Origin of the sequence: Rhodococcus sp. NyZ502 (assembly GCF_041464245.1) — a bacterium.
In the GTDB taxonomy this organism is placed as follows: Bacteria; Actinomycetota; Actinomycetes; order Mycobacteriales; family Mycobacteriaceae; genus Rhodococcus_F; species Rhodococcus_F qingshengii.
On sequence record NZ_CP167155.1, the window covers coordinates 4,287,672 to 4,402,432 of the forward strand.

The 114,761-nt window shown below is 63.0% G+C and carries 112 protein-coding genes, 1 tRNA gene and 1 pseudogene (2 of these 114 cut by a window edge); 45 read left to right on the top strand and 69 right to left on the bottom strand.

Annotated features, from left to right (window positions below; translation table 11 throughout):
* A protein-coding gene (locus ACBG85_RS19545) for a glutathione S-transferase family protein (protein WP_372024445.1) crosses the window boundary here: on the top strand, window positions 1-85 show its final stretch. 950 nt of this gene lie to the left of the window's left edge; 85 of the gene's 1,035 nt are visible here — the last part of the coding sequence; the start codon falls outside the window, past its left edge; it ends in the stop codon at window positions 83-85.
* 11 nt (window positions 86-96) lie between these two features.
* Here ACBG85_RS19545 and ACBG85_RS19550 read toward each other — a convergent pair whose 3' ends face one another.
* Complete coding sequence (locus ACBG85_RS19550) at window positions 97-507, bottom strand: VOC family protein (RefSeq protein ID WP_003945129.1); 411 nt, start codon at window positions 505-507, stop codon at window positions 97-99.
* 154 nt (window positions 508-661) lie between these two features.
* On the opposite strand from ACBG85_RS19550, the gene ACBG85_RS19555 reads away from it, so the two are divergent.
* From ACBG85_RS19555 to ACBG85_RS19575, 5 genes are all read left to right on the top strand, one after another.
* Window positions 662-1,411 carry a hypothetical protein gene (locus ACBG85_RS19555; RefSeq protein WP_003945111.1) on the top strand — a complete coding sequence of 250 codons (750 nt, stop codon included), beginning with the start codon at window positions 662-664 and terminating at the stop codon, window positions 1,409-1,411.
* Window positions 1,412-1,479: 68 nt separating this feature from the next.
* Window positions 1,480-2,481 (top strand): ABC transporter ATP-binding protein, encoded by a 1,002-nt coding sequence (locus ACBG85_RS19560; protein WP_007736138.1) that lies wholly within the window; start codon window positions 1,480-1,482, stop codon window positions 2,479-2,481.
* Window positions 2,478-3,251 (top strand): ABC transporter permease, encoded by a 774-nt coding sequence (locus ACBG85_RS19565; RefSeq protein WP_007736136.1) that lies wholly within the window; start codon window positions 2,478-2,480, stop codon window positions 3,249-3,251. Before ACBG85_RS19560 ends, ACBG85_RS19565 begins: the two co-directional genes overlap by 4 nt.
* 36 nt (window positions 3,252-3,287) lie before the next feature.
* Window positions 3,288-7,097 (top strand): ABC transporter ATP-binding protein, encoded by a 3,810-nt coding sequence (locus ACBG85_RS19570; RefSeq protein WP_372024450.1) that lies wholly within the window; start codon window positions 3,288-3,290, stop codon window positions 7,095-7,097.
* A gap of 175 nt (window positions 7,098-7,272) precedes the next feature.
* Window positions 7,273-11,034 carry a multifunctional oxoglutarate decarboxylase/oxoglutarate dehydrogenase thiamine pyrophosphate-binding subunit/dihydrolipoyllysine-residue succinyltransferase subunit gene (locus ACBG85_RS19575; protein WP_058037433.1) on the top strand — a complete coding sequence of 1,254 codons (3,762 nt, stop codon included), beginning with the start codon at window positions 7,273-7,275 and terminating at the stop codon, window positions 11,032-11,034.
* 72 nt (window positions 11,035-11,106) lie between these two features.
* Here ACBG85_RS19575 and ACBG85_RS19580 read toward each other — a convergent pair whose 3' ends face one another.
* A complete protein-coding gene (locus ACBG85_RS19580; RefSeq protein WP_007736130.1) occupies window positions 11,107-11,736 on the bottom strand; it encodes a TetR/AcrR family transcriptional regulator in 630 nt (209 codons plus the stop codon).
* Between the two features lie 71 nt (window positions 11,737-11,807).
* On the opposite strand from ACBG85_RS19580, the gene ACBG85_RS19585 reads away from it, so the two are divergent.
* From ACBG85_RS19585 to ACBG85_RS19595, 3 genes are all read left to right on the top strand, one after another.
* A complete protein-coding gene (locus ACBG85_RS19585; RefSeq protein WP_003945071.1) occupies window positions 11,808-13,382 on the top strand; it encodes an NAD(P)/FAD-dependent oxidoreductase in 1,575 nt (524 codons plus the stop codon).
* Complete coding sequence (locus ACBG85_RS19590; protein ID WP_372024455.1) at window positions 13,379-14,209, top strand: SDR family NAD(P)-dependent oxidoreductase; 831 nt, start codon at window positions 13,379-13,381, stop codon at window positions 14,207-14,209. Before ACBG85_RS19585 ends, ACBG85_RS19590 begins: the two co-directional genes overlap by 4 nt.
* A gap of 63 nt (window positions 14,210-14,272) precedes the next feature.
* Window positions 14,273-15,214: an alpha/beta hydrolase fold domain-containing protein gene (locus tag ACBG85_RS19595; RefSeq protein WP_058037432.1), complete on the top strand. Its 942-nt coding sequence runs from the start codon at window positions 14,273-14,275 to the stop codon at window positions 15,212-15,214.
* Between the two features lie 80 nt (window positions 15,215-15,294).
* Here the strand turns inward: ACBG85_RS19595 and ACBG85_RS19600 are convergent, their stop codons facing one another.
* Window positions 15,295-16,179, bottom strand: a complete 885-nt coding sequence (locus ACBG85_RS19600; RefSeq protein ID WP_030536932.1) for an ABC transporter substrate-binding protein — start codon at window positions 16,177-16,179, stop codon at window positions 15,295-15,297.
* A 203-nt stretch (window positions 16,180-16,382) separates the two neighbouring features.
* Here ACBG85_RS19600 and ACBG85_RS19605 point away from each other — a divergent pair, with 203 nt between their 5' ends.
* From ACBG85_RS19605 to ACBG85_RS19620, 4 genes are read left to right on the top strand one after another with little or no spacing between them, the layout of a single operon-like run.
* A complete protein-coding gene (locus tag ACBG85_RS19605) occupies window positions 16,383-17,321 on the top strand; it encodes an ABC transporter substrate-binding protein (protein WP_003945094.1) in 939 nt (312 codons plus the stop codon).
* Between the two features lie 4 nt (window positions 17,322-17,325).
* The gene (locus ACBG85_RS19610) at window positions 17,326-18,471 is read left to right on the top strand and encodes an ABC transporter ATP-binding protein (protein ID WP_058037431.1); all 1,146 of its coding nucleotides are present in this window, start codon (window positions 17,326-17,328) and stop codon (window positions 18,469-18,471) included.
* 4 nt (window positions 18,472-18,475) lie between these two features.
* Window positions 18,476-19,159 carry an ABC transporter permease gene (locus tag ACBG85_RS19615; protein ID WP_007736121.1) on the top strand — a complete coding sequence of 228 codons (684 nt, stop codon included), beginning with the start codon at window positions 18,476-18,478 and terminating at the stop codon, window positions 19,157-19,159.
* Complete coding sequence (locus tag ACBG85_RS19620; RefSeq protein WP_003945081.1) at window positions 19,156-19,845, top strand: ABC transporter permease; 690 nt, start codon at window positions 19,156-19,158, stop codon at window positions 19,843-19,845. Before ACBG85_RS19615 ends, ACBG85_RS19620 begins: the two co-directional genes overlap by 4 nt.
* A 73-nt stretch (window positions 19,846-19,918) precedes the next feature.
* Here the strand turns inward: ACBG85_RS19620 and ACBG85_RS19625 are convergent, their stop codons facing one another.
* The 4 genes from ACBG85_RS19625 to ACBG85_RS19640 form a co-directional block, all read right to left on the bottom strand.
* Window positions 19,919-21,112 (bottom strand): NADP-dependent malic enzyme, encoded by a 1,194-nt coding sequence (locus ACBG85_RS19625; protein WP_003945072.1) that lies wholly within the window; start codon window positions 21,110-21,112, stop codon window positions 19,919-19,921.
* A gap of 420 nt (window positions 21,113-21,532) precedes the next feature.
* Window positions 21,533-21,925, bottom strand: coding sequence for a hypothetical protein (locus ACBG85_RS19630; RefSeq protein WP_007736120.1), 393 nt, complete (start codon window positions 21,923-21,925; stop codon window positions 21,533-21,535).
* A gap of 3 nt (window positions 21,926-21,928) precedes the next feature.
* Window positions 21,929-22,543 (bottom strand): MarC family protein, encoded by a 615-nt coding sequence (locus tag ACBG85_RS19635; RefSeq protein ID WP_164490628.1) that lies wholly within the window; start codon window positions 22,541-22,543, stop codon window positions 21,929-21,931.
* The gene (locus ACBG85_RS19640) at window positions 22,540-23,394 is read right to left on the bottom strand and encodes a PHP domain-containing protein (protein ID WP_007736119.1); all 855 of its coding nucleotides are present in this window, start codon (window positions 23,392-23,394) and stop codon (window positions 22,540-22,542) included. Before ACBG85_RS19640 ends, ACBG85_RS19635 begins: the two co-directional genes overlap by 4 nt.
* A gap of 169 nt (window positions 23,395-23,563) precedes the next feature.
* Between ACBG85_RS19640 and ACBG85_RS19645 the strand changes: the two genes are divergently transcribed.
* Window positions 23,564-24,634, top strand: coding sequence for a magnesium and cobalt transport protein CorA (locus ACBG85_RS19645; RefSeq protein WP_372027884.1), 1,071 nt, complete (start codon window positions 23,564-23,566; stop codon window positions 24,632-24,634).
* A gap of 134 nt (window positions 24,635-24,768) precedes the next feature.
* Window positions 24,769-25,215 carry an SRPBCC family protein gene (locus ACBG85_RS19650; protein WP_007736117.1) on the top strand — a complete coding sequence of 149 codons (447 nt, stop codon included), beginning with the start codon at window positions 24,769-24,771 and terminating at the stop codon, window positions 25,213-25,215.
* Between the two features lie 25 nt (window positions 25,216-25,240).
* Here the strand turns inward: ACBG85_RS19650 and ACBG85_RS19655 are convergent, their stop codons facing one another.
* Window positions 25,241-25,825: a suppressor of fused domain protein gene (locus ACBG85_RS19655; RefSeq protein ID WP_007736116.1), complete on the bottom strand. Its 585-nt coding sequence runs from the start codon at window positions 25,823-25,825 to the stop codon at window positions 25,241-25,243.
* A gap of 71 nt (window positions 25,826-25,896) precedes the next feature.
* Here ACBG85_RS19655 and ACBG85_RS19660 point away from each other — a divergent pair, with 71 nt between their 5' ends.
* Entirely contained in the window at window positions 25,897-26,595 is a 699-nt protein-coding gene (locus tag ACBG85_RS19660) for a metallophosphoesterase (RefSeq protein ID WP_372027885.1), read from the top strand.
* Window positions 26,585-27,448 (top strand): hypothetical protein, encoded by an 864-nt coding sequence (locus ACBG85_RS19665; RefSeq protein WP_003945080.1) that lies wholly within the window; start codon window positions 26,585-26,587, stop codon window positions 27,446-27,448. The genes ACBG85_RS19660 and ACBG85_RS19665 overlap by 11 nt, the downstream gene beginning before the upstream one ends.
* Here ACBG85_RS19665 and ACBG85_RS19670 read toward each other — a convergent pair.
* Both ACBG85_RS19670 and ACBG85_RS19675 read right to left on the bottom strand, forming a co-directional pair.
* The gene (locus tag ACBG85_RS19670) at window positions 27,441-28,544 is read right to left on the bottom strand and encodes a winged helix DNA-binding domain-containing protein (RefSeq protein ID WP_341513611.1); all 1,104 of its coding nucleotides are present in this window, start codon (window positions 28,542-28,544) and stop codon (window positions 27,441-27,443) included. The genes ACBG85_RS19665 and ACBG85_RS19670 overlap by 8 nt on opposite strands.
* 10 nt (window positions 28,545-28,554) lie before the next feature.
* Window positions 28,555-29,820 (bottom strand): ATP-binding protein, encoded by a 1,266-nt coding sequence (locus ACBG85_RS19675; RefSeq protein WP_312639026.1) that lies wholly within the window; start codon window positions 29,818-29,820, stop codon window positions 28,555-28,557.
* Window positions 29,821-29,946: 126 nt separating this feature from the next.
* Between ACBG85_RS19675 and ACBG85_RS19680 the strand changes: the two genes are divergently transcribed.
* Entirely contained in the window at window positions 29,947-30,183 is a 237-nt protein-coding gene (locus ACBG85_RS19680) for a hypothetical protein (RefSeq protein WP_007736112.1), read from the top strand.
* A 3-nt stretch (window positions 30,184-30,186) separates the two neighbouring features.
* On the opposite strand, the gene ACBG85_RS19685 is transcribed toward ACBG85_RS19680, so the two are convergent.
* The 6 genes from ACBG85_RS19685 to ACBG85_RS19710 form a co-directional block, all read right to left on the bottom strand.
* Window positions 30,187-31,356, bottom strand: a complete 1,170-nt coding sequence (locus ACBG85_RS19685) for an ABC transporter ATP-binding protein (RefSeq protein WP_003945069.1) — start codon at window positions 31,354-31,356, stop codon at window positions 30,187-30,189.
* A 4-nt stretch (window positions 31,357-31,360) separates the two neighbouring features.
* Window positions 31,361-32,191 (bottom strand): carbohydrate ABC transporter permease, encoded by an 831-nt coding sequence (locus ACBG85_RS19690; protein WP_003945075.1) that lies wholly within the window; start codon window positions 32,189-32,191, stop codon window positions 31,361-31,363.
* A 1-nt stretch (window position 32,192) separates the two neighbouring features.
* Window positions 32,193-33,074, bottom strand: coding sequence for a carbohydrate ABC transporter permease (locus tag ACBG85_RS19695; protein ID WP_044480569.1), 882 nt, complete (start codon window positions 33,072-33,074; stop codon window positions 32,193-32,195).
* 80 nt (window positions 33,075-33,154) lie between these two features.
* Window positions 33,155-34,492, bottom strand: a complete 1,338-nt coding sequence (locus ACBG85_RS19700; RefSeq protein WP_030536939.1) for an ABC transporter substrate-binding protein — start codon at window positions 34,490-34,492, stop codon at window positions 33,155-33,157.
* 227 nt (window positions 34,493-34,719) lie between these two features.
* Window positions 34,720-35,214 (bottom strand): general stress protein, encoded by a 495-nt coding sequence (locus ACBG85_RS19705; protein WP_003945065.1) that lies wholly within the window; start codon window positions 35,212-35,214, stop codon window positions 34,720-34,722.
* Window positions 35,215-35,321: 107 nt separating this feature from the next.
* The gene (locus ACBG85_RS19710; protein ID WP_020908461.1) at window positions 35,322-36,284 is read right to left on the bottom strand and encodes a CoA ester lyase; all 963 of its coding nucleotides are present in this window, start codon (window positions 36,282-36,284) and stop codon (window positions 35,322-35,324) included.
* A 72-nt stretch (window positions 36,285-36,356) separates the two neighbouring features.
* Here ACBG85_RS19710 and ACBG85_RS19715 point away from each other — a divergent pair, with 72 nt between their 5' ends.
* From ACBG85_RS19715 to ACBG85_RS19735, 5 genes are all read left to right on the top strand, one after another.
* On the top strand, window positions 36,357-37,643 hold the full coding sequence (locus ACBG85_RS19715; protein WP_003945077.1) for a magnesium transporter MgtE N-terminal domain-containing protein: 1,287 nt from the start codon (window positions 36,357-36,359) through the stop codon (window positions 37,641-37,643).
* The gene (locus ACBG85_RS19720) at window positions 37,640-38,182 is read left to right on the top strand and encodes a DUF1003 domain-containing protein (protein ID WP_003945067.1); all 543 of its coding nucleotides are present in this window, start codon (window positions 37,640-37,642) and stop codon (window positions 38,180-38,182) included. The genes ACBG85_RS19715 and ACBG85_RS19720 overlap by 4 nt, the downstream gene beginning before the upstream one ends.
* A gap of 129 nt (window positions 38,183-38,311) precedes the next feature.
* Window positions 38,312-39,721: a lytic transglycosylase domain-containing protein gene (locus ACBG85_RS19725; protein ID WP_058037427.1), complete on the top strand. Its 1,410-nt coding sequence runs from the start codon at window positions 38,312-38,314 to the stop codon at window positions 39,719-39,721.
* 145 nt (window positions 39,722-39,866) lie between these two features.
* Window positions 39,867-40,730, top strand: a complete 864-nt coding sequence (locus ACBG85_RS19730; protein ID WP_003945171.1) for a lytic transglycosylase domain-containing protein — start codon at window positions 39,867-39,869, stop codon at window positions 40,728-40,730.
* Between the two features lie 24 nt (window positions 40,731-40,754).
* Complete coding sequence (locus ACBG85_RS19735) at window positions 40,755-41,891, top strand: Mrp/NBP35 family ATP-binding protein (RefSeq protein ID WP_003945178.1); 1,137 nt, start codon at window positions 40,755-40,757, stop codon at window positions 41,889-41,891.
* 64 nt (window positions 41,892-41,955) lie between these two features.
* Here ACBG85_RS19735 and tatB read toward each other — a convergent pair whose 3' ends face one another.
* The 4 genes from tatB to sigE form a co-directional block, all read right to left on the bottom strand.
* Complete coding sequence (tatB, locus tag ACBG85_RS19740) at window positions 41,956-42,348, bottom strand: Sec-independent protein translocase protein TatB (RefSeq protein WP_003945177.1); 393 nt, start codon at window positions 42,346-42,348, stop codon at window positions 41,956-41,958.
* A gap of 74 nt (window positions 42,349-42,422) precedes the next feature.
* Window positions 42,423-43,901: a S1C family serine protease gene (locus tag ACBG85_RS19745; RefSeq protein WP_058037426.1), complete on the bottom strand. Its 1,479-nt coding sequence runs from the start codon at window positions 43,899-43,901 to the stop codon at window positions 42,423-42,425.
* A 75-nt stretch (window positions 43,902-43,976) separates the two neighbouring features.
* On the bottom strand, window positions 43,977-44,336 hold the full coding sequence (locus tag ACBG85_RS19750) for a hypothetical protein (RefSeq protein ID WP_003945180.1): 360 nt from the start codon (window positions 44,334-44,336) through the stop codon (window positions 43,977-43,979).
* A gap of 52 nt (window positions 44,337-44,388) precedes the next feature.
* The gene (gene sigE, locus ACBG85_RS19755; RefSeq protein ID WP_029255812.1) at window positions 44,389-44,985 is read right to left on the bottom strand and encodes an RNA polymerase sigma factor SigE; all 597 of its coding nucleotides are present in this window, start codon (window positions 44,983-44,985) and stop codon (window positions 44,389-44,391) included.
* Window positions 44,986-45,315: 330 nt separating this feature from the next.
* Here sigE and ACBG85_RS19760 point away from each other — a divergent pair, with 330 nt between their 5' ends.
* Complete coding sequence (locus tag ACBG85_RS19760; protein WP_007736091.1) at window positions 45,316-45,951, top strand: O-methyltransferase; 636 nt, start codon at window positions 45,316-45,318, stop codon at window positions 45,949-45,951.
* On the opposite strand, the gene glgC is transcribed toward ACBG85_RS19760, so the two are convergent.
* Complete coding sequence (gene glgC / locus ACBG85_RS19765) at window positions 45,948-47,162, bottom strand: glucose-1-phosphate adenylyltransferase (protein ID WP_003945185.1); 1,215 nt, start codon at window positions 47,160-47,162, stop codon at window positions 45,948-45,950. The two genes, ACBG85_RS19760 and glgC, sit on opposite strands and share 4 nt — an antisense overlap.
* 132 nt (window positions 47,163-47,294) lie before the next feature.
* On the opposite strand from glgC, the gene glgA reads away from it, so the two are divergent.
* The gene (gene glgA / locus ACBG85_RS19770; protein WP_003945186.1) at window positions 47,295-48,467 is read left to right on the top strand and encodes a glycogen synthase; all 1,173 of its coding nucleotides are present in this window, start codon (window positions 47,295-47,297) and stop codon (window positions 48,465-48,467) included.
* Window positions 48,468-48,473: 6 nt separating this feature from the next.
* Here the strand turns inward: glgA and ACBG85_RS19775 are convergent, their stop codons facing one another.
* The 10 genes from ACBG85_RS19775 to dapE all read right to left on the bottom strand — a co-directional run bounded on the left by ACBG85_RS19775 (window position 48,474) and on the right by dapE (window position 56,923).
* Window positions 48,474-49,313 carry a putative RNA methyltransferase gene (locus ACBG85_RS19775; RefSeq protein ID WP_058228132.1) on the bottom strand — a complete coding sequence of 280 codons (840 nt, stop codon included), beginning with the start codon at window positions 49,311-49,313 and terminating at the stop codon, window positions 48,474-48,476.
* A 117-nt stretch (window positions 49,314-49,430) separates the two neighbouring features.
* Entirely contained in the window at window positions 49,431-49,598 is a 168-nt protein-coding gene (locus tag ACBG85_RS19780) for a DUF3117 domain-containing protein (protein WP_003945169.1), read from the bottom strand.
* A gap of 151 nt (window positions 49,599-49,749) precedes the next feature.
* Entirely contained in the window at window positions 49,750-50,319 is a 570-nt protein-coding gene (locus tag ACBG85_RS19785; protein ID WP_003945189.1) for a DNA-3-methyladenine glycosylase I, read from the bottom strand.
* Window positions 50,319-50,696 carry a DivIVA domain-containing protein gene (locus ACBG85_RS19790; protein WP_372024474.1) on the bottom strand — a complete coding sequence of 126 codons (378 nt, stop codon included), beginning with the start codon at window positions 50,694-50,696 and terminating at the stop codon, window positions 50,319-50,321. Before ACBG85_RS19790 ends, ACBG85_RS19785 begins: the two co-directional genes overlap by 1 nt.
* Before the next feature lie 32 nt (window positions 50,697-50,728).
* On the bottom strand, window positions 50,729-51,670 hold the full coding sequence (locus ACBG85_RS19795) for a glucosyl-3-phosphoglycerate synthase (RefSeq protein WP_003945188.1): 942 nt from the start codon (window positions 51,668-51,670) through the stop codon (window positions 50,729-50,731).
* Entirely contained in the window at window positions 51,667-52,566 is a 900-nt protein-coding gene (gene folP / locus ACBG85_RS19800) for a dihydropteroate synthase (RefSeq protein WP_058037424.1), read from the bottom strand. The genes ACBG85_RS19795 and folP overlap by 4 nt, the downstream gene beginning before the upstream one ends.
* Window positions 52,567-52,596: 30 nt before the next feature.
* Window positions 52,597-54,369 carry a long-chain-acyl-CoA synthetase gene (locus tag ACBG85_RS19805; protein WP_372024477.1) on the bottom strand — a complete coding sequence of 591 codons (1,773 nt, stop codon included), beginning with the start codon at window positions 54,367-54,369 and terminating at the stop codon, window positions 52,597-52,599.
* A gap of 112 nt (window positions 54,370-54,481) precedes the next feature.
* The gene (locus tag ACBG85_RS19810) at window positions 54,482-55,039 is read right to left on the bottom strand and encodes a TIGR00730 family Rossman fold protein (RefSeq protein WP_003945191.1); all 558 of its coding nucleotides are present in this window, start codon (window positions 55,037-55,039) and stop codon (window positions 54,482-54,484) included.
* Window positions 55,033-55,836: a TIGR00730 family Rossman fold protein gene (locus ACBG85_RS19815; protein ID WP_003945176.1), complete on the bottom strand. Its 804-nt coding sequence runs from the start codon at window positions 55,834-55,836 to the stop codon at window positions 55,033-55,035. Before ACBG85_RS19815 ends, ACBG85_RS19810 begins: the two co-directional genes overlap by 7 nt.
* Before the next feature lie 16 nt (window positions 55,837-55,852).
* Window positions 55,853-56,923 carry a succinyl-diaminopimelate desuccinylase gene (gene dapE / locus ACBG85_RS19820; RefSeq protein ID WP_030536946.1) on the bottom strand — a complete coding sequence of 357 codons (1,071 nt, stop codon included), beginning with the start codon at window positions 56,921-56,923 and terminating at the stop codon, window positions 55,853-55,855.
* 49 nt (window positions 56,924-56,972) lie between these two features.
* Between dapE and dapD the strand changes: the two genes are divergently transcribed.
* Together dapD and ACBG85_RS19830 are read left to right on the top strand one after the other, a co-directional pair.
* On the top strand, window positions 56,973-57,926 hold the full coding sequence (dapD, locus tag ACBG85_RS19825) for a 2,3,4,5-tetrahydropyridine-2,6-dicarboxylate N-succinyltransferase (protein ID WP_019749368.1): 954 nt from the start codon (window positions 56,973-56,975) through the stop codon (window positions 57,924-57,926).
* Entirely contained in the window at window positions 57,926-59,308 is a 1,383-nt protein-coding gene (locus ACBG85_RS19830; protein ID WP_063316838.1) for an amino acid permease, read from the top strand. Before dapD ends, ACBG85_RS19830 begins: the two co-directional genes overlap by 1 nt.
* Window positions 59,309-59,317: 9 nt before the next feature.
* Here ACBG85_RS19830 and ACBG85_RS19835 read toward each other — a convergent pair whose 3' ends face one another.
* Together ACBG85_RS19835 and ACBG85_RS19840 are read right to left on the bottom strand one after the other, a co-directional pair.
* The gene (locus tag ACBG85_RS19835) at window positions 59,318-60,076 is read right to left on the bottom strand and encodes an ABC transporter permease (RefSeq protein ID WP_063316837.1); all 759 of its coding nucleotides are present in this window, start codon (window positions 60,074-60,076) and stop codon (window positions 59,318-59,320) included.
* Entirely contained in the window at window positions 60,076-61,080 is a 1,005-nt protein-coding gene (locus ACBG85_RS19840) for an ABC transporter ATP-binding protein (RefSeq protein WP_063316836.1), read from the bottom strand. The genes ACBG85_RS19835 and ACBG85_RS19840 overlap by 1 nt, the downstream gene beginning before the upstream one ends.
* 211 nt (window positions 61,081-61,291) lie before the next feature.
* Between ACBG85_RS19840 and ACBG85_RS19845 the strand changes: the two genes are divergently transcribed.
* Complete coding sequence (locus ACBG85_RS19845; RefSeq protein ID WP_372024483.1) at window positions 61,292-62,512, top strand: DUF222 domain-containing protein; 1,221 nt, start codon at window positions 61,292-61,294, stop codon at window positions 62,510-62,512.
* On the opposite strand, the gene ACBG85_RS19850 is transcribed toward ACBG85_RS19845, so the two are convergent.
* The 8 genes from ACBG85_RS19850 to ACBG85_RS19885 form a co-directional block, all read right to left on the bottom strand.
* Window positions 62,509-64,110: a substrate-binding and VWA domain-containing protein gene (locus tag ACBG85_RS19850; protein WP_116058073.1), complete on the bottom strand. Its 1,602-nt coding sequence runs from the start codon at window positions 64,108-64,110 to the stop codon at window positions 62,509-62,511. The genes ACBG85_RS19845 and ACBG85_RS19850 overlap by 4 nt on opposite strands.
* Before the next feature lie 213 nt (window positions 64,111-64,323).
* A complete protein-coding gene (locus tag ACBG85_RS19855) occupies window positions 64,324-65,736 on the bottom strand; it encodes an acyl-CoA synthetase (RefSeq protein WP_007726254.1) in 1,413 nt (470 codons plus the stop codon).
* A 12-nt stretch (window positions 65,737-65,748) separates the two neighbouring features.
* Entirely contained in the window at window positions 65,749-66,429 is a 681-nt protein-coding gene (locus tag ACBG85_RS19860) for a hypothetical protein (protein WP_007726255.1), read from the bottom strand.
* A gap of 64 nt (window positions 66,430-66,493) precedes the next feature.
* A complete protein-coding gene (gene dapC, locus ACBG85_RS19865; protein ID WP_064689315.1) occupies window positions 66,494-67,597 on the bottom strand; it encodes a succinyldiaminopimelate transaminase in 1,104 nt (367 codons plus the stop codon).
* A gap of 5 nt (window positions 67,598-67,602) precedes the next feature.
* Window positions 67,603-67,926 (bottom strand): ferredoxin, encoded by a 324-nt coding sequence (fdxA, locus tag ACBG85_RS19870; protein ID WP_003945248.1) that lies wholly within the window; start codon window positions 67,924-67,926, stop codon window positions 67,603-67,605.
* 146 nt (window positions 67,927-68,072) lie between these two features.
* Window positions 68,073-68,831, bottom strand: coding sequence for a hypothetical protein (locus ACBG85_RS19875; protein ID WP_003945247.1), 759 nt, complete (start codon window positions 68,829-68,831; stop codon window positions 68,073-68,075).
* Window positions 68,831-71,389: a bifunctional FO biosynthesis protein CofGH gene (locus ACBG85_RS19880; protein WP_003945208.1), complete on the bottom strand. Its 2,559-nt coding sequence runs from the start codon at window positions 71,387-71,389 to the stop codon at window positions 68,831-68,833. The genes ACBG85_RS19875 and ACBG85_RS19880 overlap by 1 nt, the downstream gene beginning before the upstream one ends.
* A 118-nt stretch (window positions 71,390-71,507) precedes the next feature.
* Window positions 71,508-71,696 (bottom strand): hypothetical protein, encoded by a 189-nt coding sequence (locus ACBG85_RS19885; protein WP_003945217.1) that lies wholly within the window; start codon window positions 71,694-71,696, stop codon window positions 71,508-71,510.
* 82 nt (window positions 71,697-71,778) lie between these two features.
* On the opposite strand from ACBG85_RS19885, the gene ACBG85_RS19890 reads away from it, so the two are divergent.
* Both ACBG85_RS19890 and ACBG85_RS19895 read left to right on the top strand, forming a co-directional pair.
* The gene (locus ACBG85_RS19890) at window positions 71,779-72,282 is read left to right on the top strand and encodes a PH domain-containing protein (RefSeq protein WP_042926352.1); all 504 of its coding nucleotides are present in this window, start codon (window positions 71,779-71,781) and stop codon (window positions 72,280-72,282) included.
* Window positions 72,279-73,850 carry a PH domain-containing protein gene (locus ACBG85_RS19895; RefSeq protein WP_082931405.1) on the top strand — a complete coding sequence of 524 codons (1,572 nt, stop codon included), beginning with the start codon at window positions 72,279-72,281 and terminating at the stop codon, window positions 73,848-73,850. Before ACBG85_RS19890 ends, ACBG85_RS19895 begins: the two co-directional genes overlap by 4 nt.
* Here the strand turns inward: ACBG85_RS19895 and ACBG85_RS19900 are convergent.
* The 6 genes from ACBG85_RS19900 to typA all read right to left on the bottom strand — a co-directional run bounded on the left by ACBG85_RS19900 (window position 73,810) and on the right by typA (window position 80,205).
* A complete protein-coding gene (locus ACBG85_RS19900; protein ID WP_064689314.1) occupies window positions 73,810-74,655 on the bottom strand; it encodes a uroporphyrinogen-III synthase in 846 nt (281 codons plus the stop codon). The two genes, ACBG85_RS19895 and ACBG85_RS19900, sit on opposite strands and share 41 nt — an antisense overlap.
* Window positions 74,656-74,706: 51 nt before the next feature.
* Entirely contained in the window at window positions 74,707-75,123 is a 417-nt protein-coding gene (locus ACBG85_RS19905; RefSeq protein ID WP_054782417.1) for a hypothetical protein, read from the bottom strand.
* Window positions 75,124-75,215: 92 nt separating this feature from the next.
* Window positions 75,216-75,374 (bottom strand): hypothetical protein, encoded by a 159-nt coding sequence (locus tag ACBG85_RS19910; protein WP_003945210.1) that lies wholly within the window; start codon window positions 75,372-75,374, stop codon window positions 75,216-75,218.
* A gap of 107 nt (window positions 75,375-75,481) precedes the next feature.
* Window positions 75,482-76,366: an N-acetyl-1-D-myo-inositol-2-amino-2-deoxy-alpha-D-glucopyranoside deacetylase gene (mshB, locus tag ACBG85_RS19915; RefSeq protein WP_166502498.1), complete on the bottom strand. Its 885-nt coding sequence runs from the start codon at window positions 76,364-76,366 to the stop codon at window positions 75,482-75,484.
* The gene (locus ACBG85_RS19920; RefSeq protein ID WP_030536226.1) at window positions 76,363-78,147 is read right to left on the bottom strand and encodes an ABC transporter family substrate-binding protein; all 1,785 of its coding nucleotides are present in this window, start codon (window positions 78,145-78,147) and stop codon (window positions 76,363-76,365) included. Before ACBG85_RS19920 ends, mshB begins: the two co-directional genes overlap by 4 nt.
* 150 nt (window positions 78,148-78,297) lie before the next feature.
* Window positions 78,298-80,205: a translational GTPase TypA gene (gene typA / locus ACBG85_RS19925; protein WP_007726276.1), complete on the bottom strand. Its 1,908-nt coding sequence runs from the start codon at window positions 80,203-80,205 to the stop codon at window positions 78,298-78,300.
* Window positions 80,206-80,529: 324 nt separating this feature from the next.
* Here typA and ACBG85_RS19930 point away from each other — a divergent pair, with 324 nt between their 5' ends.
* Entirely contained in the window at window positions 80,530-80,706 is a 177-nt protein-coding gene (locus tag ACBG85_RS19930) for a hypothetical protein (RefSeq protein WP_003945207.1), read from the top strand.
* Here the strand turns inward: ACBG85_RS19930 and ACBG85_RS19935 are convergent.
* Window positions 80,684-81,109 (bottom strand): (deoxy)nucleoside triphosphate pyrophosphohydrolase, encoded by a 426-nt coding sequence (locus tag ACBG85_RS19935; protein ID WP_007726279.1) that lies wholly within the window; start codon window positions 81,107-81,109, stop codon window positions 80,684-80,686. The genes ACBG85_RS19930 and ACBG85_RS19935 overlap by 23 nt on opposite strands.
* Window positions 81,110-81,125: 16 nt before the next feature.
* Between ACBG85_RS19935 and ACBG85_RS19940 the strand changes: the two genes are divergently transcribed.
* The 3 genes from ACBG85_RS19940 (at window position 81,126) to ACBG85_RS19950 (ending at window position 82,920) form a co-directional block, all read left to right on the top strand.
* Window positions 81,126-81,428, top strand: coding sequence for a 4a-hydroxytetrahydrobiopterin dehydratase (locus ACBG85_RS19940; protein ID WP_003945236.1), 303 nt, complete (start codon window positions 81,126-81,128; stop codon window positions 81,426-81,428).
* 271 nt (window positions 81,429-81,699) lie between these two features.
* Window positions 81,700-82,443 (top strand): hypothetical protein, encoded by a 744-nt coding sequence (locus ACBG85_RS19945; protein ID WP_003945233.1) that lies wholly within the window; start codon window positions 81,700-81,702, stop codon window positions 82,441-82,443.
* A gap of 78 nt (window positions 82,444-82,521) precedes the next feature.
* Window positions 82,522-82,920, top strand: a complete 399-nt coding sequence (locus ACBG85_RS19950) for a hypothetical protein (protein WP_042448789.1) — start codon at window positions 82,522-82,524, stop codon at window positions 82,918-82,920.
* On the opposite strand, the gene ACBG85_RS19955 is transcribed toward ACBG85_RS19950, so the two are convergent.
* Window positions 82,911-83,369, bottom strand: a complete 459-nt coding sequence (locus ACBG85_RS19955) for a MarR family winged helix-turn-helix transcriptional regulator (protein WP_003945257.1) — start codon at window positions 83,367-83,369, stop codon at window positions 82,911-82,913. The genes ACBG85_RS19950 and ACBG85_RS19955 overlap by 10 nt on opposite strands.
* A gap of 85 nt (window positions 83,370-83,454) precedes the next feature.
* Here ACBG85_RS19955 and ACBG85_RS19960 point away from each other — a divergent pair.
* Window positions 83,455-84,884, top strand: a pseudogene (locus ACBG85_RS19960) (MFS transporter).
* Window positions 84,885-85,119: 235 nt separating this feature from the next.
* A complete protein-coding gene (locus ACBG85_RS19965; protein ID WP_372024492.1) occupies window positions 85,120-85,620 on the top strand; it encodes a nuclear transport factor 2 family protein in 501 nt (166 codons plus the stop codon).
* Here the strand turns inward: ACBG85_RS19965 and ACBG85_RS19970 are convergent.
* The gene (locus tag ACBG85_RS19970; protein WP_372024494.1) at window positions 85,607-86,389 is read right to left on the bottom strand and encodes a DUF1906 domain-containing protein; all 783 of its coding nucleotides are present in this window, start codon (window positions 86,387-86,389) and stop codon (window positions 85,607-85,609) included. The genes ACBG85_RS19965 and ACBG85_RS19970 overlap by 14 nt on opposite strands.
* 887 nt (window positions 86,390-87,276) lie before the next feature.
* Here ACBG85_RS19970 and ACBG85_RS19975 point away from each other — a divergent pair.
* The gene (locus ACBG85_RS19975) at window positions 87,277-87,507 is read left to right on the top strand and encodes a PLD nuclease N-terminal domain-containing protein (RefSeq protein ID WP_007726301.1); all 231 of its coding nucleotides are present in this window, start codon (window positions 87,277-87,279) and stop codon (window positions 87,505-87,507) included.
* Here the strand turns inward: ACBG85_RS19975 and ACBG85_RS19980 are convergent.
* The 8 genes from ACBG85_RS19980 to ACBG85_RS20015 all read right to left on the bottom strand — a co-directional run bounded on the left by ACBG85_RS19980 (window position 87,495) and on the right by ACBG85_RS20015 (window position 94,826).
* Window positions 87,495-88,436, bottom strand: a complete 942-nt coding sequence (locus ACBG85_RS19980; RefSeq protein ID WP_007726302.1) for an antibiotic biosynthesis monooxygenase — start codon at window positions 88,434-88,436, stop codon at window positions 87,495-87,497. The two genes, ACBG85_RS19975 and ACBG85_RS19980, sit on opposite strands and share 13 nt — an antisense overlap.
* Window position 88,437: 1 nt before the next feature.
* Window positions 88,438-89,838, bottom strand: a complete 1,401-nt coding sequence (locus ACBG85_RS19985) for an amidohydrolase family protein (protein ID WP_372024497.1) — start codon at window positions 89,836-89,838, stop codon at window positions 88,438-88,440.
* A 69-nt stretch (window positions 89,839-89,907) separates the two neighbouring features.
* Entirely contained in the window at window positions 89,908-90,606 is a 699-nt protein-coding gene (locus tag ACBG85_RS19990) for a CPBP family intramembrane glutamic endopeptidase (protein WP_020908494.1), read from the bottom strand.
* A gap of 153 nt (window positions 90,607-90,759) precedes the next feature.
* Complete coding sequence (locus ACBG85_RS19995) at window positions 90,760-91,722, bottom strand: iron-siderophore ABC transporter substrate-binding protein (protein ID WP_372024500.1); 963 nt, start codon at window positions 91,720-91,722, stop codon at window positions 90,760-90,762.
* Between the two features lie 110 nt (window positions 91,723-91,832).
* Window positions 91,833-92,312, bottom strand: a complete 480-nt coding sequence (locus ACBG85_RS20000; RefSeq protein ID WP_003945229.1) for a VOC family protein — start codon at window positions 92,310-92,312, stop codon at window positions 91,833-91,835.
* Window positions 92,313-92,397: 85 nt separating this feature from the next.
* On the bottom strand, window positions 92,398-93,384 hold the full coding sequence (locus tag ACBG85_RS20005) for an alpha/beta hydrolase family protein (protein ID WP_354541571.1): 987 nt from the start codon (window positions 93,382-93,384) through the stop codon (window positions 92,398-92,400).
* Window positions 93,381-94,385, bottom strand: a complete 1,005-nt coding sequence (locus ACBG85_RS20010) for an alpha/beta hydrolase (protein WP_372024501.1) — start codon at window positions 94,383-94,385, stop codon at window positions 93,381-93,383. The genes ACBG85_RS20005 and ACBG85_RS20010 overlap by 4 nt, the downstream gene beginning before the upstream one ends.
* Before the next feature lie 315 nt (window positions 94,386-94,700).
* The gene (locus tag ACBG85_RS20015; protein WP_019744544.1) at window positions 94,701-94,826 is read right to left on the bottom strand and encodes a hypothetical protein; all 126 of its coding nucleotides are present in this window, start codon (window positions 94,824-94,826) and stop codon (window positions 94,701-94,703) included.
* 271 nt (window positions 94,827-95,097) lie between these two features.
* Between ACBG85_RS20015 and ACBG85_RS20020 the strand changes: the two genes are divergently transcribed.
* Together ACBG85_RS20020 and ACBG85_RS20025 are read left to right on the top strand one after the other, a co-directional pair.
* Entirely contained in the window at window positions 95,098-96,219 is a 1,122-nt protein-coding gene (locus ACBG85_RS20020; RefSeq protein WP_372024503.1) for a winged helix DNA-binding domain-containing protein, read from the top strand.
* 114 nt (window positions 96,220-96,333) lie between these two features.
* Window positions 96,334-98,031, top strand: coding sequence for a fumarate hydratase (locus ACBG85_RS20025; RefSeq protein ID WP_007726313.1), 1,698 nt, complete (start codon window positions 96,334-96,336; stop codon window positions 98,029-98,031).
* Window positions 98,032-98,091: 60 nt separating this feature from the next.
* On the opposite strand, the gene ACBG85_RS20030 is transcribed toward ACBG85_RS20025, so the two are convergent.
* From ACBG85_RS20030 to ACBG85_RS20060, 7 genes are all read right to left on the bottom strand, one after another.
* Window positions 98,092-98,442 (bottom strand): hypothetical protein, encoded by a 351-nt coding sequence (locus tag ACBG85_RS20030; protein WP_003945214.1) that lies wholly within the window; start codon window positions 98,440-98,442, stop codon window positions 98,092-98,094.
* 52 nt (window positions 98,443-98,494) lie between these two features.
* The gene (locus tag ACBG85_RS20035; protein ID WP_003945221.1) at window positions 98,495-99,058 is read right to left on the bottom strand and encodes a mismatch-specific DNA-glycosylase; all 564 of its coding nucleotides are present in this window, start codon (window positions 99,056-99,058) and stop codon (window positions 98,495-98,497) included.
* A 20-nt stretch (window positions 99,059-99,078) separates the two neighbouring features.
* Window positions 99,079-100,407, bottom strand: a complete 1,329-nt coding sequence (locus tag ACBG85_RS20040) for a WS/DGAT domain-containing protein (RefSeq protein ID WP_372024505.1) — start codon at window positions 100,405-100,407, stop codon at window positions 99,079-99,081.
* A gap of 32 nt (window positions 100,408-100,439) precedes the next feature.
* The gene (locus ACBG85_RS20045; protein ID WP_003945238.1) at window positions 100,440-100,916 is read right to left on the bottom strand and encodes an SRPBCC family protein; all 477 of its coding nucleotides are present in this window, start codon (window positions 100,914-100,916) and stop codon (window positions 100,440-100,442) included.
* Window positions 100,917-100,991: 75 nt separating this feature from the next.
* On the bottom strand, window positions 100,992-101,357 hold the full coding sequence (locus tag ACBG85_RS20050) for a VOC family protein (protein ID WP_372024508.1): 366 nt from the start codon (window positions 101,355-101,357) through the stop codon (window positions 100,992-100,994).
* Window positions 101,354-101,740: a phage holin family protein gene (locus ACBG85_RS20055; RefSeq protein ID WP_003945275.1), complete on the bottom strand. Its 387-nt coding sequence runs from the start codon at window positions 101,738-101,740 to the stop codon at window positions 101,354-101,356. The genes ACBG85_RS20050 and ACBG85_RS20055 overlap by 4 nt, the downstream gene beginning before the upstream one ends.
* A gap of 40 nt (window positions 101,741-101,780) precedes the next feature.
* The gene (locus ACBG85_RS20060; RefSeq protein ID WP_047270326.1) at window positions 101,781-102,746 is read right to left on the bottom strand and encodes an L-lactate dehydrogenase; all 966 of its coding nucleotides are present in this window, start codon (window positions 102,744-102,746) and stop codon (window positions 101,781-101,783) included.
* 107 nt (window positions 102,747-102,853) lie between these two features.
* Here ACBG85_RS20060 and ACBG85_RS20065 point away from each other — a divergent pair, with 107 nt between their 5' ends.
* Both ACBG85_RS20065 and ACBG85_RS20070 read left to right on the top strand, forming a co-directional pair.
* Window positions 102,854-103,696 (top strand): PE-PPE domain-containing protein, encoded by an 843-nt coding sequence (locus ACBG85_RS20065; protein ID WP_372024512.1) that lies wholly within the window; start codon window positions 102,854-102,856, stop codon window positions 103,694-103,696.
* Between the two features lie 62 nt (window positions 103,697-103,758).
* Window positions 103,759-104,856 carry a glycerophosphodiester phosphodiesterase family protein gene (locus ACBG85_RS20070; protein ID WP_179090764.1) on the top strand — a complete coding sequence of 366 codons (1,098 nt, stop codon included), beginning with the start codon at window positions 103,759-103,761 and terminating at the stop codon, window positions 104,854-104,856.
* Window positions 104,857-105,152: 296 nt separating this feature from the next.
* Here the strand turns inward: ACBG85_RS20070 and ACBG85_RS20075 are convergent.
* A tRNA-His gene (locus ACBG85_RS20075) sits at window positions 105,153-105,228 on the bottom strand.
* Window positions 105,229-105,416: 188 nt separating this feature from the next.
* Between ACBG85_RS20075 and ACBG85_RS20080 the strand changes: the two genes are divergently transcribed.
* Window positions 105,417-106,481 carry a pseudouridine synthase gene (locus ACBG85_RS20080; protein ID WP_372024516.1) on the top strand — a complete coding sequence of 355 codons (1,065 nt, stop codon included), beginning with the start codon at window positions 105,417-105,419 and terminating at the stop codon, window positions 106,479-106,481.
* A 443-nt stretch (window positions 106,482-106,924) separates the two neighbouring features.
* Here ACBG85_RS20080 and ACBG85_RS20085 read toward each other — a convergent pair whose 3' ends face one another.
* From ACBG85_RS20085 to ACBG85_RS20095, 3 genes are all read right to left on the bottom strand, one after another.
* Window positions 106,925-108,595 (bottom strand): DUF5677 domain-containing protein, encoded by a 1,671-nt coding sequence (locus ACBG85_RS20085; protein WP_372024519.1) that lies wholly within the window; start codon window positions 108,593-108,595, stop codon window positions 106,925-106,927.
* A gap of 246 nt (window positions 108,596-108,841) precedes the next feature.
* Window positions 108,842-109,921 (bottom strand): redox-regulated ATPase YchF, encoded by a 1,080-nt coding sequence (gene ychF / locus ACBG85_RS20090; RefSeq protein WP_058037238.1) that lies wholly within the window; start codon window positions 109,919-109,921, stop codon window positions 108,842-108,844.
* A 70-nt stretch (window positions 109,922-109,991) separates the two neighbouring features.
* Window positions 109,992-110,495, bottom strand: coding sequence for a CD225/dispanin family protein (locus tag ACBG85_RS20095; protein WP_030536246.1), 504 nt, complete (start codon window positions 110,493-110,495; stop codon window positions 109,992-109,994).
* 89 nt (window positions 110,496-110,584) lie between these two features.
* Between ACBG85_RS20095 and ACBG85_RS20100 the strand changes: the two genes are divergently transcribed.
* The 3 genes from ACBG85_RS20100 to ACBG85_RS20110 all read left to right on the top strand — a co-directional run.
* Window positions 110,585-112,162 (top strand): FMN-binding glutamate synthase family protein, encoded by a 1,578-nt coding sequence (locus ACBG85_RS20100; protein WP_372027886.1) that lies wholly within the window; start codon window positions 110,585-110,587, stop codon window positions 112,160-112,162.
* A 112-nt stretch (window positions 112,163-112,274) separates the two neighbouring features.
* Window positions 112,275-114,557, top strand: a complete 2,283-nt coding sequence (locus ACBG85_RS20105) for a carbon starvation CstA family protein (RefSeq protein WP_007726338.1) — start codon at window positions 112,275-112,277, stop codon at window positions 114,555-114,557.
* Between the two features lie 2 nt (window positions 114,558-114,559).
* A protein-coding gene (locus tag ACBG85_RS20110) for a YbdD/YjiX family protein (RefSeq protein WP_003945213.1) crosses the window boundary here: on the top strand, window positions 114,560-114,761 show its 5' portion. It continues 8 nt past the right edge of the window; only the first 202 of its 210 coding nucleotides appear in the window; its start codon is at window positions 114,560-114,562; its stop codon lies beyond the right edge, outside the window.

Here is a 114,761-nt window from a genome sequence, read left to right on the forward strand (position 1 = left end):
TGGCCGACCGTTCGGGGACGGCACACCACCTCATCCGCCCATCCCGTCGGAAGTGGTTCCGGCAGAGCACTGGGCCACCAGGTAGGTCGCGGGGGGCTACTCCCCTGCGTACGTGCCGAAACTCCAGTACACACCTTCGGGATCACGGCAGGTGAACCCCCGCGAACCGTAGTCCTCGTCGCGCAATCCCTGCGTGATCGTGGCGCCCGCCGCGACAGCGCGTTCGTGGAGTGCATCGGCGGCGTCCGCGTCGTCCACGACGATGTACACCGAACCGATTCCAGGCGGCAGGCCGGCGATCGCAGAATCGGTGCGCGGCGAACCCAACATGATGCCGCCACCGCCCGGCCAGTCGAGTTGGGCGTGGTCCACCACGTCTCCCTCTCCGTAGACGGCCTTCTCCACGAAACCGAAGGTGCTCACCAGAAAGTGGATTGCCGCACGGGCGTCGAGGTAGCGCAGCGTCGGCCAGATGGTCGTCGAACGAGATTCCGAAGTGGCGGTCATAACACTCGAACTCCTGCCTGGGAAAACTCACGAAGAAAACCGAGTCTCGTACGAGCCTATGGCCCCGGTGATCACCGCCGCCAGCGAAAACTTCACCTATTCTCGAGATACGGTCCACCTCGCTTCAGAGGAGGACAACTGTGGAGGGGCAGCAATGAGCAAGTCGACGAACAACGACAGCGGGCGTATCGAGAAGGTCCTCGTTTCCGTTCTCGACAACGGAAGCCGCCTGCAAGCGCCCGCAGTGGCCAAATACGTCAACCATGTCCGTAAGGCCCACCCCGACGAGTCACCTGCTCAGATCGTCGAGCGGATGGAGAAGATGTTCATTCTCGCCGTGACCGGAAGCGGCAGTGCCGTCGGCGCCACCGCCGCCGTGCCGGGCGTCGGAACGGTCGCGTCCATCGCTGCCGTCGGTGCGGAATCGGCTTTCTTCCTCGAGGCGTCAGCGCTGCTGACGTTGGCAATTGCGTCAGTGCATGGAATCTCCGTACAGGATCACCAGCAACGACGTGCCCTGGTCCTGGCAGTCGCCCTCGGCGAATCCGGTATGGAGATCGTGCAGAAGGCCACCGGAATCACAGCCAAGAACTGGGGAACGGCAATCACGAGCAAGATTCCCGGACCCACGATGAGGGGAATGAACAGCACCCTCGTGCGGAAATTCGTGACCAAGTACGCCGCCAAGCGCAGCGCACTGATCCTCGGCAAGCTCGTTCCCGCCGGAATCGGTGCGGTCATCGGCGGTGCGGGCAACCGTGCAATCGGCAAGGGCGTCGTCAAGAATGCGCGCGAAGCCTTCGGACCGGCACCGGCCAGGTGGACCGACCACCTGATCGTGATGCCTGCCGACGATGCCGCAGTGCTTCCCCAGACGGAGACACGCCGGGCCATCCGCAGATAGCCGTCCGGGCCGTAGGCTCGCATCACGTATTCGCCGCCGACCCGGGAGCAGCATTGACGAACACCGCAATGGGATCCTTCTCTGCCCCCATCGAGATTCGTGGGTTGACGAAGACGTTCAAGGCGGCGCGCGCGGTCAACGACCTGAGCTTCGACGTTCAGGCGGGCTCGATCACCGGGTTTCTCGGCCCGAACGGTTCGGGCAAGACGACCACGTTGCGGATGCTCCTCGGACTGGTGTCACCGACGTCGGGATCGGCCACGATCAACGGCACCCCGATGCGTTTGCTGCCCAACCCGGCCCGGACCGTCGGCGCAGTACTCGACGTCGGCAGTCTCCATCCGAAACGAACGGCGCTCGGACACCTCGAGATCTACGCGGCCGCTATCGGCATGCCGACTCAGCGCGCGGCGCAGGTGCTGGACATGGTCGGTCTGAGATCGGTCGGAGTCCACAAGACCGGCACCTTCTCGCTCGGGATGCGCCAACGCCTGATCCTTGCCACCGCGATGCTCGGTGATCCCGAGATCCTCGTGCTCGACGAACCCGCGAACGGTCTCGACCCCGAGGGCATGGCGTGGCTTCGTCAGTTCCTGCAGACCTTCGCCGGTTCCGGCCGAACGGTTCTGATCTCGAGTCACGCGCTTCGTGAAGTGGAAGCGACCGTCGACAGCGTGGTCATCGTCAGCGCCGGCTCACTCGTCTACCAAGGGACCATGGACGAACTTCGCCGCTCGCAGCGCAGTCGACTGCTCGTCTCGTGTTCCAACCCAGCGCTCCTCGCCACGGCATTGGCCGCTCGCGGAATCATCGACGCCCAGATCACGCAGGACGGACGGCTCGCCGTGGGCGGCACCGACACGTCGGTGCTCCCACCGGTGGCATCCGCCGCCGGTGTCACGATCTTCGGCGTCGCAACCGAAGGCGCAGATCTCGAGCAACTGTTCCTCGCGATGACAACACCGCAGTACGCGGTTCCCCAGGTCGGATACCACCGCCCACCCGGTCCCGGTTCCGGACCGGGCTATTACGGCCCTGCCGCATACGGACCTTCCGGAGGACACCGATGACCACGCTCGTGCGCGCGGAGACACTCAAAGTTCTCACCCTGCGCTACTGGTGGGCACTGGCCATCGCACCGGTCGTCGTGGCCGTGCTGATTGCTGCCTCCACCAGGACGTTCGTCGAAGCCGTGGCCGATTCGGCAGACACCACCTTCGACGTCGATGTCGTGTCCACCGGCGTCAGCCTCGGTGTCTCCAACACTCTTGTCCTGGTGTTCGCGGCTGTCTTCGGAGCACTCACCGCCGGATCCGAATTCGGCTACAAAACTCTCACCACGACGTTCCTCACAGCTCGGGGCCGTGACGGAGTTCTCGGCGCAAAACTTGCCGTCGTCGCGGTATTCGCCGTCGGCTACGCGTTGGCGGTCGAAGTAGTCAGCATCGGCGCGATGTTGCTCTTCGGCCGGGACTTCAGCTTCACCACCGATCTCTTCGCCATCTGCGCCGCAGGCATTCTGGCGTGCGCTCTGTGGGCACTGCTCGGCGCCGGGGTGGCACTGCTCACCGGTTCGTCGATGGCCGGTGCCCTCTCGGTCATCCTGTGGTTCGTCTTCGGTGAATGGATCGTCCGCGCAGTGCTGCTCGCGATGGATCTCGGCGGGGTCGGGGCCGCGCTTCCGGTGTCGGCCACGATCGGCACGATCATCAATGCGGCCCCGTCGATCGACGTCGACGCGTTTGCGTCCTGGCCGAGCGGCCCGATGATGCTGGCAGCTTGGGTGGTTCTGTTCTGCGGGCTCGGTTGGCTGCGGACCAGGACCCGCGACATCACCTGAAAAGGCTGTCTGGGGCCGGGTCTACCGTGGATCTCGATGAACACGATCAACACGGACAGTCCAGTAGCTGGAGAGGTCGATCGAGCTCCGGGCTGGATCCGCCGCTTGGCGCACGCATGCTGGTTGCACCGAAGAGTTGCCATCGGCGCGCTTCTGGTGACCGTCATCGCTTCGGCGATCGACATCTCGTTTCCTCTTCTGACCCGCTATGCGCTCGACGCCGCAAGCCAGGAGAACCCAGGCAAGGTGATCGGGTTCGTCGCGCTGGCGATCGCGCTGCTCGCGGTCGTCCGCTTCGCGTGCCAGTACGGCCGACGGATGCTTGCCGGCCGACTCTCGCTCGATGTTCAACACGACTTGCGGCTCGCCTTGCTCGGCTCGCTGCAACGCCTCGACGGACGAGGGCAGGATCAGATCCGCACAGGCCAGGTGGTATCCCGGTCCATCACCGATTTACAACTCGTCCAGGGTTTGCTCGCGATGGTGCCGATGTCCGCGGGTGCGCTCCTGCAATTCGTGCTCGCGATCGGCATCATGGCGTGGCTCTCGCCGCTGTTGACTCTCGTCGCTGTCGCCGTCATCCCCGCAGTAGGGCTGGTGGTGTTCCTGATGCGACCGATGCTCTTCGCCGCAACATGGTCCGCGCAGCAGCGGGCCGCCGACCTCGCCCAACATGTCGAGGAAACCGTCACGGGCGTGCGCGTCGTCAAGGGATTCGGGCAGGAACAACGAGCCGTCGACCAACTCGAAAAGCGCAGCCGCACGCTGTATTCGGAGCGTCTTCGCGCCGCGTGGTTGAACGCGAAATTCGCGCCGACCATGGCCGCCTTGCCCCAGCTGGGGCAGGTGGGAGTGATCGCCCTCGGCGGGTATCTCGCACTGCACGACAAGATCACCGTGGGAACGTTTCTCGCGTTCGCCACCTACATCGTGACGATGACCGGCGTCACCCGAACTCTGTCGTCGGTCATCGTCATGGCGCAGCTTGCGCGCGCCGCTGTCGAGCGTGTCTACGACGTCATCAACGCTCAGCCGGACATCGCCGATCCAGACCATCCGGTGGACCTGCCCGACGGTCCTCTCGGAGTCACCTTCGACGACGTGGCATTCGGATTCGACACCGAACGCGACGTCCTGACCGGGCTGAACCTCCGCATAGAACCGGGCGAGACCGTCGCCGTCGTGGGGCCGGCCGCGTCGGGCAAGACCGCGTTGTCCTTGCTTCTCCCCCGGTTCTACGCCCCGACTTCGGGTGTAGTGACCGTCGATACCGCGGGCGAGACGTTCCCCATCGGCGAACTGCGCACAGAACAGCTTCGTGCCGCCGTCAGCCTGGTCTTCGACGAACCTTTCCTGTTCTCGGACACCATCGCCGCCAACATCGCACTGGGGCGCGAGGACGCCTCCGACGAGGACATCCGCGCCGCAGCTGCATTGGCACAGGCAGACACCTTCATCGAGGCACTCCCGGACGGATACGACACCGTTGTCGGTGAACGAGGTCTGACGCTGTCGGGCGGCCAGCGTCAGCGCATCGCGCTTGCCAGGGCACTGCTCGTCGACCCACGGATCCTGGTCCTCGACGACGCGACCTCCGCAGTCGATGCGGCTACCGAAGCCGCGATCTTCGACGCGTTCCGGGCCAGACGGCGCCAGACCACGCTGATCCTCGCGCACCGGCGATCCACCTTGACGCTGGCAGATCGGGTCGCGGTTCTCGACGGCGGACGGATCATCGACTCCGGAACCGTGGACGAACTGGAAGCGCGATGTCCGCTCTTTCGCGCCCTGTTCTCCTCGCCGCCGGAACTACCGGCCGAACTCGACGACGTCGACTCCGATGCTTTCGGACGTGACCGCAGCGAGCCGACAACCGAGCAGTTGTGGCCGCAGGCACCGGAATCCGAAGCCGACAGCACAGCCGCTACGACGCAGGGTGCGGGCGGACCGATGGCCGGAGCGCTCAGCGGAATCGCGGTGACTCCGTCTCTGCGGGCAGCAGTCGACGCTCTCTCACCCGCACGCGAAGACCCCGGAATCGCTCCTGAGAGCCTGCGCGAATCGAATCCACAGTTCTCACTACGACAGATCTTGAGGCCGGTCCGCTGGGTTCTACTGGCGGTTGTCGTGTGCCTTGCCCTGGACTCCGCAGCGGCGATCGCATTTCCCTCCCTCGTCAGATACGCGATCGACCACGGAGTCGTGACCGCGGACAGCAGCACGCTCTGGATAGCGACGGCATTCGGCGCGCTCCTGGTCGCAGCGGACTGGGTCGTCGTCGCGGTCATGACGGTGCTCACCGCCCGGGCCGGCGAACGCGTGTTGTTCGGGCTCCGCGTACGCAGCTATGCACACCTGCAGCGCCTGGGTCTGGACTACTACGAACGGGAATTGTCCGGCCGCATCATGACGCGTATGACCACCGACGTCGACGCGCTCTCGTCGTTCATCCAAACCGGTATGTCGACGGCGATCGTGAGCGTCCTGACCGTCGGCGGAATTTCGATCGCCCTCCTGGCGACCGACGTGACGCTCGGCCTGGTGGCGCTGGCCGTCATCCCACCGCTCGTGGTTGCGACCGTGATCTTCCGCAAGATCTCCTCGGTTGCCTACAGCCAGTCCCGCGAACGGATCTCGCTCGTCAATGCCGACTTCCAGGAGAACATCGCCGGTCTGCGAGCGGCTCAGGCCTACCGCCGCGAAGAAGGTGCGGCGCGTAGGTTCGCAGAACGCTCCGAGAGCTACCGCCGATCGCGGATGCGGTCGCAGCGAGCCATTTCGATCTACTTCCCTTTCATTTCGTTCCTGTCCGACCTCGCGTTGGCCGCGGTCGTGTTCGTCGGTGCGCACCAGATCGCCAACGGATCGACTTCGCCCGGCGTACTGATCGCTTTCGTGCTCTACCTCGGTCTGCTGTTCGGACCGATTCAGCAACTCTCACAAGTGTTCGATGGTTACCAACAGGCAAACGTCGGATTGCAACGAATCGGCGACCTGCTGCGCACTCGCAGTTCGATCGAGACTGCCGACAGCGAGGATTTGATCGCGATCTCCGGACGACTCGACGGCGCCGTCCATCTCGACGGGGTCGGGTTCCGGTACTCGGGTGCGGACGTCGACGCCCTCTCCGATTTCGATCTGCAAATCCCGCCGGGCACGACCGTCGCTCTGGTCGGCCGAACCGGTGCCGGGAAGTCGACGGTCGTGAAGTTGCTCGCCCGCTTCTACGACCCGACGTCCGGATCGGTCGACGTGGACGGAACCGACATCCGGAACTTCCACCTCTCGCAGTACCGACGTCGCCTCGGCGTGGTCCCACAAGAAGCCCATCTGTTCACCGGCACGGTCGCCGACAACATCGCGTACGGCAGGCCGTCGGCGTCGCACGCGGAGATCGAGGAAGCGGCACGTTCCGTCGGCGCACTGAATTCGATAGCCGACATGCGTGGAGGCATGAATCATCCCGTCGGCGAGCGCGGCCAGGGGCTCTCGGCGGGCCAACGCCAACTGATCGCATTGGCCCGTGCCGAACTCGTCGACCCGGACCTTCTGCTCCTCGACGAGGCGACCGCGACGCTCGATCCCGCGACCGAACGAATGGTGCTCGAAGCAAGTCGGTCGGTCACCCGGAAACGGACTTCCGTCGTCGTAGCTCACCGCCTCGCGACAGCTGCCCGAGCGGACCTCGTTGTCGTAGTTGACCGGGGACGTATCGTTGAATACGGCCCGCACGATGTTCTGCGGTATGCCGGTGGTCACTACTCGGGACTCTGGGATGCATCGCAGGCGCGTGAGGGGAATAATCTGACGTCGAGAACTGTCATCGAAGGCAACCCCGTCGCGTGACAGTCGGCACGGATTTGTACCGCCGAGAGGTAGTGCGCGATCGCAAGATCACGGACTTCCGTGAGACAGCTCACAAATTGTGTGCCGCACAATTGCTCGTCACACGCTCGGGCTAATCTCATGTATATAGGCGCTCTGATCGGGTACCGAAATAGAAACGAGGCGAACACCTGCCGTGAGCAGCAGTTCTACATCCCAATTCGGACAGAACCAGTGGCTGGTTGACGAGATGTACCAACGCTTCCAGGACGATCCGTCGTCCGTGGATCCCAGTTGGCACGAATTCTTGACCGATTACTCGCCGGACTCGGCGAACACGGGAGGTGGAAACGGGACTGCCTCGAACGGCAACGCGGCTGCACCCGCCGCTGTTGTAGCTCCGCCTGCTGCTCCCAAGGCCACGCCTCCCGCCCCCAAGACCGCACCTCCTGCGCCGGCTGCCAAGGCTGGCGCTCCGGCCCCCGCGAAGACGGCAGCGCCCGCCGCCAAGGCCGCCCCGGCCCAGCCCGCAGCAGCCAAGCCCGCGGCCGCTACTGCCAAGCCCGCCCCTGCCGGCGGAGCCGAGGAAACCAAGGTTCTCCGCGGCGCCGCAGCCGCAGTCGTCAAGAACATGTCGCTCTCGCTCGAGATCCCGACTGCAACCAGCGTGCGTGCCATCCCCGCGAAGCTGATGTTCGACAACCGCATCGTCATCAACAACCACCTCGCGCGTACCCGCGGCGGCAAGATCTCGTTCACCCACCTCTTGGGTTACGCGATCGTCCAGGCAGTCAACGCGTTCCCCAACATGAACCGGCACTTCGCCGAAATCGACGGCAAGCCGAACGCGGTCACGCCCGAGCACACCAATCTCGGACTCGCGATCGACCTTCCCGGAAAGGACGGCAACCGCTCACTGGTAGTTGCCGCCATCCGGAACACCGAGTCGATGAACTTCGTCCAGTTCCACGCGGCATACGAGGACATCGTCCGACGCGCCCGTGAAGGCAAGCTCACCGGCGAAGACTTCACCGGCGTCACCATTTCGCTGACCAACCCGGGCGGTATCGGCACGGTTCACTCCGTTCCTCGCCTGATGAAGGGCCAGGGCGCCATCATCGGTGCCGGCGCGATGGAATACCCCGCCGAGTTCCAGGGCGCCAGCGACGAGAAGCTGGCCGAGATGGGCGTCGGCAAGTTGATGACTCTCACCTCGACCTACGATCACCGCATCATCCAGGGTGCCGAGTCGGGCGATTTCCTGCGCACGATCCACAACCTGCTGATCAGCGACGAGTTCTACGACGAGATCTTCCACGCGCTCGGCAACCCGTACGAGCCGGTGCGGTGGCGCAAGGACGTGCCGGAAGGCGCTGTCGACAAGAACACCCGCGTTCTCGAACTGATCGCTGCATACCGTGACCGCGGCCACCTCATGGCCGACACGGACCCGTTGCAGTTCGTCAAGGACAAGTTCCACAGCCACCCCGACCTCGACGTCATCAGCCACGGCCTGACGCTGTGGGATCTGGACCGTGAGTTCAAGGTCGGCGGCTTCCACGGCCAAGAGAAGATGAAGCTGCGCGACGTGTTGAGCGTGCTGCGCGACGCGTACTGCCGCCACGTCGGCGTCGAGTACACGCACATCCTCGAGACGGATCAGCGTCAGTGGATCCAGGACCGCGTCGAGGGCCATCACGCCAAGCCTTCGGTCGCTCAGCAGAAGTACATCCTGAGCAAGCTCAACGCCGCCGAGGCCTTCGAGACGTTCCTGCAGACCAAGTACGTCGGCCAGAAGCGCTTCTCGCTCGAAGGCGCAGAAGCAGTCATCCCGATGATGGACGCCGTGATCGACCAGGCCGCCGAGCACCAGCTCGACGAGGTCGTCATCGGCATGCCGCACCGTGGCCGTCTCAACGTCCTTGCCAACATCGTCGGCAAGCCGTACTCCAAGATCTTCACGGAGTTCGAGGGCAACATGAACCCGGCAGCCGCTCACGGCTCCGGCGACGTGAAGTACCACTTGGGTGCCAGCGGAACGTACATCCAGATGTTCGGTGACAACGACATCGCTGTCTCCTTGACCGCAAACCCGTCGCACCTCGAGGCCGTCGACCCGGTTCTCGAAGGCCTGGTCCGCGCCAAGCAGGACATCCTCGACAAGGGTGAAGAAGGCTTCACCGTCCTGCCGCTCATGCTGCACGGTGACGCTGCATTCGCCGGTCAGGGCGTTGTCGCCGAGACGCTCAACCTCTCGCTGCTTCGCGGTTACCGCACCGGTGGCACCGTGCACATCGTCGTGAACAACCAGGTCGGCTTCACCACCGCTCCGGAACATTCACGCTCGTCCGAGTACTGCACCGACGTCGCGAAGATGATCGCCGCACCGGTCTTCCACGTCAACGGCGACGACCCCGAGGCTTGCGTCTGGGTTGCTCAGCTGGCCGTCGACTTCCGTGAGAAGTTCGGCAAGGACGTTGTCATCGACCTCATCTGCTACCGCCGTCGCGGTCACAACGAGGGCGACGACCCGTCGATGACCCAGCCGGCCATGTACGACGTCATCGACACCAAGCGCAGCGTTCGTAAGAGCTACACCGAGTCCCTCATCGGCCGCGGTGACATCTCGCTCAAGGAAGCCGAAGACGCACTTCGCGACTACCAGGGCCAGCTCGAACGGGTCTTCAACGAGGTCCGTGAACTCGAGAAGTTCCAGCCCGAACCGTCCGAGTCCGTCGAACTCGACCAGACTCCCCCGGCTCGCCTGACCACGGCTGTCGCTCCCGAGGTCCTCGAGCGCATCGGTGATGCGTTCGTCAACGTCCCCGACGGCTTCACCGTTCACCCGCGCGTCAAGCCGGTTGCCGAGAAGCGCCGCGAGATGGCCCGTGAGGGACATGTCGACTGGGCGTTCGCAGAATTGCTCGCGTTCGGCTCGTTGGCCGAGCAGGGTGCCTTGATCCGCCTCGCGGGTCAGGACTCCAAGCGAGGAACGTTCACGCAGCGTCACTCGGTCCTCATCGACCGCAAGACCGGCAACGAGTACAGCCCGATCGCCAAGATCGCTGCCGACGCCGAAAACGGCGGCAAGTTCATGGTCTACGACTCCGCACTCACCGAGTACGCAGGTCTGGGCTTCGAGTACGGCTACTCGGTCGGTAACCCCGACGCTCTGGTCCTGTGGGAAGCGCAGTTCGGTGACTTCGTCAACGGCGCGCAGACCATCATCGACGAGTTCATCTCTTCGGGTGAGGCCAAGTGGGGTCAGCTCTCCGACGTCGTGCTGCTCCTGCCGCACGGTCACGAGGGTCAGGGTCCGGACCACACCTCCGGTCGCATCGAGCGTTTCCTTCAGCTGTGTGCAGAAGGCTCGATGACCGTTGCGGTTCCGTCGACTCCGGCCAGCTACTTCCACCTGCTGCGTCGCCATCACCTCGACGGCATCCGCCGTCCGCTGGTGGTTTTCACGCCCAAGTCGATGCTGCGTAACAAGGCTGCCGTCAGCAACGTCGAGGACTTCACGACGGGCAAGTTCCGTTCGGTCTTCGAGGAGCCGGCATACGAGAGCGGCGAAAGCGCACGCGAATCGGTCAAGCGGGTTCTGCTGGTCAGCGGCAAGCTGTACTGGGAACTCCTGGCGAAGAAGCACAAGGACGAGCGTGACGACATCGCCATCGTGCGCATGGAGCAGCTCTACCCCGTGCCGAAGCGTCGCCTCAAGGAGACCCTGGACCGTTACCCGAATGCGGATCAGTTCCGTTGGGTCCAGGAAGAGCCCGCAAACCAGGGTGCGTGGCCGTTCCTCGGGCTGGCTCTGCCGGACCTTCTGCCGGAGACCTTGACCGGTATCAAGCGCATCTCGCGTCGTCCGATGTCCGCTCCCTCTTCGGGATCGAGCAAGGTCCACGCGGTGGAGCAGCAGGAGATCTTGGACGAGGCGTTCCTGCCGACCAACTGATCTCAGTAATTTGACAAGGGCCGGGCCCCACATTCCGCAAGGAGTGTGGGGCCCGGCCTTTCTGCGTTCACGTCAATTCGATTGCAGCAGACCCAGATCCGGCCCGGCATCGAAGCCGACGGCGGCCAGTGCCAACGCGGGCAACGACTGAACCGTCAGGTCGATCAGTTCCTCGCGGGTGATGGCGGGCGCTCGGAGCCAACTGATGGTGGCTTCCTCGACGAACGCGATCCAACCGCGAACGGCCAACTCCACCTGAGGTGTTCGAGTCAGGCCGATCTTCGGGAGCTGATCGAGGGTTCTCTTGGCCATGATGTCGCGAGTCTGCTCGAACACCTCACGCATCTGCGGATCCCCGCTGGCGGTCCCCCGGAGCAGCGAGACGTAGGTATTGCGGTTCTCGGTCACGTAGTCGACGTACGACGCCAGCACCGAGCGGAGGGTGAGCATCGGATCGTCCGACTCGCTCGGCTCGGTGCGCTGGAGCATCTGTTCACTGCTGTGTCGGACGATCGCCAGATGGAACTCGCTTTTCGACGCGAAGTAGTGGAACAGAAGCCCCCGCGAGACACCAGCCTGATCGGCGATGTCCTCGACGGAAATCTGTTCGAGCGGCCGTTCGGCCAGCATCCGCGCCCCGAGGTCGATGAGTTGCGCTCGGCGTTGCGCAGGGTCGAGCCGCGTTCGCTTTACTGCGTCCATGCTCAATAGACTACTGAATATTCGTCAATAAGCTATTGACCGTGACTCAATAAAGGCATATCGTTCCCTACATGAGTCTTCCAGTTACAGATACCTCAGCACCTGCCGCGGATACTCGCCACGTCGGCACACTGATCATCGGCAGTGGTTTCGCCGGTCTCGGTGCGGCGATCAAACTGGCACAGGCCGGCATCACGGACTACGTCGTTCTCGAGCGCGGCAACGACGTCGGCGGAACCTGGCGTGACAACAGCTACCCGGGCGCCGCGTGTGACGTGCCGTCGCATTTGTACTCGTACTCTTTTGCACTCAATCCGGAGTGGACGCGCTCCTTCTCCACTCAGCCCGAGATCTACAAGTACATCCAGTCGGTGGCCAACCGCCACAAGGTGCTCGACAAGCACATCTTCGACTGCGATGTTCTCTCCGCACGCTGGGACGAGGCGTCTGCTCGGTGGCACGTCAGCACCAACAAGGGCGAATTCGTCGCAAAGATCGTCGTCTCGGCCGTCGGCGCATTGTGTGAGCCTTCACTTCCGGACATCAAGGGCATCGACGGCTTCAAGGGCGAGATCTTCCACTCCTCGCGTTGGAACCACGACGCCGATCTGACCGGCAAGCGTGTGGCCGTCATCGGAACCGGCGCCTCGGCCATCCAGATCGTGCCGGCCATCGGCAAGAAGGTCTCGCATCTCGACGTGTACCAGCGCACGGCGCCGTGGATCCTGCCCCGCGCAGACCGCGAGTACACCAAGATCGAGCACCTCGCGTTCAAGTACCTCCCCGGCTTCCAGAAGTTGTGCCGCACCGGTATCTACTGGATGCGAGAGACGCAGGTCGTCGGCCTGGCCAAGGCGCCGGTCTTCATGAAGCCGCTGCAGTTCGCCGCCGAGCGTCACCTGAAGGCCCAGATCAAGGACAAGGATCTTCGCAAGAAGGTCATGCCCAACTTCCAGATCGGCTGCAAGCGCATGCTGATCTCGAACAACTACTTCCCCACCCTCGCCCAGGACAATGTCGACCTGGTGACCGAAGGCATCGAGGAGGTCACCGCCAACGGGATCGTCTCGAAGACCGGCACCACGCGTGAGATCGATGCCATCGTCGTGGCGACCGGATTCCACGTCACCGACTCCCCCACCTTCGCGGGAATCTTCGGCAAGGACGGACGCTCGCTCGCCGAGGTCTTCGAAGAGACCGGCATGCAAGGATACAAGGGCGCGGCAGTTGCCAACTTCCCCAACATGTTCTTCCTCGTCGGACCCAACACCGGCCTCGGACATTCGTCGATGGTCTTCATGATCGAGTCGCAGATCAACTACCTGGTCGACGCGATCGCCACCATCGACAAGTACGACATCGGCACCATCGAGGTGCGCAAGGACAAGCAGGACAAGTACAACAAGGACCTGCAGGCAGCTATGTCCAAGAGCGTGTGGAACAACGGCGGTTGCGCCAGCTGGTACATGGACAAGCACGGAAACAACACCACCCTGTGGCCTGGCTTCACCTTCCAGTTCCGCAATGCCACCAAGCATTTCGACCTCGCGGCATACCGCAGCGTCGCCACCTCGGATCTCGGCGCCGTCGGCACCGCGACCACTTCACAGATCGACCTCGACGACGAGAAGGCAGTAGCACAATGAGTGATTTTGCAGGCAAGGTCGTAGTCATCACCGGAGCGGGATCGGGCATCGGTCGCGCACTAGCACTGAACCTGGCCGGCCAGGGCGCCAAGTTGGCAATCTCCGACGTGGACACCATCGGGCTCGCCGAGACAACGCGTCTGGTGGAAGCCATCGGCGCCGAGGTGAAGTCGGACCATCTCGACGTCACCCAGCGCGAAGCGGTTCTCGAGTACGCCGACGCGGTTGTCGCCCATTTCGGCAAGGTCAACCAGATCTACAACAACGCCGGAATCGCCTACCACGGCACCTTCGAGAAGTCCGAGTTCAAGGACTTCGAACGTGTCATGGACGTAGACTTCTGGGGAGTTGTCAACGGCGCCAAGGCATTCCTTCCCCACGTCATCGCCTCCGGTGACGGGCACATCGTGAACGTGTCGAGCCTCTTCGGTCTGCTGTCGATGCCGGGTCAGAGCGCATACAACTCGGCCAAGTTCGCCGTTCGCGGTTTCACCGAGTCGCTTCGCCAGGAAATGCTGATCGCCAAGCACCCGGTGAAGGTGACCTGTGTGCACCCGGGCGGAATCAAGACCGCCATCGCACGCAACGCCACCGCAGGCCCGGGTGAAGATCTTGCGGTCTTCTCCGAGTTCTTCGACCGCAAGCTCGCGCGCACCACTCCGGAAGATGCCGCCAAGACGATCGTCAACGGCGTTCGCAAGAGCAAGCCGCGAGTTCTCATCGGGATGGACGCAATCGCACTCGACGCCTGGGTTCGCCTCGTAGGATCGGGCTACCAGCGCATCGTCGCGATCGTCGCCGGCCGAATGATGCCCAAGTCCAGCTGAGTTCGTTTCACAGCGCAGTTCGTTTCACAGCGCAGTTCGCACAAAGAGTCAGGAGCCCTGCCGGTGAGCACGTTCACCCTTCCGCTGCCCGTGGTCGCATTCTTGTTGAAGCCGTACTTCCGTCTGGCTTTCAACTCGCGGCTGCCGTATCGGATTCAACGTCTGTTGCTCGAGGCCGGGGCACCGCTACAGCAGGTTCCAGCGGGTGCCGTCGTGCGCCCGCTGGAGCTGGCTTGCCGACCGGCAGAGAAGATCACCGTCGGCGCAACCGAGCGCCCCACCGCAGTTCTCTACCTGCATGGCGGGGCGTACACGCTCGGTTCGCTGTCCACACACCGTTCTCTCGCAGCTCATCTCGCCCGTGAGTCGTCCAGTGCGGTCTTCACCTTGGACTACCGTCTCGCGCCGGAGAATCCGTATCCCGCCGCTCTCGACGACGCGGTCTCGGCCTTCATGCAGTTGGTCACCGAGTTCGACTATTCGGAAGACCGCGTTGCCATCGCCGGCGATTCGGCCGGTGGCGGCCTGGCCGCGGCGACCGCTATTCGTCTGATCGAGCGTCACGGCGTGACCCCCGGCGCGCTTGCCCTGATCTCACCGTGGGTCGATCCCGGCGATCGGGGTGCCACCAAAAAGGCCGACCTGGTGGTCAACACAGCGTGGTCCTTCGACGCCGCCGACGCCTACCTTGCCGGAGTCGACCGTACTGATCCCGGCTACGCACCGATGCACGGCAAGCTCGACGGGTTGCCACCCACCAGGATTCACGTCGGTTCCGAGGAAGTCCTTTACCCGCAGATCATGACGTTCACCGACAAGCTCTCCGCTGCCGGCGTCGACGTGTCCCTGGTCGAGTACGCAAGACTGTGGCACGTGGCTCACGCACAGGCGTCACTGGTGAAGGAAGCAGCAGACGCCGTTTCCGACCTCGGCCAGTTCATCGCATCGAAACTGATTCGCGCCAAGGATGATTCGAGTTCAGCAGTGGGCTCGAACAGTCACTGACGGGTGGCCCACTCCGTCCATGTCACTGACGGGTGCCCCACTTCGTCCATGTCACTGACGGGTGCCCCACTTCGTCCATGTCACTGACGGGTGTCCCACCAGGTGCGGGCGACTTCCGAGGCTGACGCCTTGCCGGTCCGCACCTGCTCGATCATTGCGGCGAGATCGGTGGTGGACAGTTCACCGGCAACGACGCTGAGCGCCTTGACAGCCGAATCTCCCAGTGCGCCCGCTCGAAAGAGCGGAACGACATTCTGCGCAGCCAGAACGTGATTCGAATCAGCGAGCACTGTGACGGCATCGGATTGTGCCAACGCCGACAGCGTCGTGGTTCCGAATACTTGTGCACCGGGTACGTCTGCCGGCGTTGCCTGATCGACACCGGCGAAGACACACTCGGCGCCCTCGGCCAACTGTTCCACTGCCCCGTCCTCGACGAATCTCGCGGAGACGAGCGGCCTCGCCGCGGCACACGAAGGAGCAAAGGCTTCTATCGTCTTCGCTCCCAACGACTGTGCGTATCCGGTGTCGAGTGCGAGGACCGCACGATCTTCGGCCATCGCATAGTCGGAGACCGAAAGACCTTCCGGCAGAGAGCGACTCAAGGCTTCGAAGACGTCGTCGGCCTTGCGGGCCGGGGATGACGGGTCGTAGTGATCGAGCAGCGCGCCGGTGAACTCGGGCACCAAAGTGACTCGCGCTGCGTCCAGAGCCTCGAGTGATTGGTTTCGGCCACCACCCACCGATTCGACGCGAGCCGACAGGCCGGAGGAGGAGAGCACCGTCGAATACACCTCGGCCAACACCGAACTCTCCACCGATGCGTCAGCAGCCACCACGATCTGGTCACGAGACTCCGCTTCGGCACCCTCTACCACCGAATCACCGTTTGCGCATCCGCTGAGAATCGGCAGGACCATCAGTGCTGCAACAACAGTCGAATACTTCGTGCGTGTGCTCTTCACCGAAATCCTCACATCCAATCCCATGGATCGAAAACCGTGCCATGTCGGTACCTATCGTTACACTTGTCGGGCGATGCGCGGTAACCAGTCCTGACGCAGCCACTCGGTGGCGGCGCCGTCGAAGTCACTCGGGTGGCTTCGCCACAAGGGAATGGTTTCCGACGCCCGAAACACGGGACGCCCGAAAAACCGGAAGGACGCTCATGCGCACCTCACGATTTCGTTCCAACCGTTGGCTCGTAGCCGCGGCAACCGTTGTCTCTCTGACTGCACTGACAGCGTGCGGTAGCAGCGACGGTGACTCCAACAGCGATCCCAACGCGATCGTCGTCGGCTCCGCCAACTTCACCGAATCCGAGACGATCGCCAACATCTACGCCGAAGCACTGCGTGTCAACGGGTTCGATGTGTCCACGTCGTTCAACGTCGGCAGCCGCGAGGCGTACATTCCGGCACTCAAGGACGGGTCCATCAGTGTCATTCCGGATTACACGGGAAATCTCCTGCAGTACTTGGATCCCGACAGCACGGCCACCAGCTCCGCTGACGTCCTCGCTGCTCTTCCCGCAGCTCTCGGGTCGGAATTGGCAATTGCGACGCCTGCATCCGCCGAGGACAAGGACGCCGTCGTTGTCACGAAGGAAACCGCTGACAAGTGGAACCTGAAGACGATCGCCGATCTGGCTCCGCATTCCGCCGAGGTCAAGTTCGGTGCTCCGGCCGAGTTCCAGGAACGTCCAGCCGGATTGCCCGGTTTGAAGTCCAATTACGGCCTCGACATCTCAGCAGCCAACTTCGTTCCGATCGCCGACGGCGGCGGACCGGCAACCGTGAAGGCTCTCTCCTCCGGTGACATCACCGCGGCAAACATCTTCACGACGTCGGCCTCCATCCCGGAGAACAACTTCGTGGTTCTCGAAGACCCGAAGAACAATTTCCCGGCTCAGAACGTGGTGCCGGTGCTGCGCGCGTCGAAGTCTTCCGACAAGTTGAAGACAGTCCTCGATGCGGTGTCCGCCAAGCTCACCACCGAAGAGTTGTTGGCACTCAACGTCCAGGTGTCCGGCGACACCAAGACGGAGCCGGCAGCGGCGGCCAAGGCGTGGGTGACGGCGCAGGGCCTCGACAAGCCGGTCTCGTAGTCACGTGATCACCTTCGAGGGCGTCACCAAGCAGTATCCGGACGGCCCCACCGCCGTCGACCGTCTCGATCTCACCATCGAGGCCGAGTCGTTCACGGTGTTCGTGGGGCCGTCCGGGTGCGGCAAGACGACGTCGATGCGCATGATCAACCGGATGATCACACCGACGTCGGGCAAGATCTTCGTCGACGGTCGTGACATCGCCCAGACCGACGCGGTGAAACTGCGTCTCGGCATCGGGTACGTCATCCAGAACGCCGGCTTGCTTCCGCATCGCACCGTGATCGACAACGTCGCAACAGTTCCGGTACTGCGCGGTGAGTCCCGCCGCGCCGCGCGCAAAGCCGCGTTGGGGGTACTCGAACGAGTCGGTCTGGACATCTCCCTTGCCACCCGCTATCCCGGGCAACTCTCGGGTGGGCAGCAACAACGTGTGGGAGTTGCGCGAGCATTGGCTGCCGATCCGCCGATCCTGTTGATGGACGAGCCCTTCAGCGCCGTCGACCCGGTGGTGCGTGAGGATCTGCAGACCGAAATGCTCCGTCTTCAAAGCGAACTGAAGAAGACGATCGTCTTTGTCACCCACGACATCGACGAGGCAGTCAAACTCGGTGATCACATTGCCGTCTTCGGTCCCGGCGGGCGGCTTCAGCAGGTGGCGGCACCTCGCGACGTGTTGGCCGCTCCGGCAACGGATTTTGTCGCCGGATTCGTCGGACGCGATCGCGGCTATCGGGGATTGTCGTTCCGCGCTGCCGACGAGGTTCCGTTGCACCCCATACGCACGGCCGTCGAGAACGAATTGAAGGCTCTACGTCTCGAATTGGGCGAATGGGTTCTCGTGGTCACGGACAACGGAACCCCGCAGGGATGGATCGACGTGACCGGCGTCGAAGGCCTGCGCTCGGGACGAACCCTTGCTCAGTCGACGTCTGCCGGTGGTTCGCTGTTCTCCCCCGGCGGCGATCTCCGCCAAGCACTCGATGCGGCAATCTCGTCGCCTTCCGGTATCGGTGTTGCCGTCGACGGCGAGGGCGCGGTCATCGGCGGGATCCTCGGTTCCGAAGTCGTTGCGAAATTGGCAGATCAGCGTCGACGCGAGGACGAGGAACGCAACCGCGTCGCCTTCACCGAGGGATTCGGGTCGTAGCGGCATGCGCTGGCTCATCGACAATTTCTCGACGGTCGTGGATTACTCGAAGACCCATCTGTATCTGGCACTGCTTCCTTTGCTGATCGGTCTCCTGATTGCCGTTCCGGTCGGAACAGCGATCCGCAACGTCAGATGGCTGCGCCGAATCACGTTGACCCTGGCGAGCATTGCGTTCACGATTCCGTCGCTCGCGCTGTTCGTCACCATCCCCCAGTTGTTCGGACTCAAGACCCTTGATCCTCTCAACGTCGTGATCGCACTCAGCGTGTATGCGACGGCACTGCTCATCCGGGCAGTACCCGAAGCACTCGACTCGGTGCCGGACAACGTCATCGACGCCTCCACCGCCGTCGGTTTCACACCACTACGACGCGCTCTGACGGTCGAGTTGCCATTGGCGCTGCCGGTGATGATCGCGAACATCAGAGTTATTGCCGTTACCAATATTTCGCTGGTGTCAGTCGGATCTCTGATCGGAATCGGCGGGCTTGGAGTCCTGTTCAAACAAGGCTACGACCGCGACTATCCCGACCAGATCGTTGCGGGCATCATCGCGATCGTCGTGCTGGCACTGGCGCTCGATCTGATCCTCTATCTGATCGGCCGATTCCTGACCCCGTGGACCAGAACGTCGACCTCGTCGAAGGTTCCCGCCGTCCTGTCAGCCGAGGGGGAACCCGTATGAGCATCTTCACCGGGGCCTGGGACTTCATCGTCGATCCCGGAAATTGGAGCGGCGACACCGGAATCGGCACCCGCATCCTCCAGCACCTCTGGTACAGCGTTCTGGCCGTGGCACTTTCGGCTGTGATCGCGGTGCCCATCGGATTACTCATCGGCCATCTGCGTCGCGGTGAGATCGTGGTCGTCAGTCTGGTCAACGCACTGCGGTCACTGCCCACTCTCGGCCTGCTGACCTTCCTCGTTCTTCTCATGGGTCTGGGAGTGATGCCGCCGATTCTCGCCCTCGTCATTCTTGGTATTCCCCCACTACTCGCCGGCACGTACGCCGGAATCGCCAGCGTCGACCGTGGCGTCGTCGAGGCCGCACGGGCGATGGGTATGACCGAACTCCAAGTGCTCTTCCGCGTCGAGATACCCAATGCGCTGCCATTGATTCTCGGCGGACTGCGTAACGCGACACTGCAGGTGATTGCCACGGCAACGGTCGCCGCCTACGTCAACCTCGGCGGCCTCGGCCGGTACATCTTCGACGGTCTCGCGCTCTACAAGTACGACCGAGTGGTCGTCGGCGCAATCCTGGTCGCGGTTGTGGCTCTCGTCGTGGACGGCTTACTGGCGCTGGTGGTCTGGGCATCGGTTCCCGGCACCGGCAGGCTACGCCGAACACCCGACCTCACTCGTCTGTAGCTCTCGGTACACACGAAAAAGCCCCGATCGGAACCTTGTGTGCGGGTTCCGATCGGGGCTTTCGTAGTCCCTCTTAGCTGGTCACGCCCTCAGCATGCGCTGCGGCCGCGACGGCTTCCGCTACTGCGGGTGCCACGCGAGGGTCGAGTGGGCTGGGGACGATTTTGTCCGCCGCCAACTCGTCGCCGACCACCGACAGGATTGCCTCGGCGGCAGCGAGCTTCATACCTTCGGTGATGCGACGGGCGCCGGCGTCGAGCGCGCCCTTGAAGACACCGGGGAAGGCAAGAACGTTGTTGATCTGGTTCGGGAAATCACTACGGCCCGTCGCCACGATCGCCGCGTACTTCGACGCGGTTTCGGGGTGAATCTCCGGGTCCGGGTTGGAGAGTGCGAACACGATCGACTCGGGAGCCATCGAAGCGATGAGCTCCTCGGGGATCTTGCCCGCCGAGACACCGAGGAACACGTCAGCACCTTCGAGAGCCTCGATGGCACCACCATGCAGGTCACGGGGATTGGTGCGGGCCGCGAGTTCTGCCTTCACGTCGTTGAGGTCGCTGCGCTCACCCGAGATGATGCCCTTCGAGTCCAGCACGATGACGTCGCTGATTCCGGCGGCGAGCAGGATGTTCGCGCAGGCAACACCCGCAGCGCCGGCGCCGGAGATGACGACCTTGAGTGTGGTGATGTCGCGGCTCTGGACCTTCACGGCGCCCTTGAGTGCCGCGAGGACCACGATGGCGGTTCCGTGCTGATCGTCGTGCATGACAGGGCAGTCGAGAGCTTCGATGACGCGCTTCTCGATCTCGAAGCAACGCGGCGCCGAGATGTCCTCGAGGTTGACCGCGCCGAAGCTCGGACGCAGTCGGATGAGTGTCTCGACGATCTCGTCGGGATCCTTGGTGTCGAGAACCAGCGGAATGGAGTTCAGTCCGGCAAAGTTCTTGAACAGCGCCGACTTGCCCTCCATGACGGGCAGCGACGCGCGGGGGCCGATGTCGCCGAGTCCGAGAACCGCGGTGCCGTCGCTGACCACGACGACGAGTCGGTTGGTCCACGTGTATCGATCGGCGAGGGTTTCGTCTGCAGCGATGGCGCGGCTCACCTGAGCAACACCCGGCGTGTAGGCGATCGAGAGGGCCCGCTGCGTATCGAGCGGTGCTGTGGTCTCGACCGAGAGCTTGCCACCGACGTGAGCGGCAAAGATTTCTTCGTCGGTCAACTCGACCTTGGGTACGTTGATGGCTTCAGTCACGAGGGACACGATGACACTCCTGATTAGTCCAGCCTCAAGCGGGGCTGGGTTACTGGGAAGTAATCCTTCGGACCGCTGCGAAACTACGTTCACAACGGTCAGAGATCATTTCTTCCGCGAACGACTACTGAGAAGAAGAGCATTCGGCGTGCGCGAGAAAGTGGGCCGCAATACATCCGAAGCGTCATGGTGTGGGGCGGGTGAGCCCTGGCGTATCCATGCAATCTAGGTTTCGGGAGAAATTCTGACGAAACCTGCACTTCGGGGCCGGGCTGTGGCGCCGCCTCGAAGTAACTCCAGTTTGCCACCAGAGTCGGATCACAATCAAATCCTCCAAGCGGTCGGATTCCTCACCACACTCGAACCCGAGCCGTCATCCCCACCGTGTCATCCCCACCCAGTCATCCCCACCGTGTCATCCCCACCCAGTCATCCCCACCACTGCGTCACCAACAACAGCCCCGCCACCACGAGCACGACCACCGATCCGGCAACCGCCGCGATACCCCGCCTGCGGTCGCACCAGATCTGCGCGGCGAGAGCAACCACCGAGGCCGCAATGTGCGCGGTGATCGACGTTGTTCCCGGACCCGGGAATCCGCGGTTGCCGCCCAGATATGCCGAACCGATGATCACGAGTGTCAAGACCACGATTCCGGCCGCCACGGTGCCACTCAGGGCGCGTAGAGCGCGGACCAGCAGCCATTGTCGTTTGTCGGCGGGATAGTCGTAATCGTCTTCGTACTGATAGTCCTGATATTCCTGGTACTGGTAGTCGTCCTCGTACCTGTCGTTCCGGTCGTACCTGTCGTCGTATGTCATCTCTTACGCTCCCGCGACGAATCCGCGGACTGATTCCGCAATGAGTTGAACCGCGATGGCGGCGAGCAGAAGACCGGCGATGCGTGCCAGCAGACTGATGCCACCCTCGCCCAGTATCCGGATCAGTGCGGTCGAGAAGCGCAGGACCACGAACAGCACGAGGTGGATGGACAGAATCGCCAACGCGATCGCCAGATACGACGCCGCTTCACCGTCGGCCTGGGCGACAAAGACGATGACGGCCGCTATCGCACCGGGACCGGCCATCATCGGCGTTCCCAGAGGAACGAGTGCGACGTTGACGTCGTCGGCTCCCTGCGGACGGTTGGAGGCCTTTCCGGTCAGCAGTTCGAGTGCGATGAGAAGCAGCAGCAATCCGCCGGCGCCCTGCAACGCCGGAATGCCGATGTGGAGGTAGTTGAGGATCGCCTGACCGCCGATGGCAAAGACCGAGATGACCGCCAGGGAGACGGCGGGGGCCTGCCATGCCGCTCGGTTGCGATCTTCACGGCTTTTGCGGCCGACCAGTGACAAGAACACCGGGATGACTCCGGGCGGGTCCATGATCACGAACAGCGTGATGAACACGGTGAGGTAGAGCGTGGTGTCGAGCATCAGCGCCCCAGTACCTCCACGCCGGTGGCAGCCGAGACGAGTTTGTCGAACTCGGCCTCGTCCGTGAGCTCGTCGCCGAGTCCGATCGTCTTGTTCTCGCCGTGGTAGTCAGAGGATCCGGTGACTGCCAAACCGAGGTCGACAGCCAGGCGGCGCAGGACGTCACGATCGTCGCTGCGATGGTCCGGGTGATCGACTTCGAGACCCCCGAGACCCAGCTCGGCCAGATCACGGATGTGGTCGAGCGCAAGCAATCCGCCGCGCGAACGCGCCCGTCCATGCGCAAGGACAGTTACTCCCCCGGCCGCTGCCACCAGTTCGACGGCGTACTCGAGCGGAGTGTCGTACTTGGGAACGTCGTATCGCCCTCGACTGGACAACAGGTCGGAGAAAGCCTCACTGATGCTCGACACCACTCCCGCTCGCATCAGGGCCGCTGCGACGTGCGGGCGTCCGACGGACGGACCGGCGTCGGCGAGGATCTGATCGGGATCGACGGGCAGACCGTCACGCGCCATCATGGTCGTCATCACCCGGATACGTTCGACGCGTTCGGCGCGCAGTCGCTCACGTTCTTTTGCGAATTCGGGGTGCGTCGGATCGAACAGGTACGCAAGCAGATGTACAGCGACCGGCCAACCACGCTCACCTCGACCTTCGCACGACATCTCCATCCCACGAACCAGGCTGACGCCGGCCGGCAAGGCCTGCGCCGCCTCGGCCCAGCCCGAAGTCGTGTCGTGATCGGTGATGGCGACGACGTCGAGTCCGGCGTCGGCTGCGGCGCGCATGAGGGCAGCCGGGGTATCGGTGCCGTCCGATGCGTTGGAGTGGGTGTGAAGGTCTATTCGCACTGTTCCAGTGTGTCAGCAATCGGCAACTTCATCGCGCTCCGGTGGGCGAGCCGGAAGCTGACGTACGATTACGCCGCAGCGGCAGCGCAATTCGATCAGGTGTCGCTGTAGTGCCGTTCCCCTGCCGTTCCACTGCATTACAGACCGAGAAGGAGCGAGCGTGCCAACCATGCCGTCACTGCCGAATTGGTCGAACGGCAAATCGACGCAAGCCGATGCGCCCAAGATCCCCGTTCCGGCAGCCCGCGCGATCGTCGACTGCGCGGTCTACGTGGACGGCGTGCGGTTGCCGGGCAAGTACACGCACCGCGCTGCGTTGGCCGAGGTTCGTAGTCGCGACAACGCGTTCGTCTGGGTGGGCATGCACGCTCCCGACGAAGGTCAGATGCAAGATGTAGCAGCAACTTTCGGACTCCACGAGCTGATGGTCGAGGATGCCGTCCATGCACACGAGCGCCCGAAACTCGAACGCTACGACGACGTCATGTTCCTGGTGCTGCGCACGGTCGTCTACGTGCCGCACGAGTCCGTCGCGACGGCGAGCGAGATCGTCGAAACCGGCGAGATCATGGTGTTCGTCGGCCCCGACTTCGTGGTGACCGTCCGGCACGGGGATAACTCCGAACTGGCAAGCGTGCGCAAGTCACTCGAGCAGAACCCCGAGCGCCTCACCATGGGCCCGTTCGCGGTGTTGCACGCGATCACCGACCACGTCGTAGACAGCTATCTCTCCGTCATCCAACTCGTCGAACAGGACGTCGACAGCATGGAAGAGTTGGTGTTCAACCCGCGGAACACCGTTGCCGTCGAGCACATCTACCTGCTCAAACGTGAAATCGTCGAACTACGACGCTCGGTCACTCCACTCGGATTGCCACTGCTCCAGCTGACCCAGCCCGCGGGCGGCCTCGTCCCGAAGGAGATCCGGCGATACTTCCGTGACGTACGAGATCACCACACGATCGTGGCCGAACGTATCTCGGAATACGACGAGGTGTTGAGTTCGCTGGTCGACGCCGCACTCGCGAAGATCGCGGTGCAGCAAAACACCGACATGCGCAAGATCTCCGCGTGGGTCGCTATCGCCGCCGTGCCGACCGGCGTTGCCGGTATCTACGGGATGAACTTCGAGAACATGCCGGAACTCGGTTACAAGTACGGCTATCAGTCCATCCTGTTCCTCATCGCGTCGGTGTGTGTCGGCTTGTTCTTTCTCTTCCGTCGCAACAACTGGCTGTGAACCTCGCACGCTGACTCCCTGTACTTGCCACCGTCGCAGGCGGACAATGGATATGGGTACGCATTTTCATTACGTTCCCGAAATCCATTTTGCGACAAGCAAATTCAGATCCAAGGAGAAGTGGAGCAGCAACCATGCCTACAGTCGAGCAATCCGTGGAGATCGCGTTGCCACCCAAGGACGTCTGGGAGTACATCGCCGTCGCCGAGAACTGGCCCAACTGGGAGAATTCGATGGTCGAGTGCAAACAGATCACCGACGGCCCGATGGGCGTGGGAAGCCGCTGGCACGGTGTCTCGCGAATCCTGGGCAAGCGTCTCGAGTGGACATCCGAATTCACCGAGTACGACCCACCGAGATCGTCGAAATCGACGTCCGTCGAAAGTCCGGTCAGCTTCTCGCAGACCACGACCTGCGAAGAAGTCGGTGACGGCACTCGGGTCACCTACCGACTCGACAGCGAAAGCGGCCTGGGAGGAGTATTCGGCAAGATGGCCGACCCGATCGTCACGAAAGCATTTTCACGGACGGTTCGGGTAAGTCTCGAGAACTTGGCGGACATCCTCGTGCACGCCGAATGATCTGACGGACAAAGCGCCAGCGCAGCTAGAGCGAGGCAGCGGAACGGTGCGGATCGCGGATGTCGATCCCCGCCTCGGTCCACGCTTCCCTCAGTGCCTCCGCGCCGCGCAGACGCACCCAGGCGGCTTCGGTACCGGTCAGGGGGACCACACCAAGGAAGCGCACCGGGTCGAACGGCTCCGGCAGCGTCAGGTCTTCGATCCCGCTGTCACCGAGAAGCACCGCCGTGAACGCAGTGTCCTTCCACAGCGGCTCGCCCAGGTCCAACAGTGCGTCCTCGAGCAGCACGACGCCTTCGACGGACGGCGCCGCGGCCAGCACCGCGAGCGTCCTGGCCACACCTGACGCCACACCGGTGCCACCGCGCAGCGTGAGTACCAACTCGGCGCGGGGTCCGCGTGTGGGGTCTGCGACCAGTTCGTTGGGGTCGCCCATCGGATGACGCGAGCACCCCAGTGTGACGTAGCGGACCAGGCCGTCGGGTGATTCGAAACGCAGCACGTCCAGCGGTTCGACACCGAGGAACGTCACTGAGGCCGCGGTGGGGTCCGGCCCCTCGATGCTGCTGACGAGATGGGCCCGGACGGAAGATACGACGCTGTCTGACACTCGTCCATCTAAACACCGTGCCCGCGAGGTTCGCAGCGCAGATACCTCGCGGTGGCGGTAGCGTCGTCGAAATGGTCTCCGTTCTCGCTGTCAGCGACGAGACTGTCGAATTCCTGTGGAGCAGTCAGGTTCGTTCACTCGGAGTCGACGTGATCCTGGGCGCGGGCGATCTGCCGTTTGCGTATCTGGAGTACCTGTCTGACCAACTGAATGCGCCTTGCGTGTTCGTTCCCGGAAACCACGACGCCGATCTGTCCGGATATTCGAACAAGAGATCGGGTTGGACGCGGGCCGGGATGCCTGCGCAGTGGCCAGGGCCTACCGGCGCAGTCAACGCCGACGGACGCATCGTGACCGTCGCCGGTCTGCGGATCGCGGGCCTCGGTGGTTCCATCCGATACAACACGGGTTCCAATCAGTGGTCCGAGCGCCAGCAGAGCCGACGCGCTCGCTCGCTCGCCTGGCGAAACGCCTGGCAATCGCGGCTTCCCGGCGGCCGGGCGGGCGTGGATGTGCTGCTCACCCACAGTCCCGCCCGCGGTGTCGGCGACGCCGAGGATCGGCCACATCGAGGGTTCGAATGCTTCACGCCTTTGATTCACAACCTCGATCCGACGGTGATGGTCCACGGACACATCCACCCGCACGGGCGAACCCCTCTCGATCTGGAGGTAGGCCGGACTATCGTGCTCAATACCGTCGGCTTCACGCTGATGGAGATTTCCCCAGGTACTCCGCCGACGATCGTGAGGCGCCGACATGGCTCGTGACACCGGATTTCCCACAGCCGACGCGGAAAACGACTTCGCTCGTCAGCGTCGACGTGCCGACGTTGCCCGTCTGGTCAGTTGGCTACGACGCGAACCCGACGACGTCAACGCGATCCTGCCGTTCGACGAGGTTGTCGCAGCTCTGGGCAAGGTCGGCGAGAAGTCTCTGGGGCTGCAGGTCGTCACCATCGAATCAATAGTCGGAAGTGTCGACCGCACAGGTGATTTCGACAGGTACTTCCGTCCGACGTCCACTCACTCGCGCGCTCGTTGGGAGCGACTTGCGGTGGCGCAACGACGCGGCGAATCGGTACCACCTGTTCAGTTGTATCGCGTCGGCTCCATGCATTTCGTGATCGACGGGCACCACCGAGTGTCCATTGCGTGTGCGATGCACCAGAAGACAATCGACGCGTACGTCACCGAGATCATCACGCGTATCTCGCCGGAAGGCATCACTCAGCGCGCTGATCTGCTCATCAAGGATCATCGTCGACTCTTCCTCACCCGCGTTCCGCTGCAGGGTTCACAACGCGAAGCCGTCCAGGTCACCGACCCGTGGGAGTACGCCGAACTCAGTGAGTGTGTGGAGGCGTGGGGTTTTCGGCTCATGCAGGAGAAGGGTGAGTTCCTCGGCCGAGACACCGTCGCCCGCCGCTGGTTCGGCGAGGAGTTTCTGCCCGTCGTGCGAATGCTGCGGGGTGCCGACATGTTGCCCGAGCACACCGACGCCGAGGCCTACTTGTGGATCGCCCGGGAGCGGTACCGACTGGTGCGGCGGCACATGTGGAACGACGAGATCGTGGCCGAACTACGCGATCGAGCACCGCGAAAGCACAAGCCCGCTACGTAGCGACAGCGAACCGCACCTCACGGTTCGGGATCTTCGGGTGCATGAATTTCAGCAACGCACGCGCTTCCTTCTCGATGGATGCGAGCGCGGTCTTCGGTTGCTGCGCAAACAGAGTCGCGCCCAATTCGACCGTCTCCTTGTCCGGCGTCACCGTCGCGAATCCCACCACCTTTCCGCGCACCAGGATGGCGGGCTTGATGATGCCGTTGACGGTGAAGACACGAGTTCGGTACTGCTCGTCCATGATTCGCGAGCGGTCGGCGTGCGAGAGCAGGATGTTGTCGAACGGAGCAAGGATTCTGACCGGCGGTGTTCCGGAGGTCGGTCGTGGCGCGTCCGGCAGGTCGAACACCTCGGCCCCTTTCGCGTTGACAAAGGTGACCAGGCCGGGTCGTAGCCGCTCGAATACTTCGGCGAGTCTGGTCAGACCCGACCACGCCTGAGCGTCCTTCACGCTCGCGGGGCCGAAGGCAGCCAGATAGCGCAGCACCATCGCGTCGGGATCCGGCGATGAACTCACCTCTGCGCCAAGCCAATTCTCCAAGGTCGTCAGTGCCGGTGCTCCGGATCGTCCCCACAGACCTCGCGGTGGGACCTGCACCATCGGCAGAAGCCCTCGAACTCCGTGCGCCAGTCCCTCGGCCGCGTGACCGGGAAAGCGCTCTGCCAGTAACGGTCTCATCTGCATCTGAGTGAGCGGCCCGTCCGCTACCAATTCGCGCCCCGCCCGCGCCAGCGCGTCGAGATCCAACCCGGTGAGCGCAGCACGCTGAGTGCTGTTGGTGTGGAGATCGCGTTCCATGATCGTCTGAACCGTGGCCCGGAAGGGACCCGCATCCGCGGCCGAAAGAGCAAAGACCGTGCCCCGCATGGCAACAAGCCGCACCACCTGGCGCTTCTCGACAAGGGTGGAGAGGTCTTCTGCCGCAAAGTTCTTCAGCCGCGCCCACAGCGCCAGATAGGGAGGCGTCGGCGCCTGGGCTTGCAGACCCGCCAGGTGCTCGATCGCATCCAACGCGCTGACCTCGGCCCTCCGCAGCAGGAACTGCCTCGCCAGTGTCGCCAGGTTGAGCTCGCGATCGGTGATCAGTGTCATCGACAACTCCTCAGCGCTCGTGGTCGGATTCGGTGACGATCTGGAACGGTATCTCGACTCGCGCGAGGGTTCCGGACTCTTCACCCGGCCCGACCGAGAACGAGCCACCCGCAGCAACCACCCGCAACTCGTGCGAGAGCAGCCCTATGTGGCCGGCGGCCCGTCGTTCGGCAATCCGATCGACGCTGATCCCCCGGCCGTCGTCCGAGACCACCAGCACCGCACGGTGGTCCAGTCGTGCGAGCTCGATCCGAACATTGTGCGCACCGGCATGTTTGACGACGTTGGCCAGCAGCTCTCGTGCGGCGCCGAACAGGACGTCGTCCGCGGACGTGCGCAGATCGTCGTTCCAGCCCGAAGTGTCGACGTCGACCACTACTCCGCCGCGTCCCTGCGCCGATCGCGCGAGGTCCCCGATTGCGCGGGCAAGACCCACGTGAACAAGGACAGTGGGATGCAACTCCGAGACGGAGGATCTCAACAGCGTTGTCGCTTCACCGAGCGCTTTCCCAGCTCGCGCCAGGGCGACAGGCTCCGCGCTGTCCGCCAATTCGTCGAGATCCATCCGCGCCGCGAGGACGTACTGCAGCGCCCCGTCGTGTAATTGCTCCGACAGTTCCGTGCGCTCACGCTGCTCGAGCCCCATGAGCTCGGCAAGAAGGCTCGTGCGATGCCCGACGAGGTGCCCGATGGTCAGCACGCGTGATCTTTGAATCCGAGTCAGTCCGATTGCGCCCGCGCCTACTCCGGCCAAGGCCATGGTGCTCAGCAGGATCGACGGCCACGGCTCGGAGTTCGAAGTCATCGTTGCCCAACTGGAAACGAAGAACACACCGATCGTGCAGGCAACGACGCCGACACACACGTCCGTCCGCAGTTGCGTACACGCCAGAACCGGAATGACGAAGAGCCCGTTACTCAAGATGTCGGCGGTCCAACTCTGCTCGGCCGCGAGACCGGTCAGCAATGTCAGAGTTGCGAGCACGGCAAGGTCGACGAACAAGCCGAGCCAGATCATCGTCACCGGGCCGGTGCCGCCCTTGCGGATCCACAGCGCCACGGCTGCCGACCAGAGTGCATAGGCGCCCAGAATCGCGAAACACCATCCCGCGTCGTTCATCGGCGGGACGAAAATCAGTGTCAGGGCGATGAACAGCACCAGAGCGCCGCGCACCGTCAGTTGGAGGTACGCACCGCGGTAGGCGTGTTCGCGCATGATCCGCTCGAGGTCCGGGCCACCGGGCAGGTGCTCGGTTCGTACCGAGGATTCGTTCATCTGTCCTCCTGTGCCGCCCATCCCAGTTCCCTGTGAATGAGCTTCGCACACGAGATTTCACAATCAACCCGCAATACCGTGAATGGCACAGCATTCACCGAACCTCGAAACCACGCAGGAGTGCTCATGATCTCGACCCGAGCAAGCAAGCGCCGCATCGCCACTCGATTTGCCGTCGCCGGCGCCCTGGCAGCGGCGCCGATCGCCGTGGTCGCCGGGACAGCGCAAGCCGCCCCGGCCTCCACCCATCACGAACAATTCGGCCGCCTGGTCCCCCTACCCGAACCGGCCGACGCAGCGCCCGGCCCCGAACAGGTACCGCTCCCCTGGGGCGCGACGTATTCGGTCACCTTGCCCGGGTAAAGGTCACAGCAGCAGATTGGCTCCCGTACCGCCGTCGAACACTGCGATCTTGGCGGGATCGAACCAGAGATCGACAGACCTGCCCTGGGCCACCGTGGACTCGGACGAGAGCCTGGCAACCAGTTGACCGCCACCAGCGACGGCCGTTCCCGAATCGGCGGCGAGTTCCTCGAGTTCACGAGAATTGACGGCGGGGCCACCAGCGAGGAAATACGCGTACTTGTCCGAACCCATCGATTCCAGCACGTCGACGTCGACGGTGAACGTCCCGCCGTGCGGCTTCTGCGCTGCATCGACCAGCGCCACGTCCTCGAAATGCTCCGGTCTGATACCGACCACCACGTCCTTGCCCGAACCGCTGCCCGAGATCTTCGACTGCGCCGCCGCTGGCAGGCGAACATCGCCGATCGGCGTGCTCACACCGTCGGCCGTCAACTGTCCGGGGAAGAAGTTCATGGACGGGGACCCGATGAATCCCGCCACGAACAGATTGTTCGGACGATCGTAGAGTTCCTGCGGCGCACCGATCTGTTGCACGATTCCGCCGCGCAGCACGACTACCCGATCGCCGAGCGTCATCGCCTCGGTCTGGTCGTGGGTCACGTAAATCGTTGTCGTACCGAGTCGCTGCTGCAGACGGGCGATCTCCGTCCTCATCTGCACGCGCAGTTTGGCGTCCAGGTTCGATAGCGGCTCGTCCATGAGAAACGCCTTCGGGCTGCGCACGATTGCGCGTCCCATCGCGACACGCTGACGCTGACCGCCCGACAGGTTCGCCGGTTTGCGATCGAGATGCTGGGTGAGGTCGAGGACCCGCGCAGCGTCGTCGACCTTGGCGTTGATCTCGTCCTTGGACATCTTCGCCAATGTCAGTGGGAAAGCGATGTTCTGACGCACCGTCATGTGCGGATACAGCGCATACGACTGGAACACCATCGCGATGTCGCGGTCCTTGGGGGCGCGTTCGTTGACGCGTTCACCCGCGATCCGCAACTCACCGGTCGAAATGTCTTCCAGCCCGGCAATCATGTTGAGCGTCGTGGATTTTCCACAACCGGACGGGCCCACGAGAATGATGAATTCTCCGTCGGCGATGGTGATGTCGACATCACTGACCGCCTTGGCTCCGTCCGGGTACAGCTTGGTCACCTTGTCCAGCACGATCTCGGCCACAGGCTTATCCCTTCACTGCGCCGGAAGTAAGCCCGGCCACGATACGACGTTGGAAGAACAGAACAAAGATGATGATCGGAATGGTGATGACCATGGCGGCCGCGGCGATCGACCCGGTGGGCTCCTCGAATTGTGAAGCGCCGGTGAAGTTTGCGATGGCCGCAGGGGCGGTGATGGAGCGTTCGGTCGACGTCAGCGAAATCGCGAACAACAGGTCGTTCCAGCAGAAGATGAACACCAGGATTCCCGCAGTGACGATGCCGGGCGCGGCCAGTGGAGCCACCACCTTCCGGAACGCCTGCCCCGGAGTCGCGCCGTCCATCTGCGCCGCCTTTTCGAGTTCCCAAGGAATCTCTTTGAAGAACGCCGAGAGCGTGTAGATCGCCAACGGCAACGCAAAGGTGATGTACGGCAGGATGAGTCCGGCCCAGGTGTCGAAGAGTCCGAGCCGTCGTTCGATGTCGAACAGCGGGCTCACCAATGAAATCTGCGGGAACATCGCGATCAGCAGGGCAACAGCCACCAGCAGCTTCTTGCCCGGAAAATCCAGGCGCGCAATCGCGTAAGCAGCCATGGTTCCGATCACCACGGCGATGACCGTCGAGATGAGTCCGATGCCGATGGAGTTGATCAGAGCACTGGTGAAGGCGCTGGTGTCGAAGATTCCTCGGTAGTTGTCCAGGGTCCACTTCTCCGGAATGAACTTGCCGTCCTTGATGGTTCCGGCGGGCTTGAAGGACAGGCTCGCAATCCACAGGACGGGAACCAACGCGTACAGCAAGACCAGAAGGTTGACGACGGACCAGCTGATCTTGAGTCTGGGAGTCACGGTCATGTCAGCGTCCTTCCGTATCGGATCCGGGAGCCGAAGCACCGAAAAGTTTGATGAAGATGAACGCGATCACGGCCACACACACGAAGATCAACACGCTGATCGCGGATCCGATGCCCAAGTTGAATGCCTTGAACAGATTGTCGTAACCCAGAATCGACACCGACCCGGTGTCGTTCGCTCCCTTCGTGAGCACGTAGATGTTGTCGAAGATGCGGAATGCGTCGAGTGTGCGGAACAGCAGAGCGACGAGGATGGCGGGCTTCATCAGCGGAAGGATGATGCGTACCAACCGGGTCCACGCGCCGGCGCCGTCCACCTGAGCCGCCTTGAGAAGGTCATCGGGCACGAGCGCCAAGCCGGCGAGCAGGAGCAGCGCCATGAACGGCGTCGTCTTCCAGACCTCGGCAAGGACGATGATCGCGAGCGACGGGATCTGGTCGGTGAGCGGCGCACTGCCGTCGGGCAGGAGATTGGCGAGGTAGCCGGTCCCCGGCGTCCACGCGTAGTACCAGCTGTATGCCGCCGCGACGGTGACGATGCCGTACGGGATGAGCACAACGGTGCGGACGAGCCCCTTACCCACGATCGTTCGGTGCATCACCAGTGCGATGGTCAGTCCGAGAACGAACTCGATGACGACCGAGACAACCGTGATCGACGTCGTCACCGCGAACGCTTGCCACCAGTAACCGTCGGTCAGCACCGACACGTAGTTGTCGAACCACACGAACTTTCGTTGATCCGGGAAGCGCAGGTCGTAGCGCTGCAAACTCAGCCAAACGGCGTAGACCACCGGATACGCGGTCACCGCGATCATGAGAATCGCGGCCGGGGCCACCAGCCAGAGACCGAGTCGACGCTCAGCCGCCTTTCCGTCGGACATCTTCGACTTCGCGGAGTGCTTCGGCTCCGGCGATGGCGTCGCGACTGTTGGTGCAGCTCCCGAATTTTCGCTGTCGATCGTCACGGAATCAGCCCCTCGGAATTGACTGCCTTGCGTACCTGCTCGGCAAGATCGTTCACGGTCGATTCCGGATCGATGTTTCCCACAGGGTTCAGCGTGGCAGTGATGAGCGTCGAAATACTCTGATAGGCAGGAGAAACCGGCCGAACCGAAGCGGTGTCCAGGCTGTCGCGAACCTCACGCCACGCCGGGTACGCCTCCTGGAACGCCGGGTCGTCGTACAGGCTCTCGAGAGTCGGCGGAACGCCACCGGCTACCGCGTTGTTGCGCTGATTCTCCTCGTTACGCAGACAGGTCAGCGCATCGAAAGCGAGGTCCGGATGCTGGCTGGTCTTGGCCACCGCCACGTTGAAGCCGCCGATCGTGACCTCGGCCGGCTTACCCTCGATCACCGAGGGATACGGAGCGGCAAGGAAATTCCGTTCTCCGTTCACCGTGAGCACCGTGTTTCCGGTGTTCTCACTGGTGACGTTGCCCTTGTCGTCGATGTACGGCAGATCGCCCTTCTCGGCGTTCTCCATGATGCCGGGCAGCACGAACGGCCAGTTGACCTGGAAGGCAGATTTGCCGCTCTCCATACCCAGTCGCGACGACGCTTCATCCCCCTGCGAGATCGAGGGATCCGCACCCTTGGCGGTAGCGACGCGCTTCATGACGGTCAACGCCTGCTGGGCAGCATCACCGTCGGCCACCGTCACGGTTGTTCCGTCCGGCCCCACCACCGATCCGCCGGCACTGGCGAGAAGGGTGTTGAACCAGACCATCAATCCTTCGTACTGCTTGCCCTGCACACCGATCCAGCTGGGGCGCCCCTCCGCGGCCAGGCCTTCGGAGATGTCGATCATCTGATCCCAGGTCTGGGGTGGTTGCCCGTCCGGCATCAAATCCTTTCGATACCAGAGCAATTGGGTGTTGGTGTTCAATGGCGCCGCATAGAGTTGGTCCTGCCACTTCGCCGACTCCAGCGGACCCTCGAGCGTCCCGTTGCTGACCTCGGCCGCCACGTCGTCAGGAAGCGGCAATGCCCATCCCGCTTCGGCGAATTCGGCAGTCCACACCACGTCGAGCGTCATCAGATCGAGTGACTTGTCGTTGCCGGTCAGACGCCGGGCCAACTGAAGTCGCTGGTCGTCGGCACCCTTGGGCAGAGTTTTCTGCTCGACCCGGTACGCGCCGTTCGACGCCGCCGAACAATTGGCGGCGGCCTCCGCATACTGCTCGGCGCCGTCGGCAGCGGTGTAGAAGGACAGCACCACGCCGTCGTCATTGTCCGATCCGCACGCACTGAGCAAGGGCGCCAACAACAATGTTGCCGCGCCGAGCAGCCCCGCCCGCAATTTCTTCTTCTGTCCCGCCCGCGATCTCTTGTTCTGCACAGCCGTCCTCCTCGGGCGGCGAGACGGCGCAGTCGTTACGGCTGGCCGACGCACCACACATCGGCACTTTTGCCGGAGAAGGGACCTATTTCCTTGTCCGGCAAACGGTCACGGGAAGCGAGTACTACCTCGCCCGCGTGTACATAAAGTAACCGAGATCACACAAGTTGGCAGCCCGAGCGAGAATGTCAGATGGCGAGCTTGGCGAGCAGGTCGCGCGCCGACTCCGCCGTCTTGGGCTCACACAGTACGTCGTAACGTCCGGCGACCAACTGCATCGTCGAGGCGAAGTCCCGCTGCCCACGCGTCGCGGCGTACGGAATCGTCGTGGAGATGACACCGAAGATGATGCCGCCCACGATGCCCGCGATCAGCGGAGCGAGGAAACCACCGGTGACGATTCCGAGCACCAGGCCGAAGAAGACACCGAGCCAAGCACCGGAGACGATGCCGCCACCGATCACCTTGGCCCACGTCAACCGACCGAGAACTCGCTCGACCTGCATCAGGTTCACGCCGACGATCGTGACGTCCTGAACCGGGAATTCCTGATCGGAGAGGTAATCGACTGCGCGCTGCGCCTCGGCGTAGGTGGGGTACGACCCGATGGGCCATCCCGAAGGCGGTGTCGGCAACGCTCCACGGCGCGACCCATTCGACGATTGACCGAGCGGATTGGACATGGCTGGCTGCGCTCCTCTTTTCGGGCACGTCATCCACGCGGATGACGCAAGTACATCTACCCCCTATTGTGCCCTTTACAGACCTGATTCGTTCGGCTATGCGAGCGTCAGGCGTGTTCGGGCGGCGTGAATTCCGAGGTGCGCGTCATCCCCGCGGCGCGGCCCTTGGCCGAAATCACCAGTGCCATCTTGCGACTCGCCTCGTCGATCATCTCGTCGCCGAGCATGACGGCGCCCCGCCCTCCCCCGGCAGCCGAGGTGTGGAACGCGTACGCGTCCAAGATGAGTTCCGCACGGTCGTAGTCGGATTGGCGCGGACTGAACACCTCGTTGGCCGCCTCGATCTGCGTGGGGTGCAGAACCCACTTGCCGTCGAAACCGAGCGCTGCCGTTCGCGCAGCCGACCGAGTGAAAGCCTCGACGTCGCGGATCTGCAGGTACGGCCCGTCGATGGCCTGGACGCCGTGCGCCCGCGCGGCCATCAAGATGGTCATCAGGATGTGGTGATACGCGTCACCGCGGTCGTAGCCGTCCGGTTGCTCACCGACGACCAGAGTTCGCATGTTCAAGCTCGCCATGAAGTCGGCCGGGCCGAACACGAGCGCCTCGACGCGGGGACTCGCGGTGGCGATCGCGTCGATGTTGGTCAAGCCGATCGCGTTCTCGATCTGCGGTTCGATCCCGATCTTGCCGACCTCGAGACCGTTGGCCTTCTCGACCTGCGTCAACAACAAATCGAGCGCCTGGACGTGACTCGCATCGGGAACCTTGGGCAGCAGAATGGCGTCCAGATGCGCTCCGGCGCGGCCCACCACCTCCACGACGTCGGCATACGTCCATTCGGTGGTCCAGTCGTTGACCCGGACGACCTTGACCTGTTTGCCCCACCCGTCCTCGGCCAACGCGTCGCCGATCGACTCCCTGGCCGCCTGCTTCGCCAGCGGCGCCACCGCATCTTCGAGGTCGAGAAAGATCTCGTCGGCGGGCAATCCCTTCGCCTTGTCGATCATCTTCCGACTGCTGCCGGGAACTGCCAATACCGATCGACGGGAACGGTTGCGTGAAGTCATTGCGGACTGCCCTTCTCGATTTTCGGTGGCGCCGTTACAGATTTTGACGCTGGACGAATTAGCCTTGCAATCATGGCAGCAGCAGGCAAGGTATTTGCAGCCAGGCTTGCCGGCCTGGTTGTACTCGGCCCGGACGGCGAATCGATCGGTCGTGTGCGCGACGTCGTCATCACGGTCCGCATCGGACGCCAGCAACCCCGCGTTCTCGGTCTGGTGATCGAAATGTTCACGCGCAAACGTATTTTCGTTCCGATGTTGCGTGTGACAGCAATCGAACCGAGTGCAGTCACCCTCACCACCGGCAACGTCAGTCTGCGGCGCTTCAACCAGCGCCCGGGCGAAGTGCTCGCTCTGGCGCAGGTACTCGATTCGCATGTGCGCGTGGACGACCCGGAACTCGAGGAGCTTCACGGCGTCGACACGATAGTCGTCGATCTCGGAATCGAATCGACGCGGACGCGAGACTGGGTGGTCTCCAAGGTCGCGGTTCGCGGCCATCGCGGACGCCTCGGTCGACGCGCGGCGATTCACATCGTCGACTGGCAGCACGTCGCCGGCCTCACCCAGAGCGACCTCTCACTCCCCGGCCAGGGCGTAGCTCACCTGCTTCTCCAGTACGAAGGCATGCGACCCGCCGATGTGGCCAACGCCATGCGCGAACTGCCGGAGAAGCGCCGCCACGAACTGGCCGTGGCGCTCGACGACGAACGCCTCGCCGACGTCGTGCAGGAACTGCCGGCGGACGACCAGACCGATCTGCTGATGCACCTGGAAGTCGAACGCGCCGCCGATCTACTCGAAGCGATGGATCCCGACGACGCCGCCGACCTGTTGGGCGAGCTGCCCGAAACCGAGGCCGAGTCACTGCTTCAGTTGATGGACCCGCAGGATTCCGAACCTGTTCGACGCCTGCTCGAGCATTCCCCGGACACTGCCGGTGGTCTGATGACGCCCGAACCGGTGGTACTGACGGCCTCGACGACGGTCGCGGAGGCCCTTGCCCGCGCCCGCAACTACGACGTGACCCCGGCGCTGTCGAGCATGGTCTTCGTCGTACGTCCGCCGACGGCGACTCCGACCGGGCGGTATCTCGGCTGCGTCCACTTGCAAAAGCTTCTCCGCGAGCCTCCCGCCAGCCTGGTAGGCGGACTACTCGACACCGACATGCCCCGGTTGGCCCCGGACGACTCGTTGGCGTCGGTCACCCGATATTTCGCGACGTACAACTTGGTATGCGGGCCGGTCGTGGACGACGAGAACCACCTGATCGGGGCCGTGACGGTCGACGACGTGCTCGATCACCTCCTGCCGGAAGACTGGCGTGAGGATTACTCCGACGACGAGGAACTACTCCGATGAGCGAACGGGCGTCGAGCACGACCGCACGGCAACGACTGGAAACGCCCCGCGGAAGCCGCCGGTTCAATCTCGATTTCGACGTCGAAGCTGTCGGGCGCGTCAGTGAACGCATCGCCCGCTTCCTCGGCACCGGGCGTTATCTCGCAATCCAGACGATCATCGTGATCGTCTGGATCCTGATCAACGTGTTCGCGGTGGCCCTGCAGTGGGACCCGTACCCGTTCATCCTGCTCAACCTGGCCTTCTCCACCCAGGCCGCCTACGCGGCGCCGCTGATCCTCCTGGCCCAGAACCGTCAGGAGAACCGCGACCGGGTCTCGCTTGAGGAGGACCGCTCACGCGCCGAGCAAACCAAGGCGGATACCGAATTCCTCGCCCGAGAACTCGCAGCTCTGCGTATCGCCGTCGGCGAGGTTGCCACCCGCGACTACCTGCGACGGGAGCTCGAGGAGATCAAGTCGATCCTTGCTGCCGACGGCGAACCGACCCCGAAGAAGAAGCACCGTGACTCGAATACTGCGAAACAAAGTCACAACTAGCTGAGCGTTCGCTGAGTTTTGCTGCACGCACCGTGACCGATATGTAACGTAAGTCACAGCAATATGGATATCACGGTGGGTACTCCGGAGCGGGAGCGCCAGCAAAGGGGAATCGTGCGAGTACGCGGAATGATTGCAGCATCCACACTGGTGGGGGGACTGCTCGTCGTCACAGGTCCAGCGGCCCTCACTGCCGGAAGCGCACCGACCGGAGGGTCACAGGTTCCGATCGCACTGGCGGGCTCCGCCTCGATTGCGCAGCCGGACTCTGTCGACTTCCTCCCGACGCCCCGCACGGTCCGAACGCAAAGATCGGCCCCGCCCAGCGATACAGTCGCCGGCGCCCCGGCAGCGCCCAACGCTGCGGCCGTCGTCCTCACCTCTCTGGGCATCCCCGAGATCGTCCTGAACGCGTACCGCTCCGCGGAGCTGGTGATGATGACCGAGGCACCGGGATGCGGAATCCCCTGGCATCTTCTGGCCGGCATCGGACGCATCGAATCCGGTCACGCCAACGGCGGCAAGACGACCTCGGTGGGTACGACGGTCACCCCGATCCTCGGCCCCGTCCTCGACGGACGGCTGGCAGGCAACGAAGTCATTCGGGACACCGACAAGGGCGCAATCGACGGCGACCCCACTCACGACCGCGCCGTCGGGCCGATGCAGTTCATTCCGGCCACCTGGGCCGGATATGCCAGCGACGGCAACGGGGACGGAATCAAGGACCCCAACAACGTCTTCGATGCGGCGCTCTCGGCAGCGAAGTACCTCTGCAGCGGCGGACTCAACCTGCGCGATGTCGCCCAGGAGACCAAAGCTGTTCTGCGATACAACAACTCGGCCGCTTACGCAGCAAACGTGATCATGTGGTCGACGGCATACAAGAACGGTGTCATTCCTTCCGGTCAGCTGCCGTACACCTCGGGCATCAACACCGGCAGCTCCGCGATCAACGCCGCCGCCTCGGCAGACTCCGCCGCTTCGGCCGTACTCGCCGCGGCTGCGGCTACCGATCCGGCGGCCGGCGACAAGGAATCAGCGTCGACGACGCCGACCCCGACCACCACTCCCCTCTTCCCGGGTCTGCCGGACATGCCTGCACTCTCACCCGAGATCCAGGCACTGATCCCGCCGGGCGTCATGCCGACCAGCCCCGCTCCGGGACCCAACGCCGCCCGGAACGCAGCTCCCGGTCCGATCATCCCGCTCCCCGTCCTCACCTCACGGGGTCTCGTGTGGCCGATTCTGACGGCCGAGGGATGGCGCTGGCCCGACGACATGTGTGTGATCCTTCCGGACCCCGCAGCCCTCGACGCCTTGCAGGACGGCATCCTTCTGCCGTGCACGATCCCGGGCATGGCAGTGGCCGCCACGGCACCCGCCACCACCGACGCGGCTCCCGCGGAATCCTCTCCACCCGCCGCCCCCTCTCCGGAGCCCGCACCGGCACCCGCACCCGCACCGGAGCCCGCTCCGGCCCCGGCTCCGGCATTCGTGCCGTTCTTCCCGGGCCTACCCGGCATGCCCGCTCTGTAACCGAAAAATCACGAAAGAACAGTGCATATGCCCCAAACTGCCCTTCTAGATCACGGTTGAATAACGGAAACGCAACAAATCAGGTAGCCTCGACTCCGTCAGTTGAACGGAAAACCTCCTCGCGGAGGTTCAGGAGGCATACACAGTGGGTCGGCACAGCAAGAAGACAGATTCGCACATCCGTCGAAATTCGGTCATCGCGCTCACCGGACTCATCCCTATCGGACTCGTCACCGCAGCCAACACGGCCGGCGCCGCTCCCAAGGTCCCGTTCTTCAACACCAGCTCCGCCGAAACGGTGGATACCGCCGCACAAGCCACGCAGGAACCGCAGGCGCAGATTCTGCCCGCCGTCGAAGCAATCGCCGAGCCGGCTCCCGCCCCCGCGCCGGAACCCGCGCCGCTGGCTCCCGTGCAGGCAACTCCCCCGCTCCCCGCCTCGATGGCCGAGGGCGCACTCGGAATCCCGAGCGTGAGCGTCGCCGCCTACCAGAACGCCGAGCGAATCCTCGCTGTCGAGAAGCCCAACTGCAACATGCACTGGACGCTCCTCGCCGGTATCGGCCGCGTCGAATCCGGCCACGCCAACGACGGCAAGGACGCCGACGCGAACGGCAACCTCTACAAGCCCGTGATCGGCCTGCCACTCAACGGCAGCCTCCCCGGCCAGGCCGTCATCATGGACACCGACGGCGGCGCCCTCGACGGCGACACCGTCTACGACCGCGCAGTCGGCCCGATGCAGTTCATCCCGTCCACGTGGAACCAGTACGCCGGTGACGGCAACGGTGACGGAATCGCCGACCCGCAGAACCTTTTCGACTCCGCACTGACCACCGGCAAGTACCTGTGCGACGGCGGACTCAACATGCAGGACGTCACGCAGGTTGCCTCCGCGATCCACCGCTACAACAACTCGGCCGCCTACGTCGCCAACGTTCTGGCCTGGTCGCTCGGGTACTCCACCGGCATCGTGCCCGCCGCATCGGACCTGCCGCGCATCCACTGACCTACCTGGACTTACCATGGAGTCATGTCTGTACTGACCGAGTCCGACGTTCGCTCCGCGCTCGCGCGAGTTCTGGACCCAGAGATCCGCAAACCCATCACCGAACTGGGGATGGTCAAGGGGATCTCCCTCTCCAGTGACAACAGCGTCGACATCGGCATCTATCTCACGACCGCCGGCTGCCCGATGCGCACCGAGATCACCGAACGCGTCACCAAGGCCGTCGCCGATGTCGCCGGGGTCGGTGCGATTCGCGTCGAACTCGACGTCATGGACGACGCTCAGCGAACCGAGCTTCGCAAGTCGCTTCGCGGCGATTCCGCCGAGCCCGTCATCCCGTTCGCCCAGCCCGGTTCACTCACCCGCGTCTACGCCGTGGCCTCCGGCAAGGGTGGCGTCGGAAAGTCCAGCGTGACAGTCAATCTCGCGGCAGCAATGGCCGCGCGCGGACTGTCCGTGGGTGTACTCGACGCGGATATCTACGGCCACTCGATCCCCCGCATGCTCGGCACCGACGCCAAGCCGACTCAGGTCGAGCGCATGATCATGCCGCCCGTCGCCCACGACGTGAAGATGATCTCCATCGCGCAGTTCACCCAGGGCAACACACCTGTCGTCTGGCGCGGACCGATGCTGCACCGCGCGCTCCAGCAGTTCCTCGCCGACGTGTTCTGGGGCGATCTGGACGTGCTGCTGCTCGATCTGCCGCCCGGCACCGGTGACATCGCCATCTCGGTGGCTCAGCTCATCCCGAGCGCCGAGATCCTGGTCGTCACCACACCGCAGCAGGCTGCTGCAGAGGTCGCCGAGCGCGCGGGCGCGATCGCCCTGCAGACCCGCCAGCGCGTCGCCGGCGTCGTCGAGAACATGTCCTGGCTCGAACTTCCCGACGGCACCCGTATGGACGTCTTCGGCGAAGGCGGCGGGCAGACCGTCTCCGATCGCCTCACGAAGGCCGTCGGCGCCAAGGTTCCGCTTCTCGGACAGATCCCGCTGGATCCGTCCGTCCGCGAGGCAGGCGACGCCGGGACGCCGATCGTCCTCAGCGCTCCCGATTCACCCGCAGCCATCGCACTCAAGGACATCGCCGACAAGTTGGCCGTCCGTCAGCGCGGGCTGGCCGGAATGTCGCTCGGTATCAACACGGTTCGCAACCTGTAGAACCCCCTCATACGGAAGGGCGCCTGTCACCGATCGGTGACAGGCGCCCTTGCGTATGTCGAATCTAGGTTGCGTCGAAGTCCACAGGAGGACGTTCGCCGGCGGTGAGTGGCTTGTCCTTCGACAGCGTCTTCGGCTCCTGCACTCCGCTCTGCGGCTTCTTGTCGAAGTTGCCCGTGAAGATGGAGTCGTCGCCGTCGAGGAGGTGCTGGGTGATCACAGCGCGCGGCGTCATTCCGCGCAGCTTGTTCAGATCTGCGAGCGGTTTACGCAGATCCTCGAAATCGGTACCCAGTTCTTCCTTGAGCTGATTGGAAGCGCCCGAAGCATATTCGCGCACCTGCCTCAGGGATTTCGTGACCCAGGAGACCGCACCAGGAAGCCGCTCAGGTCCCAAGATGACCAGAGCCGCTACGAGGAGGATCATGAACTCGCCCCAACCGATGTTGCCAAACACAGGGTCAGCCTACTGTGTGCTCGCTCGGTGCGCGCATGTCCTGATCAACCTCACAGGAAGATCGCAGGGGCCGATCAGTCCGACACCGGCGTGACCGAAATGTCGACCTGCCGTCCGTCGCGGATCAACTGAACGTTGACAGGCTGATCGACGGTCGTCGCGTTGACCGCAACCACCAATTCGTCGGCGCTTGTCACCGGTCGGTCACCGACCTTGACGATGACGTCACCCTCGACGATCCCCGCACGTTGAGCGGGGCTGCCGTCGCGCACGTTGGCCACCGCAGCACCACTGGTCGCGTCATTGACCGCGGTGCGGGCATTCACGCCGATGTCGGGGTGATGAACCTTGCCGTCACGGATGATGGTCTGAGCCACCTCGGTGACCGTGTCGATCGGAATCGCGAAGCCGAGCCCGACCGAACCACCGGACTCACTGAGCATTGCGGTGTTGATGCCGATGACGCGGGCTTCGTCGTCGACGAGCGCACCACCGGAGTTGCCGTGATTGATCGCCGCGTCGGTCTGGACGGCGTCGATGACGGCGTTGGTGTCAGTGCCTTCACCCGACAACCGCAGAGGCCGGTTCAGTGCACTGACGATCCCGCGGGTGACAGTCTTGCTCAATCCGAGCGGTGAGCCGACGGCGACGACGTCGTCGCCCACCTGAACATCCTCGGATTTTCCGAGCTGAGCGACCGTCAGATTGTTCGCCGACACCTTGAGCACTGCGAGGTCTGTCTTGACGTCACGTCCAACGATCTGGGCGTCGGTCTTGGTTCCGTCGGAGAAGATCACCTGGATCTTCGCGTCCTGAGCGGGCGGAACGGCCGAGGAGATCACGTGGTTGTTGGTGACGATGTATCCGGCGCCGTCGATGACCACACCGGAACCCGTGCTGCCCTGGTCGCCGACGGCGACCTGAATCGACACCACGGATGGCAGTACCGCGTCGGCGACCTTCGCCACCTGAGACTCCGGCTGTTCCCCACCGCCGGATTGAACGAGCGTGACACGTGAGCTGGTGAGTGAACTGCGATCGGCAGTGATGACAGTGGCAAGCAACCCACCGACGAGAGCGATGACAAGCGCAATGCCCGCAAGCGCGGCCAGTGCCGAGGGGGCGACCTTGCGACCGAACAACAGCTCACGCACGTCGAGTTTCTGGGCGGGAGGCAACTGCACCGGCGCCTCGGACTCTGCGGGCTTGCCGAGCGAGACGGCGGATTCAGGATCACGCCACGGATCACGCGGCGTTTCTTCGTCGGGTGTGTTGTTCGCCGACGCCTCGGGATCGCGACCGATCGACTCGGTGGCGTCTGCCGGTCGACCGAACGCTTCGGCCAGAACCGGGTCCGGATTCCCGATCACGACGTCGGAAGACGGGGTCGATCGCGTGGCAATCGGAGTGAACGAGCCCTCGACTCCACTCGGCCGACCGAACACCTGGCGCGAGGCCGGATCGATCTGGGGTCGATAGACCGGACGGGGGTCGAGAACCGGCGCATCTGCCGGTCTGTCCACCGAACCGTTTGCCGAAGAATCCGAACTCACTCCGGAGTGCCCCCTTTTTCCGTCAGTCACATGGTCCAGTATCACTGATCCGCGCCGGGACGCTGGCGCGCGGCGTCATTTGCGCCAGCGACGGGACAACCTCTTGCTGATGGTGGAGAAGCCGGCGGGTTGATTACCGACGGAACTGTCGGCGTTTTCCGAATTCGGCCCGGTAGTCGGACTGTTGCACGAAGGAATCTGGCTGAGAAGTCCCACCAGGGACAACGGCATCGTCATCTCGCCGCTTCGACGCAGCGCACCACGTGCCTGCTGCTGAGCATCGACGGCCGCAGCGCACTCGGCGCAGATCGAGATGTGATGCGAGGCCCGCAAGTAGGCCTGCATTCGGAGTTCTCCGTCGACGTAGGCAGCGATTGCCTCGCTGGCCAGATGTTCGGTCGAACCGAACTGGCGATGTGCCCGCGCCTCCGTCATTCGTCCCTCCAGGTGATTGACCACGTCCCGCTCTGTAGCTCGAACCCGACCGTCAGAAACCGACGAGTTCGGATTCGGCTGCGCGCTGCGCTGCCAGATGATCACGAATCGCCTGTCGCCCACGATGGATACGGCTACGAACCGTTCCGAGCTTCACTCCCAGTGTGGCACCGATTTCCTCGTACGACAGACCTTCGATGTCACAGAGCACGACAGCGGCACGAAATTCAGGTGCGAGCGAGTCCAGTGCGGCTTGCAGACCTGCGTCGAGGCGCGCGTCGTGGTAGATCTGCTCGGGGTCGGGACCGGGCGAGGGAACGCGGTCGTAGTCCTCGGGCAGCGCTTCCATACGGATGCGATTGCGTCGGCGAACCATGTCGAGGAACAGGTTTGTGGTGATGCGGTGCAACCAGCCCTCGAAAGTTCCGGGCTGATAATCGGAGAGCGAGCGGAACACCCGGATGAAGGTGTCCTGCGTCAAGTCCTCGGCGTCCTGGGCATCGCCTGACAACCGGTAGGCCAGGCGGTACACCCGGTCACCGTGCTGACGCACGAGTTCGTCCCAAGACGGCATGGAGGACTTCTCACCAGTTGCATCGAACACAGCAGTGCCGATCAATTCGGAATCCACAGCCGATTCCGTCGTCAAAACTTCCGACTCTCGAGGGCGAGGCTCGTCGTTGACCTGGTAAATAAGTTGATCCTCCTGCTCGGGATCGCGTAGTTCGATCACCGCGTTGTCCGAATCACGTGATGCGCGATATTCGGGAGAACCAGCCGATGCTGTGATTTGTTCCCGATCACCGAGCTGCGAAAGATCAACTTGGTAGAAATCGATACCGCCGTGCGATCTTCGATCCGGCGATGTATACACCTTTTCTCATCGCGGTGTGCACGCCATATGAGGAGCCTGAGGGATTCCTGAGAATCCTGGTGACTGCGCGCCTTGCAGCGACAATCCGAACCGCCCGATAACCTCATGAGCGTGACCCACGCCGAACAGATACTCCGCCACGTCGAGGACGTAGTTTCCGAGGACGAGATTTTGACCGCGGCGCGAGATCGAGCGCTGGATCTCGGAGCCCATCCGGTGACGCCCGCCGTCGGTGCGACGCTCGCGATGTTCGCGAGGATGCTCGACGCGAAGACGGCCGTCGAGGTGGGTACCGGAGCCGGCGTGAGCAGCCTGTGGCTTCTGCACGGAATGCGCGACGACGGCGTCCTGACCACGATCGACAGCGAACCCGAACATCAGCGGGCCGCCAAGCTGACCTTCCGCGAAAGCGGAATCGCTCCGGCACGCACTCGCCTGATCAACGGACGGGCTCTCGACGTGCTTCCCCGGCTCGCGGACGGCGGCTACGACCTGGTGTTCGTCGACTGCGCCGCGATCGACCACCCGCACTACGTCCGCGAAGGTGTCCGCCTGCTGCGCTCCGGCGGTGTCATCGTTCTGCACAACGCCCTGGCCGACGGCCGCGTTGCAGACAGCTCCGCACGCGACGCGACAACGGTTGCGGTCCGAGAAGCGGCAAAGGCCGTGACCGAGGACGAGCGACTCATTCGAGTCCTCCTCCCCCTCGGTGACGGCCTCCTCTGCGCGAGCAAGCTCTAGATCCAGACGCCCTTACCGATGGCGACGACGCCACCCTGACTGACGGCAAATCGTTCGCGGTCACGTTCGAGATCGACGCCGATGATTTCGCCGTCACCGACGACGACGTTCTTGTCGAGGATCGCTCGCCGTACGACGGCACCCTTGCCGATGCGCACACCCGGCATCAGCACGCTGCCCTCGACGGTCGCACCGTCCTCGATCATCACGTTGGAACTGAGTACCGAATTGCGCACGGTCGCCGCGGACAGGATCGACCCCGCACCGACGACCGATTCCTGCGCGAGTCCGCCCTTCACGAACTTTGCGGGCGCGAGATTCTCGGTGGCGCCGCGGATGGGCCAGCGACGGTTGTAGAGATTGAAGATCGGGTGCACCGACACCAGGTCCATGTGAGCGTCGTAGAAGGCGTCGAGGGTACCGACGTCACGCCAGTAGCCGCGGTCTCGATCGGTGGCGCCGGGAACGACGTTGTCCTTGAAGTCGTAGACCGACGCCTCACCCGCGGCGACCAAGGCGGGAATGATGTCTCCGCCCATGTCGTGGTCGGAATCGGAGTTCTCGGAATCAGCGCGGATGGCGTCCACGAGCACCTTGGTGGTGAACACATAGTTACCCATGGACGCGAACGTGGAATTTGGGTCGTCCGGTGTGCCGGGAGGATGGGCGGGCTTTTCCAGGAACTGGGTGATGCGTCCGGACTCGTCACTGTCGATGCAGCCGAAAGCAAAAGCCTCACTTCGCGGTACACGAATACCCGCGACCGTCACGCCTGCCCCGGATTCGATGTGGTGCTGAACCATCTGTTCCGGATCCATCCGGTACACGTGGTCGGCACCGAAAACCACGATGTACTCGGGGTCCTCGTCGTAAACGAGATTGAGCGACTGCAGGATTGCGTCGGCGCTGCCGGTGTACCAGCGCGGCCCGAGCCGCTGCTGGGCCGGGACCGGGGTGATGTACTCACCCGCGAACCCGGACAACCGCCACGTCTGCGAAATGTGGCGGTCGAGTGAATGTGACTTGTATTGCGTCAACACACAAATACGCAGATATCCCGCGTTGACAAGGTTGCTCAACACGAAGTCGATAAGTCGATATGCACCTCCGAAGGGCACTGCGGGCTTCGCTCTGTCCGCGGTCAGCGGATACAAGCGTTTGCCCTCGCCCCCGGCGAGCACGATTCCAAGCACATGCGGCTGGCTTCTCACACCGCTAACCTATCCGCACTGGTGAACTCCCGCTAGCGAAGCAGTCCGAGAGGTCCGATCGTGTCCCCCTCCGAACGGTCGGGGATAACGTGATCGGTAGCCGGATCGACCACGGGCGGTTAGGTTTAGCGCGTGCGAGTCGCGATGATGACCAAGGAATACCCGCCGGAGATCTACGGCGGCGCAGGAGTACACGTAACCGAGCTCGTCGCTCAGATGAAACGGCTGTGCGAGGTCGACGTGCACTGCATGGGCGCCCCGCGCGAAGGCGCGATCGTCCACTCTCCCGACCCCGCTCTCGCCGGATCCAACCCGGCCCTGACGACGCTCTCCACCGAACTGCGCATGGCGGACGCCGCGGCCGGTGTCGACATCGTCCACTCCCACACCTGGTACACCGGACTGGCCGGGCATCTCGCGTCGGCTCTCTACGACGTGCCGCACATCCTCACCGCGCACTCACTCGAGCCCAGACGCCCGTGGAAGGCCGAACAGCTAGGCGGCGGCTATCGGATCTCGTCGTGGTCCGAACGCAACGCCGTCGAGCACGCAGACGCGATCATCGCCGTCAGTTCCGGTATGCGACTCGACGTCCTCGACGCGTACCCCGCTGTCGATCCGAGTCGCGTTCACGTAGTCCGCAACGGAATCGACACCGAGGTATGGCATCCCGGGGGATCTGCGCCGGGAGCACAGTCCGCACTCGCGTCGATCGGCGTCGACCCGGCAAAACCCATCGTGGCCTTTGTCGGACGCATCACGAGGCAGAAGGGCGTCGGGCACCTCGTCGCGGCAGCCCACCACTTCGACCCGGAGATTCAGCTCGTGCTTTGCGCCGGCGCTCCCGATACGCCGGAGATCGCCGCCGAGACGGAGAAGGCGGTGGCCGAACTCGCCCGGCACCGGGGCAATGTCTACTGGGTGCGCGAGATGCTCCCGACCGAGCAGATCAGGGAAATACTTTCGGCAGCAACGGTATTCGTCTGCCCTTCGGTGTACGAACCCCTCGGGATCGTCAATCTCGAAGCCATGGCGTGTGAGACCGCCGTGGTCGCTTCCGACGTCGGCGGCATCCCCGAGGTGGTCGCCGACGGCGTCACCGGTCGACTCGTGCACTACAACGCCTACGAGCCGAACGCATTCGAGGAATCGCTCGCGGCCACCGTCAATGCCGTTGTCGCCGACCGAGAAGGCGCCGACGCGATGGGTCGTGCGGGCAGGATCCGTGCGATCGACGAGTTCTCCTGGGCCGAAATCGCCAAGCAGACGCTCGAGGTCTACGCGGACGCCGTCACGAGACGCTGATCCGCGTCAGATCTTGCGATAGGTCGAGACCGTCGCCGACGCGGTGACGGTACTCGGCTGCGGCAGCTTCTCCACGGCGGCAGCCAGATCGGCGGGCGTCAGGTGTCTCGCCGACGGTCCCATCCCCACCAAGTCGAGGACGTCCTGGTGTGAGAGTGACATCGTGAACTCGACCTCGTCGCTACTCACACGCTCGAAGTATCCGGCCATCGACGATTCGAGACGTTCCACTTTGCGGTCGTCGACCCGGACCATCGCGAGAATGTCGATCAGCTCGCGCAGATGCCTGTCGGTGGGCGTCAGAACCACCAGAGCGCCGTCTTCGGCGAGAACTCGATGGGACTGCGGACCGTTACGAGGAGCAAACACACAGAGCACATGAGAGAGCGCTCCGCCGCGAATGGGCAGTGGTTGCCAGACGTCTGCGACGATCGAACCGATTCTTTCGTGGACCTTCGCGGCACGCCGGGCCGCGAACTTGGACACGTCCAAGGCTATCGCCCGAGAATCAGGCAGCGAATCCACGACGTGTGCGAGGTATTGTCCTGTGCCTGCGCCGATTTCGACGATCCGCGCGGGATCCGACCCCGCCGTCGTCGCGCAGGCCCGGGTGACGGCATCCATCAGCGGGCCGAAGTGGCCGGCGCCGAGCAATCGTGCACGCGCGGCAATCATCTCGGCACTGTCGCCGGTGAACTTCGTGGCACCGCCACTGATCAGGCTCACGTAACCCTGACGAGCGATATCGAATCGATGTCCGCGGTCGCACTCGGCGGCGCCGTCCACCAATTCCAGATCAGCAGCACACTGCGGGCAGGACAGAAGATCGATCACGGCGGCAAGCATTGATCCGTCCTTTCGGCTACCGGCGGTGCGCACACACTTCAGGCCCCGTACCGAAACGGATACGGAGCCTGCGTGCAATCACGTGCTGTTGTTCGTACTGCTACAACCTGGACCCGACTAGCTGGTGACGTTCGTGAGTTCCACACCGAGCGCTGCAGCTTCATCCGGGGTCAGCTCGACGACGAGGCGTCCGCCACCCTCGAGTGGAACCCGCATGACGATTCCTCGTCCCTCTTTGGTTGCTTCGAGGGGACCGTCCCCGGTCCGGGGCTTCATGGCCGCCATCCTCTGCTCCCTCCAGATCTGCGCTGCATTGCTCTGCGCCTCGACTAACGGTGCGCCCCGCCAACAATCAGCGAGGCTCGTACCCTCCATTGTTCCCTATGGATGCGGGAACCGGGAATCTGAGTCACATTTAGGGGTGTTCAGTCGACCGTCACACCTGCGCCGGAACCCAGCAATCAGCCACGTGATCATCGACCATTCCGGTGGCCTGCATGAGCGCATAAGCCGTGGTAGGACCCACAAACTTGAACCCGCGCCGCTTGAGTTCCTTAGCCATGGCAGTCGACTCGGGAGTGACCGCGGGAACCTCTGCAATTGATGTCAGTCTTCTGGTGCGTCGAGGCGGCGAGAACGACCAGAGTAACGAATCGAGGTCCAGATCGGGCGAATTCACGAGCACTCGGGCGTTGGAAATCGTCGCCTCGATCTTCGCGCGATTGCGGACGATCGCGGCATCGGAGAGCAATCTCTCGACATCCGCAACTCCGTACGCTGCGACCTTGTCCGGATCGAACCCGTCGAAGGCTTCGCGGAACGCCTCGCGTTTGCGCAGAATCGTGATCCACGAAAGTCCCGATTGGAATGCTTCGAGGGCGAGTCGTTCGAACAGTTCGTCGCGCCCGTGCAGAGGACGCCCCCACTCCTCGTCGTGATAGTCGCGATAGAGCGTGTCGCCGGGCGTCTCGACCACCCAGCCGCACCGAACGAGTCCGTCGGCCATCAGCCCTGGGAATCCTTCGATTCGGATACGGTCTCAGGCTCCTCCTGCGATGCTTCGGCCTTGGCCGGAGCATCCGCTTTCACCAGGACCTCACACCGCTCGTCACGGCCCAGTTGTGCACGCAGAGAATCGATTTCCAACCCGAGGCGATGCAGGGCCCAATCCACTTCACTCGCCTTGTAGCCACGCAGCACCTGCTGAAAACGCAGCGCGTCGACATCCGCCCCGGTGACGTCCTCTGCCGGGAGTACGGTCGCCGTCGTGCCAGGAGGCAGCGGCGGCAGCTCTTCCGAGCGCCCGAACACAGCGCTGGCGGCGAGGAAGATCATCGCGCCGACCAGAGCCATGACAATCAGGTACAGGAGGATCGTCATCATGGACCGATACTCCCATGCCCGAGTGTGAGCGGTCAGACCCCCGCGGTGCGCACTATCGAATTCATCGGGGGTCGATCGAGTAGCGAAACCTCGGTGGTCTCGGGCACGAAAGAATCGCCGTCGACCAGGAATTGGGTCAACCCGGCACCCGAATCCTCGATCCCGCACCGCCGGAGCATCGTTCCGATGATCTGCCGGCTCATCACACCGAGGTCGGCGAGCGGCCGGTTGCGATGCTTGCGCACACCGAGATTGACCTGACCGATCGCCGCCAGCCCCAACGTGTCGTACGTGTCGAGCAGAAGGCCGATCTCGACGCCGTAGCCGGGCGCGAACGGGACAGCGGACAGCAGCTCACGGGTGCCCGCGTATTCACCGCCAAGCGGTTGCAGTACCGACGTGAGTTCCGGCCGCAGCGCGGCCAACATGGGCCGCGCAACCAATTCCGTGACTCGCCCGCCGCCGTTGGCATCCTCCGTGCCGCTCACGCGCAGCGGACGGCGGTAGTAGCCCTTCACCAGATGGATGCCGTCAACCGTGAGCAGCGGCCCCAGCAGTTTGGGCACGAACGCCGGATCGGGATTGATGAGATCGGAGTCGACGAATGCGATCAGATCGCCGGTCGTTGCGGCGACCGAACGCCACAGCACCTCACCCTTGCCCGCGGTCGGCGGGATGGACGGGACCGCGCTCTCACGACTGATCACCGTCGCCCCCGCCGCGCGAGCACGCTCGGCGGTACGGTCGGTCGAACCGGAATCGAGAACGATCAACTCGTCGACCAGGCCACCGAGCAACGGATGAATGGTGTCGACTACCGCGGCAACGGTGTCCTCTTCGTTGAGTGCGGGCAACACCACCGAGACGGTTCGGCCACCCTTCGCCCGTTCGAGCTCGGCGACCGTCCAACTCGGATGGTCCCAACTGTTGGCGTCTGCCCATACGCGGGTCGGGCCCGCACCGGTGATGCTCATGCCAGACCTCGAACCGTACGTACCGGGGCACGGCGTCCCTGGATCGCGGCCACCATGTCGACTACTCGACGGGTGGACGCCACCTCGTGAACACGGAACACCCGGGCGCCGCCCGCCGCGGCCATTGCTGTCGCTGCCAATGTTCCCTCCAACCTCTCGGAAAGCTCCACACCAAGAGTCTCCCCGATGAAGTCCTTATTACTCAGCGCCATCAGCACTGGCCACCCGGTGTTTACAAGAACGTCCACTTTCCGCAACAACTCGAGCCCGTGGAAGGTGTTCTTACCGAAATCGTGGGTGGGATCGATCAGGATCGCGTCACGCGGAACCCCGAGTGCCAGGGCGCGCTCTGCCGCCGACACGACCTCGGTGACCACATCTGCGACGACGTCGTCGTAGCGGACACGATGCGGGCGGGTGCGCGGAACCGCGCCACCCGTGTGCGAGCAGACGATCCCGGCACCAGTCTCGGCAGCAACCAGGACGAGGTCGGGATCCGCACCCGCCCACGTGTCGTTGATCAGGTCGGCGCCTTCGGCGCGTGCCAACCGCGCGACGCCGCTCCGCCAGGTGTCGACGCTGATGATCAGCTCGGGGTACTTGGCTCTGATCGCGGCGACGAACGGAACGACTCGCCTGACCTCTTCGTCGGCGTCGACGAGGTCACCGGGCCCAGCTTTCACTCCCCCGATGTCCACCAGATCGGCGCCTTCTCCGACAGCCCGATCGACGGCAGCCATCGCTGCCGAATCCGAGAACGTCGCGCCCTGGTCGTAGAAGGAATCGGGAGTGCGGTTGACGATGGCCATCACCAGTGCACGGTCGACCGCGACCGGACGCCCACACAGGGTGGGCGCCGGACCTGGCTGCGCGGTAGAACCGGGGAGTGAAGACATGCCACTCATACTGGCATGACGGAACTCGGTCTAGCCCTTGGGTACCGAGCCCGCCGCGACCTTTCCGACGTATTCGTCGTACGAGTCCACGTAACCACCCTCACGGCCTTCGAGAACGTGCAGAGTGTCGGCGCCGACGTCGTAGCCCTCGTTGCGCAATTCCACCTTGCGCGACTTGAAAGTGCTGGTGTGTTCGAGTGAGTCGACGATGCGGATGAACAGCGGGACCGCGTAGTTGGGGAGCTTGCCGTAGAGGTGTGCCGCGACTGCACTTCCCCCCAAGCTTTGACCGTCCCGCAGCTTGACCGCCGCCATGCCCGCGCGACCGTCGGTGCCCGGAATCTCGACGCCGTAGACAACTGCTTCCTCGACGGCCGGGTGCGAACTCAGCGCGCCCTCGACCTCCGTGGTGGCGACGTTCTCTCCCTTCCAACGGAAGGTGTCGCCGAGACGGTCGACGAAGGCGACGTGGCCCCATCCCTGCTTGCGCACCAGGTCTCCGGTGTCGAACCAGGTGTCGTCGTCCTTGAATCCGCCGCGTACCAGTTTGCTGTTGCTCGCCGCTTCGTCGGTGTAACCGTCGAAAGGCGCCCGGTCGGTGACCTTCGACAGCAGGAGTCCGACCTGACCCGTGGAAACCTTGCGGAGTCGACCGTCGGCTCCACGCAACGCTTTTCCGGTGTCCTCGTCGAACTCCACGACGGCGTGCGGCAACGGGCAGATGCCTGCTGTCTTGTCGACGTTGAGTGCGTTGACGAACGCGATGTTGCATTCGCTCGCACCGTAGAACTCGGCGACGCGGGGTACGCCGAACCGCTGGGTGAATTCGGCCCAGATCTCAGGGCGCAGACCGTTACCCACCATCAGCCGAACAGCATTGTCGCTGTCGGTCGGCTTGACCGGCTGGTTGAGCAGATAGCGGCACAGTTCGCCGATGTAGGTGAACGCGGTCGCCTTGTTCAGTGCGATGTCGTCCCAGAACCGCGAGGCCGAGAACTGACGTCCGATCGCGATTGTCGCACCGGACGCGAGCACCGAGGACAGCGAGACCGTCAACGCGTTGTTGTGGTAGAGCGGCAGGCAGCAGTACAGGGTGTCCGAGCCGCGCAAGCGCACGCCCATCAACCCGAGGCCCGACATCGACTTCAGCCAACGGAAGTGAGTCATCAAGCTGGCCTTGGGCATTCCGGTGGTGCCCGAGGTGAAGATGTAGAACGCCTTCTCCTTTGCCAGCACCTCGGCGGTGACCGCGGGGTTGGACGGATCAGCCGTCTTCGCCAGATCCGCGAGTTCGCTGACGAGAAGTTGGTTCGGTCCGCTAAATCCGGCGGGCAACGATTCGAGGGCTTCTTCGCACTCGTCGGCGACCACCAGGACGCGCGCATCGAGAAGCGTAAGGCTGTGTGCCAGAACGTCGTCGCGCTGGTTGTAGTTCAGCATGCCCGCTGCCGCGCCGAGTTTTACCGCGGCCAAGGCGATCAGCAGCGCTTCGGGAGTGTTCTTTGCCAGCACTCCGACGACGTCTCCGCGGTCGACTCCTCGACCACGGAGAACGTCCGCGTAGCGGTTCACCAGTTCGTTGGCTTCCGCGTAACTGGTCGCGTGGCCCTCGAACCGGATGAACGGGCGCGACGGGTGCGCGTGCGCGGCCTTCTGGAAGATCAACCCGATCGATTCCTTGGCCGAAGGCTTACGGGTGAGCCCGGCGGCCCCCCGCGCCAGGATCGGCACCTCGGTGATCATCGACGGCAGTTTTGCCGCCAGATCGAGCAGGCCGACGGTCGAACGGGCTTCCGAACTCATGGCTCCCCTAACACGTATCCGGCGCCCATTCGGCCGCCCAGTCTGCGGCCACCTTACTGCACGGTAATAAAGCCCGCCATGCCCCAGGTCAGGGTTTCACGCACGCGTCTGATCAGGATTTGACGCACGCGTCGAGCGCGGCCTCGACGTCCGTCCTCACCAGCAGAGTGTCCAGCGCCTGACGCCCGACGAAGCCGGTACCGTCGAGCTTGTTCAACCACTCGAGCAGGCCGGTGAAGTGGCCGACGGGATCGAGCATCACGACAGGTTTCTCGTGCATTCCCAGGTAGCCGGCTGTCCACGTCTCGAACAACTCTTCCAGCGTCCCGATTCCGCCGGGCAGCGTGATGAACGCGTCGGCGTGGTCTTCCATCAGCTTCTTGCGTTCGCGCATGGTGTCCGTGACGATCAGTTCGTCGGCGTCAACGTCGGCAACTTCCTTGTGCACCAAGGCTTTCGGGATGACGCCGACGGTCCAGGCACCCGCCGCGCGAGCGGACTCGGCGACAGCGCCCATCATCGACACGTTGCCACCGCCCGAGACCAACTGCCATCCGCGTCGACCGATCGCGGTTCCCACCTCGGCAGCCAACGCCAGGAACGATTCGTCCACCGGCCCCGACGCGCAGTAGACGCAGATCGAGTACTTTTTGTCGGAATCGGTCACCATTCTTCTTCTTTCCCCAGATCTGCGGCCTCGTCGACGCCCTTGTCGGCGTTGAGGACGATTCGTACTGCTTCTTCCACGCTGTCGGTGACGTGCAGCAGATTCACGTCACCTTCGGAAATCTTGCCGTCCCGCTCGAGGGTGCCGCGAATCCAGTCGACGAGTCCGGACCAGTACTCGGTACCGAACAGGACGATCGGGAAGCGCGTGACCTTGTGGGTCTGGACCAGGGTGAGTGCCTCGAACAGCTCGTCGAGTGTTCCGAAGCCGCCGGGCAGGCAGATGAATGCCTGGGAGTACTTCACGAACATCGTCTTGCGTGCGAAGAAGTACCGGAAGTTGATTCCGAGATCCACCCACTCGTTGAGTCCCTGCTCGAACGGCAACTCGATGCCGAGGCCGATCGAGTATCCGCCGGCCTCGCTGCAACCGCGGTTGGCAGCTTCCATCACCCCTGGCCCACCACCGGTGATGACGGCGTACCCGGCCTCGGCCAACGCCGTTCCCAGCTCGCGCCCGGATTGGTACTCGGGATGATCGACCGTGGTGCGGGCCGAACCGAACACCGTCACCGCACGCGGGACCTCGGCGAGTGCGCCGAAACCTTCGATGAATTCGCTCTGGATACGCAGCACACGCCACGGATCGGTGTGTACCCAATCCGTGGGTCCGCGCTTGTCGAGCAAGCGCTGATCCGTCGTGGTCTTCTCGTCCTTGCGCTTGCGTCGAAGCTGAACCGGCCCGCGGTGCTTGATCGACGAGCTCTGCTTCTTCGAAGCCGAATTCTTCTCTGGTGCCATGCGGCAAGGCTAACGGTCAGGCCGACAGATACTTCCTCAGCACGGCCGCGACGTCGGTGATCTGCTGCACCGGAACGTGCTCGTCGCGCTTGTGCGCGAGGTTCGGATCACCCGGTCCGTAGTTCACGGCAGGAATGCCGAGCGCCGAGAACCTGGACACGTCGGTCCACCCGTACTTCGCACGGAACTGACCACCGGCCGCCTCGATCAGGGCGGCAGCGGACGGGTTCGCCAAGCCGGGCAGCGCGCCAGGCGAGGAGTCGGTGACCTCGAATCCGAGGCCCAGACCGTCGAACACTTCGCGCACGTGCGCCTCGGCTTGTACCTCGCTGCGATCGGGCGCGAATCGGAAGTTGACGTCCATCTCGGCTTCGTCCGGGACGACGTTTCCGGCGACGCCACCGGAGATCCGCACCGCCGACAAGCCCTCGCGGTAGCCGCAACCGTCGATGTCGACCGAGCGCGGCTGGTAACTCGACAACCGCTCCAACGCTCCGCCGAACTTGTGAATGGCATTGTCCCCCAGCCAGGACCTGGCCGAATGGGCACGAGTTCCCGAAGCCGTCAACCGCACCCGCATCGTGCCCTGACACCCGGCCTCGATGAAACCGGCCGTCGGCTCACCGAGAATTGCGACGTCCGCCGCGAGCCATTGCGGGATCTCGCGTTCGATCCGTCCCAGGCCGTTGTACGTTGCGGCGATCTCTTCGCAGTCGTAGAAGACGAGGGTCAGATCGTGGGCCAGGTTCTCGATGGTGGCCGCAAGGTGTAGGAAGACCGCGTCGCCCGACTTCATGTCCACGGTCCCGCAGCCGTGCAGGATGTCGCCGTCACGCCGCGAAGGAACGTTGTCCGCGATCGGCACCGTATCCAGATGTCCGGCGAGCATGACCCGACTGGGCAAACCACGCGACGTACGCGCCAACACGGCATTGCCGTTGCGGATGATCTCGAAGCCCGAAGTCTGCTCACGCAGCGCATCCTCGACAGCCTGCGCAATGACGGATTCGTCGTGCGAGACGCTGGGGATGTCGACCAGGGCGGCCGTCAAGTCGATGGGGTCCGAAGCAAGATCGAGGATGCTCACACGCACCAGCCTAGGCCGGTGCACCCACCACCCAGTAATCTCTAGTCCCGTGAGCGCACAGGGAGCAACAGCAGTAGGTATCGCCAACGTGACCGCGGACGGAACCGTCCTCGACACCTGGTTCCCGGCACCGGAGCTGGGAACATTCGACAAGACCGGTACCGAGAACGTCGAGGGAACAGATATTCCTTCCGATCTTGCACTGCTGGCAGGCACTGATGACGCTCGCGAGGTATCGCAGGTCGTCGTGCGCACCACCATCGCCGATCTCTCCAAGGCGCCGGTCGACGCACATGACGTCTACCTGCGCCTCCATCTCCTCTCGCACCGTCTCGTCGCACCCCACGGTGTCAACCTCGACGGCCAGTTCGGCCTGCTCAGCAACGTCGTGTGGACCAACTTCGGCCCGTGCGCCGTCGAAGGTTTCGAGCAGGTTCGCTCGCGTCTGCGCATCCGCGGCGTCGTGACCGTGTTCAGCGTCGACAAGTTCCCCCGCATGGTCGACTACGTCGTGCCGTCCGGAGTCCGCATCGGTGACGCGGACCGTGTCCGACTCGGTGCACACCTCGCCAGCGGAACGACCGTCATGCACGAGGGCTTCGTCAACTTCAACGCCGGCACCCTCGGCAACTCGATGGTCGAAGGCCGCATCTCCGCGGGCGTCGTCGTCGACGACGGATCCGATGTGGGCGGCGGCGCCTCGATCATGGGCACCCTCTCCGGTGGAGGCAAGGAAACGATCTCCCTCGGCAAGCGCTGCCTCCTCGGTGCAAACGCCGGCCTCGGCATTTCGCTCGGCGACGACTGCGTCCTCGAAGCGGGCCTCTACGTCACCGCCGGCACCAAGGTCACCGGCCCGGACGGAACCGTCGTCAAGGCCAAGGAACTGAGCGGCAAGTCGAACCTTCTCTTCCGTCGTAACTCGGTCTCGGGTGCCGTCGAGGTCGTGCCGTGGAAGGGCACCGGCGTCGAACTGAACGCTGCTTTGCACGCTAACGACTGATGAGTAGCACCGACGTCTCCGACGGAACAACCACTGCTCTCGGCCACGGTCTCAAGGTCCGCCATCTGACGATGATGGGCCTGGGCTCGGCAATCGGCGCCGGCCTGTTCCTCGGAACCGGCGTCGGTATCGCCAAGGCCGGCCCGGCCGTCCTGATCTCCTACATCCTTGCGGGCGCCGTCGTGGTGTTCGTGATGCGAATGCTCGGCGAGATGGGCGCCGCGATCCCGGCCAGCGGTTCCTTCTCTCATTACGCGCGCCTGGGGATCGGCGAGTGGGCCGGATTCGTGATGGGCTGGCTCTACTGGTTCATGCTGATCATGGTGCTGGGCGCCGAGATCACCGGGGCTTCGGCGATCGTGAACGACTGGGTGCCGTCGATCCCGCAATGGGTTGTCGCCCTGGTTTTCGTGGTGTTCTTCGCCGTGGTGAACCTGGCGAAAGTCAGCAACTTCGGTGAGTTCGAGTTCTGGTTCGCCGCAATCAAAGTCACCGTCATCATCGGCTTCCTGATCATCGGTGTACTGCTGGTGTTCGGCCTCCTGCCCGATACCGACCCGGTCGGTACGAGCAATCTGTTCGGCCAGGGCGGCTTCATGCCCAACGGGCTGTCCGGCATTGCCGCAGGACTTCTCGTCGTGGCATTCGCCTTCGGTGGGATCGAGATCGTCACCATCGCCGCAGCCGAATCCGAGAATCCGGAACGCTCCATCGCCGTCGCTGTCCGGAGCGTCGTGTGGCGCATCAGCGTCTTCTACATCGGCGCCATCTCGATCATGGTTCTGGTGCTGCCCTGGAACGACCCCGAACTCGAGAGCGGCCCGTTTGTGGCCGTCCTGAACAAGGCGAACATTCCAGGCGTTGCCGGGTTCATGGAACTCGTCGTAGTGGTGGCGTTGCTTTCCGCCTTCAACGCCAACATCTACGGCACCTCTCGCATGGCGTTCTCACTTTCGCGCCGCGGCGACGGACCCGCCTTCATGGCGAAATTGTCGAGCACCGGAGTTCCGACCAATGCCGTTCTGCTGTCGGTGTTCTTCGGCTTCGTCAGCGTCCTGCTCAACTGGCTGCTCCCCGACGACCTGCTCGGCATCCTGCTCAACGCAGTCGGCGCTGCGCTGCTGGTCATCTGGATCTTCATCGTCGTCTCGCATCTGCGACTGCGTAAACAACTCGAAGCGTCGGGCAAGCTGACGGTTCGGATGTGGCTGTTCCCGTATCTGAGCTACGCGACACTCGCGATGCTCGGTGTGTTCGTCGTCCTCATGCTCTTCGACGCCGATGCCCGTGCACAGTTGATCTCGACCACCGTGTTGTTCCTCGTGATCGCGGCATTGGGTTTCCTGAACGCCCGTTGGCGTAAGCAGAATCAGCCCGTCTGATCCGTGTGCCTATGCATCCCGCCTGTTCACGACGACGATGCTGAGACCGAATACGACGAGCACGAAGAGGGCGAAGTAGATCAGGCTGCCCCATGGTCCCCAGTGGAAATCGACGCCACCGCTGGAACCGAGAAAATTGTTGGCGTTCATGAACGGCAGGAACGGCATGATCTTCTCGCCGATACTTCCGAACAGGTTGAAAAGATTCTCGATCAGCAAGGGCCACAACAGCAGAAGCGCGATCGCACCTGCAGACTGCCGGAGCAACGCGCCCACTCCTACGGCTAGAACTACGCAGAAGAACGCGTAGATCGGTGTTCCGTAGACGACCCGCCAGTTCTCGTCGCCGGACAGAGTCAAGAATCTTCCGGCGTCACCTGCCGTGGCCTTCGTGAGGGCGAAGGCGCCGAACGACAACACGAGAGTCAGCACCGCTCCGAACCCACCGATGAGGCCCGCTTTGGCGATGAGCACCGAGGCGCGGTTCGGAACTGCCTGGAATGTGGTTCGGATTGTCCCGAAACGATATTCGCTGGTGATCGCGAGGGCCGCCATGATCATCAGAACCAACACACCGAAGCCGGTCACTCCACTGAGTGCCCCCGACACTGTCGGCATCATTGCACCGTTGGGGTTGCTGAGCGACGACTTGGCGCTCAGTCCGAAAACGGTAGCGAGTCCCAACCCGAGCACGATGATGATGATCGTGCACCACAGCGGCGACTTGGTCGTGGTGATCTTGATACGTTCCGCACTGAGAACAGCCATTACAGTGCACCTCCCATAGCCTGCTGCGTGTTTGCCTGCTGCGTGTTTGCCTGCTGTGTATTTGCGTGGTGTGCACCGACACCCGGATCGACACCGGATGCGTGGTACTGGACATCGTCCCCGGTCAACTTCATGAACGCATCCTCGAGCGACCCCTGCACAGAAGCCAACTCGTACAACACGATCCCCTGCGAACCAGCCAACCCACCGATCACATCGGTGGTCGAATCCACCACCACCAATGCCGGGGCAACACCGGAACCGTCCTCACGCACCGTCAACCCCTGCGAGAGCAACACACTGCGCAACGCATCGAGCTGAGGACTACGCACCCGCACCGTCGACTCCGACGAACGATCCACGAACTCCGCCACCGTCGAATCCGAAATCAACCGACCCCGACCGATCACCACCAACTGCTCCGCCGTGAGCGCCATCTCCGACAGAAGGTGACTCGACACCAACACCGTGCGGCCCTCAGCCGCCAACCGCTGCATGAACTTACGAATCCAGACGATGCCCTCCGGATCGAGACCGTTGACCGGCTCGTCGAACAACAACACCTTCGGATCCCCCAACAACGCACCCGCCAACCCCAGACGCTGCGACATACCGAGCGAGAACCCGCCGGCCTTCTTGCCCGCCACCTCGGACAATCCGACCAACCCGAGCACCTCGTCGACGCGGGACTTCGGGATCCCGTTCGAAGCAGCCATCCACTGCAGATGTGCACGCGCACTGCGATTGGGGTGCACCCACTTCGCATCCAGCAACGCACCCACCGTCCGCAACGGCGTCTTGAGCTCGCGGTACGGCTTGCCCTCGATCAACGCCGCACCCGACGTCGGCTGATCCAAACCCAGGATCATCCGCATCGTCGTCGACTTGCCTGCACCGTTCGGGCCCAGGAAGCCCGTCACGATGCCCGGCTTGACCGTGAACGACAAGTCGTCCACCGCTTTCGTCGGTCCGTAAACCTTGGTCAATCCCCTCAGCTCGATCATGAGGACCAGTCAACCATGAAAACCGAACTGTCGGAACTTTCAGACGCCAACGGAGAAAGGCGTTGCGTCCGTTCGCTGTCGAGGCTAGTATCGAATGTATGTTCGACACTACCGGGGGGTAAAAGTGACGACGCAAGTATCTGAACAGGCCATATCCAAACAGGCGATATCCGAAGAGACCATCGGACAATTCCGAGCATCACTCGTCAGCATGGATCGATCCATCGACAACGCAGCACGCGTGGATCTTCTGCGCGCTTTGGAAGAGTTGAAGGCCAGTTGCGCTGGTGCCCAGGCATTGCTGGCTGCCGATCTCGACGCGTTCACCCGCAACGACCGCAGCGAACGGGGAGTGCCGCGCGCATACCAAGGCCGTGGAATCAACGCGCAGATTGCCCTCGCACGGCGAGAGTCGGCTTGGTTCGGAACTCAGCATCTGAACCTGGCCCGCGCACTGAACGACGAGATGCCGCACACACTTCGACTACTCGTCGACGGCTCCATCAGTGAGCATCAGGCGACGATCCTCATGCGCGAGACTTCATATCTCACCGCCCAGGATCGCGCTACGTTGGATCGCGAGTTCTGCTGCGACGCTGCAATCTTGGACGGATGCGGCAACCATCAACTGACACAAAGAATCCGCGCACGCGCTGCCGAAATAGACTCCGACAGTGTTGCCAGACGAGCACGCAAAGCCGTGGGAGACAGACGAGTGACGTCACGGCCTGCGCCCGACACGATGTGCTGGCTCAATGTGTTTCTTCCCGCGGCCGAAGGTATCGCCGTGCACGCCACGCTCAGGCGCGACGCAGATTCCGTACTTGCCGGCGGGGACAAGCGCACCCGAGCGCAAATCATGGCTGATCTCCTGGTCGAGCGGGTTACCGGAATCGGCCGCGCCACACCGACACCCGTCACCGTGAATCTGGTTGTCTCCGACCAGTCATTGTTGGGCGACAATTCCGCCCCGGCGTACGTCCACGGGTACGGACCTGTACCAGCCGCTATTGCACGCGAATGGATCACCAAGGCCAGCGAAGACTCCGAAACGGTGGCAACGGTCCGAAAGCTCTACGCACGCCCCGATACGGGCGCGCTGACCGCAATGGAATCCACGGCGAGAACCTTCCCGAAGGGGTTGGCGCGATTGATCGAACTCCGTGATCGAAGCTGCCGTACTCCGTGGTGCGACGCGCCGGTTCGCCACCGCGACCACATTCGCGATCACTCGAGGGGTGGACTCACCAGCGCAGCCAACGGTGCCGGGTTGTGTGCGGCATGCAATTACGCGAAACAGGCCTCGGACTGGACTGCCGAACCTGTACCAGGTAACCGGCACACCTTCACCACGACGACACCTACCGGGCACCGGTATTCGTCTGAGGCTCCGCCACTTCCGGCACCCTGGACCAGTCCGGATGCGGCCTAAGTTCCTCGGTGAGCCAATGCGTTCACGAACACCTCGGAAATCTCCGAGGGGTCACGAGCGATGTACGTCGAACCGCCCGTCACGCGGGAGATATCGGCGAGCGCCGCCGCATCTGCGTCATCGGTGATGCCGATGGTGACGATGATGACCGGACGCGCCGGATCCTGCTCGCGTGCAAGAACATCGAGCAACTGTTCACGGCTGATGCTGTCAGGATCTTCGTTTGCGCCGTCGGTCAAGATGATGACGCTGTTGACCGCTCGCGGATCGTACGATTCCTGAACCTTACGGAATGCGGCCAGAGTCGTGTCGTACAAACCTGTGGCGCCACGTTTGAGTTCGGTGAGCCGGTTCGCCTGATCTGCCATCAACTTTCGTTGAGTCACACCGTCGACGATCGTGTCGTAGCGCCTGATCGGCACCAATTCCTGGAAGTCCTGGGTTCCGTTCATACCTTGGGAAAACGCCCAGAGACCGGCAGCGACGCTGTCTGGGAAGACCTGATTGCCGGCCAGAGCAGCAGCAGTGGTCAACTGCATGCGCGTCTTGCCGCCTGCAGCCGGGTAGTCCATCGACGCAGACACGTCGATCGCAACGAGTGTCCGGATCGGCTTGGCCATCAGAGCCCAAGCGCCCAGCGTTTGATCGGCCATCGACTGTTCGGACACGGTCAGTGCCGTGACGTCACCGACTCCACCTTCGACGGCTCCACCGCCGGAAGTACGGAACCCGCTGCGCGTCAGCACTTCCTGAGCAGATTCACTGTGCAACAGCTCGGCGATGGCGTCACTCTTCTTGGCTGCGGCGTAGTGCCGGTCCGGTGCCGAAGCACTGACCACCAGGGGGTAATCCATGATCATGGTTCCCGTCGCCGGTACTGTCGCGGAAATCTTCGACTCGGCCTTCGTGAACTCGACGACCTGTTGCTCGGTCGAAACACCGACCTTTCCGGAGCTGACCAATTCGGTGAGCATCTTCTGTCCTACCGGCTGATCTTCGGTACGAACACTCTCCGCTTGCGCATGGGGTACGAGTGCCGCTCGAACGGATTCGGAGGTGGCCCCGGTTTCCGCGAGAGCTCCGAGAATGGGCGCCGACGCAACCCCTGTGAACAACGGATTGCCCAACGCCAGATCGGGAACCTGTAGCGCCGCGAGCCAACTGGCAAACTGTTCGCCACCGCCGGAGGCGAGAACGACAGGCGAGGTGGCGATCGAACCGCCGGCGGCAGCGACCGGCCCCTTGGCCGTCAATGCAGCTTTGCCCACCCACGCTGTCGAATCCGGTATCCACATGTCCGGAGCGTCCACGCCCTTACCTAAAGTTCCCGCAACGTCCCCGGGCAGCGCAGAGGTAACCGTGATCCGCGAACAGCCTGTCTGCTCCGGCGACGATTCTGCGAGGATCTCCGTGACTGCCGGCGCGATCGCAGGATCCGCTGCCAGCGAGTACTCGTCGACGCTCTCGCAGGAATCGGACTGTGTTGCCTTGAAGACCACCACCCCGGTGGCGATTACCGCGACGGCAACCAACCCACCCACTGCGTAGAACCCGATCGACCGCCCGCTGTCAGGACTCGAATGCCGTCCGCCCGCCATGAAATCTGCCCTTCCGAGGCCACTCGCACTCAGGCATACCGACGGTATGCGCGCGACTGGAACTGTCCCTACCGGGCGGTAGTGTAGCCAAGAACACAGAAATTCCAACTAGCGCTGAATCGTCGGAGAACCGGCGAGCCCACATTTCGGGACAGGCCGGCCGAATTCACGAACCTTCAAGCGTCGCAGCGACTTTTCAGCAAACCGACCTGCCTAGAGCAGCTCACGCTTCTGAACCTTGCCCATCGCGTTACGTGGCAGAGTCTCGGCAAATCGAACCTCACGGGGACGCTTGTGCGCCGACAACTCCGCCCCGACCAACTCGACCAATTCGGCTTCGGTGACCTCGGGAGTCCCGGGCTTACGGACTACGACGGCGATGATCCGTTGCCCCAGATCGGCGTCGGGGACACCGATCACCGCAACTTCGGACACCGAAGGGTGCCCGAGGATGGCGGTCTCGATCTCGCCGGCGCCGACTCTGAATCCACCGGATTTGATCAAGTCGATGGATTCGCGGCCGACGATTCGGTGGAACCCACCCTCGTCGATGACGGCGACGTCACCGGTCTTGAAGTAGCCGTCCTCCGTCCAGGACTCGGCGGTTGCGTCCGGACGGTTCAAGTAGCCGTCGAAAAGCATCGGCCCACGTACCTGTAGGCCGCCGATACTCTCGCCGTCGTGCGGCACATCGTTGCCCTTCTCGTCACGAAGACGAGTCTCGACTCCGCGCAGCGGCACGCCGACCCACCCCGGGCGTCGCTCGCCGTCGAAACGCGTGCTCAGGGTCAGCATCGTCTCACTCATGCCGTAACGCTCGATGGGCGTCAATCCTGTTCGCTCCCGCAGCTTTTCGAAGACCGGCACGGGAAGCGGCGCACTACCGGAGACCAGAAGTCGGGCACCGGACAACGCGCGGGCAGCTTCTTCGTCTTCGGCGATACGCGACCAGACGGTGGGGACACCGAAGTAGAGGGAGCCTTTGGCCCTTGCGTAGTTTTCCGGCGTCGGCTTGACGGTGTGGATCACCCGGCTGCCGATCCGGAGGGGGCCGAGGATTCCGAGAATCAGTCCGTGCACGTGGAAGAGCGGAAGCCCGTGTACGAGGGTGTCTCGCCACGTCCAGTCCCAGGCCTCGGCGAGCGCGTCGAGCCCGGCTGCGATAGCCGAGCGACTGAGCAGAACGCCCTTCGGTGGGCCGGTAGTTCCGGACGTGTACAGGACGAATGCTGTGGACTGCGGTGCCGGTTCGGGATAGCTGTGCCACGAGCGAGCGTGCAATCGGACGGGAACCACGGGCAGGCCTTCGCAGTGGTCGTCCGTTTCGCCGAGCCACGCCTGGGCACCGGAGTCACGCAGAATGTGCTCTCGCTCAGCCTTCCCCGAGTCCGGCGGGACCGGCACAACGGTGACGCCGGCAATCAACGCCCCGACGACGGCGAGAATCGTTTTTGCTGTGGGAGTTGCCAATACGGCAACCCGATCGGCCTGCGCCACTCGCTCCGCGACCGAGGTCGCGGCACCGAGAATGGCACTCCGCGAGAGAACCGTGTCACCGATCGTCACGGCGTCATCGAGGTCGTCACCGCGGGCAACAGCAAGGGGGTTCAAGGATCTCAGCAGCACCACGACAGCATCTCACAGCGCGGATGGTCGCAAACTTTCTCCTGCCCGACGCGCGTCCATCGAGTGCGGAGGGAACAGCGTCACCAGCGCAGCCCCCAAGAGCGCCCCGGAAAGCACCGCGAATCCGTGTGCGTCGTCGACCGTCACCAATGTTGCGCCGCCGACGACAATCACGACCGTCAGAACAATCTCAGGCATTCGCGGGCGCACCAGAACGCCGATCCCCGCGGCCGCCGCTGCCAGAGCAAGCGTGGCACCGGAGTTGCCTGCGCCGGTCGACGGGAAGACTGCGGTGGTGAGCAAACCGAACAACAGTTGACCGAGCAGGAAGAGAGCCCAGCCACGTGCGGCGCCCCAGAGCCGAAACGCAAGCGGTGCAACCACGGCCAGCGTCGCGAGATTGGTGACAGTTCCTGCGGCCCCTCCGTCCTGAACGAGCACGGAGGTCAGAATGCGCCACCATTGCCCGTCACGAATCAACGCGGGATCACGACGAAACATCTCGAGCAGTCCCGGCATCGCCGCCTGCAAGATGGAAGGCACTGCAACCATCAGCCAGAGGAGAGCTGCCGAGAGTGGGAATTCTCCGAAAACTCGACGACTTTTCAACCACACGAGCATCAGTGCAACCGAGGCAGCAACGACAGCAAAAATCAGTACCGCGTCCAAGCCGCCGGTCCCTGAGGTGGTCACAGCGCGACCTTACATCGGACCGATACCGACATCAGGGAACCTGACACCTGGGAAAGCACACGATTCAGGCGGAGAGGCGCTTTGCTGCCGCGGCGATTCGTTCGTCTGTTGCAGTGAGCGCGATCCGCACGTGCTTGCTCCCGCTCGGTCCGTAGAACTCACCGGGGGCAACGAGGATCCCACGATCGGCGAACCAACTGACCGTCGCTCGACATTCCTCGCCGCGCGTCGCCCAGAGGTACAGACCTGCCTCGGAATTGTCGACGGTGAATCCGGCGCCTCGAACAGCTTCGATCAACACACTACGACGCTCGCGGTACCGCTCGCGCTGGATGTTCTCGTGTTGGTCGTCGCCCAAGGCTGCGGTCATCGCCGCCTGGATCGGTAGCGGCAGAATCATGCCCGCATGCTTGCGCACCTCGAGCAGTTCCGACACCAGAGCCGGATCACCGGTGACGAACCCGGCGCGATAGCTCGCGAGATTGGACGTCTTCGAAAGTGAGTGGACCGCAAGGAAACCGGTCAGATCACCGTCGTTGACACGAGGATCGAGAATGGAGAGCGCATCGGCTTCCCACGTCAATCCGAGGTAGCACTCGTCGGAGACGACGATGGCGCCGCGCTCGCGCGCCCAGGCCACGACCTTCTGCAAGTGCTCGAGGCCGAGCACCTTGCCGGTGGGATTCGAGGGCGAGTTCACGAAGATCATCGCCGCCGACTCGGGACCGAGCTTGTTCAAGCCGTCGGCGCGCAGGACACGAGCACCTGCCAGTTTCGCTGCGACCTCGTACGTCGGGTACGCCAACTCCGGAATGACCACCAGATCGCCGGCTCCGAGACCGAGCAATTTCGGCAGCCACGCGATCATTTCCTTGGTACCGATGGCCGGCAGCACCGCTGCCGGATCGACGTCGGGAATGTTGTAGCGGCGATCCAGTGACTCCGCCACGGCCTCGCGAAGCGCGAGCGTGCCATGAGTCGTCGGGTATCCGGGCACCTCGGCAACAGAGGCCAGAGCCTCCTGAATCACCGGGTCCACCGGATCCACCGGCGTCCCCACGGACAGGTTCACGATGCCGTCGGGATGAGAGTGCGCCTTCGCCGTGACATCGGCGAGCGAATCCCACGGAAAATCAGGAAGCCCAGCGGCCACCGGAGTACGAGACAAGATCTCTATTCCTCACCCATGGGAGGCAGCGCCTTGATGAACGGCGTGTCGTAGTCGACCTTGCCGAGCTTGGCCGCTCCACCCGGCGAGCCGAGATCGTCGAAGAAATCGACGTTGGTGCTGATGTACGCGTTCCACTGGTCCGGGACGTCGTCTTCGTAGAAGATGGCTTCGACGGGACAGACAGGCTCACACGCGCCGCAGTCGACACACTCGTCGGGGTGGATGTAAAGCATGCGTCCACCCTCGTAGATGCAGTCGACAGGGCATTCTTCGATGCACGCCTTGTCCATCACATCTACACACGGTTCAGCAATCGTGTAGGTCACTGCCGATCTCCCTGCCTTCCTGTCGTGCATCGCCGCCGCAACACGCAGTTGCAAGGGGCCGAAAATCCGATACGACTCTCACGTACCGCGGGAACAGCCTATTATCCCCCTGCCGACCGACTCTGAGCAGGCGGGGGTAACACATTTCAGCCTACTGCGGTGATGTTCCTCGACCGAATCGCGATCCACTTCTCCCCCAGAGCGGCCGCGCGTACCAGTGCGCCCCGCTCACCGAGGTAATCCGCCACGACGCCGACCACCGGAATCTTGCCGATGATCTCGTACGGTTTTGTCCGAGACGGCCGCTTGTGCAACTCGTCCGTGATGGCACGAAAAGTCTTGGACGTGCGCCACAACGTTCCGATGAGCGCGAACGGGCGCCAGGTCTCGTCGGCGCCGCCGGCTGATTTCTCGGCGAAGTCCTCTCCGGTGAGAAGCTCTCGAGACTTCGTCTCACGCCGGCACAGCACCGACGCCAGGAGGTCCACCTGCTGATCCCGTTCGGTCACTCCGTGTTCACGGGCAACCGCAACGAGCACAACGGCCTGATTCGCGAAGGCCAGCAGGTCCTGGATCGGCAACCGATTGAGGAGGACGCCGAAGATGCCGGGGAACGCCACGGCAACGGTGTTGAGTGCACCCAACCGGGTCGTCCACCACTTCGAGCGCTGCTCGTCGGTCATCACCGACCACGCCGCCGTCCCGGGGAACTTGACGACGTCGAGGACCCAAGCAGCCGCGTCCAACACCATCGCAGCAGCGTTTCGCTCGGGATCGGTCGGCTCGAACGTCCGACGCTTGATACCGAGCGGATCGCTGTAGGCGAGGTCGAGAACCGGGTTGATCCCCCACACCGCTCGATCGAGAACCTCGACGACCTTGCGGTCCCCCAGTACGTCAGCCATCAGGCAATCGCTCCTTCGCGTCGTGCATGTGTGGTGGTTCGTTCGCGTGCCGGACGTCCGATTCCCTCGGCGATGGCGCGCAGTTCTGCGACGGTCTTCTCGGAACCGTGTTCGGAGCCGGCCATCCGCGAGATCGTCTCCTCCATCAGCGTTCCGCCGAGGTCGTTGGCGCCGCCGTTGAGCATCATCTGCGTTCCGGTGATGCCAAGTTTGACCCAGCTGGTCTGGATATTGGGTATGCGGCCGTGCAGCATGATGCGTGCCAACGCGTGTGCAGCGCGGTTGTCCCGATTGGTCGGCCCTGGCCGGGAAGCGCCCGCCAGGTACAGGGGCGCGCTCTGGTGAACGAACGGCAGCAGCACGAACTCCGTGAATCCGCCTGTACGGTCCTGGATTCCGCGAAGAACGTTCAGGTGCCCGACCCAATGGTGCGGCTGATCGACATGCCCGTACATCATCGTCGAACTCGACCGCAGCCCCACCTCGTGCGCCGTGGTGACCACTTCGATCCATTCCGCCGTCGGCAGTTTGCCCTTGGTGAGGATCCAGCGCACCTCGTCGTCAAGGATCTCCGCTGCCGTACCGGGAATGGTGTCCAGGCCCGCCTCACGAAGGGCCGTCAGCCAATCCCTGATGCTCTCACCACTGCGCGATGCACCGTTCACGATCTCCATCGGAGAGAACGCGTGGACGTGCATCGACGGCACGCGCTTCTTGACGGCCCGGACCAGGTCGGCGTAACCGGTGACGGGAAGTTCCGGATCGATACCGCCCTGCATGCACACCTCGGTTGCGCCGGCGACGTGCGCTTCCCACGCACGGTCGGCGACCTGCTCTGCCGACAGCGTGAACGCGTCGGCGTCACCCTTGCGCTGCGCGAACGCACAGAATCGGCAGCCCGTGTAGCAGATGTTGGTGAAGTTGATGTTCCGGTTCACCACGTAGGTGACGTCCTCGCCGACGGCATCCTTGCGCAGCGCATCCGCCAGTGCCACAACGGCTTCCAGGCCCGGGCCCTCCGCCGTGGCAAGGGCCAGGTACTCGTCGTCGGAACATCCGGCCGGGTCGCGTTCGGCACTGCGGAGCGCAGCCAGCAGATCGGTGTCGACGCGAATCGGAGCACTGAGTTCGAGGACCTGTTCGCGCACGGTCTCCCAGTCGCCGAACGCACTGCCCAGGTCACTGCGGGTCTCGGTGTTGCGCCCGTCCGTGTCGATCTCGGTATTGAGATCGACGCGTCCGCTCGATTCCCACGACTCGTCCGGTTCCTGCCACGGCCGGCCCACCGGCTTGGTGTCGGGCAGGGCGAGGCCGGTCTTGGGATCCGCCAGCGCCTGCACGTGACCCGCAATACGCGGATCGATCCACGGAGCCCCGGCCAGGACATATGCCGGCTGAGCCGCAGTGCGTTCGGTCAGCGTGAAGCCGCCCTCGGCGCTGATCTCGGCCAAGGTCTCGAGATTCGGCCAGGGACGCTCGGGGTTGACGTGATCGGGGGTCAACGGTGATACCCCGCCCCAGTCGTCCACGCCTGCGCCGAGCAGCGCGAGGCACTCGCTGTTCGAGACGAGATTCGGCGGACTCTGAATCCGCATCGTCGGCCCGAGCAGCAGGCGTGCGACGGCGATGGCCGCGAGAAACTCGTCGAGTCCAGCATCAGGCGTATTGCGCATCGCGGTATCGGGCTTGGCCAGGAAATTCTGAATGATCACTTCCTGGATGTGGCCGAACGCCTTCTGCGACTTGCGTATCGCCATGATCGACTCGGCACGTTCGAGGAAGTTCTCCCCGATGCCCACAAGAATTCCCGTGGTGAAGGGGATGTTCAGTCGGCCTGCGTCGGTCAGGGTGCGTAGCCGAACCGCCGGGTCCTTGTCCGGGCTGCCGTAGTGGCACTCACCCTTGTCGGTGAACAGCCGGGTAGCGGTCGTCTCGAGCATCATGCCCATCGACGGCGCAACGGGCTTGAGCCGCGAGAGTTCCTGCCAGCTCATCACACCGGGATTGAGGTGTGGGAGCAGGCCTGTCTCCTCGAGTACCCGGATCGACATCGCTCGCACGTAGTCGAGGGTGGAGTCGTAGCCGCGTTCGTCCAGCCATTGCTTGGCTTCCGGCCAGCGAGCCTCGGGGCGATCCCCCAGCGTGAACAACGCTTCCTTGCAGCCCAATTCGGCGCCTGCCCTGGCAATGTCCAAAACCTCGTCCGGTTCCAGGAACATGCCGTGCCCAGCGGCACGCAGCTTCCCTGGCACCGTGACGAATGTGCAGTAGTGGCACTTGTCCTGGCACAGACGGGTCAGCGGAATGAAAACTTTCCGCGAATACGTCACGGTGTTCGGCCGACCCGCTGCCAGCAGACCGGCATCGCGAACCTTGGCCGCCGAAGAACACAGATCGGTCAGATCGGTTCCCCGTGCCTGCAGCAGCGTTGCCGCCTCGTCGACGTTCAGGGTCGCTCCGTCGCGTGCACGACGGAGAACTCGCCGCATCGCCGACGCTGACGGGCCGGGCGACGGACTGGACGAGGCGGACGCGGAAATACCTGGCATCGGAAGCATGGTGGGTTTGCCGGAGTCATCACCAGTTCGGTTCACCTAGCGATCATGCGCCATGTGGGACGACTAGTGCCACCCGGTGCCAGAAGTAGGAGGCCTCACCGCCCCGACACCGCCTCGATCACGACGGCCGGTAGTCGTCGTCGACCGCAACCTCGACTCGTTGATCCACGACGTCAGCCACTGGCGCGTCGAGCGGAATGTCGGTCAGATCGGGTTCTTCAGGGGCGTTCGGATCTACGGGTGTCGATTGTTCGAGCGCATCTGATTCCGGAGCCTCCGGGTCGAATGTCGCATCTTGTTCGGTCATCACGTGCTCCCTTCGCGGTCGCCACACTCCACGATAGGGCCGATGTCGACAGATCGCCCCTCACTCGACCAAAGTAGTGCCCATGACTGCGCCGCAACCGCTGACCATGGCCGACCCGTTATGGCGACCCAGCACCAAAGCCCCGAGGCTGTGGGCAATCACTGCCTCACTGTTCTGGGTACCCGTCATCGTCGCCGAAATCGTCTGTGCCGTCTTGGTACCCGGAATCCCGTCCTGGGTGGTCGGCACCGTATTCGCAGTCACCGTGCTCTTCGCTGCCACCTACATTCTGATGGTCCCGGCGTGGCGGTATCGCGTCCACCGATGGGAGATCAGTGACACCGCGGTGTACACACGCACCGGCTGGTTCACCCAGGAGCGACGCATCGCACCGATCTCGCGCGTGCAGACCGTGGACACCGAGCGCGGACCGATCGACCGCATGTTGGGTCTGGCAACCGTCACGGTCACGACAGCGTCGTCGGCCGGGGCCGTGAAGATCTCCGCACTCGACCAGGAAGTCGCCGACCGCACGGTGGCTCAACTGACGGAGATCGCGGGTACCAACGTGGGAGACGCGACGTGAACGAGAAACAGTTGGGCGACCCGACCGCGATCGAGATCCCGGTAGAGGCGGAAACGGCAGCTGCCGAGGCCGCGGAAGAGGAACAGCCCTGGCTCCGCCTCGACCGACGCATGCTTCTGGTCCACCCCGTCAACGAAGTCGTCAAACTGCTCCCGGTCCTACTCGTCTCCGTAGTTCTCGGCAGCCAATCCGGAAACCACTGGTGGGGACTCGGCGTCGTCACTCTGCTCGTCATCTTCGGTTTGTTGCGGTATTTCACCACCACGTACCGAATCGGACCCGTCCACGTTCAACTGCGCACCGGGGTCTTCCAGAAAAAGCTGCTCTCCGTCCCGCGTAGCCGCATCCGATCCGTCGACGTCGAGGCCGGGGTCATGCACCGGTTGCTCGGACTGTCGATCGTGCGCATCGGTACCGGCCAGCGCGCCGGGAGCGGCCACGATTCGAACAAGTTCGAGCTCAACGCCCTGTCGACCGCCCTGGTTCCGGACCTACGCGCCGCACTGTTGGCCGGCGCCCAGCAAGCACGGCGACTGGAAACCCCGGGCACGCCGGTCGAAAGCATCACCGAACCGGTCGACACCGAAATCGGTCACTGGGAACCGAGTTGGGTTCGCTACGCCCCCTTTTCGTTCACCGGAATCGCCATCATCGCAGCCATCATCGGCATCTCGTTCCAATACGGCATCGGCACTGCCGTCGCGAAATCCTCGGCAGTGAGCGACAGCTTCGACTCCCTCGAGAGCCTCGGCATCGCACTGATGGTCGTCATCGCACTCGTCGTGCTGCTGGTGCTGTCGAGTGCACTCGCCTGCGTCCAGTACCTGATCGCGTTCGGCAACATGAAACTCACCGACAACGGCCGCATCCTGCATGTCAGTCACGGCCTGTTGAAGACTCGGCAAACCACACTCGACCGCGCCCGCCTCCGCGGCACGACGCTCAAGGAACCGCTCCTGCTGCGATTGGCCCGCGGCGCGCGGCTCGACGCCATCATGACCGGGGTCAGCGCCGAGAAGAAGGAATCTTCGCTACTGCTCCCGCAGGGACCGCGCAGGGAAGCCGAGCGAGTGATGGCCACCGTGATCGGTGACTCACGCCAGGCGTCCGCCCCGCTGATCCCGCACGGCCCGGCCGCGCGGCGTCGCCGGTACACCCGAGCACTGTTCCTCGCCGCGGTGGCGTTCCTGGTCTGTGTGGCGTGCGCGGCTTCTGGACTCGATGTACCGATCTACGCGTGGTTCGGGGTCGCCGTACTCGCCATCGGTGGCACCGCCCTCGCCTACGACCGATACAACGGCCTCGGCCACGCAGTACTACCCGGATGGTTGATCACCCGAAACGGCTCGCTCGATCGCCAGCGTCACAGTCTCGAATCCGAAGGTGTCATCGGATGGACGGTGCGCGAGACGTTCTTCCAACGACGCGCGGGAGTGGCAACCGTCGTCGCCGCGACGCCCGCCGGCACCGGAAGCTACGAGGTGATCGATCTCCCCGCCGAGAACGCGTGGGCATTGATCGAAGCCGTCACTCCGGGCGGTGGCGACGTGTGGGCAGGTCGTCGATGATGAGCCGCGCCAGCGAACCGAGACGCGATCGCTCCGGCTGGATGGTCGGAACACCGAGGAGTTCCAGCGGGGCGGCCGTCACCGGTCCGACGCAGTAGGTCGGTACCGGTCCGCGCATAGCTGCGACGAACCGCTCCAGCTCGCCCATTTCTTTTGCCGTGCTGAGCATCGAGGAGACCGCGGGGGCACTGGTGAAGGTCAGCGCGTCGATCGCACCGGAACGAACTGCAGCGACCAACGCGCGGACCGGCGACTGATCCGGCGGCCGGATCCACCGATAGACCGATACCGGAGTGACAACCGCGCCGATGTCGGCGAGGGAGGCGCTCAGGTCCGTCAACGGCTCCCATTCGGTGATGGTGCCGTGCAACTGGACTGCGATGCGCAAGCCTGCCACTCCCTCGCTTCCGAGATGTGCCAGAACTTCCTCGGACGACTCACCCGAAGGCGACCATTCCTCGCGCAGTCCGGCGCCTCGGATGGCACCCGTCGCCTTGGGGCCGCGGGCGATGATGCGCGTGTGGGCGAGAGCCCCGAGGAACTCCTCGGTCAAACCCCACGAGGCGACGGCGTCGAGCCAACCCCTGAAGCCGATCCCGGTACTGATCACGACCAATTCCGGAGGATCGGCAATCAAAGCGGACGTCTGAGTCCTCAGGTCTCGATCGTCCACCAACGGCAGCACATGGATCACCGGTGTCCGCACGATCTCCGCGCCTCGACGTTCGAGGAGCGTCGCAAATTCTTCGGCACGCCGTTCTGCGGTCAAGGCGATAGTCGCACCCGCCAAATCATGTTCAGCCACAGGCTGAGTGTCCCTTATGCACGGGTCAGTTTCCTATGCGCGCGCCGAGAACTATTGCGAGCTGAGGGTGGCGAGTCTGTTGATCGCCACTTTGAAGAGGAAAACGGCGGCCGGAGCGATCGCACCGACCAGCAGCAGGAAGGTCAGAGGGGACGAAAGCACGAGTACGTCGCCGCCGGGGCCGCCCACCATGCACACCAAGAACCCGACGATCCAACCGGCGAGCGGCAATGCGGCCCTACCCGGCGTCGTAACCGTGCGGGCGGCGATCACCAATACGAGGTTCGCGGTTGCGGCTACGAGAATGCTGATGGGAAATGCCGTCGTACCGAGATGAGTCGGCAAGAACAGGACGGACAACACCGCGCACAAGAACCCGTCGAAAATCAGGACGCCGAGGATGACAGGGTCGAGCCACGACAGCGACGTTCCTGTCGAGGCGTCCGTGTTGTTCTCGACGCTCGTCATGGTTTTGATAGTGGTCTATCGGTCGTCATCGCGCGAGCGCGGGGTCCCTCCCGACAAGCACCCCGGCTCGCGCCCGAAAAGCACGAAGCTGATCAGGGAACCGGCGGGAACCCGAGCAGAGTCAGCAAATGACTCTGCTGATCTGCGAATGCGTAGAGCGACCCGTAATACAAGTCGTGGTAATAACCAGCCATCGGACGCAACGAATCGACGAAGGCGACGATCTGGTTCTGCAGGTCCCAGTTGTACATTTCTTCAGCCCCCAGGCTTTGCTGTTACCGAAAGGACCACCCATCCGGTGACACGCATCACACACCACTACGGCGTCGATCACAATGCCTGAGAGCCGACGCCCAGGTCAGCTGTGCAGCCCGCCGAACAGATCGCGCTCGCGGCCGTCCTCACCCACCGGACCGAGCGCGCCGGCGGCCAACACGAAATGCTCGACCGTCAGGATCGGTTGGACCACGTTGTTCGACAATGCGAACTCGGCTCGGCTCGGGGCTACCGTCACCTGAGTGGCGTGGGCGCTCAATGCCCTCGCCTTCGCATCGATGACGCCTCGAACGTCGATTGCCGTCGTCACGTCTGCGTCCTCGACACTCGGCAATTCCCCGGGCTCGGGCAGACGCCAGTTCTCCGGGAACTCGGAAATCGCCGCGATGCCGCGTTCGAGTCCGCTGCGCTCGGTCACGGTCCAGTAGAACTTCGGAGTCGACCACGGCTCGCCGGTCTCGGGATACGCGGTCGTTCCTGCAGCTTCGACCGCCGCTGTCGTGATCGCGTGCGCCTGGATGTGATCCGGGTGCCCGTAGCCGCCGTTGGGGTCGTACGTGATCACGACGTGCGGCCGAATCTCACGAATGACGGCGACCACCGCGCCAACTGCTTCGTTGAGTCGAGCATTGACAAAAGCACGGGGATTGGCGGCCGAAGGTGTGCCGATCATTCCGGAGTCGCGATACCGACCGGCACCGGCGAGGAAGCGAGGAGCGGCACTGCCCAAAGCCGACAAAGCAGCGCTCAGTTCCGCGATCCGGTAGCCACCGAGTTGATCGGCCTCGGAAGCCACGAGCCCGGCCCACGCATCACCGATCACTTCGCCTTCCTCCCCCAACGTGCAGGTGAGGACTGTGACCTCGACGCCTTCGGACGCGTATCGCGCGATGGTGCCACCGGTGGTGATCGTTTCGTCGTCCGGATGTGCGTGTACCAACAGAAGTCGCTTCGCCGACGCGGTCACTTTTCCACCCTCACCCAGTCCGTAGCGTTTCCGAATATCCCCACCTGCACCGGCCCGTCGAGGACCACGCCCTCGACTCCGGTCCCGACCGCGACCAGCGCTCGGCTCTGCACGATCGGCAAAACCGCCGCAAGATCCCACAGCTTGGGTTCCGCATCGGCGATCAACGACCCCAGATCCCCGATGCCACTGAGCGCTTCGTCGATCCGACCTTGCAACGCCGGATCACACAGCCCGGACAGGTTGCTCGGAGCCTCGACGCTTGTCGTTCGGATGGGCTCCGGTGTCTGCGACGGCGTCGGTGCGGGCACTGCCGAACTTGTTGCCGGAGTGGAAGGTGCGCTCGGGCAACTGAACCGCGAGGCCAGCGAAGTGGCCGTGTCGGCGCCTGCCCGGCTCCAACCGACGATCATGTCGACGCGTCCTGTCGTCAGGTCCTCGCCGTAGAGTTCCTCCGGCGCCACCGATTCGACGGTCGCCAGGATTCCCACGTCACGCAATTCGTCGGCAGCGGTGTTTGCCACGGCGATCGCGATGTCGTCGTTTTCGGGAGCGCCGATCAGCAGCGTCAACTGGGCGCCGTCACGGACGATCGATCCGACCGTTCCAGTGCCCGTGACGATTCCGGTGGGCGGTGCCGTCAGGTAGCCGGCTGCGGTCAGCTCGCCCAGCGCCTGCTCCCTGGTCGGTTTCGGCGGCGCGGTGGGCGCATATCCCGGATCCGACGGAGCGAGGATCTGAGCTTTCACCGGGGCCGACGCCGATTCACTCCCTGCCGCCACCACGGCGAGCAGGTCCGGATCGAGCAGTCCCAGAACACCTTTACGCACCCGAACATCCGCGAAGTTCTTGCTTCGCCCGTTCACGTTGATGTCGAGAGTGCGCGGAACGTAGGAGAATGCCGTCCTGACACCCGGGATTGCAGACAGCTGAATATCCGTGGCACTACCCGAATGAACCTGCGCCACTTGGGCATCGTCGGTACGCAGCGCATCCGCCAACTGTGCAGCCGTTCCTCCGCGTCGCAGAACTATCTGATCCGGGTCTGAAGGCTTGCCCCAGAATCGGTCGTTGCGTTCGAGCACGATTTCGTCCCGGCCGCGGTCGACCGAGCGCACGTGAAAGTGGGCTCCCGACACCGGAATCCCCTCACTCAGGCCGGTGCTGAAACCGCCGGGAGTGTCCTTGATCAGGTGGGACGGAAGAATATCGGTGAACAACTCTCGCCATGCCGGATACGGCGCACGCATCACGACGTTGACCGTTTTGCCGCCGCCGGACGAGTTCACGTCGTCGATCATCTGATAGCCCGCGGGATTGACCACTCCGGGAACCGAGATCATCTGCTGCCACAGGTAGCGAAAGTCTTCTGCCGCAATGGGAGCGCCGTCCGACCATTGGGCTTCGTTGCGCAGTTGGTAGCGAATCGTGAACGGGGCCTCCGACGTCACTTCAGCGGAAACGAGGAAAGAATCGTCGATCGCCCACTCCGTCGCGCCAGGTTGTGTGGGCGAATTGATCGGGCGAAACGCACTGGGCAGTACGAGGTTGCCGACTGCGGAGTTGACCGGCGACTGATCCGCGAGCAGGTGCGGGTTGAATCCGCCTCCCACCTCGTCGATTGCCACAGTGACCTGCTTCATCGCCGGAACGACCGGAGTCGGTGTGGGCTTGACGGTTTCGGTGCTCTCGACCGGAGGCGGCGGATCGGCTGTACATGCAGTCAGTGACAACGCCGTCACTGCCACTGCCAACGCCAGGTAGCGACGTCCTGAGGCCACAGACAATTCCTTCCGTACGGGGCCGCGTCGCCCCTTCGCACTCGATTTCCAGGCAGAACTTTGCCCGGAAACCATGAAGGCGAATGTACCTTTCCGCCGAAAACTCGGCTGAAAGGCACATCCGCCTGTCAGGTTGTAACCGACGAAAGACTACAGAGCAGCCTTGTCGCGTGCCTTGCTACGTGAACGCTCGCGAGCGCGCTCGGTTGCGTTGAGGTGCACCTTGCGGACGCGAACGTCCTCCGGGGTGACCTCGACGCACTCGTCGCTGGAGCAGAACTCCATCGCTGCTTCGAGTTCGAGCTTGATCGGCTTTGCGAGGGTCTCCATCACGTCTGCGGACGACTGACGCATGTTGGTCAGCTTCTTCTCGCGAGTGACGTTGATGTCGAGGTCTTCCTGACGCGGGTTGATACCGACGACGTGTCCCTCGTAGGTGTCTGCGCCGGGCTCGACGAAGAAGGTTCCACGGTCGGCCAACTGGATCATGGCGAACGGCGTCACCGTGCCGGAGCGGTCCGAGACGAGCGAGCCGGTGTGGCGCGCACGGATCTCGCCGGCCCACGGGCCGTATCCGTCGAACACGGCATTGGCGATACCGGTTCCGCGGGTTTCCGTGAGGAAGTCCGTGCGGAAGCCGATGAGGCCACGCGAAGGAACGATGAACTCCATGCGAACCCAGCCTGCGCCGTGGTTCGACATCTGGACCATCTTGCCCTTGCGGTTGGCCAGGAGCTGCGTGATGGCGCCGAGGTACTCCTCGGGGCTGTCGATGGTCAGCTCTTCGAAAGGCTCGTGAACCTTGCCGTCGACGAGCTGCGTGACAACCTGCGGCTTACCGACGGTGAGTTCGAAGCCCTCACGACGCATCTGTTCGACGAGGATGGCGAGCGCGAGCTCTCCACGACCCTGGACCTCCCACGCATCGGGGCGACCGATGTCGAGGACCTTGAGCGAGACGTTACCGACGAGCTCCTGGTCCAGGCGGGACTTGACCATGCGTGCAGTCAGCTTGTGACCCTTGACGCGACCGACGAGCGGTGACGTGTTGGTGCCGATCGTGACCGAGATTGCCGGCTGGTCGACGGTGATGCGGGGCAGTGCGACCGGGTTCTCCAGATCAGCGAGGGTGTCGCCGATCATGATGTCCGGGAATCCTGCGACGGCGCAGATGTCACCGGCGACGGCGACCTCACCGGGAACGCGCTCGACACCGATGGTCGTGAGGAGTTCGGTGATCTTGGTCTTCGTGACGACGGGCTCGCCGTCGACCTCGCGGCACCAGGACACGGTCTGGCCCTTGCGCAGCTCGCCGTTGTGGATGCGAACGAGTGCGAGGCGACCGAGGAATGCGGATGCGTCGAGGTTGGTGACGTGAGCCTGCAGCGGTGCGTCGACCGAGCCCTTCGGCGCGGGGACGTACTCCATCAGCACCTGGAAGAGTGCGGTGAGGTCCTCGGCGTCGGGAGCCTTGCCGTTCTCGGGCTGCACGGTCGATGCCTTGCCTTCGCGACCGGACGCGTAGAGGACGGGAAGTTCGAGTGCGAGCTCAGCGGCTTCGGCGGCCTCGTCGGACAGGTCCGATGCGAGGTCGAGGAGCAGGTCCTGAGCCTCGGTGACAACCTCTTCGATGCGGGCGTCGGGGCGGTCCGTCTTGTTGACGACCAGGATGACGGGCAGCGAAGCGGCGAGTGCCTTGCGCAGCACGAAACGCGTCTGCGGCAGGGGTCCCTCGGAAGCATCGACGAGCAGGACGACGCCGTCGACCATGGACAGGCCGCGCTCGACCTCGCCACCGAAGTCGGCGTGGCCGGGGGTGTCGATGACGTTGATGACGGTGATGGAACCGTCTTCGTTGACCTTATGTACTGCGGTGTTCTTCGCGAGAATGGTGATGCCCTTCTCGCGTTCGAGGTCGCCGGAGTCCATAACGCGATCGACCAGCTCGGCGCGCTCCTCGAACGCGCCGGACTGACGAAGCATGGCGTCGACGAGGGTGGTCTTGCCGTGGTCGACGTGTGCGACGATGGCAACGTTACGGAAGCTGGTGATGGTCACGCGATGGCTCTCCTGGCTGAGTTGATTCGGCCACGCGAAAGTCAAGTCGCACGGCTCTTCTGGTGGCCGCTGCACGAGTGTGTGATCCGAATCAGGGCACGAATCGCCTGAGAAGGCACCGCGGCCTAGTAAATACTACTCGCTCCGGGCTGATACTCCTGCATTGTGCGGCCTCTATCACCGCCCCCACCAGCGAATAGTGATCTGCACCACGCCGATGCGCGTAGGATTACGACCTGGAGAAACAGGTCATTTAAGGGTACGCTAACCTCGTTCCAAGAGCGGGCTCTCCGCCGTAGTGAAACAGGAAAGCCGCAGCGTCACATGGGAAAAGTCAAGGCAAGCAAGGTCTCGCAGCTCAAGCCGAAGAAGAAGTGCTGCCGCAAGAAGACGCGGTGCATCAAGTGTCCCGTCGTCATCATGCGGATGAAGAAGCTCGAGAACGAGGGCGCATCCAAGAAGGAACTGAAAGCGGGTCTCAAGAAGGCTCGTGCGGCGTAAGCGCGCTCAATTCCGCGAGTAACTCGGGGATCCAGGCTCGATCGTTGTCCACCAGATCCATCGACAACAGTTCTTCGGCGTCGACCCATGTCAATTGAGCATGGTCGAGCGCGACCGGTTCTCCCGACACCAACTCCGCCCGGTAGGCCCGCAGGACCAACCCAGGCGACAGTGGCACGTCGACGCCGATTCTGGCGCCGCATCTCACCTCGACCGCCAGTTCCTCGAGCAGCTCCCGCGCCAACGCGTTCTGTGGCGATTCGAATTCTTCGACCTTCCCGCCCGGCAGCTCCCAACGACCGGCCAAAGCCGGCGGACTCGTCCGCTGCGCGAGGAGCAGCCTTCCCTCGCGGAAGATCGCACCGGCGACAACTTCCCGATCCCTTGCAGGTGCATCACTCATCGCACCATGATGGAGTATGGCCACTTTGTTGTCCGACTCCGCGATCCAAAACGCTCTCGACGAACTGCCCGCCTGGCAACTGTCGCCAGGGTCGATCACTCGCACGGTCGACTCCGCGACATTCCCGGACGCCATCGCGCTTCTTCAACGCATCGCGGCAGTCGCCGAGGCCGCGGATCATCATCCCGACATCGACGTTCGCTGGCGAAAGGTCACGTACACGCTTTCGACACACTCGGCGGGCGGTCTCACGGAACTGGACTTCGACCTTGCCCGTCGAATTGACGTACTCGTCGACGATTCGGTCCGTTTCGACTGATCTTCGAGTGAACAAACCTCGCAATCTGACGTAACAGTTGCATCAACTTTCACATAGATCACTTCAGTCACAGGTATGGTCGCCGTAAATCACGATCGAGGCCGGTCATGCCATAGACTCCCCCCGGTGCGTAGCTGCTCAGCAACTGAACAGCTGTACAACCCGGGGGCTCTGTACATAGAGTGACCCCTCGAGCCGTCAAACGCGGAGCTCGCCTAGGCGCCCGCGCGGTATGACTAAGGATGGGGAAACAGTGCTTCGAACCCGAGGTATGCGAAAGGCGTTCACCGCCGTCGCTATTGCCGCAGTAGCAGGACTGGCATTGCCGGCACAGGCAATGGCCGATCCGGCAGCACCGCCCGCACCCGAAAGTGTGCCGATCGAGTTCCTCGCATCGTTTGCGCCCGCCATCATCGGCGCCGCCGCAGGTCCGGCCGATGTTGCAGGCGGACCGCAGCAAGCGTTGCTCGACCAGGCTCGCGCGATCCTGAACTCCCCCGGCATTCCGCCCGAGATCAAGGCCACCCTCGAGAAGGTCATCACCTTCCTCGACGGCAGCGGCGGCGGCGGACCGGCGATCCCGGACGAGAACGCCCCCGTCATCGCGCAGTTCCTCTACCCGACGCTTGGCAAGGGCTGCATCTCGGCCACCGCCGATTCGGTCGGAACCGCACTTGCCGTTCCCGGCCCGGCTCACCTGCCTCCTCCCGGTCCCGCTGCCGGTCAGGCCGGATTCGTCTTCACCGCTCTCGGTACGGCTCCCGCCGTCGACGACCAGCCGGTGCCGATGACCGTCACCTGGGTCAACATCGACAACCAGCGCAGCGCCACCCAGAACTTGACCAACGCCGCACGCATCAACCCGGACGGCCCAGCCACTCTGTCGGCTATCGCCGATACCGGCCCCGGACGCGTTCTCTCGGTGATCAGCGGTTCGCTGACCACCCAGCCGGAAGGCGCAGATCGCATCACCTGCAGCTTCCTTCCGACCGTGGGCATGTTCGCGGTAGCTTGATCGAAGTCTTGTGAAAGGGACCCACCGAATTTCGGTGGGTCCCTTTTGCATCTCCGATCACCGTGATAGACCCGATAGATGGGACATCTACGAGTGGACATCACGCACGGTCGTCCAGAGAAGAAATCCGGCCCAGACCAGTCGATACGGTCACACAAGTCGACGCGATCGATACTGTCCATCCGATCCGAGGGGTCCATTCTCTCGATCGGATCGGCGTACTCGATCCTGTCGATCGGTAGCGTCGGCTCTTTTCTTTCGATCGGAAGCATCGGGTCTACGGCGTCGGTCCTGAGTTCGGGCTCGTTCGCCAGTCTCGGGTCCGCGCTGTCCGGTCTCTCACGTTGGTCACTGCTCTCCTGGCGTGGAAATCATGCAGCCCCCGAAGAACACCCGAAACTTGTTGTCATTGCGCCGGAATCGGATTCGAGCGATCCGGACCGCTCACTACGATCCGTCTCGCACTCTCAGACCTGATTCGGTCGCGGCCATTCGCGGCCTTCCAGCGCTTCGACCGAGGTATTGAATTGCCGCAGTAGGTCACCGAGCGCGAGACGCTGCTCCGGCGTCCACTCGCGGAGGACCTTTTCGACACCGGCTGTCGAATGTTCGCGATCAGCACGAAGTTTCGACAGCCCCTGCGCCGTCGGCCGGACCTTTCGCGCGAGCCCTCCGTCCGGATCCTCCACTCGCTCCACCAAGCCCTGACGCCTCAGCGCGCCGATCTGCCGGTTGATGGTGGAGATGTCGAGCGAGAAAGCGCAGGAGAGTTCCTTGAGGCTCATGGGATGTTGCAATTCCAGTCGACCGAGCAGTAGATACGCCGACCGGTCCAGATGAAGTTCGGCCCGTTGTGCGAGCGCGTGGTAACGCGAGAGCAGAGTCAACTCGTACTCGATATTCACCAGATCAGGGTCCCGGTCCATCCTCATATTGTGCAGACTACACACGATGTGTAGCGTGCACACTGGGGCGAACGCACCAATCAGAACACGCCATGGCGGGAGCCGCATGTCCGTTCACGCAGGGTCGTCCAATGTCGACGAGAAAATCCCCGACACGAACTACGCATCCTCGGGTCCAGTGCTCACCGTTCTAGGACTGTGCGGAATCGTCGTCGCCTTGATGCAGACGCTGGTAGTCCCCATCATTCCGCAATTGCCGCACCTGTTGAACTCCACTCCCGCCGACACCTCGTGGGCGGTCACCGCAACACTCCTCGCCGCCGCGGTGATCACGCCGATCAGCGGGCGCCTCGGCGACATGTTCGGCAAGAAACGAATGCTGCTGGTCAGTCTCGCGATGGTCGTTCTGGGCTCGGCCATCTGCGCGATCGCACCATCACTGATCGTGCTCGTTGTCGGCCGTGCACTTCAAGGAGCATCGGTCGGGGCAATTCCATTGGGCATAGCCATCATTCGTGACGTTCTTCCACCGAAGAAAGTGGCCGGCGCGATGGCGGTCATGAGCGCCACCCTCGGCGTCGGCGGTGCGATCGGACTGCCGATCGCCGCGGTGATCGCCCAGAATGCCAACTGGCACTTCCTCTTCGTCACATCGGCAGCGTTCGGGCTGATCTGCATCGCACTGGTTGCGTTCGTCATTCCCGAATCGACCGTACGACGCCCGGGACGTTTCGACTTCGTCGGTGCGCTCGGCCTCACCGTTGGTCTGATCACCCTGTTACTCCCCATCACCAAGGGCGGAACCTGGGGATGGGGCGACGCGAAAACCCTGGGGCTCCTTGCGGTTTCCGCGCTCAGCTTCCTGGTGTGGGATGGTGGGAACTTCGACGCAACGCACCGCTGGTGGACCTCCGCGTATCGGCCCGGCCGCAAGTTCTCTTCACCAACTTCGCGTCGATCGCCGTCGGTTTTGCCATGTACGGCAATTCCCTGACGCTCCCCCAACTGCTCATGGCACCGACGTCCACCGGTTACGGACTCGGACTGTCCATGGTTGCAGCGGGGCTCGCACTGGCCCCCGGCGGACTCGTCATGATGGCGCTCTCGCCCGTCTCCGCTCGAATTTCGGCGTGGCGCGGCCCGCGAATCACGTTGATGCTCGGCGCCCTCGTCATCGGATTGGGTTACGCCTTCGCATATTTCACGGTGTCGAGCGTCTGGCAGGTCGCCGTGGCCGGAATGTTCATCGGAGCGGGCGTCGGGCTCTCGTACTCGGCCATGCCGGCCTTGATCATGGGCGCAGTCCCCATCACGGAATCTGCAGCCGCGAACGGACTGAACTCACTGATGCGATCGATCGGCACGTCGACGTCTGCCGCGATCGTGAGCGTCGTCCTGGCCGGAATGACCATCACCGTCGGCACCGCAGTGATCCCCTCGTTCGAGGCGTTTCGTGCCACGTTCCTGATCTCCATCGCCGCCGCCGTCGTGACGATGGTGTTCGCCGGGTTGATTCCCAAACAGAAAGTCTCGTAAGGGAATCAACCCGGCGGAGGACTCACTTCTCCGAAGAGCCTTCGATGCTGCCCGTCTGCAACTTCGACAGAAGTGTGTAGATGAAATTGATGATGATATCCACGTGGTGCCCTCTCACATAACGGGTCCCCGACCCGACAACGACGGTACCGCAGAACTCTTCTCCATCGAATCGCCGACAATCAATTCTGCAACGTGTTCTAATTTGAGGCGACGACTACCCGAGGAGCCTTTCATGACCTGGTCACGCACCGAACTCGAAGACGCCTTCGCGGGTTACCAGAACACCGTTGTCGAGTGCACTCGTTCCGGCGATTGGAACGCCTTCGCGGACATGTTCACCGAGGACGTCGTCTACGTGGAACACGCTTTCGGCACCCTCAATGGCCGAGAGGCCGTACGCAAGTGGGTCACTCGCACGATGACGGAGTTCCCGGGGCACCGCATGACCGAATTCCCGGCCAACTGGTTCGTGATCGACGAGCAGCGCGGATGGATCGTGTGCGAGATCGACAACCCGATGGAGGATCCGGGTGACGGATCCAAGCACGGAGCCGCCAACATCACGATCCTGCACTACGCCGGCAACGGACTGTGGTCTCGCGAAGAAGACGCCTACAACCCGATGAACTTCCTGTCGATGGCAAAAGCATGGTGCCTCGCCGCGGAAGCGGCGGGCACCCTCCCCGATGACGCCAAGGCCTGGCTCGCCAAATTCGGCGCTATGGTGCGATAGATCCTGTCGGCAACGAGGATCCGACCGGCTGGGCCGGACCGACCGCACCGGCCAACGACCACTGCCCGTAGTCCCGAGTGAGGATCGAGTTCAGATCCACGCCGACGCCGTCGACCTTGCGCTTGTCGATCTCGAACTGATGCAGGTTTGCCCGCGGGTGCACATACCCTGCGGACGAGCCCCAGTTGTGCTGCCAGAACCAGGTTCCGACGCCGGCACTGATCATTGCGTCGATCACGCGAGTGTTTCCGTAGACGCCGAGCGCTCCGTTGCCGACAACCGAGGCCCACCCCTCGAGGTACGGCGCGATCAGCGTAGTGATTTCAGTACTGGTCGGGTTGTCGTCGATCGACGCGTAGATCGGGCGACCGGACGGCCCACCAGCCGCCGCATGTAGTTCGAGGCCACGGGCAGCATGACGCTTGCCCGCTTCGCGGGCCCCGCGCCAGTCCGCCGTTCCGCCCTTGCCGAATTGATAGCAAGAAACGACTTGAAGTCCGGCCGCGGTCAACGCGTCGGTTTCCCGCGCCAGTACGGGCTTGCCGACCATCCAATCGGCGCCCGGGCGCCTGTCCGAGACGTATCGAATGGCGCCCGCATACCCGGCGGCCTTGATTGCCTGAGCGGACGGCACACCGGCGGCGTAATCGAGCAGGGTCCCGAGCGAACCGGCATTGGCCACCGACGTCGTACCGCTCAATGCAGCGAGTCCGGCAGCCGCCGATCCAGCCGCTGCGTACTTGAAGAGGTTTCTTCGCGAGACGTGCACAAAGCTCCGATCATCGGCGTGTCCCGCTCGAAGTGGCGGGCAGGCAAGCTATCTTCTTTCGCTCGCATTCCACCACAGTCACATCAACCCCGCCATGCACTTGGCCAACAATGCTCACATTGTCACCAAATTGGACGCTAGACAGATAGTCAGACAGACTCAGTGGCCCCCGAAGACATCGTCTTCGGGGGCCACTGAGTCGGCCTAGCGGCCGGAAGCTATCAGCTGAGCGAGGTGAAGAAGCTCAGAGCGCTGAAGAGATCAGACGCGTTGCTGAAGAAGTCGTTGAGGAAGGTGAAGGCATCCGAGAATTCTGCGCTGCTCATGCGATGTGCTCCTGTCGAAGATACGGTCCAGAGGATTGCCGCCACGTGAGTGGCTGCTGGCGATAAGAGTAGAGGTCTTCCGTTACTTCCGCGACACCAAATGTGTCCGGGACGTTACATTTCGACCCCTTCGGGACACGGACATACACACAGGTGACGCCCACCGGCAGTGATCAAACTGTCACCTACGGACGATTTATTGACGTATTCCGAACATCGTTCCCGATAACAGCTATCTGGCAGCATCAAACCTGTAGGCGGACCGCAAGATTGGCAAGCCTTACTTAACAGAGAGGGCGTTGCTCCCGCTAGAGCGCGTACCAGCAGATTGGCCAAATCCCCCGCGGCAATGTGGCCACGCGAGCTTAGTCCGGGCGCAAACATTCAGCCACAGTTCGAGTTAGCGAGATCTTTACGCCGAAAACGACCATCCCGACTGACCGCGGGACCGTACCTAGCAGTCATCATGGTGACGCTATTCACACCGATTTGCGGAACTCCAGGCTCCGATAGCAGCCCTATCTCGCCACCAATCGAACGTTCGAGGGCACAGTGGAGTTCATGAACCTCACAAAAAAGAAATCCTGGAGTGAGCTGTCACCCGCGCAACGCCGCGTCGTCGCCGTGCTCGCAACGATTCAGTCCCTGTTGGCGATCGCCGCGTGGACAGACCTGGCGCGACGCCCTGCCAATACGGTCAACGGCAGCAAGAAGAAGTGGGCGGCGATCATCTTCGTCAACTTCTTCGGGCCACTCACCTACTTCCGCCGAGGCCGGATTCAGTCGAAGTAGTCCCAGAACTGCAGCCACTTCACCGACGCGAAGAGCGTCAGAGTCACTGCGTACACCGCAATTACCGCCGCGACGCCGCGCCAGTTGGTGCGGGGAACGGCGCCGTCGACCGGGTCCAGCCAATGACGGAACCATCTCGTGACCGTCGGCATCAGGAACCACGTCATGGCGCCGACGCTGACTATCTGGCTCAACCACATCGACAGCCACGGCGGCGCTCCGATCCCGTCGAGCAACGGCCCGAGAAACCTCGACAGCGTCATCACCGTCGGATAGAGGACGAGCAGGATGATCATCGCCGTCTTCCAATTCGGCGTCGCGCGAGTCTGCCCGTTCTCCGTACGCAGAATGGTGCCGAACGGTGTCGACCGCGTGGTCTCGGTGAAGTCCTCGGCCAACTCGGCCCGCAGTTTCGGTAGTGCTGCGGCCCTCTCGGGCGACGCCATCCACACCGCCAACTGCTGCTCTGTCCGAAACCGAAGGACGGACTTCCACTGGGTGGAGTCGGTGACCGACCGCAACAACATCACCGACTCGTAGCCGGAGAATCGCGAACTGAGATCGATGAGGTGTCGTTGCGTTCGCAGAAACTCGTTCTCCTTACCCACGACGACGGCGTGGTCGTACACACCGATACCGGGCGGCGGCAGCACGCCGTCGATCAGAACGAGATCACTCGTCTGCGCCAGAATTCCCGTTGCAGCAGCTGATCTTTCGAGATCGCGGCGATCAGTCGACTCCAGCCAACGATGAAGATCGTCGGCACTGTCGAAAGTGACGGACACGCCGTGCGACACCGGTTCCGGTTGATCACTGATGCCACAGCTCAGGTAGCCGTCGAATCGACCGGCGGTCTCGGCCGCACGCTCGACCCACGCCCGGAATCCCGAACTCGTTCGGTGGTACCCGGTGATGGCAGTTGCGGACACGTCAGCCCGATATCCGGCGCCCTTGCACGTACACGTGCGCAATCGCGGGCTCGCGCATCGCCATCAGGAGCCCGAAGAGCGTCTGGTCGCGGGCGAGTATCGGATCATCCGAACGCGTTCCGTAGTTGACGAGCCCGGCGAGCGGCGGCCACCCGGACGGATCGATCACCAGGAAGTCGGCCTCTTTGCCCTCGTCGAAGTTGCCGATCCGGTTCTCCATGTCCAGCGCGCGAGCACCGGCGAGTGTTCCGGTGAACAGCAGTTCGGCAGGGTGCATCGACACTCCGTCGTCGCCGGCTTCGGAGATGTGAACCTTGAAGGCGTCGCCGAGGACTCGGGTGAGCAGGCACTCGTCGCCGCCACCGAAGTCCGATCCGATCGCGATGTTGACCCCTGACGCAACGGTTCGTTTCCACGGCATGGTGCCGGAGCCGAGAAACTGCTGGGAAGTAGGGCAATGTGCGATCGAGGTTCCGGTCTCGGCCATTCGTGCGAGTTCGGAGTCCTGGCAGTGCACCGAGTGCGCGAGTATCGCGCGTGGACCCAGGAAGCTCTTTCCGCCGACCTGTGACCCGGGGAGGAACTTGCCGTCGTACGTGTCGAGATAGGTCTCGACCTCGTACTCGGCGAGTGTGGTCGCCACCTCGCCGGTTCCGGGCCGATTGTTCTCGTTGAGATGACTGTGGAAGTAGACGCCCCGGTCACGGACGGAGTCGTACAACTCCCCCAAGTCCTTCAGCGTCCGTGTTGTCACCGCGAGAGAGAAGCGGGGAACCACTGCGACGTGAATGAGCGCAGTGTTCACGTCGCCGGTGTCGGCCGCGTGCCACTTGTCGATCTCCTCGCGGGTGAGTCTGATCGCGTCCTCTTCCGAGGTGATCAGCGCGGCGGCGGAGGCCGGGCCGGTGGTCTGAATCCCACGTCCGCTGACCACTCGAAGGCCGCGTTTCAGAGTTTCCGAGAACAGGGCGTCCTGCGCGTGCGGGAAGGCCGATCCGAACACCATCGCGGCCGTGGTTCCCGTGGCGATTCGGCGAGCGCAGAAGGCCTCGGCAGCGTGCTGGGCGAACTCCGGATCAGCGAATCTCGATTCGGAGGGAAAGACGCACAGGTCGAGCCACTCGAGGAGTTGGCCGCCGCCGTAGGCGTCGCCGGCGTAGGTCTGCGGGAAATGAATGTGTGCATCGACGAATCCGGGCAGCAGGAAACCCGGTCGGTGGTCGTGGGTTTCAGCGCCTTCGAGACCGCTCGGGAGTGATTCGAATTCTCCGCAGTAGACGATCGTTCCGGCATCGTCGATAGCCAAGACGCCGTCAGGGATCGAGACGAGCGACTGCGCCGCATCCTCTACCGTCGGACGACCGGAGATGTGGAAGACATGGCCTCGATGAAGGTGCGTCACTTACTGAGCAAAGCACAAAACTACCCGGCGCCGCGCGGCGAATGCTGTCCTTTTTGTCAGATATTGGGATCAAGCAAGAGTTGCATGCCAAACAAGAGCCGCAGCCAGCGCACCGGCACCGTTCAACGACCAATGCAGAGCAATCGGCGCAATGAGGCTGCCGCTGCGATGACGAAGCCAGGTGAAGACGAGACCGGCCGCAGCGGTGGCGAGAACAGCTCCGAGGATGCCGGCGACCTGGCCGACGACTCCGGTACCGAGAAAGCCGGACAGCCCTTCGTTACCGCTGGTCAAACCCATCGACGACGCGATGTGCCACAGTCCGAACATCAGAGAACCGGCAGCGGCGACGCCGCGGAATCCACTGACCCGGTTCAACGTGCCGTGCAGGACGCCACGGAAAGCCAACTCTTCGGGAATGACGGTCTGCAGCGGGATCACGATCATCGACGCGATGATCGCGCCGGAAATAGTGGCGTAGCGATCCGCCATGAAGAAAGGACGTGTGAGCGGAAGCAGAGCGCCGACGGCGACAACGGTCAGCACCAGGCCGACGGCAGCAAGCGCGTACTTCGAACCTCGCCGCAGGTCACGAGGGGACAGCCCCAATTCCGCCCACCCCATTCCCCGGCGCTTGGTGAGCGCCAACAGGACGAGAGCAGAGATGGGTACCGTCGCGATGCTTGCCCAGGCGGTGGTGAAATGCGCGATCAGATTGGTTCCCACCAGCACCACGATCACAACAGCGATATCCACGTATGCATGCATCCGCGGAAAACGAGGAGCGGTCGCTTCGATCTCCACTGGGCCGCCGCTCGTTAGCTGAAAGTTCACTTTTTCCAGTGTACTGACGCACGAGAACTGCCCGCCACTGTTTGCGAACACGCTCACAGTGACGGGCAGGTCCCGAAACAGCTCTGATCAGGCGACGAGCGTGCTCGCAAACTTCGGAACGGCGTTGTCGATTGCGTAGGTCAACCCCGGTACCGAGCCACTCGAGAACGCATTGACGAGTGCCGGGTCATCGAGGATCAACAGATGTCCCTCCTGAGCCGACGGGATTGCGCGCAGTAGCGGATCGTTCGCAAACGCACTGCTGTCGAGGAAGATCGGAAACAGCACCGTGAGATCCGCGTCGAACAGGTTCAGGTTCTCGTTGGCGACCGGGATGTAGAAGTTTCCGGTGGCTTTTTCGGTGATCGCCGTCGGGATCGTGAAGCCGAGGCGGGTCGTGAAGTCTGCGCGTGCGTCGCCGGGTACGTACACGCCATAACCATCGGAACTGTAGGCGCCGACGGCCGCTGTCTTACCCGCAAAGCTCGGATTGGCGGCAATTGCAGCGTCGAACTTGGCGTTGAGGCCGGACAGTAGCGCCTTTCCTTCTGCTTCCTTGCCGAGAGCCTTCGCGACGAGTTCGGTCTGCTGCTCGACCGTCGTCCCGTAGGCCGTGGCGAGACCTGGAGGCGGCCCGACCGTCGGCGCGATGGTACTGAGCTTGTCGTAGGTGGCCTGCGTGTTGTCGCTTCGCGTCCACAGAATGAGGTCCGGTTCGAGCGCGATGACGTCTTCGACGCTCAAGTCCATCGTTCCGAGGATCTTCGGGCCCGTGGTGAACTCGTCCGCAATCCAGGGTCCGACGCCCTTGCCACCGAACGCCATCCAGTCCGCGACACCGATCGGCTGTGTTCCGAGGGCAAGTGCCGTCTCGGCGTCCGACCAACCGAGCGCGACGACGCGCTGCGGGTTGGCCGGGACCTCGACGTCGCCGAACATGGTCGAGACGGTTGCTCCCGCCTCCGCGGGTGCGTCAGCGCTGTCGCTGCTGCAGCCGGCAAGTCCGGCGACGGCGAGCGAGGCGGCCAAGGCGGTGACTGCAATCTTCATTCGAGAGACTTTGATTCGCATGGTTACCAGCACTCCTCCAACGCTCCAGCGAGAATTAGGGAAGGCTAGCATCAGCTAACGAAGGCTGTCGCCCATCGGCCAGATCGTGTTCAGGACGCGTCTGCGGCCCGTTCGAGCTCCGCGATATCGATCTTCTTCATCTTCATCATCGCGTCCGTGGCGCGTTGCGCCTTGGCCCGATCCGGATCCTTCATCAGTTCGAGAAGGCGATTCGGGACTACCTGCCAGGACAATCCAAACTTGTCCTTGGCCCATCCGCACGGGCCCTCTTCCCCACCCTCGGTCAGCCTGGACCAGTAATGATCGACCTCAGCCTGATCGACGCACGGAATCTCGAAAGACACTGCTTCCGAGAACGTGAACATCGGTCCGCCGTTCAATCCGGTGAATCGCTGACCGTCGAGCTCGAAGCTGACGGTCATCACCGATCCCGCCGGCATTCCGGAAGGCGATCCCTCGACGTATCTTTCGATTCCCAGGATCTGCCCGGAACCGAACACCGAGATGTAGAAGTTGGCTGCTTCTTCTGCTTGGTTGTCGAACCACAAACAGGGAGTGATGGAAGGCATGTTCTGTCCTTGTCGGAGAGGTTACGAAACAGGTGTACAGGGTTATAGACCCGGCCCGAAGCGGAAACTCATCGCAAGGAACTGCTCAAGCGGACAACGCAGAGTCGAGCATCGGCCAGGAGCGAACGAGTTCGTCGCGCCAGTACGGCCAACCGTGCGTCCCCACCGGTTGAGCGCTGCGGGTGACATCGACTCCGCGATCGCGCAACACCTGCGTGATCTGGTCGGTGCACAGGTTCGATCCCAGTTCCATGACCCCGCCGACGACCAGTACGCGCCCCAGGGCAGGAGTATCGAGGGTTTCGTGCGGGCCTGGTAGTCCCGACCCCGAGGCGAGATACACCTTGGTTCCGCGGAGCTTGTCGGCATTGGCGAAGATGTCGTGCTCTTGCCAAGCCTCACTGCCGGCCGGACCCCACATCTGCTCCGAACGGGCATTTCCGTTGATCACAACAAGATCGGTCAACGCCTTGCCGAATCCCCCGACAGTTGTGTAGCAGCCGCTGTAGCCGGCGACCGCGTCGTACAACCCGGCTGAGCGCTGGGCCAGGATCAGCGCGGCTTCTGCGCCCATCGAAATCCCGCCGATTGCGTTGTGCCCGTTGGTCGCGAACCTCTCGTCGATCAGCGAGGGAAGCTCTTTTGTCAGGAACGTCTCCCACTTCAGACGACCGAATTTCGGGTGATCTTCCTGCCAATCGGTGTACATGGTGCCGGTCCCACCGATGGGGAGTACGACGTTCACATTCTTGTCGGCAAAGAACGGGACGATATCGCCGTTAGCCGGAGCCAGCCAGTTGTTCTCTTCGATCTGCCCGGAATTGCCGTCCAGGAGATACAGCGTCCCGCGCGGTTCCGAGCGGTCGGCAGGAAGCAGCACTTTCACCTGCATGGTGCGCCCCATGGCGGGACTCGCGACGTCGAGAAGAACCAAGCGCGAAGACAGTTCGGTGACACTCGTTATCTTCGGGGTCTCGTCGGCGAGCGCGGTCGAGGGCAACGCAAGAAGTGAAATCAAGGCGAGCGCGCCGACGAGAACGACGCTTCGAAGGCTTGCTCGATGGGGCCTCACACGCCGAGCGACGCGGCGATCATCGGCCACGAGTCGTGTAAGTCGTCTTCCCAGTATCCCCATGAATGCGTTCCTGCCGGCTTGAAGTTGTAGCGAATGTTGTTCATACCCAAAGCGTTCGTCCTGTCCGCAAGCTGGGTGGTGCAGTAGTGAGTTGCCGCCTCGATTCCGCCACCGAGAACAAGCTGCAACGCCAAATCTGTGACGCCGTTGCCGATCCGCGGATCGGCAAGTGTGTCGTACGGACCCGGAATTCCGGTTGCGGTTGTGATGTACATCGGGATTCGAGGTAGCTTGTCCGCGTTGACAACCGGATCGTGAGCCGGCCAACCCGGACCATCGTACGGACCCCACATGTTTTCCGCGTCACCCCCACCGACGGCGACCACGAGTTTCACGAAGTCCTGCCCGATGCCCGGACTCGTCATCGCGCACCCGCTGAAGGACCCGACACTCTTGTACAGCGCGGGCGCCGCCATAGCCAGATCCAGTACCGACGTGCCTGCCATCGACAGGCCTGCCAGTGCGTTCTCGCCGGTCGTCGCGAACATCGAATCAACGACTGGCGGTAGTTCTTCCGTCAGGAACGTGGTCCACATGTTGACCCCGTTGTTGTTGCCGGATTTCGCGAGGCCGGGGTCCGGCCGCTCCCAATCGGTGTAATAGCTGAATGCTCCACCGAGAGGGGTGACCACGTTGACGTGCTTGTCCGCGAAGAACTTCGGTGCGTCGGTCCGCACCGACCACGTCGCGTCGTCTTTTCCTCCGTCTACTCCGTTGAGTAGGTAGAGCGTCGGCGCGGGCGTCGAGGTATCAACCGGCCGCAAGACCTGCAACGGTATGTCGCGCCCCATCGACGGTGAGTACACCGAGATGTCGACCAGCCTGCTGTTCACTGATTGAGCGTGACCCGGTGCGCCGAGAAGGTCGAACCCGCATACCGCCGTGGTCAGCGCGACGAAGACGCGGAAAACCGTTCGTAACGCACGAGTCTCGATCATCCGGGTCACTCTCTTCCGCAGCGGAACCTTTCGAACGGTACCGCCTGAAACAGGCAAACCCGACGTGATCGTAAAAACTCGATCCGGTCGACACGGAAAGGCTCACGCACCGAGTGCGTGAGCCTTTCTCGTCAGACGACGCTTACTTGGGCGTAACCGTGCCGCCGCTGAGCGTGGTCAGTGCGTCGACGAGACGCTGACCGAGGTTGTTGACGCTTCCGATGGCTTCACCGAGAGATCCCATGAGTTTCCTCCTGCAGTTTGTCGAAATTGAAGTAACTACACCCGGAGCGGGCGTGGCAATGTCGCGCTGAATTAGGGGGTGGGGTCCTTGGAGATGGTCTCTACCGATCCCATGAAGGTCTTGAGCAGACCGTCAGCGCTGAACAGTGATCCCAGGCCCTGAACAACAGCGCCGAGAATTCCTTCCATTGAACCCATGTGAATCTCCTTGAGAGGTCAGAGGTCAGCTGCCAAAAGCACCCGACAGTGCTGTGACAGCTGCGTCACATCTGTAATGTATCCGTGACGTGGGTAACAGTAATCATACGAACGACCAGTTGGCAAAGGATTCCGACAATGGGGTCATTATTTCGACTAATAAGGTCTGCTACTGAAAAAATTCCGGCCAATCGGTCGAATTTGACCAATTCTGTCGCCGCATTGATCAACCGCCCCAAATCCTGCGGTTACCCACCAGTAAACTGAAATCATGTCTAGCGCAACCTCACTCACGCAGGTAGCTAATTTCCGGTGGCACCGCCATCAACTCGACCGAGCGGTTGTCGGTGACGCCGATCACAGCGATTGCAGCATTCTCGATCTCGGGATTCAGAACACCGGACCTGACGGAGCCGCCTGGGCCCTGCGGATCCGCGGCGTCCGCGTCGACGCCACTGAGCTCGCTCTTGCCTGGACGTTGCGCGGAGCCCCCCACTATTACCGTCGGGGTGACCTGCCTGCCATCGCCGTCGCCACGTCGCCGTTCAGCGAAGCCGATGCAGCCAAGCGCATTTACGACGCGAATCGGCCCCTGAAGGCCGCCTGCATCCCGACGCTGACTGCCCTGCAAACAGTTGCTACTGCGATGCGGGACATCGTCTCGAAACCAACCGTCAAGGGCGAGATGTCCGCGCAATTGACCACGCGGGTCACCGAGCCCTATCTGAGATTCTGCCGCCCGTGCAACGCCACTCATCTGTACGAGATGCCGTTCCGGCTCGCGGCACTGCAGGCAGGCCTCGAGCTACAGCCGGACACATCTCCCCCAGTGCTCGAACGCATTCCGGGTTGGCGCCGACGCCCATTCAGCGCCACGGGCGCAGACGCAGATTCCCGCTTCGACGTGATCCGGGGTTATCTGCGGTTCTACGGCCCCGCGACTCCTGCTCACGTCGCGTCGTTTCTCGATGCTCCGGTCAGGGACGTCAAAGCCCACTGGCCAGTCGATGCCGAGGAGATCGAGGTGAACGGCGAGAAGCGGTGGATTCTCGAACAAGACCGCGAAGACTTGTTCGGCTCCCCCAGCGATTCGAGTACGCGCTTGCTCGGGCCTTTCGATCCGTATGTACAGCTCAAGGATCGGGAGACCCTGGTTCCCGATCCGACCGCCCAGAAGACGGTGTGGCCGACCCTCGGGCGACCGGGCACGGTGGTGGTCGGTGGCACGATCACCGGATTGTGGCGACCACGAGCATCCGGAAAGAAGCTGAAGGTCGCGATCACCCCGTGGGGAACGTGGTCACGATCGGCCCGCGCAGCAGTGGCCGAGCAGGCCGAAATACTTGCCGAATTTCGCGGCGTCGAGCTCTCCGAACTGGTCGAAGTATCTTGATCGAGCCAGTGGCATCCGGATAATTCCAGCTCACACCCGCCCCGATTCGGAGAAGGAAACCCCCAACGATAACCTGAATGCGACCTTCGCACGCACCCTTGTTCAGGAGAGATGATGGCCGACTTCCTCTATGAGGACCTGTTGCCGATCGGTGATGACACCACCGAGTACCGATTGCTCACCACCGAAGGGGTGTCGACAGTCGAGGGACCGGACGGCCGCACCTTCCTGCAGGTCGAGCCGGAAGCGATGCGCTTGCTGACCGAAACGGCGCTGCACGACATCTCTCATTACCTGCGCACGGATCACCTGACGCAGCTCGCGAGCATCCTCGACGATCCCGAAGCGTCGAACAACGACAAGTTCGTCGCGCTCGACCTGCTCAAGAACGCCAATATCGCCGCTGCCGGCGTTCTGCCGATGTGCCAGGACACCGGAACCGCCATCGTCATGGGCAAGCGTGGACAGCACGTACTCACCCCCGGCGACGACGAGAAGTCCATTGCCCGCGGTGTCTACGACGCCTACACGCGTCTGAACCTGCGCTACTCGCAGAACGCCCCCATCACGATGTGGGACGAGAAGAACACCGGCAACAACTTGCCCGCGCAGATCGAGCTGTACGCCGATACTGCTGCCGGACATGAGAACTCGTACAAGTTCCTCTTCATGGCCAAGGGCGGCGGAAGCGCCAACAAGTCCTACCTGTACCAGGAAACCAAAGCGATCCTCAATCCCGACTCGATGATGCAGTTCCTCGAGGCGAAGATCCGCTCACTCGGCACCGCAGCCTGCCCGCCCTACCACCTTGCAATCGTCGTCGGCGGTACTTCGGCCGAGTTCGCGATGAAGACGGCGAAGTACGCGTCGGCGCACTATCTCGACGAATTGCCCACCGAAGGCGCCATCACGGGTCGCGGCTTCCGCGATCACGAGCTCGAGAAGAAGGTTTTCGAGCTGACGCAGAAGATCGGTATCGGAGCACAGTTCGGCGGCAAGTACTTCTGCCACGACGTCCGCGTCGTCCGACTCCCCCGCCACGGCGCTTCGTTGCCCGTCGCCATTGCGGTGTCCTGCTCGGCAGATCGACAGGCGAAGGCCAAGATCACCCCGGAGGGCGTGTTCCTGGAACAGCTCGAATTCAACCCGGGCCGTTTCCTGCCCGAGGTCACGGACGCTCAGCTCGACGAAGAGACGGATGGCATTTCGGGTACCGGCAAGGGCGCTGCGGTCAAGATCGATCTGACCAAGCCGATGTCGGAGATCCTCGCCGAGCTCTCCAAGCACCCGGTGAAGACTCGTCTCTCCTTGACCGGTCCGCTCGTCGTGGCACGCGACATCGCGCACGCCAAGATCAAGGAACGCCTCGACGCAGGCGAAGAGATGCCGCAGTACCTCAAGGATCACCCGGTGTACTACGCCGGCCCCGCCAAGACGCCCGACGGCATGGCGTCCGGTTCGTTCGGCCCGACCACGGCCGGCCGTATGGACTCGTACGTCGAGCAGTTCCAGGCCGCCGGTGGCTCGATGATCATGCTCGCCAAGGGAAACCGCTCCAAGCAGGTCACCGACGCCTGCAACTCGCACGGCGGTTTCTACCTCGGGTCGATCGGTGGACCGGCCGCTCGCCTGGCGCTCGACTGCATCAAGAAGGTCGACATCCTCGAGTACGCCGAACTGGGAATGGAAGCCGTCTGGAAGATCGACGTCGAGGACTTCCCCGCCTTCATCGTCGTCGACGACAAGGGCAACGACTTCTTTGCGCACACCGGTGAAGTGACCCTGACGATCGGCAAGCGTCCGGGTCTGTAGACACGTCAACAGCAAAGAGCCCCGGCGAGTTTCGATCGCCGGGGCTCTTTTGTGTCTTTGTCAGGTCCAGAGCGCGGCCACGAATACGGTCACGATCGACAAACCGCCGACGACGTGCACCAGATTCGGATTGGGCTGGCCCTTCTTCTGCTTCGCCCGGGTGATCTCGGCAAGCGCCACGATGACCAGCGAAAGCACCAGCTTCACAGCGATCTTCGCGTGAATGTAGTTCTTGTCCAGGGCGCCTTCGCCCAACCCGACGATGATCAGGCCGGACACGAACTGCATCCTGGCACCCCACACCATGACCTCGGTGATCGAAGGAGCCTTGAGGACGGTGAAGTAGCTACCGACCAGGGCAGCCATGCCGAGTAGGTGAATCACTACAAAGACGTTGTATAGAACAGACATACAAGCACTTTAACTTGTACCTTGTTCTGGCCGAACGGAACTGCGACTTCTCTCAGAGAATTCCGGCTTCGGATGCGGCGGAACGATATTTCGCTGCCAAGGTGTCCACCGTCTCGTGTGCGTTGAGACCACTGGGATTGGGCACGATCCACAGTTTTGCCCCCTCGAAATCACGGTCCTGACGCCCGGCCTTCGCCTTCTTGTCACCGAAAGCTGTTCGATAGGCGGTGATCCCGGCGAAGGCAACGACTACTGGATTGGTTGCGCGCACGATGTTTCGGACCCGAACTCCGCCAGTTGCGAGTTCCTCCGACGTCAATTCATCGGCGCGCGCAGTTGCCCGCACCGCCAAATTGGTGATGCCCACTCCCCGATCGATCAGATGCTGTGTGTCAGCGTCCGACATACCCGCGGAAGGATCGATCGCATGCTCGATTATGCCTGCCCGCAGCAGTGCCGGATAGAACCGATTACCCGGTCTGGCGAAATGCGCGCCGGTCGCCGCCGTCCACAGTCCCGGATTGATACCGACGAACAACAGCCGGCAATCCGGCCCGATCAGATCCTCGATCTCGGCGTCTCGGAACGATTCCAGTTCGGCGCGCGTGAATCCCATGCAGCCAGTACATCAAGCCGTCACGACAGCGCTTCGCGCACCTCGTCGATCGCGTCGTGCATCATCTGCTCGTACACATCGATGTCCGGAATCGAGGCCGGACTGCTGGTGATGCTGATCGTCACAGTGTCCCCGACCCCGTGTACGCCGTGGGTCAACGACATGACCGGCGACAAACTCGGGAAGCCCGCTGTGAACCGAACGACGCCGCCTCCGAGCACCAGATCCGCGTCACCGCGCGCGACACTCGACACCACGGTGTTTCCAGTGACCTCGTCGGGTACTGCCGTGAAATCGTATTGCTGCACGCCCCAACGGACCAGCGGGCCGGGAACAGCGTTCAGCGCGAGATCCGACGCTGCGCTGGATGGATGGGACGCACGTGCGCGACGCTCGTCCATCGACTCCCTGATCAATTGGGCTCGCTCACGAAGATCATCGACTTCCGGGAACAGCCCGACACCTGCATTGCGGAAGTGATTGCGCGCCGTGGGTGTACCTGCCTTGGCGATGGTCACCTCAGCTCCCAATTCGGGCGGTACCGAGCCGTCTCGCTCGGTGAGGTAGTTCGCCATCGCTACCGAGATGGCTGTCATCGCTCCGACTGTGACGGATACGCCGTCGCCACGGAAATCTGCGCTGTCCCGCACGACCATGCGCACCAGTCGGTGCGGTCCGGGAGGGATGTTCGAGCGCACCTTGGGACGGCTCGCCGCCTGCGGCGCAACAACTCCCGATTCGGTGTCCGCCTGCAGCTGTAACTGCGCGCGGTGCCCCGCCCGGCCGTCGCGGAACAGCGAAACAAGTTGGCCCGGAAGGCGCAGGGCGGCGCGGCCCAGAATCTCGGCTGATCCGCTACGCCGCACGTCCGTCTTCTGCTTCGCGGGCGGTTGCGGCGAGAACAGCTGGCGAGCAATCGCCGACGCGCGTTTGCCGTCCGCCAGAGAATGAGCGACCTGCAGAACTGCGATCAGCGCCGGGCCACTGCAGCGCGGCACGCCGGTGACGCCGTGAAACAGGTGCAGCGTCCACGGGGACTCGCGCGGGTCGACGTGGTTCTCGAGTAGTTTCTCCATTCCGTGAATGCACGAGAGCCACGAGTTTTCGGGCAGCTCATGCACTCTCACCAAGGAGGCGTCGACCGGCATGGGCTCCCACACCGGATAGTCGAGGTGCCACGGTGATTCACGAATCCGAACATTGAGATCCGGAATGAGCGACGCTCTTTCGACCACCGAGCGTCGTAGCTCGTCCATGTGCTGGCTCTGCCCGTCGAAACAGTAGAGCAGCAGCTGATCGTTCGGGATCTTCTCCGAAATCCAGAAGGTTTGGGCATCGGTGGGCGTCATCCGTAACACCGGGAGACGGTACCACCGGCTTGTCAGCTCTTTTCTGCAGCAGCTTTCAGCTGGGACAGGCCCTTCTCGAAATCCTTTCCGACAAGCTTGTCCATGCTGAAGATGAAACCGAAGATCTTGAAGAACAGATTCTTCTTTCCGGTCATCTTCCACGTCACCTGAACTTCACCGGAATTCGGCGAGATGAGAAACGTGGTGACGTTCTGCGCCTTGAACGGCTTGAGGAAGGCCAGGTCCAAAACTACTCGTTCATTCGGGACGGATTCGGTGATCACCATCGAACCGGAGCCCGCCTTCTTGTTTCCCGCCCAGGCGTACGAAGCCCCGACGCCCGCGTCAGGACCCGCGTACGTACGCTGCATCGCCGGGTCGAGACCTTCCCACGGCGACCACTGAGTCCACTGATGGAAATCGTTGATCAACGCGAAGACGACCGGTGCTTCTGCCTTGACGATCGTCGTACGTTCTACCAGGAATTCGTCGGAATTCTGCGAAGCCATCGTCGATCTCCAATTCTCGGGCGTGACAAGTGTTCGGAATTATCCACGGTCGACGAGATCGGAGCGAGTCGACACTCAGTCCCGCAGGCACAGGCAGAAATAGTGACCGACCGGGTCGCGGTACACGCGGAAAGTCTGATGTTCCGGAATGTCGGTCACCCGCTGCGCACCCAGGCTGATCACCCAAGCCTCGGCGGGTTCAAGAGAATCCACGAACAGATCCAGATGGATCCCGACACCGGAGGTCGGCCAGTCCACCGGAACAAAATCCGGAGCGAGCTGAAATGCGAGCCGCCCCCCGCCGGGCCCTTCGATCACGTGCCAATCATCCTCGTCGCGAACACTTTTCCACTCGAGGACCTGGACGTAGAAGCTGGCCAATGCGGCCGGATCCGGGCAGTCCAGGACTGTGTAGTCCATACCGATGTTCGGGCGCGTCACTGTGCCTTCTTCTCCTGAACTTTCTTACGCACGAACAACAACGGAAGAACCAGCGTCGCAACGGCGGTTACCAGCCACACGACGACGGTTCCCAGAATCCACGTCGAGACACCGGAGATCGACAGATTGGAGAAGAGCGACGCCACCAACAGCGCGACAAATGTCGACACCAATCCGATTCCGCCGAGAAATGCCGGTGCATGGCGCTTTGCCACCGTGGCGATGAACGGCGCCAGGACCGACTGCGCAATCGCAAAGATCACGACCGCAACGATGAATCCGGATGTGGGCGCCGAGAAGCCCGAAAGAATCAACGACGCAACTAGAAGCCCGACAGCGGCAGAACCCAGGAAGATCGCGGCGCGAATCAGGAAGCTGATCATTTGTTGATCCTATATGTCGGATATCAAGGAGAACAGATATTCACAATCCCAGAGATTCCTGCACCTCTCGCAATGTCCGGGCAGAAGATCGGAGCCCCGAAGCCTCCATTTTCGATAGCGGCACTTCGAGGACTCGGCCGGCACCAGCACGACCAACCATCGTGGGAAGGGACAGGCAAACGTGCTCGAGTCCGTGGACGCCGCTCTGCAAAGTCGACACCGGCAGAACCCGTTGTTCGTCCCGCAACACGACTTCCGCGATGAATGCGCTCGACAATCCGATGGCGAGGTTGGTCGCACCCTTACCCTCGATGATCTCGTAAGCACTCTCGACTACAGACTTCGCTACTTTCGCGCGTAGGTCGGGGCCGAGGACGCCACCCGACGGTCCCACGAACGAGGTTGCCGGCACTCCGCCGATGGTTGCGCTCGACCAGAGCGGAATCTCGGAATCCCCATGCTCGCCCACGATGAAGGCATGAACGTTCTCCACCGCGACTCCGAGTTCGGTAGCCAGCAGGAATCGCAATCGGGCCGTGTCCAGCACGGTCCCAGATCCGAAAATTCGGCCGCGGTACGACGGTCCCGCAGCCTGGATCGCTGCGTAGGTCGCCACGTCGACCGGGTTGGTGACGAAGAGAAGGACCGCGTCCGGTGACACCGCCAACAGTTGTTCGGTCAGTGTCTGCGCGATCTTGACGTTCACCGCGGCAAGTTCGAGCCGCGACTGACCGGGATGCTGTTTGGCGCCCGCGGTGACGACGACCAAGTCGGATCCCGCGGTGACCGAGATGTCATCGCCTCCGTCGACAGTGCACGGCGGTGTGAACTGGGTGCCGTGGTTGAGATCGAGAACTTCGGCCCGGACCTTTGCGCTGTTGGTGTCGTAGAGGGCGAGCGCGTCGGCCGATCCGCGTATCAGGCACGCATACGCAATTGCGGTGCCGACACTTCCCGCACCGACAACGGACACTTTTCGTCTGGATGAACGATTCGGCGTCGTCATGGGTAAATGGTGCTCGCTCGATAACGATTTCGCAGTACAACGGATTGCCAGTCTCTTCTCAGGGTTTGGATGCAGACCTCTCAGAATCGACGTGGATGATCGCTGACATGGCTGAGGTAACCGTTCTTGCAGTTGGCGGCACCGGCGAATCCCACGTCGGCGACCACGGCGCCCGTGTGCGCGGACTCCTCAGTGCCGTCACCGACGAACTCGACAGTCGATTCGATTCTCGCTGGGTCGCTTATCCCGCATCGTACGGTCCGGTCGCCGACGGTGGCCTGAGCTTTCGGCACAGCACCGCGATGGGTGTGAAAGCCCTCACCGCCGAAATCGCACAGACAGACGGCCCGGTCATGCTGATCGGATACTCACAGGGATGCACCGTGATCCGCTCGGCTCTTCCGACGCTGAACCGCGCCAACATCATCGGAGTCGGACTGATCTCCGATCCTCAACAACCGGCAGGCGTGATCGAAGGTTGCGAGGGACACGGAGTTGCCGGCGACGGACCCGAGATCCAGCCGTGGATTCCGGTCAAGTGGATCGGGCACCCGCAGGACATGATCTGTAATGCCAGCGACGACAGCTACATTCGCGACATCGCAGACTTGACGCGCTGGATGTCCTTCTCGCAGGCACGCGTGTGGGCAGGAAAGGTTTGGGAACTACTTCGTAGCAATGCTTTCCAGAATGCGCAGAAGACTCGTTTCAGTCCCAAACAGTGGCGTACCGATCTACGACGTATTCGCACCGCGTTCCTCGAAGTACTTGGTTACCTGCCGACGAAGTTGAACCTGAACCAATTTCAGCTCAAGAACCCTCGCGGCGGTAGACACATCAGCTACGCGATCGAACCTCTCGACGAGAGCGGACTGACCGGGTGTGAGCTTCTGGCGTCGTGGATGAAGGTCCACGCGAGCGGCGTCGGGCAGCGCATTCACGCGGCCTGACCTTTACCGTTAGTTTACCTAGCGAACCCCGGCGAGCCATTCGACGCCTCTACGTTCCTTTCATGCAACTGAGCAGAATATTGTCGTGCGCCGCCGTAACCGTCGCACTCCCCCTCACCGCCCTGGCGGCCCCGGCCGCCGCATCGCCAACCGGCAGTCTCGACTGGTCCGGTTCGTTCGGTAGTTCAGCGCCCCAGCCGGTTTCGACGTTCGACGTCCAAGCCCACCGCGGCGGGCTCGGCCTGTACACGGAAAGCAGCCTGGCCGCGTTCGCGAATGCCCTCGAAATGGGCGTCAGCACACTGGAACTCGATACCCAGATCACCGAGGACGGGATCGCTGTCGTCACGCACGATCGTAAGATCTCGAACAAGAAATGCCTCGACACCGAGCCCGCAACTGCGGGTGACCCGGAGTTCCCGTACGTCGGCAAATTCGTCAACACGCTGAGCCTGCAGCAGATCAAGACCATGGACTGCGGCACTCTCCCCCTTGCCGGATACCCTGAACAGCAGAATGTTCCGGGAGCGAAAATGCAGACGCTCGAAGAAGTGCTTGCCCTGGTGAAGTCGTACAACGCACCCGGAATCAAGCTCAACATCGAGACCAAGGTGGAAGCGGGAGCGCCTCACGAGACCGCCCCGCGTGAGCAGTTCGTCTCTGTAGTCCTCGATACGATCCGGGCAGCCGGATTGTTGGACAGCGTCACCATTCAGAGCTTCGACTGGGGCTCGCTCATGCTCACCCGTCAACTCGCGCCGAGTGTCCCCGTCGTTGCGCTCACAAACGGCGACTTTCTCCAGGTAGGCAAGGACGGAGCGTCACCGTGGCTCGGCGGTCTGGACATCGATGATTTCGGTGGCGACGGCATCGCGGCGGTAGCAACCTTTGGTGCCTCCGCCTACTCCCCCGTCCAAGGAACTCCGCAGGGCGGAAAGGTCGGGGATCCCGGTTTCACCCTCTATCCGACAGCCGACATGATCGCGAGCGCACATGCGCGTGGCATGAAGGTCATCCCGTGGACCGTCGATGATCCCGCCACCATGCACGCCCTGATCGACCTCGGTGTCGACGGGATCATCACCGACTACCCCGATCGTCTCCGAGCCGTTCTGGCCGAGCGAGGCATGCCACTACCTGCACCTGCGGTCAAGAAGTAGCCTCCACCGCGCACCGAAGCAGGTACCTGAACAGGTACTACGGCCGATGTCCCCGGGGTCCCGTCGGCCGCATCCTGGACAGGTACTTGCTCGGGTGATCGGAGGTGAATTCTGATGATGTCTTTGAAGGATCAGTTGGACAACTGCGAATACCTACTTGCCGACGCGGAAATGGCCGGCGACTGGAATGCTGTCCGGCGATTCAGGGAATACCGGCTCAGGCTCGTTCGACAACTGTGCAGGCAAAGGGCCGCCGGCCTCTGCGCCTAGAGGCCCGACCTCAACCGTATCTGAGCTGGTCCCTCTGGGCGGTTACGATCCGCCGTCGCCCGAGTCACAGTCGGGTGCTCTCACCAATTGAGCTACAGAAGGTATGGCCCGCAGTGCTTTTCGACTGCGATCTTTCTCTGCCGAACCATACGGGCCCGCATCTCTTCCGCGCTACTGATTTTCGAGTAGACGATCTACACCGACCACCGCTGTGAGTTCGGTTTCCGCGTCCCCGCGGGGACGTCCCCGTCGAGGCCACACCGAATCACCGCTGACCAGTAGTCGATGGGATGATGACCTGCGTGTCCATGTCCCCACCGCTGCCCGTCAAGAACGGGGTTGGCCCGACGCGCCTACGCATCCCGCTCTCTGGGCCGTGGGCGACGATCGCCGAGTACGTCGTAGCCAAGTTCGACCATCTGGACGCCGAGAACCTGTATCGGCGGTTCGACGACGGCGAGTTCGTAGATACCGACGGCCACTCGATCTGCCTGAACACAGAACTCAGCGCGCACCGGTTCGTCTGGTACTACCGTGAGTTGCCGGCGGAGGACCCGGTGCCGTTCCACGAGGAGATCCTGCACACCGACGACGATCTCGTCGTCATCGACAAGCCACATTTTCTCCCGACCACTCCGAGCGGGCGATACCTGCGTGAGTCGGCGCTCGTCCGACTGCGGGTCCGTCTCGACAACCCAGATCTGACCCCGATCCATAGACTCGACCGCGGCACCGCAGGGGTGGTGATGTTCTCGGCCCGCCCCGCGACGCGCGGCGCGTACCAGTCACTGTTCGAGAAGCGTCAGGTCACGAAGGTCTACGAGGCGGTGTCGGCGCGACCGACCCGGCGGGGCCGGGATGCACCAGCGCTCGACGTCCCTCTCGTTTACCGCAACCACATCGAAGCTCGACGCGGCGAGTTGCGAGTCGTCGTCGACGACAGCCGTGAACCCAACTCCGAGACCATGATCGAGGCGCGAGGGATGGGCGTGAGTGCCTCCGGACGTGCTGTGCTGCACACGGTTCTACGTCCGCAGTCCGGACGGATGCACCAGTTGCGAGTGCACCTGGCAGCTCTCGGCGCCGGGATCCTGGGCGACCGGCGATACCCCGACCTGCTGCCCGACGCGCCGGACGATCATTCCCTCCCACTCCAATTGCTCGCGAGGGAACTCGAATTCACCGACCCGTTGACTGGGAGAGCGCGGCGGTTTGTGACACGTCGGACGCTCAGCGAGATACCCGCGTTTGACTGCTGTGCCCACCGGCAATTAGAGAGTCAAACTGCTGATTCCGTATCTCAGCTTGCTTGCGAACTGGTTCCAGGGCGCGAACCTGCTTCGGGCCGCATGTGACAAGCGAGATGCTTGGAGACCAGCGGCCGCGCAGTGCGGCGTATTCCCCCGCCACCGTTGGAACCGGTGCCCAACGACCTGTTGGAGTCCACACAAACGGACGAGGCGGTGCCTAAAATGCGAAAAGTACGGGTTACCGCTGTACCGCTCTCGCCCCCGCCATGCGGGCCAGCCGGCAGGCGCCTGCCACGAGTGACCCGTACCGGTGCCGCCCATCTCGACATACGCCTGCTCATGGCCTCAATCCGAACGAAATCCATCGACGTTGCGGCGCTGCGGTGACTGTCTGCGCGATGGCTGATTCTCTGGAAGCTCGCCGAGTCGAGTCAGCCATGCCATGTCGCCTCTCAGCCGGGAAACTGCTCACTTCTCAGCCCGTCGGCGAGCCATTCATTGGCCTGCCGCTAGACCGGAACTCGGCTACACATCGCCACGTAGCAACCTCATGACACCAACCCCTCATTGTCAGGTGCCTCCGACAAATCGTCGTCGGCGTTCATCCAGGCAAAGGCGGCAGTTACTGCGTCCTCGTCAGTCCCGAGGATGCCCAGTCCCTCGCGCGCGAGGGAGTAGAACTGTTCCACCCAAGACCCAGCTAGCTCGACGTTCCCTCCGGGGTTCAGCGACAGACTGGGTATTAGGTGCATTCCGTGGAGAACATTCAAGCACGGCTCCATCGCATGCGTTTCGACTGACCACCATTCGGAGTGCGCTACCCCGCTTGAGAGGGAGTACGCCTGCCGGTAGAAGTCCAGCAGACCGGATTCCTCCGCCATCGCCCGGATCGACTTGCCGCCAGCGAAGGTGTCTCGTGTGTCAACTGTCCGGTGATCAACAACGTCGTGATTGTGGCTGAGGCGCTGAAGTTCGTCGATGCTTTCGCGAAAGCCAGCGGTTCGCGCATCGTCGGGCAACTCATCTGAGATGCGGGCGTAGAGCTTTGCCTTACCTGCCCCGTATTCCTGGAACTGTCTGTAGATGGCTGGATCCTGCAGCGCCATCCAGTGGAGATTTATTTTCGTCTCAACCAACATGCGAGCTATATGCGCGCCATGCTCTAGACACCACAGATCGGGGGCGCCCAGCACCGCGATGAGATCACGCCCGGCTCGGGCCACAAGCCCGGAAATCACCTCCTGCCGTTCGTTCGAGTAGAGATGGGCCGGGGCGGTCTCCAGCGCCTCGACGAAGCTGCTCATCACGTCCATCGTGAACCTGCGCAGATTCTCACCATCCACGGACATGGATGTCGGCTCGGCTTGATCGGAGTGCGCGGCTGATGCAATGTTCCCGGCCGGTTCGCCGTCATCCGGTTCAGTGCGGCCGTCATGGGAATTTTCGACAGCCCGCTTCCGGACGCAACGAGATGTCATAGAGTTCACTCCCCAGAAAACACGTGCCCACTTAATCGCTTCATCGAAGTAACCCGGATCGTTGAACTTCACCATCGCTTTGTGCGCGCCCCAGGAAGCACGAACCATGGAATCTGCTGCCGCGCGATTGTCCAGATTACCCGGGTAGTCTTTCAGGAGTTCGATCATCTGGGCATCAGAACTGAAGGTTCCCGCCTGGACCGCACTCCAGGTGCGCAGGCATTTAATGAGCGCTTCGCGGTGGCCGCCGCGTAGGACCGAGAGCAACGCATCGCGAATAAGGTCCAGATCAGGTTGCGCTGGGGGTTTGACCTCGATGTCGCCGACAAGCCACGGTGCAGGGCGGAACGGATATGAGACCAGCGCGCGAACAACTCCCGCCGAAAGCAGGCCTTGACGGTCGGCCTCCGATACAACTATTCCGACTGAGTTGGGGAACTTCTCGGCAAGGCCAGCCAAGTGTGTAAGGCGTCCATCCAACGATTCCGCGACAAAGGCAACTTCCCCATGGTGCGCGAGCGATTCCTGGACTGCCTTCTGCCACTTCACGAATCGTCGAATGCTGTCGTTCCCGTGCTCAGCCAGGACGAGTGCGGGCCAGAGAAGGTCCGGGAAATCGTCCTTGATCCAATTCTCGATGCCCAGCACACCCGTCGCAGCGAGCGGGGACTTGTAGACGCGACCCTTTCTTACATGGCCGACCATAGGTCCAGCGTGTTGGTTTGGCTTCGGGAAGCTCATGTAAAGAAGCTACCCTCTGGGTCTGACGCGGCAGACTTGACGACGTCACGTCCCCGGATCTCGGGGCATGACCGCGACTCGACACGAGTATGGGCAGCACTCTGCACGTGGGTACGGAACCCCGGTAGTTTCTAGCGCTGTCACCAGATGATTCGACCCGACTCAGCCAACGAGACGAGGTTGACGGGCACTCTGGTAGATATGGCCCGTCTTCCTGTGCGGATGTAAGGGTTAGACCGAAAGCGGCTACACGTTGAAGCGGAACTCCACCACATCGCCGTCGGCCATGACGTATTCCTTGCCCTCCATGCGGACCTTGCCGGCAGCCTTGGCCGCGGCCATGGAACCCGCCTCGACGAGGTCGTCGAAGGACACGATTTCAGCCTTGATGAAGCCGCGCTCGAAGTCGGTGTGAATGACGCCGGCAGCCTGGGGCGCGGTGTCACCCTTGTGGATCGTCCAGGCGCGAGCTTCCTTCGGACCAGCCGTCAGGTAAGTCTGCAGTCCGAGGGTGTGGAAGCCGGTGCGCGCGAGAGCGTGCAGGCCGGGCTCGGTCTGACCGATCGAGTCGAGCATTTCCTGGCGATCTTCCTCGTCCAGCTCGAGCAGTTCCTGCTCGACCTTCGCGTCGAGGAACACGGCGTCGGCCGGAGCGACGGAAGCGCGCAGGTCCGCGATCTTCGCCTCGTCGGTGAGCACAGACTCGTCGGCGTTGAAGACGTACAGGAAGGGCTTGGTGGTGAGCAGGCTCAGTTCACGCAGCAGCGAGAAGTCGAGCTTGTCCTTGACGCTGAAGAGCGTCGTGCCCTCGTTGAGGAAGGCCTGAGCCTTGAGTGCCTCGTCGTGGGCCGGCTTGAGCTCCTTGTTCTTGCGAGCTTCCTTGTCCAGACGCGGGAGAGCCTTCTCCAAGGTCTGCATGTCGGCGATCACCAGCTCGGTCTCGATGACCTCGATGTCCGAGGCCGGGTCGACCTTGCCGTCGACGTGGATGACGTCGTCGTCGGCGAAGACGCGAACTACCTGGCAGATGGCGTCCGCTTCACGGATGTTGGCCAGGAACTTGTTACCCAGGCCTGCGCCCTCGGACGCTCCCTTGACGATGCCGGCGATGTCGACGAACGACACGGTCGCGGGGAGGATGCGCTCGGAGCCGAAGATCTCGGCGAGCTTCTGCAGCCGCGGATCGGGCAGCTCGACCAGACCGACGTTGGGTTCGATGGTCGCGAACGGGTAGTTCGCTGCCAACACGTCGTTGTTGGTCAGTGCATTGAAAAGGGTGGACTTGCCGACGTTGGGCAGTCCGACGATTCCGAGGGTAAGGCTCACGGTCTGTGGATTCTACGGCCTCGCGGCGACGTGACGGGTACTCGCCCCACCGTCACGTCGCGGCAGGTGATCAGTTGTAGGTATACGAATCGACGGACGACACGATCGCAACCAGGAAGATCACGTAGAACGCGATGAACAGCACCCAGCAGATGACGGCTATCAGGAGCGAAATCTGCCCGAGCTTCTTCACCCGCTCGGACGCGTACTGCGCGCCCTGGTGATCGCCCATCGCCCACTTCGGGTAGATGTCGTGGAGATGGTTGAACGCGGCGAACGCGATAGGCCAGAAGAAGATGATCGACGCGACGGCCCATCCCGCGTTGGACTTCGGCGGACCGTACTGAGGCGCCGCGTACGTGGGAGCAGCGCTGTACTGCTGGGCTGCGCTGTACTGCTGACCGGTCGGATACTGCTGTCCGGCTGAGTACTGCGGGTCGGTCGGGTACTGCTGGCCCGTCGGATATTCCTGGCCTGCTGAATATTGCTGACCGGCTGAATACTGCTGGCCTGCCGGATACTGCTGCTCCTTCGGATCCTGCGGGTCGGTCGGATATTGCGGTTCGGTCATCATTCCCCCAAAGAGTCGGATTCGGTTCTCTATCGCAGAACCTAGTGGAGACTTACCGCTGCCGTGTCACAGTGAGCGCCTACGCTCTCGAGGTGACTCGGATGCTGATCGTGCTCTTGATATGGATAGTGGGTCTCGGCACCGCCGCGCTCGCAATTGTCGCCTCGCCCGGATGGTGGGTGATCGCTGTCGTCACACTCGCGCTGGCGGCCATGGGCACCTACGACCTCACTCAGAAGTCCCACAGCATCCTCCGTAACTATCCGGTCCTGGGGCACGCGCGATTCCTCCTCGAGAAAATTCGACCGGAGATCCAGCAGTACTTCGTCGAATCATCCACCGATGGAATGCCATTCGATCGCGAAACGCGAGATCTGGTTTACGAGCGGGCAAAAGGAACACTGGCGGAAGAGCCCTTCGGGACCGAGCGCGACGTCAATGCGATCGGCTACGAGTTCATGACGCATTCGATTCGCGCACGGACCGCCCCCGACACCGTTCCCCGAGTTCGCCTCGGCGGACGCGATTGCACGAAGCCGTACGACATCGCTCTCCTGAACGTCTCCGCGATGAGCTTCGGGTCGTTGTCCGCCAACGCAATCGAGGCCCTCAACGCCGGCGCAGCCAAAGGCGGCTTCGCTCACGACACGGGCGAAGGCGCGATCAGTCCGTATCACCGCAAACACGGCGGCGATCTGATCTGGGAAATCGCCTCGGGATACTTCGGATGCCGGACCGAGGACGGCCGATTCGATCCTGACCGTTTTGCCGAGCGCGCAGGCTCCGACCAGGTGAAGGCCATTTCGATCAAGCTCTCGCAAGGTGCGAAACCCGGGTTGGGTGGCGTGCTTCCCGGAGTCAAGGTCTCCCCCGAAATCGCCGAAACCCGCGGGGTACCCGTCGGCCAGACCGTGATTTCGCCACCCGCGCACACCGCGTTCAGCACCCCGGTCGAACTGGTCGATTTCATCGCGACCCTGCGAAAACTGTCGGGAGGCAAGCCGGTCGGGGTGAAACTGTGTGTCGGCTCGCGTCGTGAATTCCTCGGAATCTGCAAGGCGATGATCGAACGCGGCATCACGCCCGACTTCATCATCGTGGACGGTTCCGAAGGCGGCACCGGCGCAGGTCCGGTGGAGTTCGAGGACCACATGGGCATGCCGTTGACCGAGGGCCTGATGCTGGTGCACAACGCTCTGGTGGGAACTGGTTTGCGCCCTCTCGTGAAAGTCGGCGCTTCCGGAAAGGTGGCGAGCGGTTCCGACATCGTCAAACGCATCATCCAGGGCGCAGACTTCACGATGGCGGCCCGCGCAATGATGTTCGCAGTGGGCTGTATTCAGGCCCAGATGTGCCACACCAACCGCTGCCCGGTCGGCGTTGCCACTCAGGATCCGGCACGCACCCGCGCACTCGACATCCCCGACAAGAGCGAGCGCGTCTACCGCTTCCAGAAGGCAACTGTCGCCAGCGCACAACAGATGATCGCGTCGATGGGCATCGATTCCTTCGACCAACTGCAACCGGGAATGCTCAACCGCCGCGTCGACGGTCTCACCACTCGCACCTATGCCGACCTGTTCGACTGGCTGATGCCGGGCGAACTGCTCGACTCCCCGCCGCAGAGCTGGCTCACCGATTGGATCGACGCCGACGCTCACCGATTCTGACGTCGGTCGACTCCCGCGTTTCAGATCGCGCGGATTCACCCTTCTGGTCCTACAGTGACAGATGGCCCGCTGTGACGGCGGCCACACGTGCACTAGTGGACGGAGTTCGACGATGAGCTTGACGACTGCGCCGGAACCAAATGTCGAGTACCTGAAAACCGATCCTGACCTGCCACCTGTCGGCGTCATCGACAAAACACCCATCTCCACGACTGCGCGCGTCGTCTTCCTTGTTCTCGGACTGGTCGGCGCGGGCGCCTGGTACATGATTGCGATCGTCCGCGGTGAACACATCAGTGCCGTCTGGTTCGTGTTGGCCGCAATTTGCACTTATCTGATTGCCTACCGCTTCTATGCGCGGTTGATCGAACGCAAGATCGTCAAACCCCGCGACGACGTCGCCACTCCCGCCGAGATCATGGAGAACGGCGCCGACTACATGCCGACCGACCGTCGGGTGCTGTTCGGTCACCACTTCGCGGCAATCGCCGGTGCCGGCCCCCTGGTCGGACCCGTGTTGGCCGCACAGATGGGATATCTTCCGGGAACGATCTGGATCATCGTCGGCGTCGTGTTCGCCGGGGCGGTGCAGGACTTCATGGTCCTGTGGATCTCGTCGAAGCGCCGCGGGCGCAGCCTCGGTCAGATGGCCCGCGAAGAACTCGGCCTCGTCGGCGGCGTCGCCGCACTGATCGGCGTGTTCGTCATCATGATCATCCTCATCGCGGTGCTCGGACTTGTGGTCGTCAATGCGCTCGCCGAGTCCCCGTGGGGAGTGTTCTCGATCGCGATGACCATCCCCATCGCGCTGTTCATGGGCGTGTACCTGCGGTATCTGCGGCCGGGCAAGGTTTCCGAGGTCTCCCTGATCGGCGTCGTCCTGCTTCTCCTGGCCATCGTCTCCGGTGGTTGGGTAGCCGATACCGGTTGGGGCGCAGACTGGTTCACACTCTCGAAGGTCACCATTGCGTGGCTGATGATCGCGTACGGATTCGCCGCTTCGGTGCTGCCGGTCTGGCTGCTCCTGGCACCGCGCGACTACCTGTCGACGTTCATGAAGGTCGGCACCATCGCGCTGCTGGCCATCGGAATTCTGGTCGCACGACCCGCGCTGAACATGCCGGCAGTGACGCCGTTCGCCTCCAACGGCGAAGGCCCGGCCTTTGCCGGTTCACTGTTCCCGTTCCTGTTCATCACCATTGCCTGTGGCGCACTCTCGGGCTTCCACGCACTGATCGCGTCCGGTACGACGCCGAAGCTGCTCGAGAAGGAAAGCCAGACCAAGATGATCGGGTACGGCGGCATGCTGACCGAATCGTTTGTCGCGATCATGGCTCTGGTCACCGCCTGCATCCTCGATCAGCACCTGTACTTCGCACTCAACGCTCCCGCGGCACTGACCGGTGGAACACCGGAAACCGCAGCCGAATACGTCAACAATCTGCCCCTCGGCACTGCCCCCATCACACCGGACGTGCTGACTCAGGCAGCCGAGGCCGTCGGCGAAGAATCGATCATCTCGCGAACCGGCGGCGCCCCGACGCTCGCGTTCGGAATGTCCGAAGTGCTCAGCGACGTCTTCGGCGGCGACTCGCTGAAATCGTTCTGGTACCACTTCGCGATCATGTTCGAGGCGCTCTTCATCCTCACCACGATCGATGCCGGCACCCGCGTCGCTCGATTCATGCTCTCCGACTCGCTCGGCAACTTCGGCGGTCCGGCGAAGAAGTTCAAGGACCCGTCGTGGCGCATCGGCGCGTGGCTGTGCTCGCTGATCGTCGTCGCTGCCTGGGGCGCGATTCTGCTCATGGGTGTCACCGATCCGCTGGGCGGAATCAACACACTCTTCCCGCTCTTCGGCATCGCCAACCAGCTACTCGCCGCGATCGCACTGACGGTGGTCATGACGATCGTCATGAAGAAGGGCCTGTTCAAATGGGCCTGGATTCCCGGCGTGCCGCTGGTGTGGGACCTGGTCGTAACCATGACCGCGTCGTACCAGAAGATCTTCTCCGACAACCCCGCGATCGGGTACTGGGCTCAGCACAACGTGTTCAAGGACGCGAAGGCTGCCGGCGAGACGGCGCACGGTTCCGCGAAGACTCCGGAGGCTATCGATGCCGTCATTCGCAACACCTTCATCCAGGGCACGTTGTCGATCATCTTCGCGTCACTGGTGATCGTCGTGGTCATCGCCGGGATCATCGTATGTGCCAAGGCAATCCGAGCAGGCGGGCTGCCGACCACCGAGTCCCCGGAAGAACCGTCGAAAATCTTCGGACCCGCCAGCTTCATTCCGACGCCAGCGGAGAAGGAAATCCAGAAAGAATGGGACGAGCTGATCAAAGCCGGGAAAGTCCGGGCGCCCGGCGCCGCACACGGAGGTGGGCACTGACCATGACGACGGCGACCATGACGGCAAAACTCACCACAGCGTTCCGCGGAACGCTGTGGTGGGTTCGCTCGGTGATGGGTGATCTCGACTATCAGCGCTACGTCGAGCACACCCGACGCCACCACGCCGACTCACCGGTAATCAGCGAACGAGAGTTCTGGCGCCGCCGTCACGCAGCAGCCGACGCCAACCCAGGCGCCCGCT

Coding starts and splice junctions, on each gene's coding strand:
- ACBG85_RS19565 (WP_007736136.1), top strand. CDS start 2,478: ATGACCACGCTCGTGCGCGCGGAGACACTCAAAGTTCTCACCCTGCGC.
- ACBG85_RS19760 (WP_007736091.1), top strand. CDS start 45,316: ATGAGCGTGACCCACGCCGAACAGATACTCCGCCACGTCGAGGACGTA.
- ACBG85_RS19620 (WP_003945081.1), top strand. CDS start 19,156: ATGAGCATCTTCACCGGGGCCTGGGACTTCATCGTCGATCCCGGAAAT.
- folP (WP_058037424.1), bottom strand. CDS start 52,566: ATGTCTTCACTCCCCGGTTCTACCGCGCAGCCAGGTCCGGCGCCCACC.
- ACBG85_RS19670 (WP_341513611.1), bottom strand. CDS start 28,544: ATGACACTGATCACCGATCGCGAGCTCAACCTGGCGACACTGGCGAGG.
- ACBG85_RS19990 (WP_020908494.1), bottom strand. CDS start 90,606: ATGCATGCATACGTGGATATCGCTGTTGTGATCGTGGTGCTGGTGGGA.
- ACBG85_RS19710 (WP_020908461.1), bottom strand. CDS start 36,284: ATGACTTCACGCAACCGTTCCCGTCGATCGGTATTGGCAGTTCCCGGC.
- ACBG85_RS20025 (WP_007726313.1), top strand. CDS start 96,334: ATGGCCGACTTCCTCTATGAGGACCTGTTGCCGATCGGTGATGACACC.
- ACBG85_RS19880 (WP_003945208.1), bottom strand. CDS start 71,389: ATGCTTCCGATGCCAGGTATTTCCGCGTCCGCCTCGTCCAGTCCGTCG.
- ACBG85_RS19795 (WP_003945188.1), bottom strand. CDS start 51,670: ATGAGCATCACCGGTGCGGGCCCGACCCGCGTATGGGCAGACGCCAAC.
- ACBG85_RS20055 (WP_003945275.1), bottom strand. CDS start 101,740: ATGATCAGCTTCCTGATTCGCGCCGCGATCTTCCTGGGTTCTGCCGCT.
- ACBG85_RS19975 (WP_007726301.1), top strand. CDS start 87,277: ATGAACCTCACAAAAAAGAAATCCTGGAGTGAGCTGTCACCCGCGCAA.
- ACBG85_RS20060 (WP_047270326.1), bottom strand. CDS start 102,746: ATGACGACGCCGAATCGTTCATCCAGACGAAAAGTGTCCGTTGTCGGT.
- ACBG85_RS19555 (WP_003945111.1), top strand. CDS start 662: ATGAGCAAGTCGACGAACAACGACAGCGGGCGTATCGAGAAGGTCCTC.
- ACBG85_RS20105 (WP_007726338.1), top strand. CDS start 112,275: ATGAGCTTGACGACTGCGCCGGAACCAAATGTCGAGTACCTGAAAACC.
- ACBG85_RS19940 (WP_003945236.1), top strand. CDS start 81,126: ATGGCCACTTTGTTGTCCGACTCCGCGATCCAAAACGCTCTCGACGAA.
- ACBG85_RS19930 (WP_003945207.1), top strand. CDS start 80,530: ATGGGAAAAGTCAAGGCAAGCAAGGTCTCGCAGCTCAAGCCGAAGAAG.
- ACBG85_RS20080 (WP_372024516.1), top strand. CDS start 105,417: ATGATGACCTGCGTGTCCATGTCCCCACCGCTGCCCGTCAAGAACGGG.
- ACBG85_RS19850 (WP_116058073.1), bottom strand. CDS start 64,110: ATGGCGGGCGGACGGCATTCGAGTCCTGACAGCGGGCGGTCGATCGGG.
- ACBG85_RS20015 (WP_019744544.1), bottom strand. CDS start 94,826: ATGGGTTCAATGGAAGGAATTCTCGGCGCTGTTGTTCAGGGCCTGGGA.
- ACBG85_RS20045 (WP_003945238.1), bottom strand. CDS start 100,916: ATGGCTTCGCAGAATTCCGACGAATTCCTGGTAGAACGTACGACGATC.
- ACBG85_RS19675 (WP_312639026.1), bottom strand. CDS start 29,820: ATGAACGAATCCTCGGTACGAACCGAGCACCTGCCCGGTGGCCCGGAC.
- ACBG85_RS19665 (WP_003945080.1), top strand. CDS start 26,585: ATGGCTCGTGACACCGGATTTCCCACAGCCGACGCGGAAAACGACTTC.
- ACBG85_RS20085 (WP_372024519.1), bottom strand. CDS start 108,595: ATGAGCTTCCCGAAGCCAAACCAACACGCTGGACCTATGGTCGGCCAT.
- ACBG85_RS20000 (WP_003945229.1), bottom strand. CDS start 92,312: ATGCCTTCCATCACTCCCTGTTTGTGGTTCGACAACCAAGCAGAAGAA.
- ACBG85_RS19750 (WP_003945180.1), bottom strand. CDS start 44,336: ATGACGGAGGCGCGGGCACATCGCCAGTTCGGTTCGACCGAACATCTG.
- ACBG85_RS19570 (WP_372024450.1), top strand. CDS start 3,288: ATGAACACGATCAACACGGACAGTCCAGTAGCTGGAGAGGTCGATCGA.
- ACBG85_RS19830 (WP_063316838.1), top strand. CDS start 57,926: ATGAGTAGCACCGACGTCTCCGACGGAACAACCACTGCTCTCGGCCAC.
- ACBG85_RS19845 (WP_372024483.1), top strand. CDS start 61,292: ATGGATCGATCCATCGACAACGCAGCACGCGTGGATCTTCTGCGCGCT.
- ACBG85_RS19560 (WP_007736138.1), top strand. CDS start 1,480: ATGGGATCCTTCTCTGCCCCCATCGAGATTCGTGGGTTGACGAAGACG.
- ACBG85_RS19715 (WP_003945077.1), top strand. CDS start 36,357: ATGGCAGCAGCAGGCAAGGTATTTGCAGCCAGGCTTGCCGGCCTGGTT.
- ACBG85_RS20070 (WP_179090764.1), top strand. CDS start 103,759: ATGCAACTGAGCAGAATATTGTCGTGCGCCGCCGTAACCGTCGCACTC.
- ACBG85_RS19965 (WP_372024492.1), top strand. CDS start 85,120: ATGACCTGGTCACGCACCGAACTCGAAGACGCCTTCGCGGGTTACCAG.
- ACBG85_RS19995 (WP_372024500.1), bottom strand. CDS start 91,722: ATGAAGATTGCAGTCACCGCCTTGGCCGCCTCGCTCGCCGTCGCCGGA.
- ACBG85_RS19885 (WP_003945217.1), bottom strand. CDS start 71,696: ATGACCGAACAAGATGCGACATTCGACCCGGAGGCTCCGGAATCAGAT.
- ACBG85_RS19550 (WP_003945129.1), bottom strand. CDS start 507: ATGACCGCCACTTCGGAATCTCGTTCGACGACCATCTGGCCGACGCTG.
- ACBG85_RS19790 (WP_372024474.1), bottom strand. CDS start 50,696: ATGATGACGATCCTCCTGTACCTGATTGTCATGGCTCTGGTCGGCGCG.
- ACBG85_RS19950 (WP_042448789.1), top strand. CDS start 82,522: ATGGGACATCTACGAGTGGACATCACGCACGGTCGTCCAGAGAAGAAA.
- ACBG85_RS19680 (WP_007736112.1), top strand. CDS start 29,947: ATGATCTCGACCCGAGCAAGCAAGCGCCGCATCGCCACTCGATTTGCC.
- ACBG85_RS19590 (WP_372024455.1), top strand. CDS start 13,379: ATGAGTGATTTTGCAGGCAAGGTCGTAGTCATCACCGGAGCGGGATCG.
- ACBG85_RS20010 (WP_372024501.1), bottom strand. CDS start 94,385: ATGATCGAGACTCGTGCGTTACGAACGGTTTTCCGCGTCTTCGTCGCG.
- ACBG85_RS19810 (WP_003945191.1), bottom strand. CDS start 55,039: ATGGTGACCGATTCCGACAAAAAGTACTCGATCTGCGTCTACTGCGCG.
- ACBG85_RS19615 (WP_007736121.1), top strand. CDS start 18,476: ATGCGCTGGCTCATCGACAATTTCTCGACGGTCGTGGATTACTCGAAG.
- ACBG85_RS19935 (WP_007726279.1), bottom strand. CDS start 81,109: ATGAGTGATGCACCTGCAAGGGATCGGGAAGTTGTCGCCGGTGCGATC.
- ACBG85_RS19945 (WP_003945233.1), top strand. CDS start 81,700: ATGCGAAAGGCGTTCACCGCCGTCGCTATTGCCGCAGTAGCAGGACTG.
- ACBG85_RS19835 (WP_063316837.1), bottom strand. CDS start 60,076: ATGGCTGTTCTCAGTGCGGAACGTATCAAGATCACCACGACCAAGTCG.
- ACBG85_RS19780 (WP_003945169.1), bottom strand. CDS start 49,598: ATGGCGGCCATGAAGCCCCGGACCGGGGACGGTCCCCTCGAAGCAACC.
- ACBG85_RS19890 (WP_042926352.1), top strand. CDS start 71,779: ATGACTGCGCCGCAACCGCTGACCATGGCCGACCCGTTATGGCGACCC.
- ACBG85_RS20095 (WP_030536246.1), bottom strand. CDS start 110,495: ATGATGACCGAACCGCAATATCCGACCGACCCGCAGGATCCGAAGGAG.
- ACBG85_RS20035 (WP_003945221.1), bottom strand. CDS start 99,058: ATGGGATTCACGCGCGCCGAACTGGAATCGTTCCGAGACGCCGAGATC.
- ACBG85_RS19580 (WP_007736130.1), bottom strand. CDS start 11,736: ATGGACGCAGTAAAGCGAACGCGGCTCGACCCTGCGCAACGCCGAGCG.
- ACBG85_RS19805 (WP_372024477.1), bottom strand. CDS start 54,369: ATGAGTTCGGAAGCCCGTTCGACCGTCGGCCTGCTCGATCTGGCGGCA.
- ACBG85_RS19605 (WP_003945094.1), top strand. CDS start 16,383: ATGCGCACCTCACGATTTCGTTCCAACCGTTGGCTCGTAGCCGCGGCA.
- ACBG85_RS19720 (WP_003945067.1), top strand. CDS start 37,640: ATGAGCGAACGGGCGTCGAGCACGACCGCACGGCAACGACTGGAAACG.
- ACBG85_RS19725 (WP_058037427.1), top strand. CDS start 38,312: ATGATTGCAGCATCCACACTGGTGGGGGGACTGCTCGTCGTCACAGGT.
- ACBG85_RS19910 (WP_003945210.1), bottom strand. CDS start 75,374: ATGTACAACTGGGACCTGCAGAACCAGATCGTCGCCTTCGTCGATTCG.
- ACBG85_RS19815 (WP_003945176.1), bottom strand. CDS start 55,836: ATGGCACCAGAGAAGAATTCGGCTTCGAAGAAGCAGAGCTCGTCGATC.
- ACBG85_RS19840 (WP_063316836.1), bottom strand. CDS start 61,080: ATGATCGAGCTGAGGGGATTGACCAAGGTTTACGGACCGACGAAAGCG.
- ACBG85_RS19660 (WP_372027885.1), top strand. CDS start 25,897: ATGGTCTCCGTTCTCGCTGTCAGCGACGAGACTGTCGAATTCCTGTGG.
- ACBG85_RS19875 (WP_003945247.1), bottom strand. CDS start 68,831: ATGGCTGACGTACTGGGGGACCGCAAGGTCGTCGAGGTTCTCGATCGA.
- ACBG85_RS19585 (WP_003945071.1), top strand. CDS start 11,808: ATGAGTCTTCCAGTTACAGATACCTCAGCACCTGCCGCGGATACTCGC.
- ACBG85_RS19650 (WP_007736117.1), top strand. CDS start 24,769: ATGCCTACAGTCGAGCAATCCGTGGAGATCGCGTTGCCACCCAAGGAC.
- ACBG85_RS19775 (WP_058228132.1), bottom strand. CDS start 49,313: ATGCTTGCCGCCGTGATCGATCTTCTGTCCTGCCCGCAGTGTGCTGCT.
- ACBG85_RS20030 (WP_003945214.1), bottom strand. CDS start 98,442: ATGTCTGTTCTATACAACGTCTTTGTAGTGATTCACCTACTCGGCATG.
- ACBG85_RS19735 (WP_003945178.1), top strand. CDS start 40,755: ATGTCTGTACTGACCGAGTCCGACGTTCGCTCCGCGCTCGCGCGAGTT.
- ACBG85_RS19955 (WP_003945257.1), bottom strand. CDS start 83,369: ATGGACCGGGACCCTGATCTGGTGAATATCGAGTACGAGTTGACTCTG.
- ACBG85_RS19645 (WP_372027884.1), top strand. CDS start 23,564: ATGCCGTCACTGCCGAATTGGTCGAACGGCAAATCGACGCAAGCCGAT.
- ACBG85_RS19785 (WP_003945189.1), bottom strand. CDS start 50,319: ATGGCCGACGGACTCGTTCGGTGCGGCTGGGTGGTCGAGACGCCCGGC.
- ACBG85_RS19690 (WP_003945075.1), bottom strand. CDS start 32,191: ATGACCGTGACTCCCAGACTCAAGATCAGCTGGTCCGTCGTCAACCTT.
- ACBG85_RS20040 (WP_372024505.1), bottom strand. CDS start 100,407: ATGACGCCCACCGATGCCCAAACCTTCTGGATTTCGGAGAAGATCCCG.
- ACBG85_RS19705 (WP_003945065.1), bottom strand. CDS start 35,214: ATGTCCAATCCGCTCGGTCAATCGTCGAATGGGTCGCGCCGTGGAGCG.
- ACBG85_RS19695 (WP_044480569.1), bottom strand. CDS start 33,074: ATGTCCGACGGAAAGGCGGCTGAGCGTCGACTCGGTCTCTGGCTGGTG.
- ACBG85_RS19905 (WP_054782417.1), bottom strand. CDS start 75,123: ATGACGAGCGTCGAGAACAACACGGACGCCTCGACAGGAACGTCGCTG.
- ACBG85_RS20020 (WP_372024503.1), top strand. CDS start 95,098: ATGTCTAGCGCAACCTCACTCACGCAGGTAGCTAATTTCCGGTGGCAC.
- ACBG85_RS20065 (WP_372024512.1), top strand. CDS start 102,854: ATGGCTGAGGTAACCGTTCTTGCAGTTGGCGGCACCGGCGAATCCCAC.
- ACBG85_RS19630 (WP_007736120.1), bottom strand. CDS start 21,925: ATGACATACGACGACAGGTACGACCGGAACGACAGGTACGAGGACGAC.